The sequence below is a fragment of the Persicobacter diffluens genome (assembly GCF_036244895.1).
Lineage (GTDB): Bacteria > Bacteroidota > Bacteroidia > Cytophagales > Cyclobacteriaceae > Persicobacter > Persicobacter diffluens.
The window spans coordinates 2,076,173-2,191,515 of the sequence record NZ_BQKE01000001.1; the positions used below are offsets into that span (position 1 = coordinate 2,076,173).

A 115,343-nucleotide genomic window follows, 5' to 3' on the forward strand; every position below is an offset into this window, starting at 1 on the left:
GTAACTTTTCTTGATCCTCAGTAGGTACCCGAACTTGGTGATTACCCATTTTATTCATTAAAAACCAATCCGGATTATTTTTAACAAATTCATATTCTTTGGCAAAGAATATCTTTAATGCCTCACATAATAAAAATTGCAAATGATTAACTTCATCTTTGACTAAACCGCAGGTTAATGAAATGGCATTTACATACCTAATCGCCATCCTAGGTGTACCTATGTTCGGCAACACCAGTTCTCTAAATTTACTAATGAACACTTGTTTCATTTCGTCCGACAAATAGCTTTTTGTGGGCTCGTCAAATTTGGATACGGCATCAAGAATCTTGTTCATTGTAAAATCCCCAAGATCACCTAACCTCGATTTTGGAATTCTCACTGGCACTTGAACTATTTTCTCCAAAAACTTTTCCCCAGCAGCTTCATCTCCATCCGAAAACCTCTTCGTAATTGCCTTTGCCACCATCTTATCGTCCATGGAAAGCAAGTACACCGTGTTAGGAAAAGTGGCGGTAAGTTTGACGGTTTTGAATAAAAAAAATAATTCGTCTTTATCCAGTCGGTCAATATCGTCGATGATAATTACTAATTGGCCTCCATTCCATTCAGTCATCAACTTAAAAATCTTATTTTTAAGATCTTCCAATTTTGTATCACCTATGGCTTTAGATATGCCAGATATATCAATAGGAAAGCCCAAAATACTACTGGCTCCTTTTACTAACCCACCAATTTGATCGACAGTTTCTTTAACAGTTTCTTTCGAACCCTTCAGTTTTTCCCCAATACTTTGACCAATCAATAGGAAGAGCTTCTTTAAGATCTCCTCCTGAGAATTCACTTGCCAAGGGTTAAAATGAGCTACAATAACTTTCTCCTGTTGCTCTAGCCTCGCATTGATAAGGTTAAGTACAGATGTTTTACCCGCTCCCCAAGGAGCATACAAGCCTACTACTAAACTACCTTCATTTCTTTGTGTAAGGATAGAATCTGCTAATCTTTCAGCAAAGTTGGCACGATTCAAAAAGTCTTGATCCGCTCTTTTAATAGCGTCATCACTTAAAAATTGGTTATTAGTCATCTTAAAAAATTTAAAATAGCCCCACCTTCATTCTTGATGGAACAATATATAAAAATTAAAATTCACAAGTCGCTCTTTATTGGCTTCAAAGGCGGCATTCTCGCTTTCAAACACCTAGTTTTAAAGTCCTTAAATGCCTTTCAGAGGAATCGATACTATGTTTTTTAAGCTTGGCCGGAACAATTACCCCTTGACTCACAAAAAATAAAGCCATCGAATTTTCCCGATGACTCTATTTTACAAACTCAAAGCCATTTAGAATGGTAATGAATAATTCTTATTTCGCCCTGAACCAACTGCCTCGTCTTTCGGCAAGCGATCCTTTAGGTCCGTTTGGAACATCCGCAGAATATCGAATGGCGTTGGTAGGGTCGAGAATGACTTATACTTCACATGCCTGTTAAGCATTGAATTTATTAATGGTTGTATATCACATTTAGTCTCCAAATAGTCAATTACTTCATACTCTACAGCGGCCTTATCTAAAGCCTTTTCCGGAGACTGGGACAACCCAATGGTGTATTTCCTGTCTTTCCTATTCAGCCATATCCCCATATTATGCCCAATGATCGTTTTGGATTTACTTAGCTTCGGCTTCACCTGAACCCGCTCTATCAGCTCTCCTGTTTCCTCATCGAGCCTATCTTTATACTTTGCCGGAGTCTCTTCCCATTTTGAAATTGCCAACTCATAATCAGGTAACGGCCTGATTGCTGTGGGTTTTATTTCCGTCAAGCCCCCTTGAGACAACACCAGATAGCGCCTCGCTTGGTTTGTTTCAGCATCTCCCCTCCGCCTCTTGTTACTCCCCAATACTTCAAAAAATCGCTCTTGAGGAATATTTAACTTCTCTAGAAGGGGCAAAAGATATTCCCTTACATTGGAAACCGCTTCATCCTTACATTTTTTATAAACCGCAACTGGACGTCCCTCCGAATTGCGCTCAAAATACAGTAGCCCATAGTCATAATAATAAGCATAGTTCTCAAACACTTGAGCATTATTATTATACTCTGGTAAGGTATCGACAGGCCAATTTTTCATTAAAATGGTTTTCTTAAATAACTCATTCAGAGAAACTGGAATTTTAGCCTGAATAAGATTTCGCTCGAACTTGGTATTGGTAAGGTCGTAATCATGGAAATCCTCCAGGCTATCCCATTTTTCTCCAGAATTGGGATTGATCACCATAGACTGTAGAGCGATCGCTTTATTCGAAGTATACAATAACTTTTTAGGATCTTCTAGGCCAAAAGCACGTAAATTTTGCTCCTTATTTTCCTCATCAAAATCCGATAAATTGGCGTCCTGAAGACATAAAGCGAAATCATTACCCTCCAAATTGTCAATAAACCTAAATTGGATATTTCTTTCCTGCTTCTCATTGAACTTTTTCATCACAGAAGTAAAAGCCGCTTTCACATCTCCCTGATGAATGAATTGTCCATATTGACGATTTAGATTTAAATACACTGGTAGTTCCCCCAAACATTCTATCGGTAGCAATTCCGTCTTGGCCTTATTCACCCGGCTCTCCAATGACCCTTGTAAAAACTCCCAGTTTTCAAGATCCTCCTTAATCCAAATCAAGTTTTGGCCAAAAGTATTGGAAATATACTCGACAAAGCCATGCATGAAATGATATAACGCCCAGCCTCTACTAAGATGCTTTTTATCATAGTCCAACGTATACCAGTTAGAATTTGGTTTCTTTCCTTGAATAACCCTTCGTTCATATAAGTTGCCAGCGCTTTTAAGTTCATCCCATTTCTCCTTCGGAGCAAGTACCAGGCCTTCCACAATCTCCCCATTTTCTTCTCTCAGGCATCTTTCAAAACGATCCCCTGGTTTTGATTTACTATTGACCCTTGCATATAACCCCACAGACGCCCTTAAAACTAACTCCGGTTTACCTTCAACCAATGAAGGCTCGAGGTTCATACACTCTAACCATCTATCGCTTCCTCCTGTACGAATAATGGGCCGATGGCTATAATACCTGCGTTCTTCTCCTCCCTTGACATACTCATAAGACATCATCAGTAATTTGATCACGACATGCTCTGGCAAATCCTCTCGAAATACAGGACGCACTTCCTGATCAAATAAATTAATTACAGGTAGTTGCTCATTACCTCTGGACAAAGTAAAAATCGATGCATCAGGTTGGGCATGAGACCAAAAATAAAAAGCATGATCTACCTGTTGTTTAAACTCTCTGTAAAGCTCCGCATACGCATCTCTTCCCTTATTTCGGAAAGATTTCACCGAGTAAGAGTGAACCTCAAAATCTGACTCAAAAAATTTTGCGATCAATTCTTTTATATCTAATTGAAAAACGTTGGTTAGTCGTCTTTCTGGTAATATTAACTTGCGCTCTGGCATAAAAAATTCTTTTTGGGATTATAAAAAAGCTTGTGCATTATTTAACTCACGAACCAAACGAATAAATCCTTTGGTCAGGTAAGGACGCTGCTTGGATTCCTTGTCATAAACATTTTCCAAAACTGATGGGATACATATGATCACCGCTTCCTGAAAACTTTGCACTGCATGCAATTCGACTTTACCTGTATCATCATATCCATGAGTCAAGTACCGAGGAATGTAATCTGTAGCATAAGCGGCATTTATGAAGATTAATTTGGCCTTAGGACCGGCATTTTTACGGAGCGCCCCCATGGTCGTACCAATTTTCTTCTCAATATGTTCAATATTCATCTTCGTACCCTCTTTTAAAGCAAAAAGCTCATTAATTGAGTACTCTGAATAATGCTTCACATCAATAAAACAGGGTATGCCGGTGATCTTAATATCCGTAAGTTCGAACAAGGGGTTAGCCTGTCTCTTATCGAACTTTACCTTTGTCAGTGTTTCCTGTCCGTTTCCGCAGGATGCCGCCCTTTCAGGAAGCCATGGGGTTCGTAGTAAAGCTTTAACAATCTCCTCCCCAACGCGCCCCTTGATAATGGACTGCCAAATGTAGGGGACAAAATACGTCCCAATATTTGTGAATCCTTTTTCGTATTTTTTTAGATCAAAATGGTGTGAAATGACCATATTTTCATTGACCATCTTATAAACCGAATTCAGATTCCATTCCCACGAATCTGGGTGCGTACTCGATACTGGGTAAATGTTGAGATTGTCATCCCTTTTGATATAACCCAAAGCCATTTCGTTTGACTTGAAAACATGCGGACTGTCTTTTAGCATACGATTCATAAAATCATGCTTCATGACCGCGTCCGCAAATACCTCCCAATCTCGTATTTTTTGATCAGCCTGCTCTCCCCTAATATTTCCCTTTCGGACATTAGAGTTGTCATCGACCATTAGGTCTATAAACTTTTTGGACATTCCATTTTGTTCTCTAATGGAAACCCGCATCATTTCATCCAAATAGTTCTCCTGCCACAGTTTTGTGTCAATTTGCTGTAGAAAAGAGCGAATATTCTCCGAGTACAAATCTACATTTCCCATTACTTTGTGGTAAGTGTACTCATCCTCCATAATTTCCTTCATCAGCTTTTTAACAGAATCTGAAAGGTGTATATATTGGTCCAAACTTGTTGCCCAACACCGCTCAATACGTCCTAATTGCTGCATAATGACCGTCAATTGCTCTATCTTGGCATGATCTGTATTTTTGTACTGAATATTAAAATGACCCAAACTTGCAGGTTTGCTCACTATTCTTTCCAACTGTGGGTAAGAAATTGCCTTGGCTACATAATAGAGCTTGGAAACGTTATAAATATTCATTGCTTTAGCGGATTGTATTTGCTGGTAGTCCGCTTCCGGATCAATTCCAGAGAAGAAAAAATGCTTCGCATCAATAATATGGATATGAGTAAAATCCTTATTGTAGGGCCTGCGAAGATTAAAATCCTCAAAGGTTTCGTGAAACTGAAGGTTTACACCATTTGAGGCTGTAGAGGTGGTCGTCACAAAAATAAGTGGAACTGCAGAACTATCTGCAGAGTCCCCAACGAATAACTGCTCATATTCCCGCCTCATTTCGGCATTATTTTCCAATTTCCTATTGAAGGCCGCATCCACCAACAGCACATTGAATTGTTTGCCTTGCGAATTAACAGTGTAGCAAGAGAAGTATTTATTCATCACCTCCCCGACTGTTATTATTTTGGAAAATAAATTCCGGTTTTTTCGAATGCCATCCAACACATGTTCGATTTGCTTCATCGACTCTACGAATACCAGATGATGTTCCAAATCAACGGAATTGTTCATGATGGCGAAAAAGTTTAACATCCGATCTGCCCGAAAGGGATTGTTCAGGGATTCAACCCCTCTATTGATAAATGCCTTATTGAGCATTTTGATCAGCACATGATTTTGGTCAACGGTATTATCAACCACCTTCACTTTATTAGCACGAATTTGCGCCTTTTCCAAGGATATACTATGGATATTGGCCTGCTCTTCCCTAGAAATATCATAGTAGGCCCAATAATACCCACCATTTTCCCACAAATTTCTATCTTGCTCGCTTAGCTTCGAATCGTGAAGCTCTTCCTTCAACCATGAAAGATCAAAATTACCCAACGGACGCTCCAAAATGGCTGTCGCGGACATACCAAATACCATATTATTTCGACACAATGTGTAAAGAAACCATTCCGCTGTGGTATAAACGGCTAACAAATCAATATCAATGCCATGAGGCGAAGATTCGTGATTTAATCGGGTAATTTCGAAATTCGAAAAACCTTCCGCCATATAAGTGGAACGTTGGGTACTTCTCTGCTTCGTTTTTGCTGGTATTTGATTTGACTGTCGAACAACTTGTTGAAATTGAGGATTTATGCGATAACAATGGTCCAAGATTTCAAAGTAGAGGTCAGGACTGGCCAAATGTATGGTCTTGAATAACCGAAGAATATTGGAGACACTTGATTTAATCAGATCTAGAAAAATCAGTAAGTTGGAGTCTACTTCGTCAGATTCCTGCTTCAGGATATTAAACGAACCTTCCCATGTTTTACTCTCCTCCATCTTAATTCTAACAGACGGTATAGAGGATCGTGTTTGAAAAATCGTTGGGTCCTCAAGCTCTTCATCCTCCATGATAAAATGATTAATCAAGGGGAAGTTAATATCAATTTTCTTTAAGGAAGTTTCGATTCTTTCGACCACCCTATCGATATCTTTCCGTAACTCAGGAAACTTGCCAAAATACAAATCAGAAGGGAGTTTATCATTACGCATAGCACGATGAAACATTGCGACGAAATCCTTGCAGTCTTTCACTTTCAAATCACTACAAAGCAAGCCCACCAAGGTACTCTCCAGATAATCAAACTCATCCATAAAGATTACTGCTGATCGATTAATCCCAGTTATACCAATCGATTTTGGACGCCGCTCTCCCTTTACTATCTGATTTGAAGTAAAACGTCGCTCGTCTTTCCAAGTGGCTACACTGACCTTACGCTCTCCATCAAAACAACCGTAAAATGCTTTCTGAATAGTCATTACCAGAATCTTTTTACGCTTAATCTTTTCATCCATAAAGTCGATGTAAGGAAACATTTTACGGATGACATACAAGTCCTTTAGATAAGAATGAATATGCCTGAAATTTTCATTGGCACCTTCTTTCTTTTTCTTCGTTGCACGCTGAAGTCTATTGGACAATGTCATGATCGTTTTGAAAAACTGCATGGCCTCCCGCTGGTAATCTTCGGTGTCCTGACTAATTGCACCACGATCATGAAATTCACGGCGTGACTCATGCAATTTCTTGAGCTTGAGGTGTTGTGCGTTCAGGCGCTTACCTTTCTTACTTTTAAGAATTGACAATACTAGTGGATTTTCCAGCATATCGTTTAGCTCATCCTCCGTAATAGCATCAAACATACTACTATCAGCAAATAGCTTAATGTAATAAGGTCCTTTGCCCTGGTATTTTTGATCGTTATTTGCTGGAGCAATCAGAGGGGCATAGTCAGCATCATATTCTTTGGGCCCTTGCATGACCTCATTCACCAACTGAACGCGGTTAGCCAAGTATATAAACTTGGGCTGTTCAATCGTCCTGTCCATCATAACATCATGAATAGATGAGGTCTTTCCGCATCCTGTTCCACCAGGGACCAACTTAAAACCAGCCTGCAAACGTCTAAGGCTTAACTCATCCAGCTTTTCCCCATCGCTATTGGAATATCCCCTGAAAATTTCCTTTTCACGAATATTCGCTTTGTAGTAATCGAAATAAGAGTAATTCATCATAGTTGTGCTTTTCGGGAGGGAAAACACCTCCCAGCGTAATAAAAAATTGATTCACTTTAAAGTTAAAAAAAGCGAAACAACACACAACTAAAAACGAATAAAAATATATACAATTTCAATAAATTGTTAGCATGAATTTAAACAAATGAATGTAAATAATATTCGCAAAAATACAATCCTCACTCACCTGTTCGAAACCTTCAAAAACACTCCTCTTAACTTCAAATCGCCTCAAGCAAGGTTAAGCAAATATTTGCCCACTCTCCCGATTCTAATCCTATTTTACTCGGCACCTCTTAAGTTTAAATACCATATGGAGCAGTCTCGAAAAATAAAAGCTTTGCTATAGTCTTTCCCCATTGATTTAGGGCAACCTTTGGAGCTATCTGAACTACCTCACAAACCTTTTCCTCCTGCCCGTCACAAAGTTTCTGGAATTTCCCATAAACACGGTTATCCTCTTTTCCTGGGTAAACCAATGCCACCCGGCTGGCACCATAATAATCTGCGTAAACATACATTTGGCGCAAATCTTCCGGACTTGGAGCATTACCATTAATATTTTTCCACTTGGTATCTAAAACCACAACCCGCTGTGAGTGTCTGTGCCGACAGACAATATCGGCCTTCATGTCAGAGGAGTTATTACCCCCTTTCCAAAAAAGCTTCGTAACTTGTTCGCGGACCTCCCAATCCGGGTTTTGTTGAAGGTTGACAAAGACAAAGCGTTCCCAAAGAGCATTCATATCGAATAAAAGAGCCAACACATCTTCCTGCCCAGAAACAACATCCGGATGATAGTTTAACAATAGCAGTTTTGCAATGTGAATCGCTTGCTGATAGGGAGCCTGTTTCCGGCCAAAACTTAATTTTGAAAAAGTACCTTCATTGATTTTGATACGTTGCTGTGGCGGGAAATCAAGCAATAGCCGTGCAATGCGTCCCTGCAATGCATGGCCTTTGCACAGGCGCTGTAACAATATCAAAGCCTCAAAAAGGATTTCATGCATTAGATGTTGCTGGTCATAAACGGTATGGTGAGTATAAAAACGCTCCTGATGTACCAGGTTTTGTTGCAGATGCTGCCCGAATAACAGCGCTCCTTTGAGTGCTTTGGTATTGCATGATTGTTGCCGGTACTGCTTTATCAAGCCTAAGCGCATCAATGCATCTACCTCTTTCACAAATAACTCAAAATATAGCTCCAGGATATCGTATTGCTGCACGTGCAGACTGGAAAAGGATGGGGCCTGCACGGGTAAAGTACCGACGGCACGTAGCATTTGTAGCAATTGATTACGCCAGTAGTTTGCTTCAGATCCTTCCCCGGTATCCTGGTCTGCCTTGGGCAACACCTCTATGGTAAGCTCCCCGACCTGTAACACACCCACATATTGAGCAAACTTCACTGCACCAAAAAGCAGACTAAAATAATCCGTCTTTCCATTTTTTTCAGCTTGTTGGCGGTGGAATTTACCCAAGGCATCGTAATGTCCTTGGGTAAACTGCACGCCAGCATAGGTATGGCCAACCTCTAATTGCCCATGTTCAAAAATGGTGATTCTAGCCATTCATCAATCGTTTTATGGCTTCTTTGAATACGTCACCGGTAGGGCTCAATAACTCATACTGTTTATTTCCTGCGTGGGAGTAGTTCTTTTGACCAGCAAAAACAACCTGATGCTCCTTCTCCTTGCAAAACCCTTCCCCCAATACCAAAGCAATCTTTTCATAGTCACTATAGAAATACTCTTGCAACAATGGGATGATGTTGCGCTGGAATGTATTCTCAAGATCCTTTTCAGAAGTACAATTGATCAAATAGGCGTGTCCAATCAAATGATCACGGTCCAGCAACACTGCTATTCGTTCGTTGATGGTTTGGAGCAATGAACCTAAACTGTAGCCTGTAATAACTTTGTTCAAGGCCGGTAAATCATATTTTGGAGGCATCTCTTCAAAATGAAAACGGCGACGCAGGGCACTGTCCAGGGCTTCAACACTTCGATCAGCGGTGTTCATGGTGCCAATAATGTAAAGGTTGGAAGGAATACCCAACTCTTTCTTACTGTAGGGAAGCGTTGCTTTCAGCTCTTCTGATGCTCCCAGCCTTTTATCCGGTTCCAAAAGCGTAATTAGTTCACCTAAAATGGCAGAAACATTCCCTCGATTGATTTCATCGATGATTAAAACATATGGCTTTTGGACTGGATTTGGCCTATTGTTGAAATTTTCCTCAAATGCATCAATTTTAACATCAGCAGAATAAAACTCATAAATTGTCTGTTGAGAAAGATTCTTTTTTATAAACCTGGAAGGACTGGCATTCATATCTGTGGCTAGCCATTCCACCTTCCTGAAGTGCGGATGAGGAAATTCATGATCATCATCAAAATAATAATCTCCCCTAACAACACCTATTGCGTCTATGACATGATTGCCCAAAGAAACCACCACAATATCACCATCTTTCATTTTTAAGAAACGATAAGCGGCGGTAGCGTGGAAATTCGTTTCTTCGACCAATTCAGGATGGTCCTTGGTAAATCTCTCTCGAAATTCCTTTTGTTCTTTTATCCCGATATATTTCTCTAAAGACTCCTTTCCTCCGTAGCCTAAGCTCAACGTTTCATTTTGAACATTCCAATCATGTAAAGATTTTCGATGCCTGCCTCCAACAGACATTTTATAATAGTCTACCTGATTAAAATTTATCTTCCCAATACTTTTCGAACCAACAGCAGAAGCATTGGCACAAATTTGCCTGAAGATTCCTTGTTGGACATCATAGTTGACTTCACCATCATCAGAAACAGGCTTGATCCCTTCCACAAAATCTTCATAAGTCATACTCTGGTGGAAAGTAGTGAAAACGATCTGGCCTGCTTCCTTTAATGCCTTAAAGCGTTTGGTTACCTCGGTGCGCTCTTCTTGCTCTTCGGGAATATTACCATCGATAATCTTCAGAGCCTTGTTGATGGTATGATAGGTCTTTCCAGTACCTGGAGGGCCATAGAGGATTTGATTGAGGGGGTATGACCTCAATACGCTTTCTTTTTCTTTCGGTTGATTATTCAAATCGCTTATGTAATCCCTAAGTTGAATCACTTTTTTTTCAACTTCAGGTGCGAAAAGAGAGACCAAGTCTTCCCAAGTGCGAGGAAATTCATTATCTACCGATATTGAGTAGTGACCGAAATCTTGTAAATCACCTCTGTTGATTTTTTTACTTAATTCGTGTTTAAAATTGCAATCAACATCTAAGGATAAGGTGAAGTTCCCTGCTTCAAATGAATGAAAGCATAGTTTTATAAATATGACGTCTTGCCATTTAACTATTAAATCACTCGGTAAAAATCCCTTTAAAATATATTCCTTCAAAACAAAGCCTTTCCCTTGACCAGCCTGTTTGTTCGGCTTTTCAGAATAGTTCAAATCAAACTCTTCCCCTCTTTGCTCGTTCAATAGGGAAATAAAATATTCAAGCTTGGATCTTGTGTCAAAATAACAAGCCGTCTCCTTGCTGTCTGACCTGTATTGGTTCCTGACTCCTAAGTGATAATTTTTAAGAGCATCTAAATTGAAAAAATCCATCAAATGAAATCATTTGGTTAATATATTTATTTTAATTGAGGCATTATCTAAATGAACACTTACAGCGAGCCATGAAGGTAAAGATGCTGTTGCCAAACGGATTCGATTAAAATCTGCCTCTGTTAAGTCCTTATTTTGCATTGTCAGACTGCGCTCCCCAACATTAATCGCTATTCCCTTTAGAATTTTTTCTGAGTGTGGCATTTTAGCACCTTGATAATTTCTCCACACATTTTTAACAGGATCAATGGTATCAACTATACAAAAAAGTACATACAATGGATAATCATCAAATCGGACATTTTCTTGCTTATTCAAATCATCTAAACCATTTTCCTTATTGTAGTCCGGATTATTAAACCAAATGTTGTGCGTTGCGACGACTTGTGAAGCTTTAGCATATTGTTCATTCAGCTCTTTTTGCCAAAACAGGCTCTTCTTTTCCTTTTTCTCCCGAATGCGTCTTTGTCTATATTCTCTATTCTTCACTAATTTATCATACATTTTGAACCCAGCATATATGCCGTGATCTACATGCTTTTCTAGACCTTTAGGAGGGTTATTTAATTTCCAATTTAAATAATGGGGGATTGCATTTAATAACACATCAGGTACTGAATTTATGTCCTTCAAAGGCAAGATACGCCTACATTTAAGATGCTGTTTAAGGGTCTCAATGTCTCTAATAGACTCAAGTAATTGATCCTCATTTTCTACATCCGTGGTTAAATCATGCGTTAAACAGATCAAAAACCAAAGAAAAGGAAAAATTTGATACCCCAAAGGGCTTTCTCCAATAAAGAAAGAACTTGAATCGTTTCTCCACGTTTTCGCCAATAAAATCCCTAAAAAGAAAATGGAATTGGTATGTTCAATATCTCCATTTTGTGGGCTCAGTTGAGGGTTAATTGACCTCAAAACGCCTTCCTTACCTGCTCTTTCAAAAAATCGTTCAATGAATTCCCGATGAGGAATGTAGGAGGAAAATGGGTTCTCTAAATACTTCCCATCAACCGACGCGTAGTAGTCCCAATCTTCTTGGCGCAGGTCTAAAATATTTTCAAGTATGGTCATTTTATTAATATTAAAAAAAAACTTACCCATTTAAGGAAATGACTTACCCTATGAAATTGGTATACAGAATTGATTCTCTTTTAGGATTGATCAAATTACAATCGAAAGCCTTTTTCCCCTTAAGCCATAGGTTATCAATGTTCCATGGAATTTTTTTCTATATGACTCTGTATGATAAGAGCGATATAAGTTGAAAGGTTTTCTTGCAGTTCTGAGAGATGGTAGGGGAAGAATATCTCTATCTTCTCACCTTACCACCAACTCTGGTCGATCGTACAATTGACTTCTTTGAAGTTTAACGACATGACCATAAACAGAACTTTTACATGCCTTTTTTGGAATAAAAATATGCTTTATGAGCCGGTATTATCATTTAACACTCAGTTGTTACTATAACGTTTGACTACACCCGGAGCATCGAACTCAATAAACTTTGTATTACAATACTCTTCAGGCATTTTATTCTGCAATAATCTAAAGAACTTTTCATCATGAGTAGAAATTACAATTTGTTTATTATCATGTTGCGTCAATGTTCGCAGAACGTCAATAAAGGAAAGTATATTTATGTCACTAAGATTTTGAATAGGATCATCCAAAAAAATAGTACTAATAACTTCGCTACCATATTCATATGCCTTCGCTAAAAAGATACTTAGAGATAATATATTGACCTGTCCAGCACTTAGGAATAAGTTTGGATTTATCTCATCCCCTCCTCCTTTAGCTGTAATAGCAAGCCTTGGACCTTTGTCTCCAATTTCAGCTCTAAAATCTATTTCACTTAGACTTGGATGAGGTTCTATTCGATTATATATTTCATTAATAACCTTCTTGTTAAAGGTTGTTTCAATACCCCTTTGGATATGAGCAATACAACTATTACGCGCACCTTCGATTTTATCAAAGGCACCTTTGTATTTGCCTATTTTTTTCTCAAGATCTTGTTGCTGTTTCTCAAGTAATTTCTTGTTTATCTGCTTATCTACTATCTCTGCTTTTGATGTGAGCAATACAATATTATCATGAACTTCTTTTAGCGTATCACTTTTGTTCCTTTCTGCTGTAATCAATTTATTAAGTTGTTCCAAGGATTGAATCTCAGATGAGCTAATTAGTTTTATTTTTGATGTAAATGAATTAATAGATTCACTTAAGCTTTTGCGTTTGATTTCTTCTTCAACTAATTTTCCAGAAATCAACTCTTCAGGAACCTCACACTTATGGTTAGTGATGTTCTCTGAGAGAATATTGATTTTTCCTTCATTCTCGGATAGTAAATCCTTTTGTTCTTCCTTTTCTTTTTCTTTTACATCAATATACTTGGACTTAAAATCAGATGATACAGCTTCTTCAGTATCAATGTTACATTCTTTTAGGTGTTTGGTAAACTCAAGAAAATTGTTGTTGTTTTGTAACGTAAAAATTTCAGCATGACTTTTACTAATCTCAATTTCATAATTAGAAACAACACTTTTTATTGACCTCACCAAAGATCTGTAACTGTTGATATTGTGTTTTATGTGAGATTTGCTCTGCTCAGATCTCTTAACTTGATTTTGAATATACTGTGAATATTCCTCTGCTTTTATATTTTTAGGAATGGTTAGTCTAGAAATAGCGTTTGATTCTTTTTGTACAAGTTTCTCGATTTTACTTTCTGCTGTTTTTATCTCCAAAGCATAACCACTACGAAGCTTTGCCAAATCTTCGAGCTTTTTATTTATACTTTCAAGTTGCTCATTCACTTTTTTAACTTGTTGGTGAATGGTATCAGTAAATGACACTTCAATATTGGTGATCTGTTCCAACAATTTACCCTTCGCTTCACTTAGTTTTCTAATCTCATCTTCAATTTTCGGAATGTTTAAAGCATCGATACGATCTTTTTCGATTGCATCTAGTAGTAATTGAAGCGTACTGAATGGGGTATTACATAATGGACAAGTTGATTCATTAGTAGGTTTAGTGTTTGTTTGAACGGAAAAATCAGCACCCCATTTTTTTATACGATTTAAGTTTTCTTGTAGTGAACCTGATGCCTTTAATTCTTTGTCTTTAGAAACTAGTTGCTCATCAATCTCCTTTTTGTCGAGCAGTGACTGGACATATAACTCATACTTAAGACTATAATCTTTATTCGCGTATTTATTGAAGTCACCCCATTTCTTGTTATTAATAATTTGAGTAAACAAGTCTCTCTCTTTTATAACTTCATTACGCTTTACCTCTAGAGGGGTAATTTCTTCATCTACTTTTAATAATGTCTTTTTATTTAAATCTATATGATGATCATATTTTTTTTGTTCTACTTCTTGCTCCTCACGTCTTCTAATATAATCTTGATATTTGACTACAGTGCTAGTTTGTGTATCAATATCCTGTTCTAGTTCTTGGACACGCTTGTCCAATTTGGCAATTACTGTATTTGCTTTTTGCTGATAGCTTCGTTTACGCTTAATTAACTCATCCTCCTTATTGATAACACCTAAAATCTTTTTGACTTTAGGTGCATAGTTAAATAGCAACTGATATTTCTTGAGTAACCTGCTTAAGTCATTTACTGTCTTTCTCTGTTTTTCAGTCAATTCTTTAATTGCGGTTTTATCAGCGTATAACTTCTTTTTGTTATTCAAAGAATCAATTGTGTTTATACACTTACCAAGATCTTTAGTATCTTTTTGAAAGTCACCAAATGTTTTAAGCAATTCATTTGCAATCTCTATTTTCTTTTGGTGTTGTTCTGACTGCTTAGTAAACAAATTTGTTATCCGAATAAGATTCTCTTTGAACTCTTCCAATTCTTTAGAGGAAATATCTTTACTAAGGGATGTTAGTTTTAAATCAACTCCTTCTTTCTTTACTATTTTGCCAATAATATCGTTCATAGAAGTCAGGGTGGAGTCGTCAACCTTAATCAGTTTTATGTTTGTTACTATAGTATCTAAGTCACTTCCTAATTTGATTATCTCCTTTGATAGTGTCTTGTAAACATTATCTACTTGTTTGAACCTTTCTAGATCATCCTTTACCTGATTTGCAAATTCATCAAGCTGGTCGAATTTTTCTTCTGCATTTGTGTGTCGCAGGAATGAGTCAATTTGGTCTTGCGAAAGAATATTTAATGCAGGGAGTTGTATTAGTTTGAATCTATCAATATCACCTGTGTATTTTCCGTCTCGGTAGTCATACTTTGTTTGAGTGCCTTTTCTTGTGTATGGAGCAACAGTCTTCTGCACTTGCCCATTTTCAGTGATGATTTGTACCTCCCCTAATTTACCTCGTTTATAACTTTGTCTATTGGTAAGAATGATTTTATCCTTAATTTCTTCATTGTAGTCTAACTCTTTGACTTCTTCATTCTTTTTGGGGTTACCTATTCTATTAATCTTATCACTAAAACACCATTCTATAGCATCATAAAAAGATGTTTTGCCATAACCATTAGGAGCATAAAGAACAACAAGGTTTGCTATCGATCCGTTATTTTCAAAGTTAAACTCTTGGGTATCCTCGTAAATACGAAAATCTGAAATGTTAATGCGTTTTATTTTATTCATCACAAATTCTTGTTACAAGGTTTGAAAGGTGTTCTTCATTTTCTAGGTTTGCAGACACAGCTAATTCAACTATTTTCAACTCGGATTCCGATATGCAATCCGATAGAAGAGGGAGCTCCTTAATTGTCGATTCAAACTTGAACTTAAATATCGCATCATAGATTAAAGTACACATTTCTTCATCGCTAATATTATGTGCGACATTTTGGTCAATCATAATTTTACGTGTTGCAAATTTATCTTCCTCTAAATTTACTTTTTCATGCAATGGGATAGGCTGTTCGCAAAAATATATTTGGTATATATTCCAGCGTTCAACATCCAGTGAGAGTTGTGATTGAAAATATATAGCAATAAAATCTCTTAGGTCATCTTTTATTTTTTTTAACTCTGATGCATTTTTAATTAGAATCGAAAATATGTATATATCATACTTCTCTTCTTTCTTAATCCAGCATCTTAATTTTTGAGGACAATTCTCCGGATCATTTGATCTTAGTTCATCTATAATGTACTTTGCTCTATTTAATCGCATTTTGTATCAACTTTGATAGGTTTAATATTGCATCTTCTAAAGAAGAGCTACTTGCCACTTCTGTGGAAAGGTCTCGTAATGGAAGTACACCAATATGAATTCTATCAGGTATTCGAACACCCGCATTTGTTGGATCTGCTACTTGTGTGATAATTTTATCCTTATCTGCTTGTGTAAACCGTTTTAGATCAAAATTTCTGTCTTGGGAATTAAATACAGAGATGGTGTTTGCATTTAGCTTGCTCGCATTTCTCAAACTTTTTTGTGCTACCTTAAAAAAGCAATCTGTTTCTACAAAGAAGAATGAGATAATAAATTTCATATCCACTTTCTTACTCTTCTCCGATACTCCTGAAAACAAGTTACCTAATTCAATTCCATTTAATGTCAATTGTATGCTGTTAATATCACTAAAATCACCCCTCAATATTTGAACATAAGTAAGTAATTCAAGCCATCCTTGCCAAAATGTATTTTCACAACAATCTTTATGGGACTTGATGTGAGATATAATTTCTTTGACTGACTTACCTTTCTTTTCTGGGAAAAAGAGGTTAGCTTTTCTCTCACTTACAATCGTATTAGGATCAACCTCCCTTACAATTGTATCAGCTTCATAGTCACAGTCCGATTTTATATTCCCATCAAAGTGGTTGAATAAACCATTTCGATACTCTTCAAAAGAATTAAATGACGTAGCGTTTACCTCTATTTGATTCTTTCTAAGAAACGAAGCACATTTTTTAACACTTACTGCTTGTAAAACTCTTTCATCTTGATGACGAAAAATAGCAATAACCTCACCACTACTACTTATAACAGGGGAGCCTGAAAGTCCAGCATGTTCTGTTTTAATTTCAGTCGATGAGTTCAAATCAATATCACAAATCGTATCTGTTTTTATTTTCGTAACCTGTTGAATAACTCCATTGAGTGTTTCGCCTGTAGAAGTATTACCTTTTGGAAATCCAAATAATTTCCATTTTTCTTGCTCCTTTATATCTGATGAAACTAAGCTTAAAGATGGGTTCTCTTCATCATTGTTCGTTTTGTTCCTAAGTAAAGCTATATCACATTCAGGGCAAGAATCACCAATTTCAAATTCAATAGGTGATTGCGAACCGTATGATTTAACTTTAATATTTGAAATAGATGGCTCTTCTTTTTGATTTAGCATGTTATGATAACATGTCAATATTAAGCCATCTCCTATAAAAAAACCAGTTCCATTGTTTTTAGAAAAATCATCAAACACAGTTTCTATGTGACAGATTGCATCTTTATAACTGCTCATAGTGTAACAGAATTGGCTTCACAAATTTCATAATGAAAGAATTTTTGAAGCTTGGTGTCTTTAAACTCTTTGAGATGATGAATATTTTTATAGTTAAATATCAGACTTCGTTTAGATATTACTGTCGGCAACTTTCTATTAATTATACTTGCGATGGTTTCTACATCTGGATGTCCATGACTTTTCGAATTCGTTGAGAATATGAATCTCTCACTATCAATTGTATCAAGCAGCTCTGGACTACAATTATTATAGCTGCCATGGTGCGATACTTTAATAGCATCAAAATAAAGCTGCTCTCCTTTTTCCTGTTTATATATCTGCTTAAGACTTTTCACTATATCTTCTGAGAATGCATCACCAAGAAATAATAATTGTTCATTCTTTGTTTTTAGCACAAATGAAATCGAACTACCATTGGGTAAAGCACTATCAGGAGAGTATGTGTTGCCCTTTGAAAAATATTCAATGGATTCTTTCGATATTACCTTCTTTGAAGCTGCCTTTTGTCCGACTAAGTCGGCTGTGCTTTTCCCTACGGTTTTACAATATAACTCAAAAGCATCATCAAGAATATCTTCATCAGTTGGTATTATATCCTTCGTCTTTAAGAAATCTATGAATTCCTTTTCAAGGTCTTCAAGGCGCTTATTTGAGGGCGTAAGCAATTGTATTGATATATCGCTTGATATTTGTACGGTAGGTAACTCTTCTGCACTTACTGCTCTATTAGAGAAGTCTGTATTCCAATTATAACCAAGTGCTAGCAATTCTTTACCTAACAAGCTCGCCTGCCTTGCACTCTTTTCACCTACAAAATCAATTTCATTTACTAGCTTATCTTTCTTGTCAAGTTCTTTAACTAAGTTTTCGGCCGAGTTTTTACTCCCATTAGATCGCTTTGAAAATTGTAAATGCCGGAATGTGTTTAACCAAACTTGATTGATAGGAAATAGCTTTGGATTGTTGGCTTCTCCATTTTCTTTTATCAATGATAATCCACCCTGAATATGATCTGCATCATAATGTGTGATAATGAATCGATGAAGTTGTTTTGAGTAGCTATTCTTAATGGTTTTCAGTAGCTCATCCTTAATTGTGGCTCGATAAGAATATCCACAATCAATTAAAATATTTATTTCGTGTTCTGTATTTGGTTCAACTTGAACTAGTAGACAATCTCCACTGCCTGCTTTAAAAACATGTATCTTGGTTTGATCCATTATAATTATATATTTTCTTAACGCCGTAAATTTTTGCTAAATACAGATTACTGAATAAAAGTTACAGAGTGTGTCGTGTCTAACAAAACAACCATGTTAAACGTAGTTACTAAGTAATTACTATACATACCTGTTCTAATGCACTACATTTCATGCCAAATAAAAATACTAATATCACTGTCAAATATCCAAATGTTTATATTTGATCAATCTCATCAAAGCTAAATATCTACTAAAAAACTATCCAAGGCTATTAGGTGGGCTTATAGTGCATTTTGGGGAAGAGATTTGACTCGTATTTCCATGAGCAACCCGCAATTTCTCAAATAATCATTCCATTTCATGACTATATTTGTCTACAAGTCCTTTTGTTGCCCTCAATCCCCCATCAATGGTAATGCCTTTAGGCACTACTTTGAATGGGGCCAAGAAACCGTTTTCAATAGCAGGGGTAATAAATTTGGTTCGGATATCAGCCTCCGTTAGCTTTTTCTTATCCATAAGATCGAAATCACCAAACAGTAAAAATTTAAGCTAAATATAATTCATTCCAATTTTAAAAAAATTGACAAAAGTTAGGAATGTCCAAAATGGAGTAGAATTAGGAAGGATTTTTTACTTAAAGATTCCTTTCTCTTTGCAAACGGTAAGGAGGTGAAGGAAGAGTGGATAGTAATTAAAGGAGTCAAGCTGTGATAGGTCCTTAGACAGCACCTGCCCTTCAACCACTATCTCCTTAACCGATAGTGTTTTAACCCAATGACTACGACCAGCTATCGGCATAATTTCAAATTTCACCTTATGCCCGATTATTTCCAAGGTATTGTGTTCTACCTCCTCTCCTTTTAAATAGTAAAACGGCTGAATGACCGAACTTATCAAATATTGAGGTCTAATAGCCTCTGATGGAACAATTCGAAAAAAACCATCTTTGATTTTCTGAAAGAGTTGATCAAAAGACCCGCATACGAAAATCAAAAAATCTATTACCCCAAAAATTTCAAAATCTCCAAGCCTGTGAGAAAATTCTTTTGTTAAAGAAATTCTCTTGTCAATAAACTTATAATCAACAATTTTACATTTCAGCAACTGCCTAGGTGTAAGGTGCCCTTGGATAAAAAAAAGTGAAAGATAGTACTTCCCAGCGATTAAATCATCCTCATGAATTTTACCCATCAGGTTTGATCTTGTAAACAGCGAACCAATTGCAAACCTAAAGGCTTCCCCTATATGGTAATTATATGGCCTTGTCTCAAAAAACTTATTCATATAGCCATCAAAATCCACCCCTTCTCCATATCGATGTGCATAGATTTTCTGCACATTTACCAGATCACAAACAACAACCACCTTATCAAATCCAAATTTATTTTCCTTACTTTGCGTGTCCGTATGAGCAGCCAAAACATTTAATATTCTAAAAAGGTGATCCGGATCCATACGATCAAGATCATCCAAAATGAGAATGGTTTTCAGTTCTTTTTTCTGAAGTTGAGCGATTAGCCCGCGAATAATTTGAATAATAAAATCATCTTCATATATGCCCCCTATCTTCTGTCCAAATTCCTGCAGAAATTCAAAAGCTTCCTTTTCCGCATCAGTCTTCATTTCTTCATGAATTTGGTCATATTCAGCTTTTAAAGACATCAGCTCCTTCACAGCCTCTTTTACCGGCTTTCCCAACTTTGGAATCATTCCCACAAAGGGCAATAAAAGGTCGGTGAAACGCTTTTGAACAAAAGCCGAAGCGGACAACCATTTACTCACGTCCTCTTTTTCAAAGGTGATTTGATCCTTAAACCTTGTTAATAAGAGATATAAAATATCACATTTAATCAATTGAAAAACATCCTCATTTTCCTGGCATACATAGTTTACCGGAGATAGATGAAAAGCGGCATAATCTTCTTTATGATCCTCAAAGAATTTATTTAAAAAATAGGTTTTCCCAATCCCAAAAGGCCCGGAAAATAAAATACGACTATTCTGATTCAGGTGCTCTCTGAAAGTTTCTGAAGGGGCCTCAATGGGGATTTCAAATGACTCGGTTTTGGGTTCGGAAGTGGTGAGATTTTCTGACATTAGGATCCGTCGCTTGCTAAAAAAATAGATTCCCTCCCAAAGTAAGGCCAATATCCAAAAAAATCAATCTACCTGGATCTATTCTGCAGCTCTTACCTCTAACGAATAAAAACCACATCAAACCTCCAAGCTTCTCAACCCCCAGCTTATGCTAACATTTGGGGTCACTAAAGCAACGACAATCATTAAGATTGATGTTATTACATTTTTATTTTTACCCCAACCCCTTAATTTAGCTATCAGTTTTCATTCATTACCCTGTAACATGAGAGCATATTTAAATCGCTAACTCCATTAACCATATCAACATCATACTACAAAAAGGCAAAAGAAAAAATGCCTCGGAAAAGCAAGGTAATTTCTTATAAATCTTTTTGAGCCAACGACAAACTTATATTCAATAAGCTCGATGCAAATGACTTTGAAGTCTTTGGACGCGGCGGCTCTAGCTTACATCGAGCTCAGCCTTTTAAATAAGCATAATTCTGCTCAACAACTATATCTGCATTTAAAAGGCCAGACCTCCTTTCTAATGGTTTCTTAATCACTCTTAACCCATTAGTGATTAATTTGCATAACACCATAAACACTTTTACAGTATATTTTCTCTATCCGATGAAACACTAATTCAAACTCAAAAGAAAAATCGGAAGCAAACAAAAATTGAAAATGGCCATAAAACGAAACTTAATATTCATTGATGGCAAAGACCGGACTGATAGCATTGAATCATTTCATAAAATAAATGACAAATATGAAATAGCATTCAAAAATTCAACGAAAAAGTACCACTATAAGAAGGGACGGGTTATAGTCAAAAACACTGCGATTAGTCGGGAATATTCTAATAATATATTCCAATACCTTAAAACGATTGCAGAAACTGTCGGAATAAAAACCACCAGTGGAACCAACATTTTGGAAAGAAGCTACAACTCGATAAAATACATACCAGCAGACTCTGCCCTCTCCAATTATTTGAATAAATCAATTCCAAAGTTTGATGATAACAGGTCAAACCCTGTTGATTCTTTCCCATTTGGTTTTAATTTAAGTCAAAAAGAAGCTGTAAATCTGGCTGTGGCAAATAAGTTAAGTGTTATTGAAGGTCCTCCTGGAACCGGTAAGACGCAGACCATATTAAACATTATTACCTACGCGATATTGAATGGAAAAAGCGTAGCAATTGTTTCAAGTAATAATTCTGCAACATCTAATGTTTATGAAAAACTACAAAAAAATGGGATTGAATTCATAGCAGCATTATTGGGAAACTCAAAAAACAAAAAGGACTTCATTGAAAATCAAAAAGATGCCCCCGATTTATCACAATATAAATTATCTTCCAGACAGAAAACAAAAAATAAATCTCAAGTCTCCAAACTTTTCGATCAATTAGAAAAACACCTTTCGAAAAAGAACGAGTTAGCCCTTCTTAATCAGGAACTTGAAAGCACTAAAAGTGAATATATTCACTTCCAAAATAGCAATAAAGGCGAAGTGGACCTTTCTGGGTATTTCAAAAAAAATATCACCTCAGAAAAATTACTTGACCTATGGTTAACCACCGAAAAACATGCTAAAAAAAGAAGGAAGAAGACCCTATACAAACTATTCTTTATCAGGATACCTTTTTGGTTCAAATATGGAATAAAAGACAACGCTTTTTTCAAATATTCGCCTGACCAAATAATCCAATCCTGCCAAGCCCAATATTACCCTAAGCTGATTAAAGAAATGGAAGCCAAAAAGTTTTCCATTGAAAAATCTTTAGGACAGTTCTCATTTGACGAGAAAATGAGGGAGTATACCCAGTTATCAATGGGCCTTTTAAAAGCTTATTTACAGGAAAAATGGGCTACACGTGAAAGAGAAAAGTATGAACTGATGGACCTAAAAACAAAATCATCACAGTTTATTCAAGATTATCCTGTCATATTGAGCACGACATACTCCTTAAAAAACAGCTTGGATGAGGAATTTTCATACGACTATCTTATTATTGATGAGGCCTCACAAGTTGATTTAGCTACTGGTGCTCTTGCACTAAGTTGTGCCAAAAAAGCGGTTATTGTTGGAGACTTAAAACAACTACCAAATGTGGTGGGCTCTACTGTAAAAGAGAAAACAAATACGATATGGGAACAAAGAAATATAGACAAGGAATATCAATATTCAACTAATAGCCTATTATCCTCTATTGTAAAAGTCCTTCCCAAAATACCCAAAACTCTGCTTAGGGAACATTACAGGTGCCACCCCAAAATCATTGAATTTTGTAATAAAAAGTTTTACAATAATCAATTAATTATTCATACTAATTTCGAAAGCAAGAGAGAACCTCTAATGGTTTACAAAACAACTCCGGGAAATCATGCCCGCGAGAGAATAAACCAAAGGCAGATTGATATTATCGAAAATGAAATCATTCCGAAAGAGAACCTTAAAACCACAGATTTGGGTATTGTGACTCCTTATCGAAACCAGACAAATGCCCTTCAAAAGATATTTAATGAGGCTGGAATAAAAGCAGATACTGTAGATAAATTTCAGGGAAGGGAAAATAAAGTTATAATTTTATCTACTGTTGACAATGAAATTTCGGATTTCACCGACAATCAAAACCGATTGAATGTTGCCATTTCACGTGCCATGGAACAACTAATTTTGGTCGTAAACGGAAAATCAAGTAGTAAAAACAGTAATATTTCTGACCTAATTGGATATATAGAATATAATAATTTCTCAGTAATTGAAAGTGAAGTAAATTCAATATTTGACCTACTGTACAAGGGCTACAAAGAAAAGCGAAATAAAATTTTGAAAAACAGTAAAAAGATTTCTGAATTTGACAGTGAAAACCTGATGTACCTTGCAATAACCTGTATTTTATCAAAAGATTGTAGATTCGCTCATTACGGAACTGTTTTCCAATATTCACTTAGGAATTTAATCCAAGATAACTCCAAACTCGATGAACAAGAGCTCAATTACACAAACAACCCATTAACTCACCTTGACTTTGTCATTTAAAACAAACTCACCAAACACCCTATCCTAGCCATTGAGGTTGATGGGCATTCTTTTCATCAAGAAGGTACAAGACAAGCAGAAAGAGACAGCATGAAAAACAAAATACTTGAAAAATACGGAATACCTCTGCTAAGATGCTCTACGACGGGAAGTAATGAAAAACAAAGAATTACCAACAAGTTAATTGAATTGTTAGACGAATAAATATCTCACTTTTCAGACAACCAATGGATGAACTTGAATTCCAATTTTCAATTTGCGAATCCATAAAGACCAGAAAAAACGACTACCCTATGGGAAAAATCAGGCACACAAAAGGCCAGCAAAACGCCGGCCTTTGGATTTTATTAAAACAGAGCATGACCTTCCTGCTGCCCTTTTTATCAAACTATTACTTCACCCTTGTATCACTCCACTCTCCACGCTGAAACCCATATACTTTTTGCTCAGAAGAGCCATCCATTTTCTTTTGATACTCCAAATTCCAGCCTTCCAAAATATCCGTCATATCCATCGGACGTACAGTTTCTACCTCCATGGAATATCCACTTCCACCATTTACGCCGGAAAGGATTCTGGCAGGATAAACTTTCCCATCATTATCTATGGGCACTCCATAAACCACCTGACTCCCTAAATCCATTGGGCTCTTCACTAACAATAGAATAAAGGATTTCCCAAGTGGCCAATAACCTGCCACCTGAAGGTCTTCTTCTTCAAAAGCCGGATAATCCAGGAAAGGCTCCCCTTCAGAGGAAACAGCCTTTATACTACTATAGATTTCATCACAGTACATAATAGTGGTTAAAGCCTCTTTCCCAATGCACTTGCTGGTCACTACCCGATTACCTTCCATTAATTCCGGCGATCCTAAATCGGAAAGTAGCTTTTTTCGTTTCGCATCAATTTCAGGTAAGACATCAAACCTTTCCCGCATATCATCTATCTTCCACTTCCCATCCTCTTTCACTACCTTAACCGAAAACAGCCATTCTTTCCCTTCGGGGTTGACATCGTATAGATATTGCCATTCTTCATCATGGCCATAAGTTGGCACACTTCCTGGAGAAGCCACCTTGTTAAAGTCACACAAATAAAGGTATTCGTCTGGTGATACCTTTACGAAAGATCGATCAATTGGATTATCCTCAATTAGCCGTTTGAACGGCAGGAAAACCTCGCTAAATATGAACATAAAATTCATATTTATACCAAATTTCAGCTCCTCCCCTCTTTGCTTTTGTTTATCTAAAAAACTTGTAGAAAAGAAACCCATCTTCATTGATGCTTCATGAATCAAACTGGCATTGACTTTTATATTATCATAATCATAATAATCCCAGATGCTATCACCCAAGTAGGCAATTTTCCAATCGCTGGCATCTTTAATTAATTTTGCTACTTCTTGATATTCACCCGTCAATCCTTGAGCTACAGAAATCTGACTAAAAACCAAAAACACAATAAATAGTAATCTCCTCATTGCTAACTTTCAAAATCTAACAACTCTTGTTTTGAAGAAGAAACTCTCTTATCTGAACACTCAAAAGGGCATTGTTAACCTGGAGTTGACCTTACCAAACCGAAAGAGCGCGCGATTAAATGAAAAATAACCATTAGAGTTTCTTAGGCTATTTTTTTGCTTCAATGTAAAGAGCATCTTACTTATTTCGTATTACTGAAATACAAGTATCATTGTATTTTCTTCCAGCATAGACGTCAATTAGCTCAATCGCAATTAAATAGTCTTTTGATCTATCTAAGTTCTCGGGAAGATCTAAATCAACATCCTGAAATCCATTAAAATCTTTTAAAGCTATTTGATGAACAGCCACCCTTGTCAGGCCAGAAAATAATTTCCCGTTCTCAGTATCTTCAGATGAATCAACCTGCAAAACATAAACATTAATGTTATGAGGTCTATTATTTGCAGAGAATAAGCCAGGGGATTTCCCATAACCTGCCCAAATCTCAATCGGTTTAAATATGTCCAAAAAAGTAAGTACTATTTCCCCGGCACCGGAACCCTCAACCCCCTCGACCCAAGCTGAATTATGATCAGCCTGAAGTTGTAAGGGACTATACTTACAGGACCAATTAACAAAATCCCTTCTTTGAGCCTCGAGCTCTTCGATTATATCAGGGTCGTCTAGTTCATAGGCTTTTACAATTTCATCCTGGGTTGGATTTTTAGGTGCAATTCCACCAGGCTTCAGATAACTAGTACACCAATTACTCGAGCTTCCATCAAAAGAATAATAGAGGCTAATGTCTATATTTTCGAATTCAGATACCTTTTTCAATTCTGAATTACCACAACATTCACATGGTAAAATTTCCACCTCTTGAGCAAATGCGTTAAGAGATAAAATCAAAATAAAGTGAAGAATTAAGTTATTCATTATTCGTTTTTTCGCCTTCTGTGTAAAATGATCGCGCATATTTTAACTTAGTTTGTTTTATATCGTCCCAGGTCCACAAATTATCCTCTCCCTTTGTCGAAGTAGATGTACGTTCATTTCCCCCTGAGTACTCACCCTTTTTGTAATAGCCACTACCACCTGCCTCTCTAGCTGCAAAATCATGAATTTTCCCAAATGGATCATCTACAATTAGTCCCTTATCAGAAATCTCCTGCAACCTAACAATATGTCCTTTTGTAGACTGTATTGAAAAAGCTGAAATAATAATAGAATTGCCCAGCTCCAATTCAGGTTTCAATGCGGAAATAATTTTCCCTTTTTCATTAGTATCCAAATTGATTTCTTTAGTCTTTACATCAAATTCAGAGGCAATCTTTGACCAACTACTGGCCATGGTTCTACTACCCAATTCATTATCTATTCGAACCTTTTCCAAATAATCTTCAAATTGAGATGACTCTTCCGGGTTTGACACGCCTAAATATTCCAATGCCATAGCCAAACTTGTTAGATTACACATCCGGTCTGAAATATAATTAGTTTGGTCATTATCTCTTTGATTTTTATATCCCACCTTTCTTTGGAGTATTTGGTAATACTTTGGCCTATCCGTTTTATCAAATTGAAGAATTAATGCCCTAACCTCAGCAATTTCCTCGGGAGTCAATCGTTCTTTTTCAAAAATCGTCAATATTTCCTTTTCAATTTCATTTACTTCATTAACACCATCAACCCCTAAAAAAGAATCAATTCTTCCTATCTCAGCCGCATAACTCACCCCAGGCTTACTCACCAACCAAGCATCTAGACTCTCCCGCATTTGCGTCAATAAGTCTTTCCCTGCCTTTCGCAATTGTCCATCACTAACTCGATGCATCAAAGCATACGTAAAATTATCCCTAACCGTCCTACCCAGATTCGACAACACTTTACATACCAAGTCCGGGTTAAGGCTAACATGTTCTTTTAAAGCAACTGCCAAATTACGAGGGTCCTTATTATCAGAAATATATTTTTTGGCATGCTCATCAGTAGCTGGTTCGTCCTGAATGGCTTTTACTCTAGCAGCTTCAGCCTTACGCTGCTCTTCTGCCTTCTTAGCCTCCTCTGCTTCTTTTTCTCTTCTGGCTTTGTCTGCCGCAGCTTTCGCTTCCCGCTCCGCCTTCACCTGCGGATACTGCTCGATCCGCTGCTTCACATATTCCGCGGTACAAGTGGTGCCATTCAATTCAGCAAGGGTCTTGCTGGAAGCGCCACCGATATTTCCATCCGAACTTGACCAATGCAATACTTGCTGTTGAAATTTATAGATCGCGGCAATGGTTGCTTTCAAATCTTTCTGATCCACGACGGTCTCGACGGCCTCAGCCTTGGCCTTTTCATCCGCGTAAGCGGTTGGGGAAAGTAATCCTAATTCATGCAGTCGTGCCTGAATTAATAATACATCCGCCTTGTTATTGGCCGCACTTCCGCTTCCCACTCCGGCAGAGATGGTGGCAGTGTCCGTTTTTTCCGCGGGACTTCCAGCGACAGGTGCTTTAACTTCTGTCTGACTTGGAGCATCCTTCAGGCCTGCCAAACGACCTTCCAAAAAAGCAACCCGATGCTCAAAACGCTGATCCGAAACCTTCGGCCAACGATTACGATTTTTCAATTCTTTAGTAAATCCTTCCAGATCGTTCTTCACCACATGTGGCTGCAAAAACTGGCGCGAATCTCCATGATAGTCTCCTCTGTAGGTCAAATCATAAAGCACCTCTTTGATCATTGGGTCAAGTTTTGCCCAATCTGTAGCCCCATATTTCGCGGTTACATCCTTTTTAGTCGCCATCCGCTCGGCATCATATTTCTTCTCTGCAAAGGCCAGATTAAATAAAGTATCCTGCTGCTGATGGTTTATAATGGGCAGATTTGAAACATTTCCTTTCAACCAGCTTTTAGCCTCATCACCTTGCAATCCAATGGCAGATTTCCATGGGCTAATCGGGATTCCGGCTTGCTTAAATTCATTTTCTACCAAGGTACTCGTGCCCCTATGGCCTAGGTCATAGCCCCGTCCAATAGTCACTCCAGATCCACCGCCGGGCCAATGCGCCCTCCTACTAAAATAAAGACTGTCCGGATCATCATTTCCTTCAACAAAATAAGTCAAAGCACCCTCAGCAACACCTCCTTTAAGGCCCTTCTGATCTTCCACTTTCTCCTCTTCTTTGGTCTGCTCTTGTGGCTGTGCCAACACTTCTGATTGCTTGGGAACTTCCTGCTCAATAGGGGTAGAAGTGCTGCTTGGAATCTCAATGGTTGTCCCGGCATTAAAACCTTCAATATTGCCCCATTGCTTCAATTCCTCTGCATTGGCCGCTTTTAGGTCTGAAACTGCAACCCCAAATTTCGCCGCAATAACTTCCAACCGATCGCCCTCCTGCACCTCATAAGTATTCGGAGTCTGCTTTTCCTGTACCAATTCTTGAGCCACAGCTACTAAATCCTCCCGACGCTCTTCCACAGGAGTAATAGGCGTATGCGGCAATTCCGGAATTTCAATCCCCTTCGCTTTCAACACCTGCGCCCTGCTTTCCGGACTCCCCATATAAAAATCTTTAATCTCTTCCAGTGGATAGCGCTGGTAATAGGCAGCATCTCGCTCGGCCAAAGGCACATCAGCTCCGGCATTATTGGGCTTCCCGCTTTTATGTGCGGCCAACTCAGCCCGAAAATCCTGCAGTATCGCTTCTTCCGATTGCTGCATTTCCTGATAATCCTGAAAGGATTGCCTTTGAGGCTCCTGATTTTGACGGATTTGAGGACTATTATGAAGGACGTCTTGCTTGGTACTCATGTAAGGTTGAAGTAATTTTCATAAAGCTAATAAGAAATTAGCTTATTTGAGGAAAGTATTCCTAGAGATTTTTATTTTTTAATGAAATTTTAAAGGCGAGTCATTTATTCAAACTTGTCTCATTTTGTGGTCGCAAAATAAAGTCACCATACTTCCGAATCTCCTTTAATCAAAATTCTTGGTTTTTAGCCAATATCATTTTTTATCGGATGAGTGATGCATTCCCTTAATAACAAAAATATAACCTGGGAATCAGGTGCTTATCAGATCTGCAATAAACAAATCGAATTAGAAGTCTAGCCACTCATCAGGCCATCAGATGAATCGAGAAAATTCCTATAGTCATAACTCATTTGCCAGGATTGGAGGGGCTATGCACTTTTAGTTCTAAAAAAAACAGGGAATGCCAGAATTTTAAACCTCGCAGAAAAATTAACTACCATAAAAAATGCTGGTGGGCTCGACTAAATCGTCTTTCACTTCGCTGTTATTAATCTATGGCCAATGGTATTCCCCACTCGATTAACAAGCCAAATCAACCAGTAAATTAATCTGAAGGGATTATCAAATCGCTTCCATCATTACTTTCGCAAAGAATTCAGTTTTATCAAATAAATAACATTCAATAAACCCACAAGCCAATTTACTCCAAATTGAATATTTTTTCTTCAAAAATTTATTTTTACCCCATTAATGCAACGGCCCTTTTCGCGCCCCATCGAAGCAAAAACAGCCCTGAGAGGCCGTGAAGAGCGATTACCCGAGCTGTATCGGGAAGTAAAATGCTCCTTTAGTGAATTATTTTTAGCAGCTAATTTCCACTATTGTGCTTCATTTTTTTCAACACAGAGCACCTTTGACTCAGACTAAACATATAAAAGTGTATATCAAAAAAATTAACCCGGATTATTCACACTTAAATCCTCGTTTAGCCACCAGGCGGGAAAAATGAAGGAATTTTTCCTATTTCGAGTTTTTCTCAACGAAGCAGATGAATGAGGAGAAAGCAAGCATACCCAAAGTGTGCTGTGAGTTGCTGATTGGCAACGTAACTGAAAATATGATGGATGCAGACCATCCGGTTTGGAGCTTTCAGGAGCACAAATCAAACCACTGCTAGGATTTATGGAAAGCAATTTCTATGGATGAAGCGTTAGTAGAAAAGGCTGTATAAAGCAGTCAGGTATGAATAAAGGAGATGAGCGTAAGCGAACCTACCGATGAAGTGGCGAAAAGCTAAGTTACTGTCAAAACCTATGGATTTTTGGGGCTGTAGGGATGAGTGTAGCAGCAACCTGATTACAGGCTACATGGCAGTCGTCATAAAGGGGGCATGAACTTTATTCAGGCGTATTTTCGGAACGCAGGAAGCCTGATCAAAATACTAAAGGGAAAGCACAAGTAGACAGTTTCTATAAGGCGATTACCAATGTTTGATCAGGTGGCGGATGAACTCGTATTAGTGTAGAAGCAGCTGTAATGGCAGTGGAGCGAAGGGGTTCAGTCATACTGTTTAATCATTAATTACAACTCCAAAAGAGGATGATTTTTAAAGAAGAAACAAAGAGTATTCCCATTACTAAAATGATGGTGTGGGAGGCGTACAAGCAAGTAAAGCGAAATAAAGGGGCTGCAGGTGTAGACGCGGTGAGTTTGGAGGCCTTTGATCAGGACAGGTCCAAACTACTTTACAAGCTTTGGAATAGGTTAGCCTCAGGCGCTTATTTTCCGCAGCATGTAAGACGAGTGGAAATTCCCAAAGGAGATGGTAAAACCAGACCCTTGGGGATCCCGGCAGTTAGCGATAGGATTGCGCAACAAGTAGTCAAGAATTACTTGGAGCCAAGACTGGAGCAGCAGTTTTTGGATTGTTCGTATGGATATCGGCCTGCTCGAAGTGCTCATCAAGCAATTCAAGAAGTGAGAAAACATGTTCTCAGGAATGCGTGGGTGATCGACTTGGATGTACAATCATTCTTTGAAGATGTAGATCACGCGCTGCTATACAGGGCATTGGAAAAGCACGTTCAGGAAAAATGGGTGATGCTTTACATCAAACGGTGGTTGGAAACACCCATCCAATTGAATGATGGTAGTATCATTTTGAAAGAGGGAAAAGGTACTCCTCAAGGAGGGGTAATCAGTCCTCTTTTGGCAAATTTGTATTTACATTACACGATGGATAAATGGATGCAAATCCACCACCCAGCGGTAAAGTTGGTACGATATGCTGATGATATGATCATTCATTGCCATTCACAGCGGCAAGCAGAATTTCTACTGTCTGAAATTCGTGAACGATTCAAGGCCTGTGGATTGAAGTTACATCCAGAGAAAACAAAGATAGTTTACTGCAAGAAGGACGGCAGAGGGCTGAATTATAATAAGGTTCAGTTCGATTTTCTGAGCTTTAGCTTCAGACCGATGTCAAAGAAATTGAAGCGAGGAGGGCATTTTCTGCAATTTGACTGTACCGTGAGCAGAAAAGCTAAACTTCGAATGATTAACCAAATCCGAGCACTACGCATTCGACGCAAAACAGGCGGGACTATCCAGCAAATCGCACAATCTCTAAATGATACCATCCGAGGATGGGTGAATTATTATGGGAAAGTACGATTGAAAGGGTTATCCCCAGTTTTCTATTATCTGCATCAGCGATTGATGAGTTGGGCAATGAATAAATTCAAAAATCTAAAGGGCAGCCGTCGAAAAGCGGCCAATTTGCTCAAAAGAATAGCGAATGATTATCCTAACTTATTCTATCACTGGCCTCTGGGCTATAGTTTCTTGTGGCGCTCTGTATGACAAGAGCCGTATGAATTGAGAGGTTCACGTACGGTTCTGTGAGAAGTCAGGGGTGAAAGTCCCCTGGCTTACTCGACTTTGTGCTATTGATAATTCGACAAAACTAATTGGCGAACCCTAAAAACCAGACACTTATAGTAGACCACTAAATCTAACGATGAATAATTCGGGTTAAATTTTACAACAACATAAAAAGTTTGACCTCGTCTACCACTCCCTATTGAATGCCCTTTCCAGCGAGAAATAATCTCCCCCGATATCATCGGCATTAAATCCCTCAAATGGGTTTTTGGAGGCATATAGTTTTTTCAAAGCAGGAAGGCTAAATACTTCTTTGGGAAGGGCCTTCAATTGATTTTCATTAAGCGAAATTTCTTCCAGCTGCGTCATTTGAAGTAAATATTCCGGAAACTCCCTAAATTGATTCTGATCCAGAATGATTTGATTCAAGCTACTTAATTCCAATATCTCCTGGGGCAAAGCATTCAGCTGATTAGCACTCAGGTCTAGTTTTTTTAAGCATTTCAAATTCCCTATTCCGGGAGATAAAGCTTTTAACTCAAAACCATGAATAGTTAATGCTTCCAGTTCTTCGATTTGAAATAATTCCATAGGAATCATTCGCAGGGGTTTATTCCAGGAAAAACGTTTCCTTACCTGCTGAGCCTGTAAATCCCTAACGGCAGCCAGACACTCCCGATACCCTTTCCAACGATTATGCTCCCAGAAAAAGTCCACCGCGGATTGATAATCCATCGGATTATCAGCCAAATCGAAACACTCTAAATATGGCATTTCAATTAACAATTCCGGGCTAACATCCGTGATCCGGTTATTATACAAATACAAATGTCGCAGATTTTCCAGTTTGCGGATACGCTCCGGAATACCGCGGATTTTATTGTTCATCACCTTCAACACCTCCAGGGAGGTGATTTCAAAAACCTCCTGAGGGATATCCTCCAGGCCCAAATTGGACAGATCAAGCTCGGTCCAATTTTCTTTTCTGGCCTTTTCTATATGAGCATATATTTTGGGGTGAAGTTCTTGCATAATGGAAGGGGTTCAGCATTTAGACGCCTAATTTAGCCAGATTGGCAAAATCATGCAAATAGCACAGAGATACTGGAGAAACAGAAAATGCTTTTCAATGCCACAGGCTTGTTTTTGTACTATATTTCAAAAAGAAACCCGCACTTTTTGGTCGATGCGCATAACGCTTTCCTGCCGGAACAGTCGCTTATACCGTGCCCTCAATGTATCCAAGGCAGCATTTTGGTCACCTTCATGAATACAAATCAATATTCGACTCCCCTCTTGAGCAGCACTTCCATTTGCTGATGTCCAGTAACCGTCCGCAGAAACAATGCTGTAACCGGATAATTGAGCATCAATCTGGGAGGCGCGGAAGACTTCCCAATCCGCATGGGAAATCACTCCTCCATTGGGAACTGACAGTCCGAAATACAATTCAGTCTTTACTTTTTTGTCCCCTTTTAAAAACCATGCTGAAGATAAAATGGCAACTATCAACAGCGCAATCGAAACTTTTGTCCTCCTCATTTTTTGTCCTTTTTTCCACTATTAATAAAAACATACTCGTGTATAAAGTCAAAATTCATAATAGTTATTTCCTTCTTACAGAAGAATATAGACATGTTTTCAAAGAAATATTCAACCCCAAATTTCATTACCTAAAGCTTAAATAAGGCTGAATTGAATTCTGATTGTTTAAAGTGGATAGCGGAGATATAGTTGAAAATCATTCAAACCCTTTGTCAGCAATTCGGATTTGTTTCGAATCGCATGCTTTTAACACACTTTTTACCGAACTTAATACTCACTTAAACTAATTAAACCTTCTTAAATCCTTCTTTAGCTTATGTCGGGAAAAATAAAAGCGTTATTCTATGGAGGTAGAGGAATGGGAATCAAACTCACCATAAATCGTGCGATTTAAAAATCAGGAACAACACCCGCTTTTCTATACTTATGGGATCTGAAGATGCACAATTAAGACTAAGCCATCGTGTAAAACATAGACTTAACGGTGATTTTAAAGAATCACACTGTAATTTGCCCCCCGTAGTTTTATGAACAGGCCGTGCCTTGGACAAAAAAAACCACTGCATCCCCCAAATAGCAGTGGTTTTCATCCCCTATGGGACCCTTATTTTTTCGCTTTATTTTTAGATTTTTTATCGGACAACTTCCAGGTACGCACCCAATCATATTGGGTGGTACGCTCTTCCCAGCTCCCCTTCATGCCGCCATCTTCAGGCGCTTTGTTCCAATCGTAGGTTTCTGTCACCAGTTTTAGGTACATGTCCAAATCAAAAGGTGCCACAGGATTTAAAGTATATTGGTATACTCCGTCCAGGTAAAAAAGAATTTCATTTTCACTCTTCCACCATGCCCCATAAACGTGGAAATCATCATACACTTTTCCAGAAGTGGCCATATTATTCCCCTTGGAACCTTTAGGAATTTCTTCACAGACCATTTGACGGCTATGCGTATTGGAATGCATGGATTCATCAAAGTTTTTCGCAAATGGCTTGGTCGTATTCACCACACCCACGCATTCCTGAATATCAAGCTCTGTTACCCGGCGGTCACAATCCTTCCCTTCATTTCTTTTATTAATCAACCAAAATGTTGACGAAAGGAAAGTTTTATTCGCCTTCATTCGGCACTCCATATAGTCCCCTACTGTCGCTTTATTCACTGACTCTATGTGGCCACAAGCATGTGTGAATATTTTTCCTTTAATCTCCTTGGGCTCGTCCAACAGAAAATTGGTAACACACAACTTGCCCCCTTTCATGCTGACGGTTTCTTTGACGAACAACCCCGGCGGTCTTCCAATCCAGCCGTTTGGAACCGTATTTTTCCATTTTTTCAAGTCCAGTTTCTTTCCCTTGAACTCATCCGATAATTCTTTTTTTAATTCCCAGGAACTTCCCTCAGGTTTTGGATCATTGCCTTCTGTAAAAGTGGGCTGAGCCAATGCGGCAGTGGTGAGCAACAAGCCCAACAATACTAAAAAATAGTTTTTCTTTTTCACGCTAAGTTGATTTAGTATTCATCAATATTTGCAGGCAAGATATTAGTTCAGGCGCGTTCAAGCGGCCTAAAATATAGGGTCATTAGGGGGATATAGTGCTATTTCGGACTTTTATCAGTTTATAATTATTTTTTTTCACCGATATAGACCCTGTTCACTTCCCGATTACTCCTCCTCTCTGGTGGAGTATAAGGCAACATAAACTAAGCTTAAACCGGAATATGCAATTCTTTAATCCTCGATTAGCTGATGTGCAGGAAATAATGGAGGAATTTTACATTCTATTTTTTACCATAAAGCAGATGAATGAGGGGAAAGCAAGCTTAGCCCAATTTACGCTTTTCAAAATCTAAGAAAATTATGTCTATTGAACTGATGGTGACCACTTTGGCTTAAGTCTATATATTTAGAGGTGAATAATTCGGAATAAGATTCAACCTCCAACTCAACAAATCCTCCGCCACATAAAAAACAATGTGCTTTCTTAGCTCCAAGGGTATTGATTTTTAACTAAATAAGAACCTCTGGCATTATTTTAATAAACACGACATAGGTCGTTTTTTGGCGATCATATCTTTATTAGTTTTGTACAAAATATAAACTTCCGGACGGGCACTAACCGTAATTTATGGACAATCCTAGGGATGAAACCCGCCTTACTGTCCAATTTTGCTGTTAATCTCCAAAAGTCCATAGCGTACCAATTCAGCCATATCATTTGAATGCAAATTCGAATTTTTGGCTTTTTTGCTGACACTTTATGAAAAGCGAACATGAGCAAAACCTGTTGCTGTTGCTTTGGTAAAAAAAGTTGAAACGCTACATGCTGATTAAAAGCCTGACCATTTCCTTTGAAATGGAATCAATTTCAGTTTACAGAAGTTTATGAAAATAAGTGCAAAACCTGTGGTGCTCGGAGACCATCACAGAAGCGTTTTGCCGATTGTAGAATAAACACAGTAGAATGTCAAAAAAGTATTCATTTTTCAAAAAACATTTTGATTTGCACGGGCCGGTTTTTTGGCCCTCTGCTATATTCATCCTGCTCTTTATCATCGTTACTTTGGTAGTGGGTAAACCCATGAATAAAGTTTTCTCGGCCATTCAGGCAGGCATTAGTCATAATTTTGGCTGGCTGTTTATCCTGGCCGTGAATGTTTTCCTGGTATTTTGCGCCTACCTGATTTTCAGTCCCTTTGGGAAAATTCGGATTGGAGGACCAAAGGCCAAGCCACAATTTAGCCTGGTATCCTGGTTCGCGATGTTGTTCAGTGCCGGTATGGGAATCGGGATTATTTTCTGGTCGGTGGCGGAGCCCATTTATCATTTCAATAGTTTCCCCGGAGTAGCACCCGGAACAGAGGCTGCTGCCAAAAATGCCATGCAATATGCCTTTTTGCATTGGGGTTTTCATACCTGGGCCATTTATGCGGTAGTAGGGCTGGCCCTTGCCTACTTCACCTTTAACAAGAAATTACCACTGACTTTCCGCTCGGTATTTTACCCCTTATTAGGCGACAAGATTTACGGCCCCATCGGGCATTTGATTGATATACTATCTGTTGTGGCCACATTATTTGGACTGGCCACTTCTCTGGGATTTGGCGTACAACAAGTGGGAGCGGGTTTTCAGCACTTAGTCGGCTGGGTAAACGATACTTCTCTTCAAATCATCCTGATTGGTTTAATTACGGGAGTAGCCACGATATCCGTAGTTACCGGCCTTGATAAGGGAGTAAGAATCCTTAGTAACGTCAATCTTTATCTGGCTCTGGCCTTTATGATCCTGATGGTCCTTATTGGTCCTACCTTGTTCATTATCGAAAGCTTTATTGAAAATACCGGAAACTACTTCCAGAAGCTTTTAAGTATGGGCATGTGGAACCAGGCCTATGCCGTGGAGAAGTATGTGAGTGATGAATTCGTAGACTGGCAAAGTAGCTGGACCGTGTTTTATTGGGCATGGTGGATTTCCTGGTCCCCATTCGTTGGGACTTTCATCGCCCGCATTTCCAAGGGACGTACCATCCGAGATTTCGTCTTAGGCGTGTTAGTAGTGCCTTCGCTCATTGGTTTCCTTTGGTTCAGCACCTTTGGTGGTTCCGGTCTGTTCCTGGAGCTAACCGGCACCGGTGAAATTGCGGCAGCAGTTCAGGCGGATATATCCACGGCCATGTATGTGATGTTGCATCATTATCCACTGGCCATCTTCACCAGTATCATTTGTATGATTTTGGTGATCAACTTCTTTGTGACTTCTTCAGACTCCGGCTCATTGGTAATCGACAGTATTACCGCTGGAGGTAAATTGGATGCGCCGGTCGGACAACGGATCTTTTGGGCTTTGATTGAAGGAGTGGTTGCCGCCGTATTGCTATACGGAGGTGGACTACAGGCCATCCAAACCGCCTCCATCATTTCCGGTCTGCCATTTGTAATTGTTTTGCTGATCATGGTTTTTTCTCTGGTCAAATCCCTGCGGAAAGATCAACGCAAAATGGAGAAAAAAGAAATTGCCCTTTATCGGGTGTTGAGCAAAAAGCGCCCTGCGGGTTATAAAAAGCACCGAGCACCTTATGCCGCGCCGGATTTAGGGAGTTTAAATGCTAAATAAAACTATCTTATCATATTAAAGCCCCGATATCGGGGCTTTTTTTGAATATGACGCTCAGGAAATGATCATTTTTAAGGAAATAGGCTCCCCCGCTGCGAGTGGAGAGAGATCATTTGCTGCGCAACTTACAAATCCTGGGAATAAAAAAAAATCGGGGATGATGTGATCTATTTGATTCTAAACATAACTCTGATTTAACTACAAGACTGGAAAAACGAAGGAATAAGTTCTATTTCGAATTTTTTCCACGGAAGCAGATGAATGAGGAGATAGCAAGCCTACCCCAATTTGAGCTATTAACAAATCAGCAAATAAAAACTTATCCTCAGACAAAAGCCCATTTAAGATTACCTTCTAAATCAAGCGGTGGATAATACATCTAACGGCGATGCTATACGATCAAAATATTCCACCACGCCCAACTAACTGCTGCTAACTTTCAAATTTCGGAAGTGCATTCGACGGCCAATTTGTCCTCCACTTGGAAGCAATTACTGCTCAGTCAAAAAAAAGCAGGCTATAAAAATAGCCTGCTTACAATCAAATTACCAAAAGCGCTACTTAATGAATTTTTTAGTAATCACTTCATTATCCTCCGTATAAATCTGGATGATATACAATCCCTTAGCCAGGTCAGCTACATTAAACTGAATGTGGTTTGATTTGGCATCCACCATCATTTCGCTTATCATCATTCCGCCATCTGTAAAGAGCACTGCTTTTGTAATCACTACTTTTTCATCAGCAGATACATTTACAAAATTTTCTACAGGGTTTGGATAAACCATCAAGCTGTTTTCCTTCAAATCGAAAGCATTCGCTTTACCCAAATAAACATTGGTGGTGATGTTTTCCCCATTAATGGTCACCAAATCCTTTTCAACGCTTTCATACCCTTCCATCTCGGCCTGATAATCATAGTCACCGTTATCAAGTGCAATCGTGGCAATACCTTGATCATCCGTGGAAATATCCACTCCGTTGATTTTTACCAGGGCATTCTCCAAAACATCTCCCGCCTCATCGGAGACAACGAATGTTGCGGTAAAACCACCCGGTTTCAAAGCAAGAGAAATGTCCTCATCCCGATCTCTAACTACCGCCATACCCCAATGTGTTCTATAACCATCGATAGCGGCCACATAGTTATACCAGCCGTTGGTTTTTTCAAGGCTCACCATCCCGGAATCATTGGTCACCAACATTTCTCCATCGATTTCAATGTTCACTCCGGCTAATGGAGCTTTGGCTGGATCCGTAACCGTAAAAGAAAGCGTGTAAATAGCTTTAGCCATACTTACTTCTTCCTCCAAATCTGCCCCGGCAACGCTTATCGTACCCTTTGCATCAGGATAATTGTAAAGGGAAATCTCATAATCGTAATCTCCATTTGCCAGCTTAAAGGAAGCTTTTCCTGCTCCATTGGTATTAGCGTGTTGGCCATCAACTTTTATCCAGGCATTCTTCAATGCTTTACCATTTTCGTCCGATACCAGGAATTGAACGGTATAAGTTGGAGCCGTGAGGGTTACTCTCACCACAGGATCGTAGTTTCTTACTACTACCTCTCCTGCAATTGCGCCATAACCTTCCAGGCTGGCAGTGTAAGGATATGTTCCGTTGTTAAAGACTTTTGTAGCCTTCCCTGAAGCATTAGTGGTAAGGATTACCCCGGCAATTTCGATAGTTGCATCGGCCAATGGCTGGTATTTATTGTCCCTTACTTCAAAAGTAACCAAATGTCCCTTTTGAATCAGATTCACCAATTCTACCTGTCCATTCTCTTCCACGGTCAGATCACCCATAAACTTATAAAAGCCTTCCAACACCACCTCATAGGCATGAGCGCCGGCAGTTAAACTGACAATAGCCATTCCTTCTGCATCTGAAGTTACCGCCTTACCATCTACAATGACCATGGCATCGGCCAGCGGCGCTTCACTTTCATCCTTTACATTAAAATAAACCTCGTACAGACTTTCTTTTAATGTCACCTTTTCGGTATCCGGCTCATCAAATACCGTTAAGCTTCCCGCATAGATATCATAGCCTTCCAAACTCACCACATAATCAAATTTACCATTCACCAGCTCGATCTCCGCTTTTCCGGCCATGTCCGTAAGCAGGCTATCACCGGCAATAAATACATTTGCCCCGGCAAGTGGAACATCATTCTCATCCGTCACCTCAAAGGTGATCAAAGATTGATGGATTAACATCACCGGAATGGTCAGGTCAGCGTTGTCCACCGTTAAACTATCGGCAACGCCAGCAAAGCCACTTTTTTCTGCTTTGAAGAAGGCAGTACCATTTGGCATTTTTTTAATGGCTAATCCGGCAGCATCGGAAAAGAGGGTGTCCTCCGCAATGATAATCTGAGCATCAGCCACGGGATTTCTCCTTTCATCTATTACCTCAAAAGTGAGGTCAAACATCGGCGTATAGACGGAAATGGCATCCAATTTAATGGCGTACTCATTGTAGGTATCAAAGTGCACCCAGGCGATTCTGATCGTTTGTCCGGCATAATCGGTAAGGTCTACCTCTCTTTTGTGGAAATACTGTCCTATTTCACCAACCGTTAAAGTCTCCTCAAATAGAATATTCTCATCCGGAAAATCACTAATTTCGGTTCCACCGGTAGATACAACGCACTTATAATGTTCCGCCTCCCAAGTGGTGCTATATGGGGCAACAAAATAGGACAGTCGGAAATCACCAGTGGTCGGAATGGTTATTTCAGGAGAAATCAACCAGTTATCTGGTCGTAAGGCACCCGTGCTATTGAAAGAATCTGAAGTCATACAGCTAGTACCATCAATTACTTTGCTGCTATCCCCATAATCTTTCACAAACCATTCCTGACCATCCCCATCTGCATCAATGGTAATCCACTCTGACACCTCGCCCTCAAAGTTTTCATAAAAGAAGATCCCATTATAAATCAGGGCCACCTGTTTGGAAAGTGGTGCATCTACCACCGTAATGGTATCGGTATAACTATCATACTCGCTAAGCTTAACCGTGAAGGTATAAGTATCCGGAAGTAGTTCCGCTTTGGCCACCCCATTATCATCACTTAAATATACCTGACCATCCACTGACAACTTGGCGCCAGCCAAAGGCATTTGCTCCTCATTGGTGATATTAAAAGTAACCGCATAGGTCGGTAAAGGCACCAGTTCTACGGCTATAGCCAAAGGTTCCGAGCCCATCACGAATTCTCCCGACAGCGTTTCATAGCCTTTTACTTCGATCGAATATTGGTATGTCCCTTCCACTAAAGCTACGGTAGCCTCTCCGTTTTCATCCGTCACAATGGTTTTCTCTCCATCAATAACAATGGGAGCCTCAGGTAAAATTACCCCATTTTGATCCATCACCGTGAAGGTCGCAGGAAAACGAGGAGTTCCCTTGAAAATGGCAAATTTTAGAGAGGTGGTGGCTTCTCCTATCAGCCCGTTAATGGGGGCCCAGGTATCATCGTCACCAAAAATCTTGGCATTATCGCGTAATTGCGCTTCCTCCGCTTTGGTATCCATAACAGTGTACATATTCCACCGTGCACTGCTAATACTGCTGGCTGTAGGATAATGCCCGGCTATCGTCAGCCAATACTTCCCGGAGGTAAGGTTCAGGTTGTTCAATGGGAAGATAGGCGCTAAATTATCCTCGGGCGTCAGAAATTCTTCGAATACTGCACTCCCGGGTTGTCCGGACTCATCCGCATAAATGGCGACATAATAACTACCAGGATAGGCGGAATTAGAAAAGCCATAGGCATAAATATCGATATCATTCCAAATAGCCCCGGCCGGAACGATAAAATCATCGGCACTTTCTACCAAACCAGAGGGTATTTCACCAAGACCTCCTAAATTAGTAGATACGATACCGGAAGTGGTCGAGACGGTAGAAAAGTTATCCCACAAAAGTGGGGTTGCTTCCAAGAAGACATCTACAAATTCGTCTCCGGAAATGGTCAGACTTGCTGAATAATCAATAAATTCGTTGGCGGTCACTTTGTAAGACTGTTCCCCCTCATAAATCCCCTGGATAACCACTACTCCTGTAGAATCTGTCAATCCTGATTTTTGATCAATTTCCACCAAAGCATTTTCAATGGGCAAATCTGTCTCTTCGGCTTTTACCATGAAAGTCACCGAATAAGTAGCCGTTGGGGTTAAAGTAACCGTTTCTGCAATATGATCGCCCTCTACGGTAAATGCACCAGTAGCCTCTTCATATCCATAAGCATTGACGGTGTAATCATAAGACTCCTCATCCTGCACCACAAATGAGGCGCTTCCAGTGGAATCCGTCATTTGAAGTAGGCCATTCAGGTTTACACTGGCACCTTCCACAGGTCCGTCAGTCCCCAATACCTCAAAACTAGCCGTATAAGAACCTTCCAATAAAACCCCTGTGGCAATTAAAGAAAAAGCCTGACTACCTCCGGTAATGTCACCTTTATGCGTGATAGAAACGGTATAAGTCTCTCCTGCCACCGCATCGGCGATTACAATTTTTTCCACATTATCGACATCATTGACGCCGGTGGTAGCCGCTGCCTCAGGATTGAATTTATCCAGCTTGTAAGGATAGAAGTCCTCATCATTACCGGTAACTTTAAGGTCCAGATCATTCACCAGCATAATATCTTCAGGATCTAATGCAGGAGCAACAGGGGTGCCGGGTAAATCGGTCCAAACAATGGTCACTACCAAAGGCTCCGTACCGGAGGCTTTAACCGTAAGTTCTTGAGTGGATCCCGTATATTCCCGTTCCTGGATGATCGATTCAATATTTTTATTCGAAATAACACTGGCGGCAGTAGCCGTATTCAACAGCCCCCAACCGTACATATAATCCGGTCCCGGTGCAGGGCCGGCCTCATCTGCGGTTTGAATCGCCAAAGCCTTTAGTGTGGCCGACTTCATATAGGCATTATTCAAATTATAATAATGCTCCTGCAAAAGCATCAGAGAACCCGCCGTGGATGGGGATGACATACTGGTTCCACTCATTGTAGTATAGGAATCATCTGCCTCATCCAGGGTAGAGTACACATTCACGCCCTTCGCTACGATGTCCGGCTTAATACGGCCATCATCTACTGGCCCCCAGCTACTAAAAGAAGACATCACCACATCCGATGGATTTCCCTGATAACCATTAGACAGTTGGTTCACTGCGCCAACCGTTAAAATATTTTTCGCCACACCGGTGGTTCCCACGCAATCATAGGGCCCATCCTGAGGATATGTTCCATTTGTTGGCCCATCTCCTCTATCATTTCCTGCCGACTTTACAATCAAATAATAAGGGGCATTATGCGCGATTTCATCCAGCACTTTTGTTTCTTCAGAATAAAAACCGAAACGATAATCTTCGGCGGTACTGATGCTTGGATCTCCGGCCCAAGACCAAGTGATTCCTGTCCAGTACCAGCCATGCACATAACCATAGGAGTGATTGGAAATCAACAAACCTTCTGCCGCCTCAGCGGCCATTTCTGCATTGTCATTATTCCAATCATAAGCATTCAGTGTACCATTAAAGGCCATTCCTTTGGCATTGGCATCCAGTCCACCGGCCACCATTGTCCCTGCCACATGTGTTGCATGATAGTTAGTGGAAGACGGATTGTCCATTTGCGTCACTCTTCCTCCACCAGTATTATTAAATTCCTGATGACTAACCCGTACGCCACCACCATCCCATATTCCGGCGTGAATACCACTGCCATCTAAAGCTAAGCCCATTCCTCCATTTGCATAGACTTTGTCGGTGGAAGTGGTTTTGGCGGCTCCCGCATTATGGGTGATATAATAAAGGGGTTGCTTGTTCTGATCAACACCCTGCAACTCCATGATTCGACCTTCAACCTCTTGCTGAACCAACCAGTTTTTCTCCTTAGCCATCACCAAAGCTTTGGCCTTATTTTGATCATACTCCTGGCTTAAATCCATAGAAAGCTTATTCAGCACCGCCGTATTGGTAAGCTTCGACTGTACTTTCCTATTTTGCATTCCACTGCTTTGAGGACTGCTCATAGTGGATTTTTGAGTAATCACCTTCCCCGATTTTCCTTTTTTATCCACCGCCGTCAGCTTCTCCACTGAGGAGGTCTTAGATACATCCGGCTTAGATTGATTTTGAGCAATTGCTGCTGCAGGAGCAAAAGCGACTAAAAATAGTAGCCCCCAGCTTAAACATGATTTCCTCCAACACCATCCGGGCCTAAAAAAAGGGAAATCCATGCCTTTTCTAATAAAATTTTTGATCATAAGTATTAAGGTAAAAGATTAAAAATATGTATAACTATAACGTTATTAGATAATTTATTAATGTATTTAAGTGATTATTTTAAAATCAAAAAAATTACATACCTTCATTTATTATCTTGATCTATAACTTATTAGACAAAAAACACATCCCTTGATGTAAACAAAGGGCATAGGAATAAGCCTGTCAAAAAAGAACGACATTACAGATCCATTCCTGAAATGGAATAATAAATAGCATATAATAGCCTATTGAAAAGCCAGAATTGATAATGAAAATCGGATTATTATAGCAGTAAAACTGGAGTGCTTTCAAAAAATAGCGCTGCTATTATTAAAAATCACAACCATTCACTTCCAATACTTCAAATCACCTTTGCATCGTAGGGCTTTTTCATTCGCCTAGGCAACTGGATATTTCAGGTTGATGTCCGGGAAAACCCATCAACTCGCTTAATAAGTGGAATTATAAAAAATATAAATCAATACTAACTATACATTTCAATAATACATTCAATTAACCACAAAGTCAACAAGGAAAAAAGACATAAAAAAAAGAAAGAACGGGCTAAATTGTATGATTCGTTGCCGAAATTATTAAAGTTCTAAAACTTTATGCAATTACTTTTTTTAACAGACAGCAGTCAAGGTGTTATATTTGGTCAGTAAAAAAAGAAATCATATTTAACCCAACCGTTTGGAATAAGGAGGGAAGCACCGGTGGAAATAAATCAAATAATTGCACTATTTGAATACAACACTCACTTAATAAAATCTTTCTTTTTTTGTCAAAAACACAAAATTTATTCAGTTAATTGCGTTTTTCGTAATTTATTGACCTGGAGATTTCAAAAATCATTCCACCAGCTATGAGGAAACTGCTGAAAAGAATCTGTTCACCTCAATATTTCATCGCCCTAACCTGCGATTTTCTTAGTATAAAATGCTGATCCAAAAGAAATGCCATTCCGACACCGATGATATAACAAATCAGATCGCTGAACTTAAATCCATAGCCGAGGACCAGCCTCATCCCGGGAAGATCCCGAATCGCCTCCAGCCAACCCGCGGTAATAAGTTGAGAGCATTCTACCGAAAAAGAAAAGCATATCGCAGCAAGCATTTTCCACTGCCCACTACCCAAGGGCCGGAGTACCGCAAACATAAAATATACCATCCCGGCCCAAATAATATCCCCCAAATGATCATCAATGCACTGAGGAAAATCAACGAAATCCGAGCGGGAAAGCAGGCCTGCAATAATGGCTACGGTAAAACAAATGATATACTTAATGCGCAATTTATTTTTAGTTTTCATCGTCTCAGTACTTAATCTTAGCTTCTAAAATCATCCGGATTATTTAAAATTTTAACCTGAACAAAAAACACTTTTAGGGGTAATCCTTTAAGAACATCCTATTAGTCCCTTTTCTTTTTTGTATTGACTAAGACGGTCTGGCCTGTTGTCTGATCCCCATAAAGCATTTTGGTCGCTTTTGCGGATAGCTCTCCGACCTCCAGAAGCTGTGAAAAAGAAAGTTGATACAAAGAATCCCAATTTTCCTTTAATGGCACCCCATTCATAACAAACCAATATTCCCCTTGAGCCGTAGCATTCCTGGTCAAATAGCCCTGTAAACGCGTGAATAGTTGTTTTTGTCTCCGTTCCTCAAAGGCATTAGTGAAAATTGCTATGGTCCCTTCCTTCCCCTGATCTCCGAAACGCAAATGCAGTGCCGGGCCACGGTTTATTTTTATTTCATAAATCTCCGATTCCTCCATAGCATTCAAGACTTCCAGATCCACAACCTTTTCGTCCACCACTAACAAATAGTCAGTGGCATTAATGGAATATTCCTTAAGAAATTCAGGGGTAGTATCTTGTTGAGTACAAGCTGATATAAAAACCAAAAGAAAAATACTATATTTTAAACATTTCATAACTAATCAAAAAATAGAATCAAACTGAATGCATCCGCACAGCAATAGTCCACTTCCTATAGAAGAATTAAATCTTTGGCTTAACGCCTGAACGATATAAGACGGAAAAATGAAGAAATTGCCCCCTATCCCCTATTTCAATTATTTTCCAACGAAGCAAATGAATGAGTAGAAAGCAAGCTTGCCCAAATTTGGCTTATTATTAAATCAATTAACACCTCCTTATTGCCCTGAAAGCATCCCCCTTAAGCAGAACCTCTAATTTTAGCGGCGAATAATTCAGCTTAGACCTGCTGATATGGCACTAAAAGACCCATCAAGTAAATAAATACAACTAAATGAAATGCCCCAATATCAATATTTCTTTTCCCGACCACAGAAGACCCTCTTTTGAAATACTAAAATTCAAATGCAATGATTTCCAACCCCTCCCTTTTGAAACTCATCTTAAACAATTCACCCTTCTCTTCATGCGTTTTATTAAGGCCAAAAATATCAATCATATCAGCAGATTGCTTAAAAGATACGATTTCTGTGGTGAGATAATTTTCGTCCAATCCGGCGCTTACTTTGGCCAATATGGTTTTAACTTCATCTTCCGGTATTTCAGGTGAAAGCTTTTCATAACAGTCATGATAACGCTGATCGTAAATTGCTCGCACAAATTGATTGGCTACTCCTCTAATATTAGCATAAGTATCATAATTTTTGGCTAACTCTTCTATTGAATAAAAGTAGGTCTTTTCACTTTTTCCGGTTTTAATAAAATTGAGCTTCAAATTTTGATAGCTAAGAGTATCCAACTTAGAATAAAGGAATAAGGCGGCACTTAAGGCATAGTCTTTCCGGGCCACACCAAAATCAAACAACTGACTGTCCTTAAAGGTGTATTCCTTGGTAATGTTATCATCTTGATTCGTGCTTACAGCATAGTGTTCTGTTACTGTACAAAAACAATGCGTCGATAATTCTCTCCGCTCATCAGAACGACAGGAAGAAAGTATCAAAACCCCTAACAACAAATAAAATTTAATAACTCTCATTCTTCGCTTGATTTCTCTTTTAAAACAGCAATTTGGCATTTGAATTCAAGTACTTCAAATTTTCGCCGCAAATTTTGGCTTTTAAACAGACTCTAAATCATAAAACGCGCCCCACCTGCCCAATAACAAATATTACTTCAAAATTATAATATCATCTGGAGAAGGCCGGACAATTTCACCTTTAATATTTACTTCCGTCCACCTATTTTGATTATCAGATTCATGATCCTCAATAAGCCGGTACTCAGAGGAAGGAGTGTTTGTTAAGGTTTCAGGCAAGACAATAAACTCTGAAGAAGGATCAATTTGGAAATTTTCACCTTGTTTCAACCAGCGGATTGCACCAGCCAGTTCGTTTTTCTTTTCAACTAAATCAGCTGATTTATTCAACCTCAGCTGATCGGTAATATGTCCCATTTCCCTTTCCAGGATCTTAATTACTCTATCATATTTTATTTCCAAAAATTTCATCTGCAAATTATGTCATAACCTTCATCGAGGCATCAATTTATCTCTTTTAATCATCCTCCATGCACAATTATTTAAATTAAAAATGGGAATGGATGAAATTTACAGGCCTTCGCAATACCTCTATTTTTTTAAAGGCCAATATCATTTTTCACAACCCACAACTCAATACCAGTGGTATCAGCCTGATTCCGGCACCTCACAAAAGCCCTGCCCTTTCCGGATGTCGATCCTTTGACAATTCCAAATTTATAATAATCCTTATCTCCCCGGGCCAAAACCACATTGGAAAAAAAGATGGTGTCTTGCTTTATTTCGTAATGTCCTTTGGTTTCATGAATACCGAAACAAATACTCCTATCTATAAATCGATGATTGGACTTTAATTTAAAGGTAGTTGTACAATTGGCAGCTCCCTCTCTAGTGGCGATAAATAAATCTTTTCCTTCAAATTGATAGAAATCAATTAATCCACCCGGTTTATAAAAAGTCAAGCCTAAAACAATCAGCAATACCCCAATAAAAAAATTCCGTCGAGGGTTCTTGAATTTCTCCCTAAATGCTCGATAAAGGGAAAGCAGGCAAATGATTACTAAACAAAAGTAAACCAGCAACAAAAGGAGGGTAAATGGAATCAACAAGTAGCTGATTTTGGTCTCCCAAAAGTATTGCAGGTTCACCAGGAGAAAGAAGATTACAGTGATAAAAATAAGTACTTTGGATTTTATTTCACTCATGAGTCCAAGGGTTAAAGTAAACTGTAAGCATTACGCTTAATTGCCAAACAATGTCCATCATGCATAAAATCGCACCACATCCGGTTACCTTATCAATGGGAGATACCGTTCCTTAATAATATTGAGATGATGAATTTGGTGAGCGGTAATCGTTAGCCCTATAGCATTCAAAGGCATTTGATATTCAAAAAATTCACAATTAGTCTCCAATATTTCATCACTAAAGGACTCGAACATCATTATGGAAGACTGGCGAACCACCCGAAGTTCATCGACCAAGTCCACTATGGAACGGTGATCAGCATGGGAATGCATCCCCATCATTTCCTGATCATGCCCCTCTGGAATACTTCCTTCTTTGCGGGCAAAAATAATGGCACGATAACACCATATCCTTTCCCAATCAATCACATGTTGAAAAATCGTAGGAACCGTCCATTTTTCCTTTTCATAGGTATTCAACCCTATTTTTTCCAATTGACTGATTTCCAGCCGATCAATCGCTGTTAAACTTTGCGAAAAAGCTTCGGATAGAGAGTTTCCTTCATTTAACTGATACACATATTCTAAAAAGCTTGGGGTTTGCTTGCTGCCGGTCTGCGCCATATTTTAGGTATTTTGGATGAGTATTAAATTTGGTGAATTAATAGCTTTCTTCCAACAGCTACCGGAAAAGCCATCCAGTATAAATTACCTGCTCTTTAGGATTATTAAAGCCGCAGATAATTAGGGTCTGCTTAAAAAGGTCTCTTTATTTTTCTTGAAATTTGGTTTACCAATTCCAGCTTCGATGATTGATGTAACTAATGCCCATAAATCATATTTATAAATATTAAAAAACAGGTCAAAAAAGATTCCTTTCATGAATCTTTCAAGGTTAGCAATAAAGAAGATGGCACCAATCCATGAATTTGTGGTGTCTGATCTTCGTGCCTTAATATTATTCAATCCATACCCCCTTTTAGTTTGTCCAAATTTTCCTTCTACATGACTCCTCAATTTTTGATGGATAACCTTATTCTCTTCCCGCTCTTTAATTTTTTCAGGATCTTTAGGAGGAGCTCCAAGAGGTGAGCCGACGAAAGTTATATCATTTTGATCATAAACTTCTCTAGCATTTCGATTTCCATAAATTTTGTCTCCAACAATTCCATTTAGCTTAGTGTGAGGGTGCCGTAGTTTATGTGCTTCAATATGCTTTTTGATAATCTCCTCTTCCCCTTCATAGTATGCTTCAAAATCATGATGGTCAATATAAGAATAGCCTTGGTCAATAGATATTGATATTTTAGCTCCAAATTCAACATTCGCTCCAGACTTCCCTCTTATGATGGGGCGAATATGTGGTTGATATAAGTTTACAATACGGAAACCAACCGTATTTTTCTTCTCTTCAATCATTTCCATTTGTTGGCGATACACTTCTTGAATAACATACAATAGCTTCAAAAAACGCTTATTCAAAGGAATACCTACCTTAATTTGGTCTAATAGACGATGAATATGCCCTATATTTCGATGAAGATACTGTAGTTGTTTTCGATTTGCAGCCCTCCAAAAATCGGCGCCTTTCTTCTTTTTTCTTGTCAACGCTAGAAATTCTTTTTGGGCTTTTTGTCGATAGCTTCTAGGTTTCTTAGCATCTGTTTTAACAAATTCCCATAATATATCGATGATTTTTTCTGATTCAATGCGAGCCTTATTGATCAAAGCCAGGTCGGTCGGATAAGGAATTTCTTGCACCGCTACAGTAGCATCAACTGATATCGAGTTTTCAATTTCAGGCTTCTTATATTTTGTATCACTTTCTACATTTTTTTCATCACGAAGTTCGCTTTGCTCATCAATACTAACGTCATGACTCTGGAGTAAGTGACTTAAATCATTAAAGTCTTTTATGGTCAAACGCTTTCTAATTGTCGGAAATAATGAAGAATCGAATACCTGATCATGTTGAAATTTATGCAATCCAACAAAGTATTGTAGATATGGACTTTCTTTGATTTGTTCAATTGTTTCTCTATCAGACAACTTATATTTGTGTTTGATAATCAAGGCTCCAATCACTAAACGCGCTGGTTTAGGTCTAGCTCCTTTGTCGAAGGACATGTTCCGTTCATAGATCCTTTTTAATTGACTCCAAGGAATTTCTTTGGCCATAATAATCCATCTATTATTGGGATTAAGGCCACCCAAATACGGGTCCATAAAATCAGAAATCTCAAGTTGATCAGGGGAATGCTTAATCATAGTGCAAGCTAAAAAAGTAGGAAAGGAGCCCTGGGGCTATTTAAAGGACAATTTACAAAATTTCCCCTTGCACTAAAAGAGATTTAATGTGATTTAATAAGTTGATCTTCAGTCGTTTTTAGATAATTCGAACTATTTCAGCAGACCCTAATTATATAAAAAAGCATAAGGAAATCAATCACCTTTCGCGCTATTAATCACCTCCTATCGAGGGTCAACTAGTTTCTTTTACATTTGACGCCAAAAGGAAGGGAAGCGCGTTTTGTAATGCGAAAAGCCCAAAAAAGGGTGAATAAATGAAGGAACTGCCTCCCCCATAATCTATACCTCCACCGAACAAAGCAGTACCATCTCCAAAATTCATCAATAAAGCCGCAAACAATTTCACCCCTAAACACCCTATGTTTCTCCCCAAGAGGAAGCAAAAAAATAGGATTCAGCAGCGAGCTAAATCCTATTTTATTTAGAGGATGTTTAAAAGCGCACCATCCGGCTGCAAATTCGAATTATTGGAAGCAATTTGGGATAATTCCTCAACAATAGCGCTGCTATTCTCTTAAAATAATCCTGTATCCCTTCTGCAATACTTCAAATTTTCGCTGCGAATTTTGGCTTTTAAACACGCTCTTGCTTCAGGTATTATTTAATGATCTCGAAACCTCCAGATTTACGGAGCCGTCACATTGCTGCCGATATTACCTTGCCCTACAAGCGTTCCCAAATCGGTAGCAGATTGATGCACGTTAATATAACCGTCAAAGGCAATTAATTCCTCATAGGTGATGGCCGATTCATCATCTTGCTGACTAACCTGTGTTAGACTTGTGCCTGTTCCACCATCTACATTATTTAAAGTAATCGCAATCCCGCCACCCTCAGCAGCGGAATTAAAATGGATATGCATCGGATGAGATGCTCCATCGGTAGTGCCTTCAAGCTCCACATTGATGAGCGTTGTCCCATTCATTCGCTCACTAAAGGTAGCCATTCCACTTATCCCGGCAACATCCACTTCTGACAGCATATAAACCGTCTCCTCTCCAGTGAGGGCATTTTGACCGATATCACCCTGCGCAACTATTGTTTCAAGCGCTTCAGCAGACAAATGAACATTGATGTAGCCGTTATATTCAAGTAAATCAGCATAGGTAATTTCTTCCTCCGCATCATTTGTTCTGATCGTCGTTCTGCTGTAGCCCGTATCACCATTGACCGAAGTCAAACTAATGGCGATGTCTCCTCCTTCTGCAGCTGTATTAAAGTGAATATGCGCCGGATGTTCACCTCCCTCCGGAGTCCCTTCCAGTTGAATTTGGACCAGCGTTAAGCCATTCTCCCGCTCAGAGAAAATCGCTGTTCCGGATATGGACTCAACCGCCACACTATTTAAAGTATATTCCACTGATTCACCGGTTAAAGCATTTTGCCCAATATCACCCTGCGCGACTATTGTTTCAAGCGCTTCAGCAGACAAATGAACATTGATATAACCATCAAAATCCAGCAATTCTTCGTAGCTTATCGACTCCTCGGCATCCGAGGCCCTGATTGTAGTTTGACTGGAACCGGTATCCCCATTTACAGGATTAAAGGTAAAATAAATACCTCCTCCTTCAGCGGCCGTGTTTAAATGAATATGCGCCGGATGTTCTCCGCCAGCCGGTGTTCCCTCCAAACTAATTACCACCAAAGAATGGCCTCCCTTACGCTCATAAAAGGTAGCATCCCCGGAGATGCCCTCAACATCGACCTCACTTAAATTATAAATGACACTTTCGCCAGTCAATACATTCATCCCAATATCGCCCTGAGCGACAATGGTGGCAAGATCATCTGCAGACAAATGGACATTAATATAGCCATCAAAGTTTGCCAGCGCGTCATAGCTTATCGCATCACCAGCATCAGTGGCGGTGACAACGGTTTCACTCCTCCCGGAAGTAGCATCTACCGGGTCCAGGGAAATGGCAATATCTCCTCCCTCAGCAGCGGTATTGAAGTGGATATGAGTAGGATGATCCGTTTCTGTTGGTGCATTTTCCAGTTCGATCCTTACAGTGGTGGTCGCGTCATCAACCTTTATAAAGGTAGCGGTCCCCGTAACTGAGGGATCTGCAATCCCCATGAGTTGGTAGGTGATAGAATCCGAGGGAGCCACTGGAGGAGTTCCGGGATCCCCTCCATTGTCATCGTCACTACAACTGATCATCCAAGTGGAAAACAAGACCAACATTAGGAAATTGAGCAATCTAGAGGTTTTTAATTTATCCATAGGGATTTAAAGATTTGGTAACTACCCTATAGAAGAACTGAAACTGATAATAGTTCACTTTACATGCCGATTATTATCCCTGACCGTTAATGAATGATAATTGTGAAAAATTAAATAAGGATTGTTTAATTTTCGCTCTAATCCTAATTAGGTAAAATTAAATCCTCGTTGAGCTGGAAGGCGAGAAAAATGAAGGAAATTTTCCAATTTCCGATTTTTTCCAAGGAAGCAGATAAAAGAGGAGAAGCAAACTGAACCAAATTGAGCTATTATAACCCCGCAAAAATACAACTGGACACCTCAGGCAATGAACCGAATGAGGCGTTTTAATAAAACCACCGGTGATTAATTTGGGTCAATACCCATTTTCCCACTTAAAGGAAAGGGAAATTTGCAAGCCTGAAGAAGCCATTGTCAGTTACTTTGAAATCACGGAAAACTATTGCAAAGGATCTTCCGTTTCAAACATCCGCATTGATCAATAGGCGAAAAGTCTAATGTGATATTATCGAAGCACATCCATCTCATCCTTATTTCAATAATACTTGCTGCTTTTCCCCTGACCCTCAAAAAACCCCCTGAAGAATTCCGGCAGCCGGTTCATTGGTTCGTCAAAATTAATTACAGCCTTAATATTTTATTTCACTTTTTATCAAGGCTGAAGGAATGATTAAATATTAAATAAAGAGCAATTAAAGGCCATTCCAACTTTTTATGAAAAGGCTTTACCCCGATATTCCACCCTATTATAATAAAAGGAACACCTATCTTTCCCTACCGCAACTTTTCTCCAAACTTCACTGCCAATGAGGTCCCCACGAAAACATTCTGATTCGTTAAAGCGGAAGCTTTTTCAAAAATATTATTAGGACTCTGAAGCCATCGGCCTTCTAAACGACAAATGAGTCGAGGGTTAGGTTGATAATCAAAATTGAGGGAAAAACCACTGGTTCGAAAGCCGTCTGTGGCATCGGTGGGAATAATCACGCCTGCTTTATCCTGATAATATTCTAAACGAAATGCCGATTGCCATTTCGGATTAATACGGTATTGGCCAATAATGGTAGGAACCCACCACAATTCATAAGTCGCACCTCCCTTACTTTGCTGTTGAAAGCCAAAATCAAAGCCGCTGAGGAGCATGAACTTTTCTGACCACTGAAACTGCCCATACAAATTATTAAAATACCGCATCCGGCGTTCCTCATCAGGGAAATCTGTTCCAATAAAAGTACTCCAGTTCAACAACATGCGATCAGCGACGGCAAATTGTACTTGTGTGCCAAAGGAGGGCAGACTGTTTCCTTCCAGCCGCTGAATCCGCTGCCAGCCATTAACCACCAGCCCGGCCAGCTCCAGACGATCTGTCGGATTAAAAGTCAATTTTGCACCGGTCAAAAAATAGGGAGAGTTTTCAGCAGACAGAGAGCGGCTAAGGGTTGGGTTTTCAATTCCCAAGGCACTTTCGAAGCCCAAATGAGAAGGTAACACCCCAACATCCAGCCATAAATTATTCTTCTGATTCAGGGACATCCCTATATTGGCCTCAAAAACAGTTTTTAATAAATCCTGTTCCGCTGCATAGTTATCCTGTGCATAAGTACCCGCCTGAAAAGCCAGATTCGCCCGGTATTTTGAATGATCCAGATTCAGGCGAATCATCCCCAAATTCAGGTTAAACTCATTATGACGGTTATAATTATAGAAAAATGGTTGCCGGCTATTGCCCTCCGGCCGGTTAAAATCATACACGTAAAATACTTCGGCATAAGCCTCCAGAGATAATTGATAATCCTGCTGCCAGTCATCCTGTGCAAAGGTTAACAGAGGCCTGCAAACTGAAAAAATAATCAAACAAAGCGTAAAGGGTGCTTTCATTTCATGATATTGAAGAAAGATAAATACCGTGATGGTCCAGTCAGGACGAGCATTTACCTTTTTTTAAAAAAATATTTAACACCAAAAATTACCTATTTATACTTTAAATTACCATAAAAAATTCACTTTACTCTTGGTTAATCAACATAAAAAACTTTTTATCTGCCCATTATTTCCATAATTCCACCATTACCCACCGGAACGGCTCATGTCCTGCTTAGAAAACGAGCAGGATTAGTGTAAATGGTTCTCCAAATCTGAAAACCCGTGGTTAACAAGATAAAGAGTAGTTCTAATCCGATAGCTTTCAAAAAGATCAGAGGACTCAATGCAATCCGGTAAGCAAAGCCTTCCAGCCATAAACTCGCTTTTTTTAAAACGAAGCGGGTTCCAAGCTAAATTAGAGAATAATGATTGTTGATTTCACTAATATCTATATCGGCCAACCTGAAGAAATTATAACCATGAAACCGGATTAGAGGTAATCGCCAAAAAATATATTTACAAATCCTGATAACTGAACTAAAGCACCCCATAGACAGAAATTTACCGGGCAATTATTAGAACGAACCAAAAATGCAAGATGGTTATTTCAGTTAATCCCCGCTTTTTGTAATTTAAGCAATATTTTTTTACACAAAATTTTTAACCATTTATGGGCTTTAACATTGCCGGGGTCATTATTAATCAAAACCTGTCCAACCAAACTAAAATATTGCAGGAAGCATTTTGTTGGGAACTGGAAGAACTTGGGACAGTATCTTTTGAGGCCGCTTGCTCAAACTGGAAGGAAAGTGATCTTTGTGATATGGTTTTCCTCCCTGAAGCCAGCCTGATTTTCCTAAGTTTTGAGGAAGCCTTTCAAACCACCGGAATCCGTGATATGAAAAGCATGATCTTCGGAATTTCAGAAACTTCCATGCTCTTTGAAATGCAATTGCGGGAAGGAAAATATTTAATGCGACACCTGACGGAGGTTGAAGGGAAAATAAAGGACAACAGTGGTTTTGCCCTGGAAGTGGAAAATACCATTTCAGTAACGGAAGACCTCCTCTGGCATCAAATTGAAGAATTGGCGGGTATTCCATTTGACCAGATCAACACCCCTGCCAAACGCTACCGGATCAAGGCAAAAAGGCTGAATACTTTCGACCAGGTGGTAAAGCCCGGAGCCCTGCAGCCAGCCGGCCCGCATGAAATAAAACTTGCCGCACCGAAAGAGGAAATTACGCCCCCTCCCCTTCCGGAACATGTTCATTCGCAGGAAGCCAAATATCATGATAAGCACTCTTATGCCTCAGATGCTATTGATATCGCCCTGGATCTGAAAAAACTGAGATTCCTGTTACCTGAAATCTTCACCATCAAAAATCGTTTAAAATATCATTTCAGGGAGTATGGTTTCAAAAGCATTATTGAGCAAGTAGAGGAGCACATCCGCTATGGTGACAGTCAGCCTGCCATTGTCGCGCAAAATTACCCCTTTCTGGTGGCGGCTTATAATGTAGATATTGATGCCGTCGTCATGCTAAGGTACCATTTGGATGTAGCGGAGAAATTTCAGCTTAAGAAGGGAGACCGCCTGATTTGCGTCAATACCTTTGGTACCGCCGAAGCCATTCAGGCGGACATCATTCCGGGACCGGATAACATGGGGAACTGGCAATCGGTGCACCCGATAATAGCTGACTTTGTTTCCAGCAGTAAATCCGCCATTGAAAAAAGAAAAGCTGAAATTGGGGAGGAAGGCTACCAATACGTGCAGCAACTGGCGGAGGCCTATCTGGAAGAAAAGCCGGATCAATACCGCGATGGCCGGCCCTTTTATTCCAGATTTGTTTTAGCGCGAGATTAAAGGCCCGAATTAGGAACGAGATTTTAATTATTGTAGAAGCGATGCCTGATTATTTTGGGAGAATAGCATCGCTTTTGATAAGCAAATTATTCACCAATGGATTTAGTGAGTCACTATAAAGGCTTGCCCCTGGAAAGTGACACCCGACAGGATGCGCGTGTCACTTTTTATATCCACTATTATCCCTAAGCCTCGACTTCGAACTCCATTCCACCGATCACCTGCACCCCTCCTTCCCCGTTTTCCTGCTTTTCAAGCATTTCGCAGGTAAAGTTAAACCAATCCAGGTTTCCACTGAAGCCTTCCTCATCTTTGGCAACTCCTGCTCTTTCAAGTTCCACTCTGGTGCTTAACAAATCGGCCACCACCCCTTTCAAAAATCTTTCCCGGTATGTCTTGCTGGTATCCCGGATGGGAAATAAAAAGCGAATGCCTTTTTCTGCAGATATCACCATAATTACTAATTTATTTTCCGGAGCTAATAAAAGGAAAGATCTTGAGCCTTCCGGGTATTCCATCCGATGAAAATCATCTCCCTCCTGAAGACCGCATTGCTTTAAAATATAGCCCAGCAAATAGCTCTCATACCCCTGAGCATGCGTATGCGTATATAATTTTTCAAGTACTGAGTGGGTAACCGAACCCGAAAACCGGGGATCCTCTGCCGATTGCCACCACATACCGTAAGCCCCCTCAGGCTGAAGCTTCTCTTCTGGCCTTAAATATCCGAGTTGAAAAGGAATCAGGCAGCTCTTACTGTCAATATGGGAAGGCAAAGGGAAGGTGCTGAAATATATCATATTCGGATAAGCCGTTTCTCCTATATATTTCTTCGCATCATGATAAAATATTAAATCATCCTCTCCGTAAATAAAAAATAGAGAATAGCCCTTCCCTCCAATGTCAATCACCACCGGAATACGCAAGGCGCCCTCCTCCAACAAATGGGTGTACATTACCTCATAATTTACCTCCTGCCCAGTATTTTTTGCAATATCCGAGAATTCGGCAATGGCCATGATGCCATCCATGCGCAACGCACCCATGACGGACAAACTGATTTCCGGAAAACCATAATCTCCTGCATTGGTAATGAAAGCATTATGGCTTTTCTCCTCCTGAATAGTATTATCTTTTTTCTTCTTCTTAAAAAAACTAAATATTCCCATGATGGTATGTATGATCAAAAAAATTGATTGAATGTTTTACTAAAAATCATAAAGGCTTCTCAATTGCCTGAAACCCTTATTTGCCCAAAAAAACAAGGCGATAAGGCTCAGACCGATAAAGGCGTAATCCAGGTTGAAAAACCCATAAGCCATGGCTACCAGACAAAGAAGTATCAGAAAAAGGTGGGTGCCTATTGCTTTCTTATGACGTGATTTTTCATTCTGCTCTATTTGCAGCAGGCGAGACTCGGGCAAACGTTTGGACTGATTACTGAAATCATTCAGATTATTTAAATGGCTGGCCCGCAGATGAGCCGGATAGGTACTGCTTTCTCCTGTAAAGGGTACACAAACGTCTGTAGCCTCCAGCAAATCCAATTGATGTAACTGGCAATACTCCAGACACTTTTTCAGCGACTCCATATTCGATTCCCCTATGTGTTGGCTGAACTGCTGCCCTTTGTCCCCAATCACTTCTTCATAAAAAGCCTCCATATTTTCAAAGGGCAAGTAAACCCCTGAGGAATAATTTTCAACAATATGATTCTGGGCTTTTCCGAATACTGCTTTGTTCACCGGTTTTGTAATGCGGTCAATGGGTTGAAAATAAGAAGCCAACCGGCCTTCCTGCAGTAAATCTGAAATAAGACCGCCTCGCATATACCAATAAGGATGGAGGAAGCCCATTAATGCCGCCGAAGCCAAACCGATCCCTTTTTCATAGTAATCCTCCCCGCTTAAAAGCCCCTTTTTAAAGGATTCAAAATGATTATAAATATTATTACGGACAAATAATGCCTCCTTTTCATCCTCATGGATAAAAGTGGCCTGATACCGGAATTCTTTCGGGTTTTCAACCACGCGTTCTACAAAAAAAGTAAAATCCGTCCTTCGAAAAGGGTGAAGGGTTACATCAAATCCCATGATTAAGTTGAATTAAAAAACTAATAAATCGTTTTGCTCCGATGAATCCGGCAAAGTATCCGGCTTATTGCTCAATACAAAGGCTTTTATGACCGAAGTAGAAATCATTCCCATCCGTACCGACCTTCGGTTAATATACCTAAGGAATTCATCATCAGGCGCTTTCAGTCCTCTGCCTAAAGCCGAACACAAGTGCCAAACATGTATTCGGATAACAATCCCCGAAAACCACCAATAAATTTCCGCTAAAAGCCCGATAGAGCGGTTGTGAACGATAAAACAATAGTAAAAAAACCGGAAATATACCGAAAGAAAGCAGTACATAATGGTGTTGGGCCATAATTCCTATCAAAACAGAAGACATAATACCAGGTATAAGAACTAAACAAAAATCAAATAAATACTTAATTAGTAAAATACAAATGAATAATTGCACTAATATTAATTTCCGCTGTTGGCAAAAAATATAAGCAAACTTTCGGCTCAGGAAAGGCCTTGAATTTTGTAGATCGGGCTCACTGCCCCTTTCAGGATTAAGAAAGCAAAAAGCTCAATAATCAAATTCTCCCGCTGAATCCAGTGCAATCCCTTCTCTGATCTCCGCCTCCAGGTCATCAATTGCCCAGTAATAAGAGGTATCCACCTGGCTTTTCCAGTAAACAACTCTACCATTCAGCACCTCCTCCCAAGGATCAAAATAAGAAAATTCTAAATGCAGGTAGCGCCTGAAGGGAATATAGGTATCAAGATATAGTTTTGTATTATGATTAAGTCCCTGAAGTGAATAACCACTGATTACTTCTGCCAAAGCGCCATCCGCTGTAGCCGCAAAATAATTAAACAGTATTTTATAAAAAGGGGACGCTCCGAATGCACAATAGTTAGCGTGTCCAATAGATTAAACGTCACTGCGTCATCATAGGGAAATATTTCACCCCTATACAAAGCCTTTACATTTTTTGCCAACTCAGGATGTTCTAAATACCAGGTTTTGGGCTTACCGTCAATTACATTCTAATCAATTTCTTTAAGTAACCGCTTTATCTTCTCCGGATGATCAATAACCAATGCCTTTTGAAATTCCAGTGCATGTTGTGATAGCTCGTATTCATCCTCAGACTTTTCTTTCTGAACTTCCACATTTTCAGACACCAAATCCGAAGTCGGATTTTCATTTACATCAGGCTGCATTTCAATCGGGTTTGGCTTATCCTCCCCGGAATTTTCGGTCTGCCTTTCATCTTTAACAGAACATCCTATAAGGGAAATAAATATCAGAAAGCTTGGCAGGTATTTCATTTAAAAGGATAATAAACACATCAATAATATTCCTTAATAATACCCTTTTTTTAATTTTATATCTAGTATTCTGATTCATTCTTCATTTAAACACTAACATCAGTAACACTCGTTGGAGACGAAATTCAACATCAATTCCAATATTCAATTCACCTTAATCAATACATGCTTCCACATTACCTGTTCACAAAAGTACAACAGAAAAAAACCGGAACACTCCTGAAAGTGCTCCGGTGAAATCCTTTAAGCCGGATTATGCTGCTTAAGCCCTCTGTTAAAGCCTGTTTAAAAAACGTGCTTACCTAAGCCGGGGAAAATGAAAGAGGAGTTCCCTGTTTCGGCTTTTTTCCAACAAAGCAGGTGAAGGAAGCGAGAGAACGCAAGCTCACGCCTGTTCTGACAATAAAAAATATCAGAAGCAACATCCTCCATGCACGCAAAATGATTTCCCCGAGCAGCTTAATTGCCCCAGGCAGTGCATAATCCGGCTTGATTTTTTACTCGACTAATATCCGCTCAGTAAAGCTTTTCCCTTCTACCTGAACATGCACTAAATATAGCTGCCCGGACCGAAGCATTCCATTGATTGGCAAATTAAGCTCTCCGGAATAATGCATTTCCTGATACAGCGTCCGTCCTGAGGTATCGGTAATCGTGACTTGTGCAGGTACCGGACTAGACGGTAAACGCATATGAAGCAAGCCATTTGTCACGGGGTTCGGGAATACCTTTACTTCCTGCAAACCATACTCTGTAGATAGCGGAGCAGTCATTCTCAGAGGAGTACCGGTTTGAACGCTCACCAATTGCCACTGGGTCCAGTCACCGGAATAGCTGGTGGGGCGTTGCAATAGCGGCGCATAATCTACCTCTGATTCCGGACGAAACCACATGCCCGTCTCCTTATTTTCCAGATAATAATAGCCTCCACTGGCCGCAACAGTTTTCCAACGAGTGAAATCCCCGTTATAACTATCCGGACGCTGAATAAGCACCGAGCCGTCCGTTTCATTCGTCGGGCGGAAATAGAAACCGGTATCCACATTTCTCAAATGAAAATAGCCGTCCCCGGTATCGACTTTCTCCCACTGCGTCGGGCTACCATTCCAACTGGCTGGCACCAGTTGCAAAGGAGCTCCGTCGGTATTATTCCCGCAACGGATCTTTTTTCCGGTTTCCTTATTGATAATAAAGAACACTTCCTGTGCCTCCCCTTCCAGTTCCCAGACGCGGACCCAGTCAAACTTAGAACTTCGATCCGCCTTGGTCTTATTGAAACCCATCGCCTCAGGCTCAATTTCCTTAATCCAGTCGTAAAAATTACTGGACATGATGAGTTTCAGAGGAGCGGTAAAAGGAACCGCAGGCGTAACGGATTTGATGAAATCCCCGTCAAGGAAAAAGTCCACTCGATTGCCATCCGGGTACCAATAAGCCCCGTAAATGTGGAAAGCACTGGCATTGGTTCCACTCTCCAGATTCACCTTACCTCCTACGGTTTGCTGTTCTCCTGAATAACATTCCCAGGTAGTATGACGGTGGGTATTATAATGAAAAATCCGGTCCCATTTCGCATTCACTGCCCAGTCATCATTGGTCCATTCATCTCCCAGCTCTCCGGTCATCACGCCTACACATTCCTGTATATCCAGTTCTGATTTCTCCCCATTGTTAGGTAATTCGATACAAGGTTTAGATTCCGACATTAACCAAAAAGCAGCGGACATGGCCGTTTGGCTGGCCTGCATTCTAGCTTCCATATAATAGCCCGGCTTTGCCAGTGTTTTGCCGTATACATAGGCCCCGCCATATTTCCGGGCAGGCGGATTGGACTGATCATCAGAAGGGGCATATTGCGGGCTTGCAAACATTTTCGCTTCAATGCGCATTTGGCCGTTGGTCACCGTGGCATTTTCTTCCTGAAAGAGGGAGCGGGCTGAACCATACCATCCCCTATCCTGCCCGTTCCACAGGAACTCAGGATTAGCCGTCCACTTATTGGGGTCCAAAGTTCCTCCCTCAAATTCATCACTTAAAGCCTCCACCTTTACCCAGCTTTGGCCGGGAGACTTGGGATCATGTCCGGAAGTAAATACAGGCTCCGACTGCGCCCGGACTTCCGGACTGAAATGGAGGAAAAAGGCCACTAACAGGCTTGCACAGATTGGTAAAAAAATCTGTTTCATAAAATTTTACTTATTATGGGTTATACAAACAGCTGAAAAAATATTGATTCCATCTTCAGCTCATTAATGCTGTCAAACATCCCTCTCCTGTTAGGAAAGGACATTGAAAACGCTTCATAACGATCTAATGGTATGTGAAATTTACCAGTAAGTTTTGGGGAGAACAGAATAAACCAAGGCCTTAAGGAGGGGTAAATGTATAAGCACTCAGGTTGTGATAGTGTCAAAAAATAAGACAGCTGACCCGTCTTGCGCTAACGGCATAATCAACAAAAATATCTTCGGTGCTCATTTTACCCTTATGGAGGATTTTATCACATTCCGCACTCACATCGGACCGGAAAAACTGCTGCTGCCGGAATTCAGCCATGTTCAGATTTAGAATATGCCTTTCTCCTCATTTCTGCCATCCGTAACCGACACTGAGATTGTAAATGACTCCGAAATCTGTACCCCTTTCCTCAAAAGGTTATAATGATGATGTGTCAGGTCGTTTTTAACCGCTATTAATCAGGAATTAAAATGGTTCACAAAACCCCTTGGACTAAGTAGTTTTGTTCAAAGCAGAAAATCGACTACCGGTTATACTGTGGAAGTTTCACCTTCCCCGCATGCAGGGAGAATGATGACAAAGGGGACCTGATTCCGGCTCCTCCGAATAATAAGGGGTATGACTGGTTCGCTAAAAAATTTTTGAGTTAGCCGCTTTTTCCCTTTCCAGAATTTCAAATAAACGTCAATTTAACCGCTTTAGGTGGTACACTTACCTATACCACCAGGGATGGATTGGAATTTGAAAAACACCCTAGCCACTATGTTATTAAGCTGATTCCTTGGAAAAAACTCGAAAGAGAGAATTATCCCGGATTATTCATGCTTCAATCCTCTTTTAGCTGCAAGGCGGGAAAAATGAAGGAATAGTTTCCTATTTCGAGTTTTTTCCAACGAAGCAGATGAATGAGGAGAAAGCAAGCTCACCCAAATTTGGGCTATACAAAAATCAGTAGAAACAAACACAACGCGCTGACAATGTTTCAGTTAGAGTAATTCACTGAATCTAGCGGTGAATAATTCGGGTTATTCCTTCCTATTTCTCTCCGTGCACCTAAGGGAGAATGAAAGCATGCATAATTCGGATGATGTAAATGAATAACAAAAAAGCCGATCCTCAAGACCGGCTTCACTAACAGCAATTACGAAGGTAACTGTATCTAAACTATCATTAAATTATACTCCTCCACTGAATTATTGCTTCAGGATTTTAAAATGATTCACTTTTTGCCCCTGAATAATGGTTAAAATATAACTACCCGACGATAAGGGGGCTAAAGACAAGGCACTACGATCACGGTTGGTCCCTTTCATCTGCGAACGGCCTGCCATATCCCGAATTTCCCATTCAAAGGCACCTGATACTTCCACATTCAGTTGATCTACCACCGGATTTGGGTAGATCCGGGCAAAGCTTATCTGAGGCTTCACCTGAAGGACGTGTTCGTCAATTTCCAACTGATAGGTTTTATAAGTCTGCCCATCCTCCGCCAAAACGTGAAGACTTTCCACTTCTGAAAAATTGATAATCGTTTCACCGGATAAAACTTCTGCATCATCCAGCATTAAACTGGCAGCCTCTGAAACTTCAAAGGAAGGAATTAATTGTAAAGGTGCTCCCAAAAGGGACTTAAGATCCATTTTGATTTTACCTTCTTCCACTTCTGCTTCCACATCTTCTTGCAAGGACTCATTATACTGTGCCTGCAAAGCAAATCGCAATAAATCAGCTGCTTCACTCAGAAAGAACTTCACCTTTAAGGTAAAAGAATTTTCCTGCTGCCCATCTTCAGAAATGATATTAAAGCCATCAAAATGATTAAAATCAAAAGGATGTTCATCAGATGGATATGACAACCCTTTATAGAATAATTCAGCACCTTCAGACATGGTAAAGTAAGGATATAAGGATTCAAACTGACCAAGAGAGGAAAGGTCCAACTGCACTTCATTTCCCTCAATCTGAGCCTGAATCGGGCTTTCCAGATCCGATTGTCCTTCGGCAGCAATACCAAAAGTGAATAGATCAGCGGCTGAATTTTGAGCATAATTCACAAAGACCATGTAGTCTAAATACACTTCTTTGAGATCATCATATACCGTATAAATTACAGGAGCACTAAAATCTACAATATTCTTCGCCGATTGCTGAAGCTTCCCATTTACCAAAACCTGTTTATACTCACTTATATCAAAAGCAGGCACTAAACTCTTCGGACTTATACCGTCCGGTAATTCCAAATAAATACTCTGTCCAGAAATTTGGCCAATAACATCCTGAGCCAATGCCGGATTATCCATTGTTAAAAAGTCAAAACGCTTAAATTCATTAGAGAAATCTCCCTTAAAAATATGCATGGCCCAATTATCAGAAGCAGGTAAATTTCCATCTCCTCGATTAAAGGGTACCGACGCTAACCGAGCACTTTCCCCTGCTGGCCCCAGGGTAGAAGAAGGCTCCAGTGTTGAAATCCATTCTGATGACCTATGCCCAATATTCCCATAAAAATCTAGAAAGATAAAATTATCCCTTAGTCTGTTCAGATTAACCGTTTGACCTGACTGAACAAGACCAGAGCTCCGATCGATGAACTTCCCATCGTTCCCTAATTTAAAATCAAGGCGAACACTTTCTTCAGAAACCTCTTCCGGCAAATAAATCAAAATATTTCCCTTTTCATGGTCAATGGTGGTATGATAAGCCCCCTTAACCTGGAAGGACCTTGGGTGCTGGGTAGCCCGTATGTAAGATTCGCTGGCAACATGCGTCATTCCGACCAACTGTTTTCCATCCAGCTCAGAAAAATCTTTTAATACCTCAAGCTTTGGTTTTGGACCCTGTTCATTTAATCGGAATACACGATTAACAACATCTTCCCCACCCGCTGTCTGTACCACTTCATTTCCATAGATGTACAAATGACCATCTTTACGATCAAAATATACCCCCTGGCTAGAAAGCAAATTTCTTTCTAAAACACAATACGTTTTTGCTTCATTTAGAAATCCTCCATTTCCATCCGGGCTATAAGTTACTATTTCATTGTTGATCGCATCGAGCAAATAAAGTGTACCGTCCATATCAACATCCATTCCAGCATAGCGAGTCCCCGCCTTCATTTGAAGGTTGGCAATCAATAATTCAGGTGTCCCATCACTAGTGTTAATCCTGTACATGGTGTACTTACCTGCTGATGATCCTATCGCGTATAGCTTATCACTCTTTGGACTATAGGCAATTTCAAAGAGGTTTAAATCTTTAAATGCCAGGGAATCTTCGGCCAATCGTATTATAGCACCATTATAGGGGTCAATTTCAAAAATCATAGGAGCTGCCAAATAGGTCCGTTCGGACAAACCATATAGCTTTGGTTGTACATTCGGCCTGAAATTACTTGCCCAAGTGGTTGAAATAATTTTAGATTTGGCATCAAACAGCTTCAGGCGATCTCTTTTTAGGGGCTCTTTTCTATCCCATCTAAACAGAATTCCTCCATTAGAGGCTAAAAGATAGTTTTTTTGACTTTTGGAAAGAACTTTCAAAGGGGCCGAAGCCGAATTATTGTTTAAATAGCCATCTTCCTTATTCGAAACTGTGGCCAACAGGGTCATGCTCTTCCCTCCACTCCACTTAAAATTTTCCGAAGGAATTTGAAAAGCCGTTTCATAGAACATCTCCATGGTGATATCCTTAAGGGTATCATCAAAATAATAAAAGGAATAATCATCATTATGATTTCTACCCAATTCATCGAAAAGTTGCAGTACGATATCTGCCTTTTCTTCCGGCTGAATGGTCTGCATCACTCCAATTTTCACCTCCAGATCTTCGTCTTGAAAAATGCTGTGTTTCGCACTTAAATAATCCAGACGAATGTCATGGTTGTAAGGGGTTCCTTGTAATTCTATGCGATAATCATTAGCCATCTCCCCGGAAAAAAACTCACTCATTGCGGTGATTCGCATCATTTTCTGCCCGGCAGCACCTCCGATTCTTTCCGGTTCTAGGTAACCGTAGTAACGATGGTCATAATCATGATCCTGATACATGCGCATTTTTTCTTCCATAGAGAAGTAACCATCTTCATTCCAGTCCACAAAAACTACCGGCTTCATGGCCCCTGCCAAATATCCATCCAAAATCACCTCAAGTTCTTTTTTCTGACCATATTCCAGATGGAACATCCGGTCGGAAAAATCCTGATAACCATACTGATCATTGGTAAACTCCTGGTCAGGCTGGCCGCCATTTTCATTAAAATAGAAATCTCCGATGCTGGCTTTGGCAATATACACTTCCCCCAAAGTTTCTGGTGCCGGATCATTTTCCATTTTCAAAACAAAAGTTTTACGGTTATTCTCCATTACTTCATCCTCCACCATCAGTTCCACCGTAATTTCATAATCCTCTCCAGGGCTCAGGGCTGGAAGCAAATCATCCATAAAGGTAAAGCTCGTGGTTCTATTATAATCCAAACCTGCTGATCTTGCGAAATGCGCTTCGCCTTTTTGTACCCCATCAACAAAATATCGGGCATCAAATTCATATAAATTTTCACTACCACTTACTCCCAAAGTAAATGATACCCGGTATTTGTTTTCTAGAGTAGACTGATAATCATAAAACCACTCTCCGGCCCGCACAGATTCTACCGAGAAGTCCTTTGTATACATTGGAGGGACCTCGGTCGCTTTGATCACAAATCCCTGAGCAGTTTCCTGTCGCTCCTCCGATAGTTCAGCGGAGATAAAAATGATGGTCATTTGACCACTGGGAGTGGTAGAAACCACCTGCTGCCCCAGTTCAAAGTCCTGCCCTCCAACATAATCCAATACAATATGCTCCTCATATATGCCGTAGCGAGCACCATCGAGAATAATCAGTCTGTCTCCCTCTGCCAAGTCCAGTTCCTGAACCTCCAGCATGATACGTTTCCCTTGATTTTTTGGAGCCACTGGGTAGCCTGCCGCATGGCCGGCATCATAATTATAAATCCTCCCTCCTAAATCAGTAATATATAACTCCTGATTAACTTTCGGACTCAAAAGACTTCCAAGAAAATCTTTCACCCCCAATCTGAAATAGTCTCCATAGCGATCCACGGGGCCATAAGTTTCACTTACTGTCCCCAAATTGGAAGTGACGGAATATCTAATCTGATATGATTCGTCTACCGTTTCCATGTTTACGGGCCTACGGAATTTATGATGATAACCAAAGCCCGGCATAATCACCTGATGCACCATTTCATTGTAAGAACTCACCACATTCTCCTGCCGATCCAATAACTCCCATTTAAAATCTAGACTCATGGCAGCCATATCTCCCCAGTTGGTAATTTGCATCTCTACCTCCTGACTACTTTCTCCCGGGCCGGAAACCAATCGGGTAAAATCGTCAATTTTAAGGTTATTACCACCTACAAAATCCTCCAGGAGTATATTATCAATTTTCACCTCTGCCCCGTAATAATCCCCGCCACCAGTGGCACGCATAGAACGGCAAATAGCCTCAAAACCAATTTCAACCTCCTGCCCTTTATAAGCCATTAAACTAAAAACTGGTTGTTCGATCTTAAGTACCGATCTAAAATTAGGATTCATCTCGGGCCAGGCATCATAATCAGCAAAAGACTGTCGATGGAAATAACTTTGGCCCAAAGTATTACTCAATGGGTTACCGTTTACCGTCAAACGGAAATAAGTGGCATCGGCATAGGCAGATAACAATACCAAATCAAACTTCACCACCGGATTATTGATTTTCTCGGGTACTTTAACCTTCAGTACCGCTTTACTTAGGAAGGCCTGGTTGTTTTCAAAGGCTTTTTTTGCATTAAGCACCTGATTCTCCAAATCACCGATTTCCGTTGCCCCCACCCAGGCCTCATTTCCAATGGAAGTATTTCCAGTAAGTAGGAGGATCTTGCTATTGAAAACCTCAGGGTCTTGAACACCATACAATGCCTGAGCAAAAGGCCCATTTTTTGCATTGCCCAAACCCTGGAAATAAGGGCGATGCTCCTCGGATTCAAAGTCGATTGTAATTGGCCAACTAAGCGTGGTCATAGGGGCCGCATCTTCCACCTGAATGGCCAAAGAGCGAAGGCCTTTAATACCGGTAGATTCTTGTATGGCACGCACTGCAAACCAATCCCCGGAAGTAACTTCTTCCAGGCTCAGGCTGAACTTGTCAAAAGCCACCTTCTTATATAACTGAAAGCTATCGGTTTCATATTTTAATACTTCATAATGACTGGCTCCGCGGATCATTTCCCAGGAAAGCACTGGTTTGCCTTCCTCCCGAATTACCTGTAGTTCCTGCACTCTGCCCATAATGGTTCCGGAAACCTCCCGAACCTCTCCTGCCTGCACCAACCGTAAATGCATCTGATCACTCACCACATCAGGAAGCACAGCAATGGCCTGCATTTGTCCTGCAGCAGCCTCTGCTAATAACTCATAATCTTCCCCGTTAGCAGAAAAATACAACTTTGTTGGAGCATCATGATTAGTAGAATTCCAACGGAACAAGGTATTTGCTCCGGAAGTAAGGTTTTCCCCTTCAAAAGGATACACCCAATTCAAACCACTTTCCACATAATCCATATTAACATAGAATTCCTGAGGACCTTCCGGAACGCTATATCCTTTCACCTTAATGGTGTATTGCCCCGGAGCGGGTTGTTGGAGTACTACTTGCTCGATATTATTTATTCTGTCTACACCGGCTTTGGCCTCAAAATCCGGATTCAGCGGATCCAGCACCAATGGTAGTTGGACTCCTGAAGGCCCATGGATCTCCAAATCCAGGTCATTCACCAAAGGGTTGCCCAATGTAGGAATGGAGGCAGGGTCAAGCCAGCTCAGCATAATTTTAGCCTCTAAGAGTCCTGAAGGAATCGTAAATCGATAACTCCACTCTTCCCCCTGCTCTACGGCTCCTTGCTCAAAACGACCAAACTCAATACTCTTCAGCGCTTTTTCTACATTAATTTCTCCAAAACCGGAATAATAATCTGGCCCCGGCTGGGCAATATCATGGGCCGTATTACAAATCAACCCCTTGATGAGAGCAGCAGCCGGCTGCTCCCCATATTGCTGCTTATAGTACTCCATTAAAATGGCGGCACCTCCGGATACCAGCGGACAAGCCATGGAGGTCCCTGTGGCAGAGGCATACTTATCATACAAATGCAGTGACCACACATTAGTCCCCAATGCGGCTACATGTGGCACCAGCATACCATGATGCCCCGGCCCATAGGAGCTCGACCAATTCAGGGCACGGGTATAGTCCAAATTAGCAACAGACAGCATATTTTTGGAAGAGTTGGAAACTGTGGAATAAGTTTCACTACCCTCTCTATCCTTCTGTCGATTACTATTCCCACAGGCGAAAACATGTAATAAATCGGTATAATCATTCGCCACCTGATCAAGTCCGTACTCGGTTGGGCCATATGGAAATTTGACACCCAGCGGGTTGTTATAACCATAAGAATTTTGGGTAATCTTTATATCCTTTTCTTTGGCCGACAATGCCATCTCCTCGAATTCTCGCAAGCCATTACGACCTACATTAAAATTCCAGCTTTCCACTTTTGCCCCAGGCGCCATCCCTTCAAATGCCGGATTAATCACCCCTGCACCAGCCATAATACCGGTAACATGCATTCCATGAAAATTGGTATGATCTTCCAACTCATTCGCATTTACGCGGGAGCCCAGATCAGTATGATCCGTCACATTGGTATCCCATACTCCAATATTTATCCCGGTTCCTCTGAGCCCTCCGTAATTCCTTCTGCCATTCATAACTCCGGACATTTTCTGTCCGGTGATATCCAAAGACTTTCTTTCAGGAGTAAGGGGCATCAGGGTCGTAAGCCAATCAATTGAGGCGATTTGATCCAATTGATTTTCATAAAAACTAATCTCATATAAATCAAAGCCCTTCAGTCGCTTGACCTTTTGAACGCCTATCTCTTTAAAGGTGGACAAAACCTGCGCTTCCGGAACGTCTTTTATCACATGCACCATTCCCTTTTTAACAAGGTCAAAGGTGTTGGTTTTGAGAGAGTCGTTCAGAAACTGAGGCGCCACTTTTCGAAGCTGATTACTTTCAAAAGCCGTTCTAATATTTTTGTTAGTGTAAGAAGAGCGGAATTGGGCACTGCTCAATTGAACGTAATAGGCATTTCCACCAATATAGTTCTTCAGGGACATGCCATTTGCGGCTAATTCAGCCTTTTCCGCCTGAGTGGGTGGCGTAAAAAATTGCATGACAATATACTGCGGTTCCCCTGCTGCCTGTCTGGTATTGGCCTTTTGTTGGAGAAAATCCATGCCGGTAGCCTCCGGCACGAAATGCTGACCCGGTCGGTCAATAGAAAACTGGGCCTGTCCCATGGCATTGCACGTTATCAAAAGACAATACAATGCCAGGGCAAATCTGAAAAGATGAGCCATAAGTAGTAAGTAAATGGTTAAAATTAGGATATTATAATTCTGACTATTTCAGAATATTAGGTATTAAATTTCACTAGACTGTTCCCAATACCGTTCAAAGGTCTCCTGAAGAACCTGACTGAAAACCGGATGGTTGACCAAAATGGCCAGAGTACCAGAACTCCCCGGACTATCCAAAGCAATAAAAGCCTTTTCACGGTCAATAATGACCATTTTCATAGGCAGTTCATCATGCAACCGAACCTCTTCTCCTTTAGCCTGAAAGTGACTGGCTATCTGTTGCACTTTTTCTTGTTGCTCATCTCCCACTTCATAAATGGCCCGATAATGGAGCCCATTTTTTATGCTCTCCTCGATAGCACTGGGCTGATGAGCAACCTGATCCAAATCCATTAAATAGGGGCCTTTAATAAAACCAACCCCACCTTCCCTGGCATCCAAAAAAAGCTGATTGAAGGTAGAAACGATAGCCGTTTTGGAGGTCACCACCTTCACTACCCGTTCAGATTGCTGTACTCCTTTGGCCTGAAATAGCTCGCTGCCTAAACTTTTTAATTGCTCTAACAGCAGGCCTTTCTGCCGATACTCCTCTTGCAAAAACTGGAAACTCTCTGCCGGATCTTTTGCCTGATAAAGGCGCTTTTCTCCCTCCACCTCAAACACTAAGCCTTTTTCTTTCAGTCTAGCGAGTAAATTATAAATTTTGGAATTGGCAACCCCTGCCTCTTTGGCTAAAGCGGTCGCTGAGGCTTGTTCAAACTGCAATAACTTTTCATAAACGGTTATTTCATTGGCTGTAAAACCAAAATTTATTAATTCTTTCATTATATTCTTCTCCCCCACAAAGGAGATAATTTTTTTATAAAGACAAAAACATAAAACGCAACATGGCATTCTAGCCTTGATACAAAAGACAAAATATTATTCCATTTTATTGTTAAAATTAGATTAACGCACTATATCAGAAGCCTTCTAGGAGCCATAAGCAAATTGTTATCGATTATTTTTTTAAGATTTTTTTAATTTTACGTAATCTAATATTTGATTGATATTAAATCAAAAAAAAATAAAATTCTATCTCAATACTCAAAAAACCATGACATAATACTTAATTAGCCATAAAACCACACCAAGTGGTCAATATTTAACAATTCCAGAATGAGATCCAGATAAAGAGAAATTTTTAACCCATACAAACGATTTCCCATCCTAAAACACATTATTAACTTTACCAAAAAGACCCGCAGAAAAACAAAATAAAAAAATTATCGCCCTCAGTCCCTTTCTACTCCTCTGATAATAGAGGAAATATCATGCGCAAAAATTAAAATAAGTTTACGCAATATTAATTATCCTATTCACGCAGAATAAATAATTTCATTATTTATTTGAACTTTAAAAATATGCGCAAAATAAAAATTTGCACAATTCAAAAAATGATAATTGCGTAAATAATCTAATTAAATTATAATGTTGTTTTTGTCATAAAATTAGTCTCTCATTCGTATCATTGACCAAACTCTCAAACAAAACCATGACTTCAATCAAACCAATTCCATTAAAAATAGGTCTTAGACTAATACTTTGGCCTATACTTTTTTTACTTCTTGCGTCTGCATTACTTACCTATTTAATACTTACCAGTCCAGGTCAGGAAAAAATAAAATCGGACAAAAATAAATCCGAAATAAAAATCAACACTAATCAAAAAATTGATAAATATGACATGAAATTCAATAGCGATCAGGAAAGAACTAAGGAAACCTCTATTAACCTTTCTCAAATTCACTTCCTTTGGATCATACATATTTATTTTATTTTTAGAATGTCAAAAGCAAAAAAACTTTATCTCAGTTTCAGAAAAAATAGTGTCCTAATACCGCTATTTGATGAAAATAGCCTCAACTACAAAGCGAATACGGATGAAACCTTTGACATTTCCTATAAAGGAAGAAACTACAAATGTATTACAAAAAAATACACCATAACCTTCCCACAGGCATTAATTAATCCAGTATCAGAGAAGGCCATCATATTTGATGATCTCCCCTATTTCTTACAAAAGTGGATCATCAGACAGGATCCAAAAAGTGTAAAGTGGACAAAATAAAAGGACTCATTTACCATTTCTGAAAAACAAAAAAAACACTCCATAAAAAGGATTTAAAATCAGAAATGGATATACAAAAAACGACCAATAGTTGGTCGTTTTTTTCGAGATTTAAAATTGATCTAAGAGCGTGTTTAAAAACACAGCATCCGGCTGCAAATTAGAATTATTGGAAGCGATTTTGGATAATTTCTCAATAATAACGATGCTATTTTCTCAAAATAATCGGGTATCCTTCTTCCTTAATTAAATTTTCGCTTCGAATTTTGGCTTTTAAACACCCTCAAAACTACCCTTCACCAGGGCCATTAAGCCACCCAAGGACACTTTCTTCGGCCTATTGCAGAGGATTTCCTGTTTCATTATTGCGCTAATTGAGATTTGTTTACTTTCTCCTCATTCCCCTGCTTCCTTGGGAAAAATTCGATTTGGGAAATTATCCCATCATTTTTCCCGTCTTGCAGTTAAATGAGGTCTAAAGCATGAATAAATCGGGTTAAATAAGCGCCAAAACAGCATCAATCTTTCAATAATTTGAAAGTCTGTACTAATCCATCCACCTCTATCACCCCCAGATATTGCCCCACCGGGAGATGAGCAATATTTACATTTTCAGTGACGTCACTCTCTAATACCTTCTGCCCATTCATATTCACCAAACTCAATAAACCATTTGAAGAATTACCTAAAACAGAAAAATAATCTTGCGCAGGCACAGGGGCAACGCTCAATTTACCGGATTTAGGATCTGCAGACAATGGAGGCTCTGGCGCTCCCGGATCCACCACTTCATGCACCACCACCTCACAATAATCGGCAAAACGGCCATCTGCCACAGTTGCATATACCTTTGCTTTTCCCCTACCTACAGGCTTTAGCAATCCTTTTTCATCCACGGTCACCACTGCAGGATTCTCCGTTTTCCATTCGATGGTTTCGTCCTTATAATCGGAATTGCTAATAGTGGCGGCCATTTGCAGGTCAACCCCTTCCCGAATATCAAGATGCTGTTGTTCCAAGTGCACCACCTGAATCTGTTCTCCGCCGGAAATAGAACCCTTATAAAACCCGGTACCCAAATTCGCAATCCAGATTTCGCTGGCATCAAAAATACTGAATTCAATTTCTTCCAACCGATGTGGGGTCACGATTCCGGTATTGGCTTTTTTCCAATTCAGCCCTCGGTCACGACTCACGTACACGCCGGGATTTTTTTCCAAAAAGCCAACCGTCACCACTAAAAGGTGATGATCGAAAGGAGAAACATTGACGCTAATCGCCCCGGCATAAGGGAAGCAATTCACCCAATTTTCGCCGAAGTCATCGGAATACCAAAGGCCTGCGCCACCTCCACGATAGCCCGTTGTAATATAAATCCGATTAGCATGATCAATGGCAATTTCATTTACGCCGCCAATAGCCGCAGGAGTGGACACTTTAGACCAATTCGCTCCACGGTCCAAAGAATGGTACAATCCACCTTCCGCCACCGGGGATTCTTGGTTAAAGGCATTTTTCTCTGCCGCGGCAAATAAAGAAGCCCGACTATCGTCCCGAGGATCAAAAGCGATGTCCTTAATACGCACAGGGTTTGGCAAGCCATTGTTGGATTGTTGAAAGGTCTTCCCTCCATCTTTGGACACAAAAAAGCCCCCCTGATCTGCCTTACTTACATCTACTATCTTGTTGATCCCATGATACATGTATTGCGGATTGATGGGGTCGATCACCAGACCATTGGTATAAAAATCATCCAGCCATTTATTGGTCGCTGGTGTGGCCGTCCCCCATCTTTCCCAATGATAGCCGCCATCTGAACTGCGATAAATATATTGCTTCTCGGCTTGTCGGTTAGAGGTGGCATAAATGATGTTCGCATCATAAGGATCAAAGGCCAAATTGGACACCGTTTCCTGTGCACTTTCAATAAATTTCATGGCCTGGCGCTCATCCGGACTGTCTGCGGTCGGTATCCAAACCCGGTGCTCGCCTGAGCCCAGCACCATATAATCCAATCGCTTGTCCTGCCCAATAGTGAGGCCAGGCAAATTACTGTTTCCGCGACCAATGATACTACCTCCCTCCGTATAATCCTCATCTACCTGCGTCCAGCTGGCACCATGATCCGTACTCAACATCGTACTGTGATCCGAAATGATCATCACACTGCCATCCACGCCAACATCAAGCCCGCGCATAGAGCGTAGCGCATAATTATTCCCGAACTGGAAATGCGGAGACTCATGCCCTACCACCATATTCTCATGCCATGGGTTATCTCTTTCTTCCCAATAAGCCTTATCATTCTCCCAAACATGCTCCCCCAATCTGGCCGTATTCACCCAATGGTCTCCATTATCACTGGTAGTCCACAAACGGCCAGGAACAAAGGAATTCGCAATTTGAGGATCCGCAAATCCTACATACAAAGCGCCTTCCCGGCTAGGATCTGCACTCAGCATAAAGAAAAATTGCATGGCCGCTGTAGGCAATTCGGAATACTGAGCTTTGGCCTCGGCTTCCTTAATGCCAAACCAGGAGGCAATAAATTTATAATAACTTGCTGGTGTTCCTCCTGTGAGGCGGTTAATATCCAGCCCAATGTCCCCATTCATTTTGATCCAGCTGGCTCCATTATCCTCGGAACGGAAAATTCCACCCGTGCAGGTAGTAGTATTCCCGGCGGCCACAAACTGCACCTGGTCAATCAAATAAAGTATAAATTTCTGACGGGATTCATCATAGTAAAAATCCATATCCATGATGATATCATTATCCAGTTGCTCACCAATGGAAGCCCAGCTATCTCCCCCGTCATTGGAACGGAAAATACCGTAATTGGAAGCTGCAAACACCTGATTGGAATTCATGGGATTCACGATTATTCTGCCCACTTGCGCTTTGGCTGGAAGGCCGGTGTTTACTAATTCCCAGCTAACACCACCATCTTTGGTTCGCCAAAGGTCGCCCTGAAAATCGGCTTCTTTACCATGCGGTGCCGCTTGCGATACGGTTTGATAACAGGACAACCACTCCTGTCCCCGTACAAAAGAGCCTCCCCCCACGAACCAAACATTTTCGTCATTCGGATCAATCGCCAGGGAGGCGACTTTCTTTTTCCAGGATTCCTGATCATCCCCATCTGCCAGGGGCTTATACCACGGACAATTGGGCACGATTTGCCAACTTCTGCCTGTATCATGGGTCTGATACATGCGAGCAGAACTAATGGCGATACCAAATTCCGGTACTTTTGGAGAATAATATAAATCACGGATATGGTAAAACTCACCCTTCCCATCTGAATCCGTAATATGGTACCAGCTGATCCCATTGTTGTCAGATTGATAAGCATTCCACATATCAGGAATGGTGGCTACCTTCTGAGGAATGGTGGGATGATAACGCATGACGTTAGCGAAGCCGGCATTCCCGGGCCCCACCTGGCTCCAAACAATATCCCCTTCTGATTCCACCCGCTCTGTTTTCAATCGGTCAAAAAAATCGGAATGGATGGCTGCAGTCAATGCCACCGCAGTGATAAATCCAAATACTCGAAAAAATAGGGTTCTCATTTTCATTCTAATCTATAGGTAATGGTTTATAAAATGACGCTTTCAAAAAATAGTATTCCATATTAGCTAGGTTTGAATAGCCCAAAACTACATGAGGAGTTTTCACCCTTGACAAAACGGCACCAGTATATTTAAAGAAAATGGCCCGCTACCGTTAAAAACATGAAGTCAATTTCACCTAATGCGAAATTGCTTGAAATGATGCGACCTAACCGCGCACTTATTACAGGAATAAAATTAAAGAAACCATTATGAATTGGGCGCAAAAAAAACTCAGGTAAAGGTGGTAAAAATTTATTTTCCTCAAACCAACCGGCCTTGTCAAATAAAATCTAGCCAAAAACCGTCAGTGAGTGGTTTATATTACGATACCGCATCACATTTACGCAGAACTCCCCCTCCTGCCAGCCCCCAACTAATCAGACACTTTTATTTTAAATCATGAAAAAACAACCCTATGCATCGCTAAAGCCATGAAGGCAACTTCAAGGAGGAAACCAAATATGACTAGCAAAACTTCAGCCGAATTATTCACCGGAAGACTTAAAAAAAACCGAAATTTATCACTTATTGTCGATGGTTAGTGGTTTGTTTCGCTGTTTTTTGAATAGCTCTAATTCGAGTGAGCTTGTGTTCTCCTCATTCCCTTTTTCGTTGAAAAAACACGAAATAGCAAAGGTTCCTTCATTGTTCCAGCCGTGCAGCTAAAGGGGGAATTAAGCAGTAAAATCCGGCTTAGCGTGTTTTTTAAAAAGCGAGAATTTGAAAGTTTGCGCGATGAGTGTTTTTTGAGAGGATATACCTCTGGAATTTAAAAATAAGGGATATCCATTTCAATCATTTTAATTTTCCTTGGAGGTCAAGTTAGAATGGAAGGCTACATCTTACTCCCAAACCCCAATCCAGAAAGCTTTATAATTTCTATTCAATAATTATTGACATCATCAGACAAAGCATGTAGATTCCCTAAAATTCATTAACCGATCCATCATGATACTCCAGCTTTTATCCAACGGCCAAATCAAATCCCTCTTAAAGAATAAGTGGCCTGCCCTTTCAAAACTAAGTCCGGAACAATGTAAAAATTTATTTGGGGATCAAATTCAATTTGATCAGGAGCAATCCTTTCCGGTGATCCATGAACAATTTCCCCTAAATTTTGCCTCCGGAGCAAAACTAAGCGCTCAGCTTTTTAGAACAGAGGAAGACCTGCTGGAGACCAGTGGGGAAAACTTCCTGGATCCGGAAATGATAAGAGAAGCCCTGAAGGAAAAAGCGTATTATATCCGTTATGAATTGGAGGGGCAAATTGGTGGCGCTGTTGAAGGGGTATTGGGATCATTGGGCTTCACTTTAGGCGCTAACCGCCATTTGAATCTGTTTTTCTATCAAAAAGTAAATGCTGATAAAACTGTATTGGAATGTTTATCGGCTGCTCTTCCTCATTTCCCCGTATTTTTAACAGCCAAAGCGGCCAATGAACTTTCCGCTGGTGAAGGAATCAAAATAGGCTATGGAGGTAATTTGGCGATGGAAGTCGGACTTGACCTTTCCACCCTTTTGGTTCCCGCTTTAGGAACTACGCTTAAACAATTGAAAAAGACCACAAAGGAATTGGTGGAGCTTGCTCTGGTGGATGATGTAATTAATTTCGAAGTTGCATTTAGCGACCAGTTTGACACGCTACTTTACCGAAAAGCAACGGATCAATTCGCTTTAACTATTAAAAAGGCAGCAGCTAAAAGTTGGAATTTAGGTCTGAGTCCTAATCTCCGCATTAGCATTTCGGAGGAAGGAAAAACTAAAATTTCGACATTTATTCAAAAGTTACCATTGGATAATATCCCCATAAAAGCGGAGGATATCGAAAAAGAGGTCGTCAAATATGCAGAAAAGCAAATTCGCCTGGGACTCCAATGGAAATTGAAAAGGGAACAAGAACGGTCTACCATCATTAGTATGGAAATGCCCTATGCTTCGCTTTCGGAAATCCATACTGATTTGCTTTTAAAACGCATCAATAAAATCCAAGAAAAGGCGCAACAAGACGAAAGCATCAAGATTACCGCCCTTTTTGATGAGCAAACCTATAAAAGAGGAAGTATTTTCAATATTGGTTTAGAGATTGGAGGCTGGAGCGCCAATGCTAAAAATCAACGGGATTTGGCTTACAGCCTAAGTGAAAAATTAGGGGATCTCAAAAAGTTCACCCTCAAAGCTCAGGCAGTAAGAGAACGGCAGCCGAACAAACACGAAAAAGGGTTGCTTTATCTGGACTTTGGACTGCAAACCCCCAAGTTCCTAACCAATCCCAGTTATGGAGATTTAGAGACCTTTATGGACTTCCAGTACAAAAGGGAGGATTCCAAAATAAGATCCTGGGACAAAAGGGATTTTGAGCGTTTTATGCTGTTCAGTTTGAGTACCGGTGCCATCAATGCTGCCGCTTATTCCAAAATCGCTACCCAGTGGGAGGCAAAACTACGCCCCGCAGATAAGATAAAAATGGAAGCCGGCATTCGACTAAATCCTCAGCAAATGCTCTCCATTTGGTCCGTAATGAACCGTTTCGAGGAAGCTAAAATCCATGCATTCGCGGCACAAACTTTGGCTGAAATTTTCCCGCTTAGCGATACGTTTTCCAACAGCTCCCTGCTCCGAAAGCAAGGTTTAGAGCCTCTTTTCTTTAATTACCTGAGGAACGGACAACAGTTCAGAGATGCCTTTTATGAAGATCAATGCAGGGACCTTTACCGGAATTTGCTGGAAGAACCCAGGGTGATTTCCCAAATGATACGGACCGACTTCTCAAATTGGTATCAAAACGAACTCGATATGGACCCGGGCTGCAGCTGGGATGTGATCTATAGCAGTGGCTGGCTGGATAAGGTGGACACGGCAATTCCTGCCTTGCGAACATTTGCGCCAAAGGTCATTTTACAAGAATCTTTGGAGGAAGATTTTTCTGATTTTATTGCCCTGTATCAGCAACTCAATGATTTACCATTCGCTCAGGGGGCCAATGCTTCCACGCATTACCTTGCTTTTGGCTGGTTAGGTCACTTTCTTAATACCCTTGCAGGAGGACAAGGACTGACCAATTTCCAATTGCAATATCAGAAAGCGGATAAATGGATCAGTATCCTGCCGGCATAATGCCGTTCAAATATTCAACTTGAAATCATCCTAAAGCTGCAGGCTGTAAATCACGAGAGAATATTGTGCTATCTCTTCATTTTTATAGCTAAGCAGCTCATGGACGATTTTTTGTTATATCCAGCCTGTGTTTTCATGCTTAAATTCTCGTTTAACTGCATGGGTGGAAAATGAAGGATTTTTACCTATTTCGAGTTTTCTCCAAGAAAGCAGAGGAATGAGGAGAATGCATGCTACCCCAATTTGGCCTTTTAAAAAATCAAGGCTTTGACCAATGCCAGCGGGACAAAGGACCTGCTGACGGAACCCACCAAGGCGACATGCAGTTGACGCGACACTGGTAAAGTATTTCAGGAATGTCGCTGTGATGCCTTCTGGTCGCCAGCAGAACCTTTGTCTATCCGCCCATTGATCAAGGCCGTCTGTTGATCTGATAGATTATTTCTATTAAAGTCAATACTGTAAAAGATAATAATCTAACTCATATACAAGCGCTCAAACTAAATAGACCTTCATGGGGAACTAGATCCTTCCAATAATTTGCCCATTTGTAATCTTATGAAAAAGCCGTGTCCTTCTTCCCTACGGCCTTTCTCATTATTTTTTTTGAAGCAGTCGGTAATTTTTGTGCTCTTTTCTTACCTAGACGCTTAACCTTTTCCAGCCACTGATGGCGCTTAAGGTCTTTGGAACCTTTTACCGGACCAATAAAAACCTCTTTCAGTACCTTCACGCCACAAAATTCCAGAGTCCCCTTTTTAAATTGCCGACTAGCGGGAGCCCCCATCCACCAGCGATAATACCAGTACGGACTGTCGGCAGTCATGATAATATCGGAAGTTCGGCCTTTCAACAGGCCTTTGGGCATTGGACTGTCGGCTGTAATTTCAAAAGTTAATCCGGGTAAAAATATGCGGTCAATAAAACCTTTCATTCTTGCAGGCAATCCATACCACCAAAGCGGAAACACCCACACCAAGTGATCGGCCTCCTGAATTTTATCATAAGCCAATTGCAAATCGGCTTCCCAAGGTGTACGTTGGTCATAGCCAAACTTTAAATCCAGACCAAAATTCAGGTCAACTAAGTGGAGCACCTCCGCTTGTGAACCGTAGCCCTCTGCATAAGCCTGAGACAGGGCCTTAGAAAAACTTTCCGACTTCGGATTTCCGTTGATAATGAGCACTTTTCCCATTTGTTTTTTTTATTTTAAAGAAAGGCATTCCTACTGAAGAGGGAAAAGACATTTGTCCATTTCGTCTACCATTTCAAAATATTTTCCACAAAAAAAGGCCCCTCACCAATACACAACGTACCTCAAGTTCTTAGCCCGGATTATTCAAGCTTAATTCCTCGCTTAGCCGTAAGGCGGAAAAATTGAAGGAATAGATTCCCATTTCGAGTTTTTTCCAACAAAACAAATGAATGAGGAGAAAGCAAGCTTGCCCAAATTTGGGCTATTATAAATCAAAGAAAACAAACTATAATGAACTGTAAATAAGCTACTTGAGATTAATTAATGAATTTATCGGTGAATAATGCAGTTAGGGCATGTTAAAAAGCACACCATCCGACTGCGAATTTTAGCTTTTAAACACGCGCTTATTATTTACCGGTGAATACGCCTTCCTCCTGCCAACCAGCCCGTATGCGACTTAAGTGTCTTGGCGTAATACCCAGGTAAGACGCCAAATATTGCAAGGGGATATATTGTAAAAATTCCGGATAATGACGTAATAAATACCCGTACCGTTCTTCAGCAGTTTCTCTTTGCAATTGAAAAATACGTTGCTCCAGCTCCATATACTGCTGCTCTGCTGTTAGCCTGCGGAAATGTTCCCATTCTGGATATTTCGCCTGCATGGCTTCCAAATCTGACTTCTTAAATTCAATAAAACTTACCTCTGTAAGGGCTTCCAGACTTTCAACACTTTTTTTTCCAGAAATAAAAGAGGAATAAGCCGTCATCAGCCGATTCGGGAATACAAAGCAATAAGTAATTTCCTCCCCTTTGCTATTCAAATATATGGAGCGAAGAACACCTTTATGGATGAAAGCCAGTTTATTACTCACCTGCCCTTCCTGAAGTAGCAACTCCCCCTTTTTCAATTCTTTCAGTTGTCCTTTACTGAGCAATTCTTCCACCGTGGCGGCAGACAAAAAAGAAAAGGGTTCAAAAAAATTTCTGAGTGCATCGAAGGCATTCATGCGGTCTGTCTTTTTCGATTTGGAAGGGCTAACCTATTCATAATGCCCCGATAACGATCCTTAATTTAAACATCGAAGGCCATAATTTTAAAAAATGGGACATAAAAAAACCTGCTTCAAAATGAAAACAGGTTTCAAACGCTATTTATCCAATTTTTAAACTCGTCGAAGTGCGGCTTACTTGTTTTTTGACCACCCACTTTAAAGCCCGATAAAGATTTTCCTCCCTTTTAAGGAGAATTCCGCCGGGCCCTACAAATATCTCTGAATTTTCTTTTTCCATGATTTTCAAGCTTTGAAGGGTTTTACTCCATTATCATGCCAAATCAGCCCCCTGAAAGGCAATCACTTAACAAAAGGTCTAACGATTTGATTGACACAAAAGAAATAGCTTTTAGCCAAATATTACATGAAATAGGAACGCCTATGCTCATGGTTGATGATTTGATTCCTAAAATAATGGATTCGGGCTCACTGAAAAGCGGGAAAAAAGTATAAATTTGAAGCTTCAACATTTAGTGGTGTATATATGATCATCAACTCGATTTTACCTGAAGAATGCCTTTTAAAGGATATAAAAGGGGATTTTTCAGATCTTCGACATGAGAAATATTTTTTGGAACAGCAAAAGAGATTAGGGCTCATCAATTCCTTTGAGAAAAAGGAAAAGACGGATGAGCTGCAAATCAGTACATCTGATGCTGGTGCGGTTAGGAAAGAAAACCGAAAATCTAATCGTAAAGAACCTGTATCTCAGGAAGTGAAAATCTCTATGGGGGATCAAAGTTACCTTAAAAAGATTTTCAATGAAGAGGGCCAGTTGCTTTGCCAGGAGGATGTACAATTAAATGACAAAGGGAACATCTCCCAGATCATTATTAATGATTATGCGGCAAAGGAAGAAACAACCATCATTTGCCTGTATAATGAACAGGGCCAAATGCAAAGGATTGAATTCAAAAATGAACATGGCTCCACCTTCCAGCAGGCGGCCTTTAAATATGACAAAAAAGGACGAATTATAGAGGAAAAAGGCAGTCGCCATAAACGAAAGATCAATTTCGATGAATTCCACTATGTGACTTCCTATAAATATTTGAACAAAGATAAACAAGGCAACTGGACCAGGCGCCGACTAAAGACGGAATTTGGTTTTCACTATCAAAATGTGGTCAAATATACTTTAGAAGAGCGAAACTTGACTTATCGTCAATAAATCACTCTTTCCCAAAAAAGCAATACAGGATGAAACCCATCGTAGAAAGATTTATTAGATATGTAAAATTCGACACCGAATCTAAGGCAGGTGTTGAAGCCATTCCCTCCACTCCGAAGCAACGCATTTTGGCCGAGCATTTGGTAGCGGAATTGAATAAAATCGGAATGGAAGAGGTAACCATCGATGAGCATGCTTATGTGATGGCCTCTTTACCTTCCAATGTAGCACATGAAGTTCCCGTAATCGGGTTTGTAGCTCATATGGATACCAGCCCGGACTTTTCAGGCGCTAATGTGCAGCCGAAAATTTGGGAGAATTACCAGGGCGGCGATTTGGTTTTAAATGAGGCGCAAAATATTGTGCTTAAAGTCGCTGATTTCCCTGAGGTGGAAGAATATATCGGTCAGGATTTGATCACCACTGATGGCACCACCCTATTAGGCGCAGATGATAAGGCAGGGGTTACCGAGATTGTAACGGCCATGGAATACCTGATCCAACATCCGGAAATTAAACACGGTAAAATCCGCATTTGCTTTACCCCGGATGAAGAAGTAGGGCGCGGCGCCGATCTTTTCGATGTGGAGAAATTTGGTGCTGAATATGCCTATACTTTGGATGGTGGACCGGTTGGAGAATTGGAATATGAAAATTTCAATGCTGCTGGGGCTGAAATTCAGTTCAAGGGCGTTTCGGTACATCCTGGATCTGCCAAAGACAAAATGGTGAATGCCATGCGCATGGCAGCTGCTTTTGCCATGGAGTTCCCGGAGAAAGAAGTTCCGGAGCATACGGAAGGCTATGAAGGATTTTTCCACCTGGTAGGTATGGATGGCAATCTGGAGGATACTAAATTGCAGTACATCATCCGTGATCATGACCATGCGAAATATGAAGCCCGTAAGCAGTTCATGACCGACACCGTAGAAAAATATAAAAAATTACATGGAGAAGATATGGTCAGCCTTAAAATGGTCGATCAGTACTTTAACATGAGAGAAAAGGTGGAGCCGGTGATGCACATTGTGGATGTGGCAGAAGAAGCCATGAAACAATTGGATATTAAACCATTGATCAAACCGATTCGCGGAGGAACTGATGGTTCTCGTCTTTCCTATATGGGCTTACCTTGTCCGAATATCTTCGCCGGAGGGCATAATTTCCACGGGAAGTTTGAATTCGTACCGGTACAATCCATGGAAAAAGCGACTGAGGTGATTGTCAGAATTGCGGAATTAACCGCGAAAAATTAAACATACTTCACAATGAAATTAAGGCAGGCTTAAAAAGTCTGCCTTTTTTTATTAACTATAAAAAGAAAATATTCTCTAGCATAAATCATATCCCTTTTTAGCTATCTTCGCAGCCCTATGAAATTCATTATGCGAAGATTAATATTACTTACTCTTTTAATTCTAAATACTCCATTTGTGGAGGCTCAGGAATTAAAGGAAACCCCTATTCCATTTAGAAACCAAAAAGGCTATCAATTTCTCAAGAAAAATGGAAAACCGGCATTCAAGGCGGCCTTCCACAATGCGGAAATTTTCGAAGGCTCCTTAGCCATTGTTCAAAAAGACCAAAGCCAACGTTTCCTCTGGGGAGCCATCAATCAAAAAGGCAAAATCGTTATCCCATTTGAATACCAATACATCAATCGAACAGAAAACTACCTATATGCGACAACCAAATCCTCCACGGTCATCCATGATTTGGAGGGAAATGTATTGACCAAAATCGAGACTCCGTATCATAATCCAAGAGAAAAATACGGCTTCGATTATGGCCAAATCTACTACAATAAATACGCCGATCCTGCCGACCATAGCAGCTATAAGGAGGTCAAGCCCCTTAATGAAGAAGAGACAATCTTCCAACTAAAGGCAGAAGAACAGCTGTATCTATATTTTCAACAGAACAGAAAAAAAATTGCACTTCCTGAAGCAGCCGTAGCGATTTGGACCACCAATAAGCATAACACCGCCATTTTTCGGATACAGAATAAAGATTATAAATTAGCGCTGATCAATGCGGAAGGAGAATTACTCACCGATTTCATCTACGATGATATTTCATCGGGCAATAGTGCTGATCATCTCATTTTAGGAATAAAAGAGGACGGTAAAGACATCTTCAATGCGAAAGGCGAGTTTTTAAGACAAATTCCCCCTTCCCGTAATAGCTGGGACTATTACAACAGCTACACAGACAGCGAATTCATTTTCACTTACCAAAAAGACAGTGTTCCGCACTTTGAATTATGCAACCATCAGGGCGCAGTGCTTATTCCGGGACAGCCGGGCACCATCAAGTATTTCCGAAAAAAAGATGACGAAGATGAAGATCATCTCTATCTGGTTTTCGATCAGGAAAAACAACATGTGCAGTTGTTCGATGTGGCGGGAAAACAAATTTTTGACATCAGTCAATTAAAAACATTAACGATAAGTTTTGATCATCAGGCCTATTTCACCAATCAGGAGGGGAAATTCGGACAATTTACGCTTGGCAAAGGAGACACTACCTTTTTGCCTTTCAAAGAGCTCTATTGCCTTTTCAACCAAAAAGCGATTTTCCAGGATGACGAAAAAAACCTTTGGATGGAAAATGTCGCAAAGCCCGCAATTCCTCTTAACATTCAAAGACTAAGGGTCATCAATGAGCAATTCGCAGAGGGTAGCATGGGCAAGGAACGCGTGATCATTGACCAAAACGGCACCATCCTTCACCGTGGACACCAACGTTACGACTTACTGGACAACAAAGCACTGGCACTGAGAGGAGAAGATCAATACTGGTTGATCGACAGCCTGGGGTATAAAAGCTCCACCCCTTTCGCCATTACCAAATACCTCACACATTCAGGCAAAGGCTATTATCTGTACATTGATGACAGGAAAGCGGGAATGATGAACAGCAACACTATGGAGGTTATTTTCCCTTCAGACCTTGGATATAGGAGTGTGCAACCGATTCAGAAAGCCAATTCTCTGTGGATCGTGGCAACAAAAAGGGGGCAGAAAGATCATTTATACAAGGGGAATGAGTTGATCTCAGAAAACTTTTATTACACCAGAGATGAATGCGATTTTATATTGGGTAAAGTGTATGATCGTGAACCAAAGAAAAGCTCGGCAGTAACCAAAGACGGTGCATTTTTGGACATCCAATACCAGGAAGCGACTAGTCTTGGAGACTGGATCATGTTCCGCTATTCCTCGGGATGGGGCGACTCAACCAATACAAAAAAATATTCCCTGTGGCACCCTGATGATCAGGAGCACTTTTACTTTTCAGAAGCACCTGTCCTGCTCCCAAATGGACTAATAAAAGCCATCAGAGGGAAGTCCTCGTTCTATTTTCACCCCAAAGGTAAAGCGCTATTCGAATATGAAAAATTATAAATTTATATACATAATAATCTTCCTGCTTGTCCCCCTAAGACTTCAGGCTCAGGAAAAGTTCATCCCCTTTTCGATTAATGGTATTTGGGGGTACCACAATCAGGAAGGAAAAGAGATCATCGCTCCCCAATTCCAAGACGCCAAGGCTGCGAATGAAAATGGATTCATCGTGGCCAAGTCTTTTGCCGAAGGGGAACGCTATGGTTTTATAAGCCCCAAACAGGAAACCATTATTCCATTTATCTATGAAAAGCTCTACTATGTAGGAACCAATCTATTAGTTGGGCAACAGGAGAAAGTCTACACTTTGCTCAATGAGCAAGGACAGGCGCTAATGGAAATCAACGGACAGGAAAGTAAGCTGCTCCACAATGACGGACGAATGAATCAACTGATCAGTCTGAATGAAAGTCTGTGGCATACTCATTATGTACACTATCCCAGCGGGAATACTTTTGATGCCCTGAGTTCGGGATACTACCATCAAAAGAGTGATCAGGAATCGGAGCAGTATGCCGGTCGGGAGAAAAAAAAGGTGGTGATCTATCATGCGCAAAACCGTAATCGTCGTCTTAAACAGTTTTTTGACGAAGATTTTAAACCCATCTTAAAGCAACCGATTAATAGCAATTGTGATATCATTAATTCTAAATTACCCATGGAAAAATGGCTGTTTTGGTCCAAATGGAATAAAGAATTATATGATATCAATGGGGAACGACTATTGGCCGATGAAAAAATCAGTCAAATAAGATATCTTCGAAAACTGGATATTTATGAAATTAGCTTCCAATCCGATAAACCCACGGAGTTCTGGAATACTGATCAGGAATGTATTTGGAAGGATAAAAAAGGATACGAGCTCAGCAAAAATGCGCTGATCCATGAACTGGAAAACCAGGAATATGAGCTGGTCTCCCTTAGCGATCAACAACCTTTAATTCCGTATACCTTTCATCATATTGATTTTTGGGATGAGGTCTTTTACTGCGGAAAAGAAATTGGAGAAGACAGTATTCATCTGGTCGTTTTGTCACCTGAAAAGAACGGTAAATTCAGAGAACTCCAAAATCTAAAAACTTCGAAAACTGCCGAAAGACAGGACCCACCTATCTCTGAATTGCTGAATTGCGAAACGCTGGAAGTCTTTTTAAATCAAACCTTTCCTTCAGAGATGATCATTAAAAAGCTTATAGCAGAAAATGAGGGATTGGACAGCATTGCATTCAACCAAAAACTCCTCCCCTATGAAGGCAAAGAAGCCTACAAAAGACAAGTCATCACCGAAATATACGCAAGTGCCGCATATCTGGATAAAGCGGACGAAGCCTTTTACGCTTTCAGTTTTGGGAAGGAATTCCACATCCTTATTGACAAGAATTTCCAGCTAAAGGAAGTGGCTATCCACCGCTATGTAAATGGGCATGTTGTCTCCACTGATAACCAATGGCTAATCAAATATGACAAGAAAACGGGCGATCTCATCCGATTCCCCCTATTGCACACTTTGGATCAGCAATTTTATGATCAATTATACCAACGCCCCTATGTAAAGGAATCTGCCACCTATCTCGAAATAAAGGAGACAAAGGGCAAATCCGGGATTCAGGATTATCTCCAGCAGAAATTTATCATTCCTGCCGAATATGATTCCATCACCTTGAAATCCGACTGTTTCCCATTACTGGGGGTTGGATGGAAAAAGAATAAAGCTTATTTCCTATTTGAAGAAGAGCTGCCTCCTTTCGAAACAAGCGTACCCGTTGCTCAGGCGCTTTTGGATAAATATGCCCGATGGGAGAAAAGTGAAGGCCTGAATTATCTTAATTTTAGTTCACATGTGATTATCCGTAAGGAAGCACAAATGGTGCTTTTTGAAAACTATTCCATGCTTTACGAGGCCCCTCCTATTCCAAATTACTGGGTATTGTCCAGAAAGGACGAACTGGAACAAACCACTTATGCAGTAATCAATGAAAAGCTGGAAATCCTGATGGAGGGATTGGACCAGGTGACCAAAGCGCGCTTTCCATTTCCGCATTTAATTGGGGTAATCAACCAGCACTTTCTTTATAGTCCGCTTTAGTAAGAACAAAGCAACCTCAATCTTCATAAATACAAGCAAAAAAAACCGGAAAGCGAAAACTCTCCGGTTTTTTTTGATTATTTATCCTTTCGCGTCATGCGGTTGGTGTTTTCTTTAAAACCTTTTCGTGCCGACCATTTCTGGCGTGGTTTCAGGTTAAATTCCTTACTGTTTTTGGCACTTTTTTCATGCGTCGAAGCGCCTTTTTCCTTCTGCTCACGCTCCAATCTGGAACGGCGGCGGTTGGAGTTTTTCATGGTGTTACCATAATGCTGATCCGCCTTGGGACGATCCGTCTCCTCAATGATCAGCAAATTGTCCGGCAATGGAATTTCTTCCATTTTCTCTCCCAGAATTTCTTCGATAGACGCAAAGTGTGTCTTTTCAATATCCCCCACAAAAGTAATAGAAGCTCCTTCTGCCCCATTACGAGCAGTACGCCCTACCTTGTGTACATAATCAGTATAGGTGTACGGCGTATTGAAGTTCACCACATGAGAAACATCTTCCACGTCAATACCACGAGCCGCTACATCCGTCGCTACCAAAACGCGGGCTTCACCAGAACGGAACTCTTCTAAAGAACGCTGACGGTAAGTCTCATCTTTATTGGAGTGAATCACGCGGACCTCACCCGGAATGGTGGCGCCTAACTTGGAAGTAATCGCATCAGCCTCTTTCTTCGAAGCTGCGAACACGATCACCTTGGTGAATTTCTCATAATCCCAAAGCATACCGGACAACAAGTTCAACTTCGTCGGCTTGTTAATCGGATACATTACATATTGCTGCAATTGCTCTACCGGACGCTGCTCCTCAGAAATCTCCACTTTCATGGGATTAAGGCATATCAGCTGAGACAATTCATCCGCTTCCTGATTAAATGTTGCTGAGAAAAAGATGTTCTGACGCTCCTCCGGCAACATCTCCAAAATCTTTTCTACCTGGCGGTAAAATTCCTTTTCCAACATGGAATCGGCCTCATCCACCACCAAATACTTGATATCCTTCAGAATCAAAAAACGGGTAACCGCCAACTCCTGTACACGACCGGGCGTGGCAATCAAAATATCCGTACCGCGCTCCAATTCATCCATCATGCGCTGCTTTCCACTTCCCCCATAGATGGAAGTGATCCGAAGATTATTAAACCTACACAGCTGCTCCACTACCTCACGCACCTGAAATACCAAATCTTTGGTTGGCACCATGATCATCAAACGCGGATTTTCGCCCTGCGCATATTGCAATTTATTGATCATTGGAATCAGGTAAGCGGCCGTTTTACCGGAACCGGTAGGCGCAATTCCTACCAAATCTCTACCGGAAGAAATCTTCTTAATCGACTTCTCCTGAATGGGGCTCATCTCTTCCCATCCCAACTCACGAATACCTTTTGCAAGGTTTTTATTCAATTTAATATCTTCGAAACGCACAACGATTTTGTTTATTTCCTCTGGCCCCGACAGGCCGATGATTCAATTTAGCATGCAAAGGTACAAAAATCGGGCAGGAAATTCATCCCCTGCCCGATTAATGGTTTTTATTTGTTCCAAGCCGCTCAATAATGGAGTAAAAAGCCGCCAAAATATCCCTGACTATTGCTCTATGCCCAAAATAGATTCTAGAAAGGTGGTGGTCAGAGATAGCAGAATACTAAAAAAGAGGGCTGCCCAAAAACCGGCCACATGAAAGCCGGAAACGATGCTATCGGCGAATAAAATCACCACTGCATTTATGACAAATGTGAAAAGTCCGAGGGTTAAAATATTTACCGGCAAGGTAAATATAAGCATCAGCGGACGGATAAAGGCATTTAAAATGGAAAGCACGAAGGCGACTTTCAGACCGACGATGTATTTGTTTTGCCCTGGATCAATTTGTACCCAATCCAGCACCCAAACCACAAACAGTACTGCCAGCGTGGTTACCAGCAGATTAACGATGTATCTTTTCATAATCCAATATTTTCAGAAAAATTAGAGGATCCTTATGAAAAAACAAAGGATTAAGGAAGAAAGGGATTTGAAATAACCCGGATTATTCATGCTTCAATCCTCGTTTAGCTGTAAGGCGGAAAAAATGAAGGAATAGTTCTCTATTTCCAGTTTTTCCCAACGAAACAGATGAATGAGGAAAAAGCAAGCTTGCCCAAAATTGGGCTATTACAAACCAAGAAAAAAAATACAACAACCTGAAAATAAAATAGTTGCGCTTAGTCGATAAATATAGCGGTGAATAATTCGGGATAAGTTTCCCCGGAATGATCGACGCAATTCAGGAGTGAACTTGGAGCCTAATTCCACTCCTACCAAACACAAGTGGCACAAAAAAAAGCCCATGAAAAATCACAGGCTTTCTTATGTTATATTTTTTGATGTTGATTAGATCAACATGCGTACTGGCTCTTCCAACAATTCCTTGAAAGTTTTTAGGAAAGCTGCTCCTAAAGCACCATCCACTACTCGGTGGTCACAGGCCAAAGTTACTTTCATTACATTTCCAGGAACCACTGCTCCATCTTTCACTACTGGAACCTGCTTAATACCCCCTACTGAAAGAATACAAGCAGAAGGAGGGTTCACAATAGAAGTGAAAGACTCAATACCGAACATACCCAAATTGGAAATGGTGAAAGTATTCCCTTCCATTTCTGCTGGCCCTAACTTGCGGTTTTTCGCTTTGCCTGCCAATTCTTTAATCTCAGCACCGATGTGTGACAAAGATTTGTTATCAGTGAAACGAACCGTTGGTACTACCAATCCATCCTCGATCGCTACTGCTACACCGATATGAATGTGGTGGTTGTATCGGATTTTATCTCCCAACCAGGCAGCATTCACTTTTGGATTCTGACGCAATGCCAAAGCAGTTGCTTTCACTACCATGTCGTTGAAGGAAATTTTCACCGGAGACACTTCATTCATCTGCTTACGCGCGGCGATAGCAGAATCCATGTCGATGTCCATGGTCAAATAATAGTGAGGTGCTTGTTGCTTGGACTCTGTCAAACGAGAAGCGATAATGTTTCTCATCTTGGAGTTCGCTACTTCCTCGAAGCTCTCCTCCCCTACTACCTGAGGCAACGCTACTGGTGCTGGTGCGGCATCATTGGAAGAAGTTGCTGCTGGCGCTGCCACTGGTGCAGGTGCTGCCGCAGGAACATAGTTTTCAATATCACGCTTAATGATACGTCCGTGATCTCCGGTACCTGCTACCTGACTCAGGTCAATGCCTTTATCAGCTGCCATTTTCTTCGCCAAAGGAGATGCTTTGATTCTGCCATTAGAGGAAGAAACAGCCGGTGCTGCTGCAGGAGTTGTCGCTGGAGCCGCCGCCGCAGGCGCTGCTTTCTCTGCTGCTGGTGCTTCTACCGGTGCTGGCGCTGCTGCACCCGCCGATTCAGCTTCCAACAAAGCTTTCCAATCTGCATCAGACTCACCAATGATAGCAATAATACCGTCAATTGGCACTGCCCCACCTGCTTCTACAGCGATGTATAATAATTTCCCATCAGAATAAGATTCCAATTCCATGGTCGCCTTATCGGTCTCTACCTCTGCCAGGATATCGCCGGTCTCAACAGCATCTCCTACATTTTTCACCCAAGAGGCAATTACCCCTTCGGTCATGGTATCAGACATTTTAGGCATGCGGATAACCTCTGCTGCAATTTTAGAAGTATCCACGGAAGCAGCGGCTGGAGCGGCCTCTGCTGCTGGAGCCGGAGCGGCTTCTTCTACAGCTGCTGGTGCTGAAGCAGCACCACTCTGGATGTCTGCCAACAAGCTGTCAATATTCTCTCCGTCTTCTCCAATAATAGCGATCACACCGTCGATAGGTACACTCGCTTTTTCTTCAACCCCGATATATAGCAATGTGCCCTCTTCGTAGGACTCCAATTCCATCGTGGCTTTATCGGTCTCCACTTCTGCAAGGATATCGCCTGATTCAACTTTATCTCCTACTTTTTTCAGCCAAGATGCGATAGTACCTTCGGTCATGGTATCGCTCATCTTAGGCATGCGGATCACTTCTGCCATAGTTCTATGATTGTGTTGTTTGGATATTAAAATTAGGTTTCGATTGTTTGTGGTTCCCAGCAAAAATGGATTGGGAGACCGCTGCAATATTAAAGAAATAATTCTTTAGCTGAAACAGAAAATGGGACTTGTTTCAAGTAAAAACATTAATAATATCAGTTTTTTAGATGCATGCAGCTCATTTTCACCTGAAAGAAAACAAAAAAGCCGTAAAAAATTATTTTCTATCTCGCAATAGAAGGAATTGATTATGATTTACATCAAGTTGATTTCACTCCATCACACGCATTAGAAAGCTAATAAAAAACTAAAGGTCGTATCCCCGTCTACTTCCTGCGCCAAACGAAATCCTGCCGAAAGTAAGGGCAGGGTTCGAATACCATTGAAATCAAACATCATTTCTAAGCCATAAGTCAGCTGTTGATTATCCACCCCATTATCCAGTCTAAAATCCACCAGCTCCCCTCCGCTGTTAAAGACAGGAACAAACACCCCTTTATAATAACCGATATCTGAAAACAAATTCAGGCGAACGCGTTGAATGTTTACCAACGGCCCTATATGAATATCCGGATACCATAACGGAAAACCATAATCAAAAGAAGCCAGGGCGTAGTTTTCTGCTGTAGGATAGCCCGCCCCTCTGGCCCATCCAATGGTGGAACTATAAGAATAAGTGGTCAAATCTTTTAAATACTGATACTGATAAGCGCCCCGCACCCTAAGGGAATGATGTCGCCAAATGCCTGGCAAATACAACCTGGCATTTGCCCCGACGATCTCTCCTTCATAATCCCCCGAAACAGAAGTCTTCCATTGCATATAGGCCGTAGCTCCCCATCGGGAATAAATATCTCGCTTCGATTGCTTAAATAAGTAACTCCATGAAACCAGAGAATTCAGGGTATTCAGGTATCCATTCCCCTGTTCAAAAGGCTGGACGGAATTATCTACAGTGGGAGAATCATAATCAGTAATGTAGGTATGATCCATCCCCACTCTCGCATTTACAAAATGAAAAAATCGATTGCGGGTAAAATTCAAAGGTATACCTGCGCTATACGAAACATTAGCCTCCGTCCATTTCACGGGCAAGCTCACCAATTCATCTCCGGAGCGGAATGTTTCGTTGACAGATCGGTTTCCGTAATCCGCAGACAAATTCAGCACCGGATACCAAGCCTGCCAGCTGATCCCGGCAGTAGCCTTACCGGTCATTTCCGTCAGGTTATATTTATACCCTCCCGTAAATGCAAAATTAGAAAGGTCAGAAGTGGAAGTTAGCCCAATTAAAAATTCATCCATATCAGTATTAGCATCCACGGTAACTCCCCAAAGATAAGGATGGAACAAATGCGCGCCTTTATGGTAGTTTTTGGAATGATGTTCCTCCTTTTGTATGTGATCCAACAGGGCTTCCTTATTCTCCTGTTGTACCAAGGGTGCATAATAATGAATACCACTATCTTTCACCTCTTCCATCTTTTTCCAATGATCCGGATTTCCCTGAGCAGCCAGTGCGATATTCATACCGTTTTTCCCAAAATCATTATAGATTAAATTACCTGACTTTGAATCCAAAAGACCGTTAAAAGCCCCATATCGGGAAGAGGTTAGCTGGAAACGCTCCCCGGAAGAGCGCTCTAAAGCATAAATATTGTCAATCCCCGAAATGGGCGAGTTATACAAAACAAATTCTCCAGAAGGCCTGGGTAAACCAAAATTCTCCAGCGTGGGACCAATCAGGATTTCTCTATTTCCGGTTTTTAAATCTAACTGTACCATTTCCTTACCAGCTTCAAGGGTCGTCACATAGACCAACGCATTACCATCCGCTGTCCATCGTGGTGTTAGTACATTCCACTCTCCCGCTCGTGAAAAATATTGCAATTCAGCCCCCGTAAAAGCATTTAGAATGGCAATACCGTAAGTCCCATTTTCATTACTTTTCACGACCGCTATACGCTCTGCATCCGGCGAAAAACTAGGCGCCATATAACGACTTCTCCTGACTACCTTATGCACTTTTTTTTCATCCAGGTCCATCCACTTCACCACAGAGTACACCCGCATCGGCCACCGTGGATCGGATTCAAACTCCGCCCACACCACCTTATTTTGTTCCACCGAAATAAAACCGGGGTTATTAAAACGCCCTAAGGTTTTAACCAGCGATTGACTACCATCCGGTTTAACGCGCACCAATTCATCGATATGGCTTAATCCACTCTTCACAACTATAATATCTCCATTGGGCAGCAATTCCGGTGCGGAATAATTGGTATAGGTTTTATTAGGTCGATCCACGACCAGTTGAAAGCCTGAAATATCCAAGGAAGCGATCTGCTGCTCCCACTGCTGTTTCAAATCATCAAGCATTTCCCCATAAGTAAAGCGGACATAACTCCCCGAGTATTTTTTTATAGAAGAAGAAAAAGTAAATGGAATAAAGGGTCGATTAAAAGTACGGTTAATAATACTCCCCCATACTTTCACATCATCCGTTTTCCTGCGTACATAAGTCACCATATGATAGCCGGTCACGTAATGATTCGGCACGAAATCTTTAAAAGAAGTCCCAATTTGCTTTTCATAGTTAAAACCACCGCGCTCCAACAAATTCATTCGGAATACCATATCAAATTGCGGATATCTTCCTCTTCCCCCTCGGGTGAGTGAGGTTTCCGCTGCTACGGCATCTCCCTCCCAAAACCAGGAATGCGCCATGACCCCGGCTGCTCCCCGGGCGGCCAAAGTCCCAAACAATGCCTCAATCACACTACCGGTTCCCGTGCGGGCAAGCTCATTCTGCACCACATGCCGATACTCATGTACCGCCAGTAAATCCATCCAGTCAATAGTGCCTAAAAAATTATAATCCTGAGTAGAATTAGTGAAAAATTCCGTCCTCCTTGGCCCCATAGAAACAAAACCATTCGAAATCATGGTTTGGTTTTGAAGAATCAAAGGCAATTTCTTAGGGGTAATCCCCAAGCCAAAAGAAACGGCTTCCTGCACATGATCCATCGTATTGGACATTCTTATCGCTAAAGAATCTGCTCCTTCAGGGTAAATCACCTTTACACTTTTTACATTTATGGATCTCCATTTTAGTGATGCAGGACCTGTATCCAGTGTCCCTTGACCGAAAAGGTAATCGGATGATAAACAGAAAATAGCGAAAATGACCAAAAAACGCATGTAGGTATTCAAATCGTGATGAGTTTGGGTTATTAATTCAAGGTAAAAATAATACTATGTATAGTATAAAATAAACAAGGCAAATCAGTTCCTCAATGGTTTTAACGTTTTATGTGAGAGAAATTCAATAATTTTTCTTTTTTTTGAAATAGAAATAATCCTATGAAATACATCAACCTAACTTTTATCTGTCTGTTCAGCCTGTTTTTTGGTGGCTGTAAAGAGGAGGTAGACCTTCGGGAGCTCCCCTACTATCAGGCCGATTATCGTGTTCAAATCATTAACAACTGGAATTCAGAGGCATTTCCGGCCGATACCGTGGACCAACCGCATTTTTCAGAATGGGTACTTATGACTAACAATGGAGATCAAAGAGCCAAATTCTTTGAGCGATTCGATAATTACGCTTCTCCTCATTTAGATACACTCATCAACCCGGACTATTTGAGTACTTCATCACTCATCAGGCAGGCCGAAAGCTTTGTTGAAACCGGCATGGCCAACCGAAACTGGACCAGTCCAATGGCTAATGCCCCGGATACCTCGCAAATTTTCGAAGTGAATTTCAACCTGCACTACCCCTTCCTGGATGGTATTGCCAGAATCAATCCATCCCCCGACTGGTATGTTTCCTTCGACCGTGTAAAGCCACTGAGCAATGAGATCTGGGAAAAAAACCAGCTCTATTCCGCTCATTTTTTTGATGCCGGCTTATATGCTGACACCATTGGGTTCAATTTCCCCAGTCAGGAAATGCGCCACTATATCGCCAATAAAATTTCTTCCCTCACTGTTCCGCCCTTTGATTATCACTATCAGGAAAGTAATGGGCAATACCCTTACCGACAAACAGTCCTTATCCGATTGGAACTTATTGAAGGAAGTGTAAGAAATGGATTAGACGATTAAATCACTACGCCAAGCGAAAAACAGAATCCCCAAAAAGCAATTAACCCTTTGTTTTTTGGGGATTTTTCATTTTTCAGAGAAGAAATTAAAATAAACACAAGTATTTTGATTTTACTCTGCAAAAAAAGGTAGTTCCCTCATTAAATTTGCTATTTTTGCACGTCAATTGAAAATGGGATTGTTTTTCCTTAATAAATGCTTGTCAAAATAGTCCATTCTGCAAGTATTTAGAAACAATTCCTACCCAATGAAGGCAATTAAATTTCTCTATAAAATATTATGCAAAGCATCAGAAACGTTGCAATTATTGCACACGTCGACCACGGGAAAACGACCCTGGTAGACAAAATTATCCACGCCTCGAAGTTGTTCCGTGAAAATCAGGAATTCGATGACTTGATTTTGGATAACAACGATTTGGAGCGTGAGCGTGGAATTACCATCACCGCAAAAAACGTTTCCGTAAACTACAAAGGAGTTAAGATCAATATTATCGATACTCCTGGTCACGCCGATTTCGGTGGTGAGGTAGAGCGGGTTCTTAAAATGGCCGACGGTGTACTATTGTTGGTAGATGCCTTTGAAGGGGCTATGCCACAAACACGTTTCGTATTGAGCAAAGCTTTAGGGCTTGGTTTGAAGCCTATCGTAGTGGTAAACAAGGTCGATAAAGAAAACTGCCGTCCTGATGAAGTTCACGAGCAGGTATTCGACTTGATGTTCAACTTGGAAGCTACAGAAGAACAGTTGGATTTCGTAACCCTTTATGGTTCTTCGAAAAATGGCTGGATGTCTACCGATTGGCAAAAGCCAACCGATAGTATCACACCTTTATTGGATGAAATTTTGGAAACCATTCCGGAAGCTCCACAACCAGAAGGTAGCCTTCAGTTTCAGGTAACTAACCTTGATTATTCTTCTTTCGTTGGTCGTATTGCGATTGGTCGTGTATACCAGGGCGAAATCAAAGAAGGTCAGTGGGTAGCGGTTACTAAAGCTGATGGCTCCATCACTAAGTCTAAAGTGAAAGAACTTCAAATTTTTGAAGGTCTTGGTAAAAGAAAGGTAGAAAGAGTAGGTGCTGGTGATATTTGTGCCGTGGTAGGTATTGATGGTTTTGAAATTGGTGATACTTTCACCTCTGTAGAAAACCCTGAGCCTATGCCTCGTATCGCTATTGATGAGCCTACCATGAGTATGCTTTTCGCTATTAACAACTCTCCATTCTTCGGTAAGGAAGGTAAGTTTGTCACTTCTCGTCACTTGAGGGATCGTCTTTTCAAAGAAACGGAAAAGAACCTGGCACTTCGCGTGAAAGAAACCGATACAGAGGATAAATTCTTAGTATTTGGTCGTGGTATTCTTCACTTGGCGGTATTGATTGAGACCATGCGTCGTGAAGGCTACGAGCTTCAGGTAGGACAGCCACAGGTGATCTTTAAAGAGATCGATGGTGAAAAGCATGAGCCTATCGAGTTGTTGGTGGTAGATGTACCGGACGAAACTTCAGGTAAAGTAATTGAATTGGCGACGCAGCGTAAAGGTGAGCTAAAGATTATGGAACCTAAAGGTGACTTGCAACATTTGGAATTCGAAATCCCATCTCGTGGTTTGATTGGATTGCGTAATAATATGTTGACCGCTACCCAGGGTGAGGCCATCATGACGCACCGCTTCCTGAAATACGCTCCATTCAAAGGAGGTATTCCAGAGCGTTTGAACGGCTCCATCATCTCTATGGAAAACGGACCTTCCACCGCTTACTCTTTGGATAAACTTCAGGATCGTGGAATTTTCTTCGTTGACCCAGGGGTAGATTTGTATGCAGGTCAGGTGATTGGTGAGCATTCTCGTTCTAACGACTTGGCAGTTAACGTACAAAAGGGCAAGAAATTAAGCAACGTGCGTGCATCAGGATCTGATGACGCGGCCAAAATCGCTCCTGCTCGTAAATTCTCTTTAGAAGAATCTTTAGAGTACATCCAAAAAGACGAATACGTAGAGGTTACGCCATTGAGCATCCGTATGCGTAAAATCATTTTAGATGAAAACGAACGCAAGCGTGCTTCTTCTAAAGCAAATGGCTAAGAGCGTTTTTAAAAGCTAAAATTCGCAACCGGATGGTATGCTTTTAAACATACGCTACGCTTATAAGCAATATTGAATTTATAAAAGCAGCTCAAAAGAGCTGCTTTTTTATTTTGACGTAAATTGGGATCAATATTTTAAAGAAAATCCTACTTCTTTTATTTCAAAATTGCTTATTCTTGTTTATGTATTGAGTTTCAATACCGATGAAGTACCTCTAATTCCAACTATTTTAAAAGTTAAACATTTAAGTACTTCATACCCAATTATTTCCTTTCAATCAACCAATAGTATGGGAACTATTTTTACAACGAAACGTGGGCTGACTTTTGCCTTGGCCCTTTTTGCCTTGTCCGGCTGTGTCAGTCAGAAAAAATATGATGAGATCCTGGCCCGAAGAGATATACTTGCGGAAGAAAATGCCTCTGCCAATGAAGCTCTGGAACTTGTCCAGGATGAAAATGACCGTTTAAAAGATCGTTTAAACAAAAATGATCAACTCATTGAAAGCCTCAATGATCAGGCTGCCAAAGAAAGACTAGAGGCTGAAAAACTACAGGCTAAATACAAAAATGTAGACTTCCTCTACAATGATATGGTGCGCAATTCCGGTCGATTAAACCAATCGGTAGCTGATCAACAAAGACGATTAAGCGAAATGACCGCTGACCTGGAGGTTTCCCGCAGGAACAATGAGGCGTTGGAACAAGATTTACAAATCCGGGAAGCACGGGTAAAGGAACTGGAAAAAGTGGTGAAGCAAAGAGAAGAAGCGGTAAACTCTTTGAAGCAAAAATTAGATAATGCCTTAACTGATTTTGAAGTAAACGACTTACAGGTTGAAACCAGACAAGGAAAAATATACGTTTCTGTAGCGGATAAATTGTTATTTGGCTCCGGATCCGTAGAAGTGGATGAATTAGGCATTAAAGCACTTCAAAAATTAGCGGTGGTCGTTAAGTCCCAAGAAGATTTTGAAGTATCTGTGGAAGGCCACACTGATAATGTTCCGGTATCCCGATTTTCAAAATACATGAATGATAACTGGGATCTATCAGTTGCTCGAGCTACTTCTATCGTCCGCATTCTATTAGAAGCTGGCGTTAGCCCCGGAAGCATACAGGCAGTTGGTAAAGGAGAGCATTATCCGGTTACCGAAAACAACACCAAAGAAGGCCGTAGCCTTAACCGAAGAATTGAAATTATTTTGATTCCTAAGGTAACCGAAGATTATATCTCCAATATTTTAGAGGGCTAAAGCGGAATAAAGCATAAAAAAAGGCGTCGAATCTTCGACGCCTTTTTTATTACACTAATTTTTATTACACTACAGTGTGGAATTCCGGATAATTTGATACTCCGTCCCTGAAACTTGATTCACAAAATCGTTTGATGAATTATAATACTCGATATCATTATAGTTAAAATATAAATACTCATTGTTGGCCGTTCCATTATCAAATAATACAACAAAAGCACTGGAGCCGCTTACTGATTTGCTGACAATCGGTTTTTGATCAACGATAACATTAACATTTAGCTCTCCATTTAGAAAGTCTATTTCTCGAATAGTAACGAGCCCTGCATCTAAGTCAACAATATAACACAATTCGGTTAAAACTTCATGAGTTAATTCCTGCCCCTCAATAGTATAAGTTTTATTGGTAGATTTAAGGGTGAAATATTCAAAATAACCGGAAGAAGCATTCAAAATTCCATTTTTTGAATCTGAATAATTATAATAATCAAAATCAAAACTATCTAGGATATAAAAATCGACATCATAGTAATCAATATCAAGTAACATCGAATCCCCTTCAAAATAATAGGCCGCTTTATAATGTTTGTCATGATTCACTCTAACCCCATAAGAATCCCGGTAATTAAATTCTTGATCCCAATCAAAATTATAATCGAACCAAGCATAAGACTGATCATATGAATTAATCCTGATATCAGTAAAATAGACATCCTTTTGGTCATCTTCCACATCCATATTCGTGAAATCAGCAATCCAGTTCGGATCATTATAAGAATCCTCTAAAAACCCTCCTAGCTTGGAAAAAACGGATGCCTCATAGCCCATTTCGCTTAACCCGTCAAAAAACGTTGCTCTCCCCTGATTAAACGTACGCATCCAAGCCTGAGGAACATATTCATCTGAGGTAATATCATACACCTCATACATAAAATCGGACTCTTCATAATGTTGATACTCCCGCTCAGTAAAATCATAATAATCAGTCATTTTACGCTGTGCGAAATCCATGATTTGATTATAATCACTCATGCTTACCGTACCAGTATAGGCCATAAAATTATGGACGTAGCGCCTTAGTGCTATTAACGAGGCTACCTCTTCATCCCCCCAATCCTTATCCTCTCCAAGATACTTCCATATACTTGGATGATAATCAGCATCCAATTGCAAAACATAATTGTCAACATATTGCTGCAAATCACTATCATACCACGAATTAGAGTACATATTAATAATATTATATATATCAAATTCGGGATATGCCCCTCCCCAATCATTCACAGACTTCAGGAAATAGTAGATTTCATACTTTTCATAAAAAGCATCAATAATTTGCTCAGGAGAACTTGAAGACATAAAATTAAAATCCTCATTCAGGGCGCCATTAAGAGAAATCAATCCTTCCTCTACTTGTTCTATCAAAGGACTCATTTGATCTGTAGGCATATCAGCAGTCAGCATTGACTTTACAGAATCTAATTGAAATTGCAAATCTTCAATCTCCATATTGTAGGTGGAGAACTCAGCTGATGTTAGGAGAAGTTCTTTATATAAATCCTCAACTTCCTGCTCGACATTATCCAACGCCAATTCTTTTCGGCTAACATCGGCTAAGACCATTTCTTGAGACAGCAGATCCTGATCCAATTGATCAACTTCCTTCTCTAAATCATTGGTACACGCTACTGAACCTAGCAGCAATAAAATGATAAACGAATAACTCTTTTTCATAATAGATTAATGTTTGTAAGAGATTTAGTATGCTTATCAAATAAAATTGCCGGTCGAAAGTTCATCCAGTGGACGAAAAAAAATTACCACTATTTCTTTTCGACCAAAACAGGATGTTAGAAAATAGTCCTATTTAAAAATAAACAGCGTTTAAAAACTAAAAAAAAATATTGTAGCGCTGCCTTATTAAACCTCAATAGGTGTTTTGGAAATAGGTATTGCGTATATTGACAGGTTATTTCACGCAAGAGATTTATTCCTTTTATAAATTTTGACACAAAAAAAAGTCACCGTTTTCACCATGACTTTCTCCATTAGTTTGTGTAAACACCCTACTCAAACATACCAACGGCCTGCTGTTGGATCTCCTCCAACATTTCGGCTTTTAAGGGTTTAGCGTGGTATTGCTGAATCATTGGATGATTTCTTGCCTGCTCCATGTCTTCTGAAAAAATAGAAGAAGAAAACATCACAATAAAGATTTTTTGTGCAATTTCTTGATCAATTTCCTTTAATCGACTTAAAAACTGCCAACCATTGACTTTCGGCATCTGTAGATCCAAAAAAAGCACCTGAGGTAATTCTTGCCACAATCCCTTCTTAACAATATTATTGAGGTGTCCTAAAGCCTTTTCCGGCAAGGAAAAAGTCAACACTTCTTTTGCATAATTTGATCGATCCAATGTACGTTCACAAATATAATTGCTCACCACATCATCGTCGACGATCATAATCCGCTCAAAAATTGCCATAGTTAAAAGTAATGTTATGCTATAATTTTCTTTTTGTTTAAAACAATATAATAAGCCTGAATCAGTTTTACATCATTACGAATAGGCTTCTCGTCGAATAATTTCCATTTTCATGAATACACGAAAACAAAAAGTATTATCTACACAAAAACTATGATAATCAGGAGGAAAAACCTATTTTATAAGAAGGGTTTCTCCCGGCAATCATACAAGAACCAATTACTCATGAAACTGAACCAGCCTCATCAATTTTTTGATATAGAAAATCCAGACCTTATTAATTTCACCAATAATGTGGTAGGCAACGAAACAAATCCTCAGGAAAAGGCCAAATTGCTTTATTATGCCGTGCGGGATCAATTTCTTTACAACCCCTTCTTGATTCATTTTTCAGATCAGGAAAATAAGGCAAGTCATTTATTAAAAGTAGGTTCAGGCCACTGTATTGCCAAGGCTTCCTTTCTGTGTTGTTGTCTGAGAATTGCTGACATACCGGCAAAATTGGGAATGGCTAAAGTACGTAACCACATGGGGACCGCAAAATTAGAAGAAATCCTGCAAAGCGATGTTCTGGTACCCCATGGCTACACCGAGGTATTTTTAAATGGAAAATGGATAAAATGCACGCCGGCCTTCAACAAACAATTATGCCAAAAACTGGGAACACACCCCTTGGACTGGGATGGCGAAACGGATTCCATTTTCCATGAGTATGACCGGGAAGGCGGGAAATTTATGGAGTACCTGGAGGATTACGGAACCTTCGACGACTTTCCGGTGGAAATGGCCAAGGCCCTGATGCAAAAGGAATACCCCCACCTGTTCGAACATAATGGGAAATTCCTTTTACATGAACTATTAACCAAATAGTTTAGAAAGCAAATTCTTCTTCAAGGGACTGATTTGAAATCCGGCCGTTCTGACGATTTCCATCACCTCCTCCTGAGATTTATTGGTCTCTACAGACAATATCTTGTCCTGATGGCTGGTATCCACCGACCACTCCTCTTTTGAAAAATGAGCATTCATGGCAGGACTTACTTTATCAATACATCCTCCACAATTAATATTAGTTTTGAACTGGTGTTTCATATCTATTAAAGGTTTTGGTTTTTTCGACCCAAAATCAAGGAATATCCATATATTTATGCGTTTGCAGGCTCACCTGCCATTCCGGATGCTCCTTAACATATTCAATGATTTGAGGCAGCAGTTCTGCAGATTTCCCCCATTCCACCTGCAGTAATAATTTACAGTCAGGCTTTACCATGGCGGCATATTCCTCCGCCCATTTGAAATCACTTTTATGAAAAATAACCACCTTCAGCTCATCTGCAGCTTCACACACTTCCGCTAAGGGCTTTTTGAATTTTTTGGGTGATAAGGTAATCCAATCCCATTGGCCACTCAAAGGGTGAGCGCCGGAAGTTTCAATATTGGTCCGAAAACCTGCTGCCTGCAGCTTGTCCGTCAGCAAATCACAATTATACATCAATGGTTCCCCTCCGGTCACCACTGCTAGGCGACCTTGATGCTGAGCGGCATTGTCCACAATTTGCTTTACCGTTTGGACCGGGTGCAATGCTGCATCCCAACTTTCTTTCACATCACACCATACACAACCCACATCACAGCCTGCCAGGCGGATAAAATAAGCCGCATGCCCTGCATACTTCCCCTCTCCCTGTAAAGTGTAGAAGGCTTCCATAATCGGTAATTCTTCCCCAGCTGCTATCGCTGTGGTATAAACTGCTTGTCCTTTATTCATAAATTTCGGCTATTCCGTATTGCACTGATCTTCCTCAGTGTTAATGGACGAACTCCATCTCCCCGGCAAAATTAAATAAATTTCCGGCTGGAAAAAAACAAAGGCCCGACACATGCCGGACCTTTATTAAAGAATATCTTTTCGGTTATTGGAAAATCACCTTTTTGGCCGACTGCAAAGTATTGTACAATAAGGATGCAATCGTCATTGGCCCTACACCGCCCGGAACCGGAGTAATGAAACTCGATTTCGGTGCTACTTCTTCATAAGCAACATCCCCTACCAAACGGAAACCGGACTTTTTAGAAGCATCCTCTACGCGGGTAATCCCCACATCAATCACTACCGCATCCTCTTTCACCATATCCCCTTTCAGGAATTCAGGAATACCCAAAGCCGCCACCACAATATCGGCCTGCAAAGTCATTTCCTTCAAATTCTTCGTCCGGCTATGGCAAATAGTGACCGTACAATCTCCAGGCGTCCCTTTCTGAGATAGCAAAATACTCATAGGACGTCCTACAATATCCGAACGACCAATCACTACGCAGTGCTTACCGGCCGTTTCCACCTTATACTGCTCCAATAATTTCATAATCCCAAAAGGAGTAGCGGCAATATAAGCGGGTTGTCCCAAAGTCATCCGCCCGACATTGATCGGGTGAAAACCATCCACATCTTTCTCGGGTCTGATTTTATCCGTCACCTTCGTCACATTGATATGCCCGGGCAATGGTAATTGAACAATCAAGCCATCAATATCATCGTTTGCATTAATGGCTTCCACCTCGGCCAATAAAGCTTCTTCTGAAATATCGGCTGGAAATCTTTTAAGTGTGGACGCAAATCCCACTTTTTCACAGGCTTTGACCTTATGATTCACATAAGTCTGAGAGGCGCCGTCATCACCTACTAAAATAGCAGCCAGATGAGGTTTTTTTCCACCCGAAGCAGTCCATGATTTAACTTCTTCCCCTATTTGTTCTTGTAATGCTATGGAAGTGGCCTTTCCATCTAATATTGTTGGCATGTTCAACAGGTTTGGTTATTGTAGATTTAGTATTGCAAAAAAAACCTTTTTTAGTGAAAGGAAAGAGAATTTTGGCACGAAATATGAAAATTTGTTCGCTTCATTCCATTCATTACCAAATCATAAACCGAAGAATATCTTACCCATTAACAAAAGTTCAAAATAAAGGGGCTTTCTTTGGTTTTAACAAAGGTTGAAAACTACCTTTGGCAAAATTTTGCAAAAATAAATTATAAATACACCGAGTTTTCACCAATGAGTGATCTTTTACAATTATTACCCTTCTTTGAAAAACTACTTCAACGCCCCATTAACCTTCAATCCTCTGCCTTGAGTATAGATGAACGCATCAATCAAGCTTTGGAACCTTTCATTAGTGCATTAGAAAAAATAATATTCTTTACCGTTTCCATCACGGAAGATGTTTCCCTTCCTATTGTAGTGATTTGGTTATTTGCAGCAGCATTAATCTTTACCGTATACTTTAAAGGGTTAAACTTCCGTGGTTTCAAACATGCTTTTGATGTGATTCGGGGAAAATATGACGAACCCGATTCTAAAGGGGAAGTCAGCCATTTTCAGGCTTTAACAGCAGCCCTTTCAGGCACGGTGGGCATCGGAAATATTGCCGGAGTAGCTTTGGCAATTTCTATTGGTGGTCCGGGCGCTACCTTCTGGATGATAATGGCCGGTATTTTTGGAATGGCCACCAAATTTGTAGAGTGTACATTAGCGGTTAAATACAGAATTGTTCACGCTTCAGGAGAAGTATCCGGCGGTCCGATGTATTATCTGTGGCAAGGACTTACCGCGCAGGGAAAAGGCAGGTTGGGTAAAGGCCTGGCCTTAGCATATGCGATCCCCGCTGTGGGCTGTTCTTTTGGAGGAGGCTGCATGATACAGATTAATCAGGCTACAAAACAATTGATTAATGTCACCGGTGGAGAACAAAGTATCCTTTACGGACAAGGGTGGATCTTTGGATTAATTATCGCCCTTATTACGGGTTCTATTATCATAGGAGGCATAAAATCCATTGCAAAAGTAACCTCCAAAATCGTCCCCATGATGGTGGTCATTTATATGACGGCAGCCTTTTTTGTGATCGGTGCACATTGGACAGATATTCCGGCCGCATTAATGCAAATCGTCTCTCAGGGATTCAATCCGGAAGCAGTGGCCGGTGGATTCATTGGCGTATTGGTAATTGGCGTTCAAAGAGCGGCCTTTTCCAATGAGGCGGGCATCGGACAGGCTGCTACTGCTCACGCACCTGCTAAAACAGAACATCCGGTGTCTGAAGGCTATGTCGGCATGATCGAACCATTCGTCGATACAGTATTGGTTTGTACCATGACTGCTTTGGTGATTATTCTTACCAATTCGTTTGATCCATCCGCTACTGAAGGCGTTGAATTAACCTCACGTGCTTTCGGTTCCGTAATCTCCTGGTTCCCGATTGTGCTCTCTGTAGCTGTAATATTATTCGCACTTTCCACCATGATTTCCTGCTCCTACTACGGGCTGAAGGCATGGACCTATATTTTCGGAGAAAATAAAGTAGCCGATTTATCCTATAAATTGATCTTCTGCATTTTTGTAGTCATCGGTTCCTCTTTAAGCCTGACTTCAGTATTCAGATTCGGAGATGCCATGGCTTTTGCCATGTGCGCACCTAATATTATAGGACTATATTTGTTAGCTCCGGTGGTAAAAAGAGACCTGAAGGAGTACAAAAGCTGGATAAAGCATTACAAACCCACCTCTGCTAAATAAGCAAAGAAGGGATAAAAAAAAGCGACATTTCAAATTGAGGTGTCGCTTTTTTTATATCCGAAGCAATCTTCTGTCAAAGGGAAATGGATAAGTTTTCATAATATGTACCTCCCGGAATTGAGCATGAAAGGGGTTTATCACATAATTGAAATCCCCTAAAACCACCACACTCGGCACCTTTAATAACAAAAACGCATTTTCTCTGACAAATAAATCTCCGACTTTCTGAGTGGGGGGAATATGGGGTAAGGCATTCCAGCCTTTGGGAAGGTCTTCCATATTAAGCTCCAATGTGGATGAATTTTCCGGCACCCCAATTTCTACCATATAATAATCCTGAGGTAAAATACCCAGCGGCAAATGAACCGCCACCTCCGCATTCGCCAGCGCTCTGGAAGAAGCAGTATAAATCACCTCCGTTCCTTTGGAATTCCATCGGTTTCCAAACTTAGCAGCCCCTTTGCCTGATAATTCATCTTTATAGGGAAACCGGCTCAACCTGAATAACTGCATCAAACAAAAATCCCGTGCTCAATTCTGTTCAATTCCGCCATCACCAAATCTTTCCCGTAAGAGCTATCTAACAACTGAATCGGTGCCTCTCCTCCCAAAGCAAGACAGGGCAGCTGTAACCATTGTAAAAAATGCGCCTCTTCATCAAAAAGCGCATTGCCGGCGGTAAACACCTCTGCCAACTCAAAAATCCGCTCACTTTGTAAGGAATTGAAGATATGATCTTCATCCTTCAGGTACCGCTGAAAAGTACGAATATTAACCCCTAACAAATTGGCCCATTGCTTATCGGACAAAGGGCTATTACCTCTTATTTCCTCAAACAAAGGAAAGGAAACCCCATGCCGGACCGCCTTGGCCACCTGCAACTTATCCTCCATAAAGGTTCCGTAAGTAACCTCTGAATCAGACACCATGGGTTGTGGAAGCTCTTCCACCACATATTCCTTTAATTTTTTATCATTGGATTCCATAAAAAACCACCCATTTACAATTATACTTTTCAAAACGACAAATATACCCATTTCGTTTCACTCTTCCCCCAAATTAGCCCCTCATCCAGTCCAAAAAAACCAGTTATTATTCGATATTAATTTCCCAAAATGGGACAAAATTAATTTAACAATAATAACGATCTTCAAATTTCCTTAAATCAAAATTCCACAATTTATAAAGCAGAAAAAGCGTCAATGTGGTTTTTTAGCAAAGGAAATAAACTAACCCTCAATAAAGATAATTTCAAATTAGGATGATGAAGAAATTCGCCTTTGTGGCCACTGCTTTTGCCCTATCTCTGAGCATAGCAGAAGCCCACAACAAAAAGAAAAATACCCCTAATATTATCATGATCGTTGCTGACGATTTAGGCTATGCCGATGTTGGCTTTCATGGGAGCAGTGAAATCCCAACCCCGAATCTGGATAAACTGGCGGCAAGCGGGGTAATATTTGAAAATGGTTACGTTACCGCTTCCGTATGCGGACCAACAAGAGCGGCCTTGGTTACTGGCAGATACCAACAACGTTTTGGATGCGAAAACAATCCGGCTCCCTATAAATTGGATGAAGAAGTAATAGTCGGAATGCCACTCAGCCAAACCAATGTAGCCGAAACCTTAAAAGCCGAAGGATATGCAACCGCCTGCTTTGGAAAATGGCATTTAGGAGGCGAAAGAGGCAATGAAGCGCTGATGCCCCGCCAAAGAGGCTTCGATGAATACTTTGGATTTTTAGAAGGAGCAGCGCGTTATCTGGATCACCAGAATGAAGAAAAGAAATACATGCGCAACGAGCAGGAACTGGAAATGGAGCCCCGCTACTTTACGGATGCTTTAGGCGACGAAACGGTGGATTTCATCGAGAGAAATAAAGAAAATCCGTTCTTCATCTACCTTCCTTTTAATGCTGTTCATGCCCCACTGGAAGCAACAGAAGAATACCTTGCCCACTTCCAGCATATTGAAAATGAAAACCGCCGTAAGCTTTGCGCCATGCAATTTGGAATGGATGCCAATGTCGGGAAAATCATGAATAAACTGGAAGAACTCCAACTCAGAGAAAATACGCTGGTAATCTTCTTAAGTGATAATGGAGGGAAACCAAAAAACAACTTCTCCTACAACACCCCAATGCGTGGACAAAAAGGACAATATTATGAAGGAGGTATTCATATTCCATTCGTTATGAGCTGGCCGGGACAAATTCCTTCCGGTGAAAAATATGCGCACCCAATTTCCGGCGTTGATATGACCCCAACCATTTTGGCTACGGCCAACATTCCGGCAAAAGCTGAGGCTAATTTCGATGGCGTCAACCTGCTCCCTTTTGTAAAAGGCGAGAAGGCACAAGCTCCTCATGAATACTTATACTGGAAATTAGGCGCTAATCGCGCTATCCGAAATGATCAGTGGAAGTTGGTACAACATGGAAAAAAGACCGAGTTATTCCATATCGCTAATGATCCCTACGAAACCACTGATCTTTATGAGCAGCAGCCTGAGATTGTCAAAATGCTGGAAGAGGCATATGCAGCTTGGGACAAAGACAATATGCCGGCCCAATATGGCTGGGACAAAAAACAATTTCCAGTATTGGAAAAACGAAGCCGACGCATTGGTTTAGAGCTATAAATCAAAAAAGCTACCCTAACCCGGATTATTCATGCTTAAATCCTCGTTTAGCTGTAAGGCGGAAAAAATGAAGGAATAGTTTCCTATTTCGAGTTTTTTCCAACGAAACAGATGAATGAGGAGAAAGCAAGCTTGCCCAAATTTGGGCTATTACAAACTAAAGAAAATTAATTATAATGAACTAAAAATAAGTCACTTGAACTTAGTTAATTAATTTAGCGGTGAATAATTCGGGCTAAGTTAATCATGGCTGAGGGTAGCTTTTTTTCGATCATCGTTTATATCCATTAACTTTGAAAATACCTTGATTTAACTCTTGAGGAATAATATTACCCTTCAAAGCATTTTCATAAAAAAGGGAAAAATCTTCCTTTATCAGGTCCAAAAGTGGCCCCACATGGGTGATCTTTATTGGATTAATTTCAATCCATCCCATCAACTCAAACCCATCCTGCGCCCCCTAATCCCAGCAAACTAAACTAAAGAGCCCCTTATTTTCTCACCCGAGGACCAGACAGTCGAATATTTCGGACTGATAGCTGGTTTCTTCCTGACAAATGGCTCTGACGTGATCAGAACAGGGGGTGTTTTCCTCACATTAAGGGATTTTCGACAGCCCACCTAAGGACATCCTTGATATTGACTGAAGGCTTGAAATCCTGACTGGCATTATTAGCGGCCACTAACTGTTTCCATTCCGTATGGTTCATCCATCAACTGAGTTGGGGTTTAAAAACATATTCCAGCCATATACTATTTCCCATTCCCATCAAATTGACTTCAAAAATTACCCCGGTACAAGCAATTTCTACCCTAACCCGAATTATTCACCACTAAATTAAGTAATTCACCTTAACTGACTTACTACTAGACCAATAGACTCATTTCTGCTGATTTTTTTATAGCCCAAATTTGGGCAATCTTGCTTTCTCCTCATTCATCTGCTTCGTTGGAAAAAACTCGAAACTGGAGACTATTCCTTCATTTTTCCCGCCTTGCAACTAAAAGAGGATTGAAGCATGAAAAACCCGGGTTAAAGCAAAAAAGCCACCCCAACCGGAGCAGCTTTTTACTATTACTTATTTCATCTGTGAAATTACTTCCTGATATACAATTCAAAAATACGTTCAGCACATCGCTCGCCATCAATAGCCGCAGAGGCAATTCCTCCAGCATAACCAGCACCTTCCCCACATGGGAAAAGCCCCTTAATTTCCGGATGCTCCAAACTTTCCTTATCTCTCGGAATTCTCACTGGAGAAGAAGTCCTGGATTCCACCCCCAATATCTGCGCATCATTGGTCAGGTAACCTTTCATCTTCTTTCCAAAAGATTTAAATCCAAATTTCAATCGATGCGCCACGGCTTCCGGCAACACATTCCGCATATCCACAGAACTCACCCCCGGCTGATAAGAAGTCTCCAATAGCGAGTTCGACACCTTGCCATTCACAAAATCCATCATACGCTGTGCCGGAGCCACCTGCGTTTCACCTCCCGCACGGAAAGCCGCCTGCTCTATTCTACGCTGATACTCCATTGCGGCCAACTGTCCGTATTCCGGAATCAAATGCCCGTAATCGTTCTCGTCCACTGCTACCACCATTCCGGAATTGGCATATTTAGAATCCCTTCTTGAAGGCGACATCCCGTTGACCACAATCTCTCCCGGAGCCGTAGCCGCCGGCACAATAAAACCTCCCGGGCACATACAGAAAGAAAATACCCCTTTCTTCACGCCCTTAAAAGCTTCCTGAGAAACCAGCGAATAGGCCGCAGCAGGTAAAATCCCCCGATCAGGCCCACAGCTGTACTGAATATTATCAATCAATGGCTGCGCATGCTCAATTCTCACACCAAGCGCAAAAGGCTTGTTCTCAATCAGAATGCGCTTTCGGTTCAGCAGTTCAAAAATATCTCTGGCCGAATGTCCGGTTGCCAGCAAAACAGCCTCTCCTTCGATATACTGCCCGCTTTGCAACACCACACCCTGCACCTTACCGCTGCGAATCTTGATATCCTCTACCCGGCTATCAAACAGAATTTCTCCACCCGAATCTTTAATCGACTGGCGAATCTCTGCAATCAGCTTCGGTAGTTTATTCGTTCCAATATGCGGATGTGCATCCACCAACAGCTCCTCACGGCCACCATGCGCTACCAAAATCTCCAATATTCTGCGGAAATCTCCACGCTTTTTTGAACGCGTGTACAATTTACCATCAGAATACGTTCCGGCACCGCCTTCTCCAAAACAATAATTGGAATCCGGATTCACCGTATGCTCTTTATTGATCGCCGCCAAATCCCGACGACGCGCCTGTACATCCTTTCCGCGCTCCACCACTATCGGCTTCACGCCCAACTCCAGCAAACGCAAAGCCGCGAACAATCCCGCAGGACCAGCGCCCACGATCACTACACACTTCGCATTCGAAACGTTCAAATAATCCCGCTGATAACTGATCGTGTTCGAAGGCTGCTCATCCACAAAAACCTCCACGCCCACATTCACGCGCACCTTTTTCTTGCGCGCATCAATCGAACGGCGCGTCATGCGTACATGCACCTGATCACGATCCGTCAACCCCTCACGCTTGCGCACATAGGCATCAAATGCCTGCTCATCAAACGCTACCTCAGGGGCTACATTTAAATTAAATTCCTTCTTCATACCGGAAGACACCTCCCAATGCCCATTCCCGAATTGATCAAAATGTTTTTAGCGCATGTTTAAAACTTAAAATTCGAAACGAAAATTTGGAGTATTGTAGAAGTGATGAAGTATTATTTTGAGAGAATAGCAACGCTATTGTTAAAAAATAATTCAAAATCAATTCCAATAATCCGAATTTGTAATAGAATGGTAAGTTTTTAAACACGCTCGTAATTTGGGGCTTCCCACCTGACGGCGGTCGGGCTTGCGGCAGTCGCTCTTTTGGGCGGGCAGTCCTGAAAAAATCAAATAACCTGCCCGCCCAAAAGGAGCTCCAACAATCGGCTAACGCCTCTGCCGCTATCCCTAAGCCAAAACCGCAAACCGGAAAGTCCTAGCCGTGGTAGCGCTCCATATGCTTGTCCTTCAGCTTGCGATTTTCCAGCTGCAACCACTGCTCCCAGAAATCATTCGCAGGAACACCAGCTCTCAAAAACATCTTCTCCTTCGTTACCGGATGGGTAAAGTTCAAATACAAGGCATGTAAATTAATCGACTTATCCGGATTAGGCTTATGGAAACCATAACGCAAATCCCCGCGAATCGGGCAACCCATATGGGACAACTGCACCCGAATCTGATGCGGACGCCCCGTCAACGGATTCACCTCTAATAGGAAGTGCTCATTCATTTTACCCAAAGACTTATAAGTCAGTTCCGAACGCTGCGCGCCTTCCACTTCCTTATCGTAAGCTGTTGTTACATTCCGCTTTCCGTCTTTTTTCAGATAGTTCACCAACTTATCTTCCCATTTCGGCGGACGTTTCTTCACCACCGCCCAATAAGTTTTATATACTTTCTTATCACGGAAAGCTTTAGTCATTCTTTCCAATGCCTTGGAAGTTCGGGCTAAAATCACCAATCCCGACACCGGACGATCCAAACGGTGCACCGCATGTAGAAATACGGCCCCCGGCTTATTATATTTTTCCTTGATATACTCTTTGGCATAATCCAATAGGGTCTTATCGCCTGTTGCGTCACCCTGAACCAAAACGCCCGCGTCCTTATCAACCACCAATAAATGGTTGTCTTCAAAAACGACGCGGAATGGATATTTTTTTGTATGCATACCTGTTGTATTTATTTTTGGGAGGCATTTATCCTCCAATTCTTCTTTCAATTACAGAAACCATTCCAAAGAACAGTTCTTTGGCTATCCGTCGAGCAAAGCCTTAAATTGTTCCTTACTTGGGATAACCGTTTTATATCTGCTGGCAAAAATCTGGTCATTACCTTCCGGCAGACTGATTTTCACCAGGGTTTCATTCTTTTCTTTACAGAGAATAATTCCCACTGTTTTATGCTCATGCGCTAAACGAACGTGCCGGTCGTAGAAATTTACATACATCTGCATTTGACCTAAATCCTGATGGCTCAACTCGCCTATCTTCAGGTCAATCAACACAAATTCCAGCACATAAAGATCCTTTAGTTAATCATGCACCGTCTGTATCTTCTGCCCTACTTCCGATAGCTGCCTCACGCCCTCCTTATCACGACTCAGCGCCAATCGTTCATAAAGAGAGGTATCCTATTGCCGCTTAAATTCCCGGAGACTCTAGTTATTTCGTAAACACTCAATCTCATAAAACCGTCGCTCCTTTTCATCGGAAATCCGCATCAATCGCAAATAATGTGACCAACTCAGCGGAAAGGATTCGACAAAGGATCATTTTTTGTGTTTTTCAGAGTATCTACCAATTCAGCAGACACTGTCTGCTGTTTTTCAAAGGCCAGAAAAAAGTCCGCATCTGTCGAAGGTTGGTTGCTGAAAAACCTTTCCCAAACTCGCTGGTAAGCCTTTTTGACAAATCCGCCAACAATTCCTTCCCATAAGCCGCCCTTTCCTCTCCCGGCTGTTCTTCCTCCACAATCATCCGACCAATCTCAAAATAAGTCTTGGTCATCGTCGCATTGACCGACCGGGCAATATGATTTCTCGCCTGATTCAGCAAGGCTGCAACCTTTTCGAAAAATTGCATATTAGAAAGAGAAGACATTTCGTTCATGAGCATATTTTAAGGTAAAATCATAACAGATTTCCCTCAAAATATAAACAAAAACCCACAGGCATACAATGATGCACCATGGGTTTGAAATGATCTTAAAATTCCGAAGTAAAGTGGAATTGAATATTTGGGAAGTTATCCTGAACCATCTGCAACCACGCACGTGATTCCGCCATAAACACCAATTTACCATCTTTATCACGGGCAATATGACGACCTTTGGACGCGATAAAAGCATCCATGTCTTTTTCATTTTCTGCCGAAATCCAACAAGCTTTGTACAAGTTCATTGGACGGAAATCGCAGGAAGCGCCATACTCCCCCTTCAATCGGAATTGAATTACTTCAAACTGAAGTTGTCCTACAACACCCACAACTTTACGGGAACCCATTTCGAAAGTAAACAACTGCGCCAAACCTTCCTCCATCAGCTGAGAAAGCCCTTTTTCCAATTGCTTAGTTTTCATCGCATCCTTATTCACTACCTCGCGGAACATTTCCGGCGAGAAGGAAGGAATACCTTTATAATTACCTTTTTCTCCTTCGGTAAGCGTATCGCCAATTTTCAGGTTACCCGTATCATACAAACCGATGATATCGCCCGGCCATGCCTCATCCACAATCTCCTTATCCTGCGCCATAAAGGCCGTGGTATTGGAGAATTTCATCTTTTTATCATGACGGATATGCAAATAAGGCTTCGAACGCTCAAACTTACCCGAACACACCCGCATAAAAGCAATACGGTTACGGTGCTTAGGATCCATATTGGCGTGAATCTTAAAGATAAAACCAGAGAATTTAGGATCCTGAGGTTCAATCTCACGAAGCTCCGTCTCACGTGGAATCGGCTCTGGCGCAATATCCACGAAACAATCCAACAGCTCCTGCACTCCAAAATTATTCACGGCCGAACCAAAAAATACCGGTGCGATATCTCCCGCCAGGTACTCTTCTTTATCGAAATCTTCGTAAACCCCGTTGATCAGTTCTACGTCCTCACGTAACTGCGCCGCATCCTTCTCCCCTACATATTGCTCCAGTTCAGGGCTTTCAATATCAGAAATCTCAATCTTTTCAGAAGAAAGCTTTTGACGACTCGCCTCAAAAAGCACCAATTTTTTCTCATATAAAGAATAAACCCCTTTGAAGTTCTTACCAATATTGATGGGCCAAGACAAAGGATGAACGCGCAAGCCCAACTTCTCCTCAATCTCCTCTAACAGCTCGAAAGGATCACGACCTTCACGGTCCATTTTGTTGATAAAACAAAGCACAGGCGTCTGACGCATACGACAAACTTCCATCAATCGCTCAGTTTGTTCCTCCACACCTTTCAC

72 protein-coding genes (2 of these 72 running past the window's edge) are annotated in these 115,343 nt (G+C 40.6%); 17 read left to right on the forward strand and 55 right to left on the reverse strand.

What is annotated here, in order from left to right:
• From AAA970_RS08625 to AAA970_RS08680, 12 genes are all read right to left on the reverse strand, one after another.
• On the reverse strand, positions 1 to 1,084 hold the 5' end (the start) of the coding sequence (locus tag AAA970_RS08625) for a KAP family P-loop NTPase fold protein (RefSeq protein ID WP_338236775.1). 1,109 nt of this gene lie to the left of the window's left edge; only the first 1,084 of its 2,193 coding nucleotides appear in the window; it begins with the start codon at positions 1,082 to 1,084; the stop codon falls past the left edge of the window.
• Between the two features lie 255 nt (positions 1,085 to 1,339).
• The gene (locus AAA970_RS08630; protein WP_338236776.1) at positions 1,340 to 3,469 is read right to left on the reverse strand and encodes a hypothetical protein; all 2,130 of its coding nucleotides are present in this window, start codon (positions 3,467 to 3,469) and stop codon (positions 1,340 to 1,342) included.
• An 18-nt stretch (positions 3,470 to 3,487) separates the two neighbouring features.
• Complete coding sequence (locus tag AAA970_RS08635; protein WP_338236777.1) at positions 3,488 to 7,339, reverse strand: hypothetical protein; 3,852 nt, start codon at positions 7,337 to 7,339, stop codon at positions 3,488 to 3,490.
• Positions 7,340 to 7,641: 302 nt separating this feature from the next.
• Complete coding sequence (locus AAA970_RS08640; protein WP_338236778.1) at positions 7,642 to 8,910, reverse strand: McrC family protein; 1,269 nt, start codon at positions 8,908 to 8,910, stop codon at positions 7,642 to 7,644.
• Positions 8,903 to 10,720 (reverse strand): AAA family ATPase, encoded by a 1,818-nt coding sequence (locus AAA970_RS08645; RefSeq protein WP_338236779.1) that lies wholly within the window; start codon positions 10,718 to 10,720, stop codon positions 8,903 to 8,905. The genes AAA970_RS08640 and AAA970_RS08645 overlap by 8 nt, the downstream gene beginning before the upstream one ends.
• 222 nt (positions 10,721 to 10,942) lie before the next feature.
• Positions 10,943 to 12,007, reverse strand: coding sequence for a hypothetical protein (locus AAA970_RS08650; protein WP_338236780.1), 1,065 nt, complete (start codon positions 12,005 to 12,007; stop codon positions 10,943 to 10,945).
• A 380-nt stretch (positions 12,008 to 12,387) separates the two neighbouring features.
• A complete protein-coding gene (locus tag AAA970_RS08655; RefSeq protein WP_338236781.1) occupies positions 12,388 to 15,567 on the reverse strand; it encodes an AAA family ATPase in 3,180 nt (1,059 codons plus the stop codon).
• Positions 15,560 to 16,102 carry an ABC-three component system middle component 1 gene (locus AAA970_RS08660; protein WP_338236782.1) on the reverse strand — a complete coding sequence of 181 codons (543 nt, stop codon included), beginning with the start codon at positions 16,100 to 16,102 and terminating at the stop codon, positions 15,560 to 15,562. The genes AAA970_RS08655 and AAA970_RS08660 overlap by 8 nt, the downstream gene beginning before the upstream one ends.
• On the reverse strand, positions 16,089 to 17,396 hold the full coding sequence (locus AAA970_RS08665) for a S1 family peptidase (protein WP_338236783.1): 1,308 nt from the start codon (positions 17,394 to 17,396) through the stop codon (positions 16,089 to 16,091). The genes AAA970_RS08660 and AAA970_RS08665 overlap by 14 nt, the downstream gene beginning before the upstream one ends.
• On the reverse strand, positions 17,393 to 18,619 hold the full coding sequence (locus tag AAA970_RS08670) for a ComEC/Rec2 family competence protein (protein ID WP_338236784.1): 1,227 nt from the start codon (positions 18,617 to 18,619) through the stop codon (positions 17,393 to 17,395). Before AAA970_RS08670 ends, AAA970_RS08665 begins: the two co-directional genes overlap by 4 nt.
• A 330-nt stretch (positions 18,620 to 18,949) precedes the next feature.
• Positions 18,950 to 19,120 carry a hypothetical protein gene (locus tag AAA970_RS08675; RefSeq protein ID WP_338236785.1) on the reverse strand — a complete coding sequence of 57 codons (171 nt, stop codon included), beginning with the start codon at positions 19,118 to 19,120 and terminating at the stop codon, positions 18,950 to 18,952.
• A gap of 114 nt (positions 19,121 to 19,234) precedes the next feature.
• A complete protein-coding gene (locus AAA970_RS08680; RefSeq protein WP_338236786.1) occupies positions 19,235 to 20,701 on the reverse strand; it encodes a P-loop NTPase fold protein in 1,467 nt (488 codons plus the stop codon).
• 669 nt (positions 20,702 to 21,370) lie between these two features.
• Between AAA970_RS08680 and AAA970_RS08685 the strand changes: the two genes are divergently transcribed.
• Complete coding sequence (locus AAA970_RS08685) at positions 21,371 to 23,734, forward strand: DEAD/DEAH box helicase (protein WP_338236787.1); 2,364 nt, start codon at positions 21,371 to 21,373, stop codon at positions 23,732 to 23,734.
• A gap of 21 nt (positions 23,735 to 23,755) precedes the next feature.
• Positions 23,756 to 23,938 carry a DUF2726 domain-containing protein gene (locus AAA970_RS27805; RefSeq protein WP_420916724.1) on the forward strand — a complete coding sequence of 61 codons (183 nt, stop codon included), beginning with the start codon at positions 23,756 to 23,758 and terminating at the stop codon, positions 23,936 to 23,938.
• Between the two features lie 187 nt (positions 23,939 to 24,125).
• Here the strand turns inward: AAA970_RS27805 and AAA970_RS08690 are convergent, their stop codons facing one another.
• The 3 genes from AAA970_RS08690 to AAA970_RS08700 form a co-directional block, all read right to left on the reverse strand.
• Positions 24,126 to 25,217, reverse strand: coding sequence for a hypothetical protein (locus tag AAA970_RS08690; RefSeq protein WP_338236788.1), 1,092 nt, complete (start codon positions 25,215 to 25,217; stop codon positions 24,126 to 24,128).
• 178 nt (positions 25,218 to 25,395) lie between these two features.
• Positions 25,396 to 26,136, reverse strand: a complete 741-nt coding sequence (locus tag AAA970_RS08695; protein WP_338236789.1) for an NADase-type glycan-binding domain-containing protein — start codon at positions 26,134 to 26,136, stop codon at positions 25,396 to 25,398.
• Positions 26,129 to 28,996: a C39 family peptidase gene (locus tag AAA970_RS08700; RefSeq protein ID WP_338236790.1), complete on the reverse strand. Its 2,868-nt coding sequence runs from the start codon at positions 28,994 to 28,996 to the stop codon at positions 26,129 to 26,131. The genes AAA970_RS08695 and AAA970_RS08700 overlap by 8 nt, the downstream gene beginning before the upstream one ends.
• A gap of 1,542 nt (positions 28,997 to 30,538) precedes the next feature.
• Between AAA970_RS08700 and ltrA the strand changes: the two genes are divergently transcribed.
• Positions 30,539 to 31,804: a group II intron reverse transcriptase/maturase gene (gene ltrA / locus AAA970_RS08705; RefSeq protein WP_338236791.1), complete on the forward strand. Its 1,266-nt coding sequence runs from the start codon at positions 30,539 to 30,541 to the stop codon at positions 31,802 to 31,804.
• 207 nt (positions 31,805 to 32,011) lie between these two features.
• On the opposite strand, the gene AAA970_RS08710 is transcribed toward ltrA, so the two are convergent.
• From AAA970_RS08710 to AAA970_RS08720, 3 genes are all read right to left on the reverse strand, one after another.
• Positions 32,012 to 32,857, reverse strand: coding sequence for a leucine-rich repeat domain-containing protein (locus AAA970_RS08710; protein WP_338236792.1), 846 nt, complete (start codon positions 32,855 to 32,857; stop codon positions 32,012 to 32,014).
• 126 nt (positions 32,858 to 32,983) lie between these two features.
• Complete coding sequence (locus AAA970_RS08715) at positions 32,984 to 33,367, reverse strand: DUF3574 domain-containing protein (RefSeq protein WP_338236793.1); 384 nt, start codon at positions 33,365 to 33,367, stop codon at positions 32,984 to 32,986.
• 607 nt (positions 33,368 to 33,974) lie between these two features.
• Positions 33,975 to 34,871, reverse strand: a complete 897-nt coding sequence (locus AAA970_RS08720) for a family 16 glycosylhydrolase (RefSeq protein ID WP_338236794.1) — start codon at positions 34,869 to 34,871, stop codon at positions 33,975 to 33,977.
• A 964-nt stretch (positions 34,872 to 35,835) separates the two neighbouring features.
• Between AAA970_RS08720 and AAA970_RS08725 the strand changes: the two genes are divergently transcribed.
• Positions 35,836 to 37,485, forward strand: coding sequence for a BCCT family transporter (locus AAA970_RS08725; RefSeq protein ID WP_338236795.1), 1,650 nt, complete (start codon positions 35,836 to 35,838; stop codon positions 37,483 to 37,485).
• 557 nt (positions 37,486 to 38,042) lie between these two features.
• On the opposite strand, the gene AAA970_RS08730 is transcribed toward AAA970_RS08725, so the two are convergent.
• From AAA970_RS08730 to AAA970_RS08775, 10 genes are all read right to left on the reverse strand, one after another.
• Positions 38,043 to 43,775 carry a S8 family serine peptidase gene (locus AAA970_RS08730; protein ID WP_338236796.1) on the reverse strand — a complete coding sequence of 1,911 codons (5,733 nt, stop codon included), beginning with the start codon at positions 43,773 to 43,775 and terminating at the stop codon, positions 38,043 to 38,045.
• Between the two features lie 898 nt (positions 43,776 to 44,673).
• Positions 44,674 to 45,090 carry a ribosomal maturation YjgA family protein gene (locus AAA970_RS08735; protein WP_338236797.1) on the reverse strand — a complete coding sequence of 139 codons (417 nt, stop codon included), beginning with the start codon at positions 45,088 to 45,090 and terminating at the stop codon, positions 44,674 to 44,676.
• A gap of 101 nt (positions 45,091 to 45,191) precedes the next feature.
• Complete coding sequence (locus AAA970_RS08740) at positions 45,192 to 45,683, reverse strand: hypothetical protein (RefSeq protein ID WP_338236798.1); 492 nt, start codon at positions 45,681 to 45,683, stop codon at positions 45,192 to 45,194.
• Between the two features lie 428 nt (positions 45,684 to 46,111).
• Positions 46,112 to 46,756: a hypothetical protein gene (locus AAA970_RS08745; RefSeq protein ID WP_338236799.1), complete on the reverse strand. Its 645-nt coding sequence runs from the start codon at positions 46,754 to 46,756 to the stop codon at positions 46,112 to 46,114.
• A 132-nt stretch (positions 46,757 to 46,888) separates the two neighbouring features.
• Complete coding sequence (locus tag AAA970_RS08750) at positions 46,889 to 47,227, reverse strand: hypothetical protein (protein ID WP_338236800.1); 339 nt, start codon at positions 47,225 to 47,227, stop codon at positions 46,889 to 46,891.
• 128 nt (positions 47,228 to 47,355) lie between these two features.
• The gene (locus AAA970_RS08755; RefSeq protein WP_338236801.1) at positions 47,356 to 47,961 is read right to left on the reverse strand and encodes a hypothetical protein; all 606 of its coding nucleotides are present in this window, start codon (positions 47,959 to 47,961) and stop codon (positions 47,356 to 47,358) included.
• Positions 47,962 to 48,045: 84 nt separating this feature from the next.
• Positions 48,046 to 48,567 carry a DinB family protein gene (locus AAA970_RS08760; protein WP_338236802.1) on the reverse strand — a complete coding sequence of 174 codons (522 nt, stop codon included), beginning with the start codon at positions 48,565 to 48,567 and terminating at the stop codon, positions 48,046 to 48,048.
• Positions 48,568 to 48,687: 120 nt separating this feature from the next.
• Positions 48,688 to 50,211 carry an IS5 family transposase gene (locus AAA970_RS08765; protein WP_338236803.1) on the reverse strand — a complete coding sequence of 508 codons (1,524 nt, stop codon included), beginning with the start codon at positions 50,209 to 50,211 and terminating at the stop codon, positions 48,688 to 48,690.
• Between the two features lie 667 nt (positions 50,212 to 50,878).
• Positions 50,879 to 52,483, reverse strand: coding sequence for a CHRD domain-containing protein (locus tag AAA970_RS08770; RefSeq protein WP_338236804.1), 1,605 nt, complete (start codon positions 52,481 to 52,483; stop codon positions 50,879 to 50,881).
• A gap of 774 nt (positions 52,484 to 53,257) precedes the next feature.
• The gene (locus tag AAA970_RS08775; RefSeq protein WP_338236805.1) at positions 53,258 to 54,361 is read right to left on the reverse strand and encodes a porin; all 1,104 of its coding nucleotides are present in this window, start codon (positions 54,359 to 54,361) and stop codon (positions 53,258 to 53,260) included.
• Between the two features lie 655 nt (positions 54,362 to 55,016).
• Here AAA970_RS08775 and AAA970_RS08780 point away from each other — a divergent pair.
• Entirely contained in the window at positions 55,017 to 56,216 is a 1,200-nt protein-coding gene (locus AAA970_RS08780; RefSeq protein ID WP_338236806.1) for a hypothetical protein, read from the forward strand.
• A 185-nt stretch (positions 56,217 to 56,401) separates the two neighbouring features.
• On the opposite strand, the gene AAA970_RS08785 is transcribed toward AAA970_RS08780, so the two are convergent.
• The 7 genes from AAA970_RS08785 to AAA970_RS08815 form a co-directional block, all read right to left on the reverse strand.
• Entirely contained in the window at positions 56,402 to 57,385 is a 984-nt protein-coding gene (locus AAA970_RS08785; protein ID WP_338236807.1) for a hypothetical protein, read from the reverse strand.
• Positions 57,386 to 57,424: 39 nt separating this feature from the next.
• Positions 57,425 to 58,309, reverse strand: a complete 885-nt coding sequence (locus AAA970_RS08790) for a hypothetical protein (RefSeq protein ID WP_338236808.1) — start codon at positions 58,307 to 58,309, stop codon at positions 57,425 to 57,427.
• Positions 58,310 to 58,859: 550 nt separating this feature from the next.
• On the reverse strand, positions 58,860 to 59,117 hold the full coding sequence (locus AAA970_RS08795) for a hypothetical protein (RefSeq protein ID WP_338236809.1): 258 nt from the start codon (positions 59,115 to 59,117) through the stop codon (positions 58,860 to 58,862).
• Between the two features lie 206 nt (positions 59,118 to 59,323).
• Complete coding sequence (locus AAA970_RS08800) at positions 59,324 to 59,608, reverse strand: hypothetical protein (protein ID WP_338236810.1); 285 nt, start codon at positions 59,606 to 59,608, stop codon at positions 59,324 to 59,326.
• A 497-nt stretch (positions 59,609 to 60,105) separates the two neighbouring features.
• Positions 60,106 to 61,794, reverse strand: coding sequence for an RICIN domain-containing protein (locus AAA970_RS08805; RefSeq protein WP_338236811.1), 1,689 nt, complete (start codon positions 61,792 to 61,794; stop codon positions 60,106 to 60,108).
• Positions 61,795 to 63,039: 1,245 nt separating this feature from the next.
• The gene (locus tag AAA970_RS08810; RefSeq protein WP_338236812.1) at positions 63,040 to 70,317 is read right to left on the reverse strand and encodes a S8 family serine peptidase; all 7,278 of its coding nucleotides are present in this window, start codon (positions 70,315 to 70,317) and stop codon (positions 63,040 to 63,042) included.
• A 63-nt stretch (positions 70,318 to 70,380) separates the two neighbouring features.
• On the reverse strand, positions 70,381 to 71,142 hold the full coding sequence (locus AAA970_RS08815) for a TrmB family transcriptional regulator (RefSeq protein ID WP_338236813.1): 762 nt from the start codon (positions 71,140 to 71,142) through the stop codon (positions 70,381 to 70,383).
• 709 nt (positions 71,143 to 71,851) lie between these two features.
• On the opposite strand from AAA970_RS08815, the gene AAA970_RS08820 reads away from it, so the two are divergent.
• On the forward strand, positions 71,852 to 72,427 hold the full coding sequence (locus AAA970_RS08820) for a hypothetical protein (protein WP_338236814.1): 576 nt from the start codon (positions 71,852 to 71,854) through the stop codon (positions 72,425 to 72,427).
• 518 nt (positions 72,428 to 72,945) lie between these two features.
• Here AAA970_RS08820 and AAA970_RS08825 read toward each other — a convergent pair.
• Entirely contained in the window at positions 72,946 to 76,002 is a 3,057-nt protein-coding gene (locus AAA970_RS08825) for a VPS10 domain-containing protein (RefSeq protein ID WP_338236815.1), read from the reverse strand.
• Positions 76,003 to 76,992: 990 nt separating this feature from the next.
• Here AAA970_RS08825 and AAA970_RS08830 point away from each other — a divergent pair.
• Positions 76,993 to 79,158: a hypothetical protein gene (locus AAA970_RS08830; RefSeq protein ID WP_338236816.1), complete on the forward strand. Its 2,166-nt coding sequence runs from the start codon at positions 76,993 to 76,995 to the stop codon at positions 79,156 to 79,158.
• Between the two features lie 556 nt (positions 79,159 to 79,714).
• Here AAA970_RS08830 and AAA970_RS08835 read toward each other — a convergent pair.
• Entirely contained in the window at positions 79,715 to 80,353 is a 639-nt protein-coding gene (locus AAA970_RS08835) for an NAD(P)H-dependent oxidoreductase (RefSeq protein ID WP_338236817.1), read from the reverse strand.
• 410 nt (positions 80,354 to 80,763) lie between these two features.
• Positions 80,764 to 81,366 carry a Crp/Fnr family transcriptional regulator gene (locus tag AAA970_RS08840; RefSeq protein WP_338236818.1) on the reverse strand — a complete coding sequence of 201 codons (603 nt, stop codon included), beginning with the start codon at positions 81,364 to 81,366 and terminating at the stop codon, positions 80,764 to 80,766.
• Between the two features lie 529 nt (positions 81,367 to 81,895).
• Between AAA970_RS08840 and AAA970_RS08845 the strand changes: the two genes are divergently transcribed.
• From AAA970_RS08845 to AAA970_RS08860, 4 genes are all read left to right on the forward strand, one after another.
• A complete protein-coding gene (locus tag AAA970_RS08845; RefSeq protein WP_338236819.1) occupies positions 81,896 to 82,582 on the forward strand; it encodes a hypothetical protein in 687 nt (228 codons plus the stop codon).
• 29 nt (positions 82,583 to 82,611) lie between these two features.
• Positions 82,612 to 83,838 (forward strand): peptidase T, encoded by a 1,227-nt coding sequence (pepT, locus tag AAA970_RS08850; RefSeq protein WP_338236820.1) that lies wholly within the window; start codon positions 82,612 to 82,614, stop codon positions 83,836 to 83,838.
• A gap of 129 nt (positions 83,839 to 83,967) precedes the next feature.
• Positions 83,968 to 85,989: a WG repeat-containing protein gene (locus tag AAA970_RS08855; RefSeq protein ID WP_338236821.1), complete on the forward strand. Its 2,022-nt coding sequence runs from the start codon at positions 83,968 to 83,970 to the stop codon at positions 85,987 to 85,989.
• The gene (locus tag AAA970_RS08860; RefSeq protein WP_338236822.1) at positions 85,976 to 88,075 is read left to right on the forward strand and encodes a WG repeat-containing protein; all 2,100 of its coding nucleotides are present in this window, start codon (positions 85,976 to 85,978) and stop codon (positions 88,073 to 88,075) included. The genes AAA970_RS08855 and AAA970_RS08860 overlap by 14 nt, the downstream gene beginning before the upstream one ends.
• Positions 88,076 to 88,152: 77 nt before the next feature.
• Here the strand turns inward: AAA970_RS08860 and AAA970_RS08865 are convergent, their stop codons facing one another.
• The 4 genes from AAA970_RS08865 to AAA970_RS08880 all read right to left on the reverse strand — a co-directional run bounded on the left by AAA970_RS08865 (position 88,153) and on the right by AAA970_RS08880 (position 95,331).
• Positions 88,153 to 89,511 carry a DEAD/DEAH box helicase gene (locus tag AAA970_RS08865; RefSeq protein WP_338236823.1) on the reverse strand — a complete coding sequence of 453 codons (1,359 nt, stop codon included), beginning with the start codon at positions 89,509 to 89,511 and terminating at the stop codon, positions 88,153 to 88,155.
• A 162-nt stretch (positions 89,512 to 89,673) separates the two neighbouring features.
• Positions 89,674 to 90,033: a phage holin family protein gene (locus AAA970_RS08870; RefSeq protein ID WP_053405256.1), complete on the reverse strand. Its 360-nt coding sequence runs from the start codon at positions 90,031 to 90,033 to the stop codon at positions 89,674 to 89,676.
• Between the two features lie 426 nt (positions 90,034 to 90,459).
• A complete protein-coding gene (locus AAA970_RS08875; protein WP_338236824.1) occupies positions 90,460 to 92,118 on the reverse strand; it encodes a pyruvate dehydrogenase complex dihydrolipoamide acetyltransferase in 1,659 nt (552 codons plus the stop codon).
• Positions 92,119 to 92,406: 288 nt separating this feature from the next.
• On the reverse strand, positions 92,407 to 95,331 hold the full coding sequence (locus AAA970_RS08880) for a hypothetical protein (RefSeq protein WP_338236825.1): 2,925 nt from the start codon (positions 95,329 to 95,331) through the stop codon (positions 92,407 to 92,409).
• 150 nt (positions 95,332 to 95,481) lie between these two features.
• Here AAA970_RS08880 and AAA970_RS08885 point away from each other — a divergent pair, with 150 nt between their 5' ends.
• The 3 genes from AAA970_RS08885 to AAA970_RS08895 all read left to right on the forward strand — a co-directional run bounded on the left by AAA970_RS08885 (position 95,482) and on the right by AAA970_RS08895 (position 99,574).
• Positions 95,482 to 96,228: a hypothetical protein gene (locus AAA970_RS08885; RefSeq protein ID WP_338236826.1), complete on the forward strand. Its 747-nt coding sequence runs from the start codon at positions 95,482 to 95,484 to the stop codon at positions 96,226 to 96,228.
• A gap of 279 nt (positions 96,229 to 96,507) precedes the next feature.
• Positions 96,508 to 98,316 (forward strand): translational GTPase TypA, encoded by a 1,809-nt coding sequence (gene typA / locus AAA970_RS08890; protein ID WP_338236828.1) that lies wholly within the window; start codon positions 96,508 to 96,510, stop codon positions 98,314 to 98,316.
• Between the two features lie 292 nt (positions 98,317 to 98,608).
• Positions 98,609 to 99,574, forward strand: a complete 966-nt coding sequence (locus AAA970_RS08895; RefSeq protein ID WP_053405262.1) for an OmpA family protein — start codon at positions 98,609 to 98,611, stop codon at positions 99,572 to 99,574.
• A 69-nt stretch (positions 99,575 to 99,643) separates the two neighbouring features.
• On the opposite strand, the gene AAA970_RS08900 is transcribed toward AAA970_RS08895, so the two are convergent.
• Positions 99,644 to 101,308, reverse strand: coding sequence for a hypothetical protein (locus AAA970_RS08900; protein ID WP_338236829.1), 1,665 nt, complete (start codon positions 101,306 to 101,308; stop codon positions 99,644 to 99,646).
• A gap of 332 nt (positions 101,309 to 101,640) precedes the next feature.
• Complete coding sequence (locus AAA970_RS08905) at positions 101,641 to 102,060, reverse strand: response regulator (RefSeq protein WP_053405265.1); 420 nt, start codon at positions 102,058 to 102,060, stop codon at positions 101,641 to 101,643.
• 225 nt (positions 102,061 to 102,285) lie between these two features.
• Here AAA970_RS08905 and AAA970_RS08910 point away from each other — a divergent pair, with 225 nt between their 5' ends.
• Positions 102,286 to 102,930, forward strand: coding sequence for a transglutaminase-like domain-containing protein (locus AAA970_RS08910; protein WP_338236830.1), 645 nt, complete (start codon positions 102,286 to 102,288; stop codon positions 102,928 to 102,930).
• Here AAA970_RS08910 and AAA970_RS08915 read toward each other — a convergent pair.
• The 3 genes from AAA970_RS08915 to AAA970_RS08925 all read right to left on the reverse strand — a co-directional run bounded on the left by AAA970_RS08915 (position 102,919) and on the right by AAA970_RS08925 (position 104,858).
• Positions 102,919 to 103,152 (reverse strand): heavy-metal-associated domain-containing protein, encoded by a 234-nt coding sequence (locus AAA970_RS08915; RefSeq protein WP_053405267.1) that lies wholly within the window; start codon positions 103,150 to 103,152, stop codon positions 102,919 to 102,921. The genes AAA970_RS08910 and AAA970_RS08915 overlap by 12 nt on opposite strands.
• 34 nt (positions 103,153 to 103,186) lie before the next feature.
• On the reverse strand, positions 103,187 to 103,828 hold the full coding sequence (locus tag AAA970_RS08920; protein ID WP_338236831.1) for a 7-carboxy-7-deazaguanine synthase QueE: 642 nt from the start codon (positions 103,826 to 103,828) through the stop codon (positions 103,187 to 103,189).
• Positions 103,829 to 103,973: 145 nt separating this feature from the next.
• Entirely contained in the window at positions 103,974 to 104,858 is an 885-nt protein-coding gene (locus tag AAA970_RS08925; protein ID WP_053406903.1) for a bifunctional 5,10-methylenetetrahydrofolate dehydrogenase/5,10-methenyltetrahydrofolate cyclohydrolase, read from the reverse strand.
• Positions 104,859 to 105,113: 255 nt separating this feature from the next.
• On the opposite strand from AAA970_RS08925, the gene AAA970_RS08930 reads away from it, so the two are divergent.
• A complete protein-coding gene (locus AAA970_RS08930; RefSeq protein WP_338236832.1) occupies positions 105,114 to 106,634 on the forward strand; it encodes an alanine/glycine:cation symporter family protein in 1,521 nt (506 codons plus the stop codon).
• Positions 106,635 to 106,685: 51 nt separating this feature from the next.
• On the opposite strand, the gene AAA970_RS08935 is transcribed toward AAA970_RS08930, so the two are convergent.
• Positions 106,686 to 107,147: an RES family NAD+ phosphorylase gene (locus tag AAA970_RS08935; RefSeq protein WP_338236833.1), complete on the reverse strand. Its 462-nt coding sequence runs from the start codon at positions 107,145 to 107,147 to the stop codon at positions 106,686 to 106,688.
• Positions 107,147 to 107,653 (reverse strand): type II RES/Xre toxin-antitoxin system antitoxin, encoded by a 507-nt coding sequence (gene parS / locus AAA970_RS08940; protein ID WP_338236834.1) that lies wholly within the window; start codon positions 107,651 to 107,653, stop codon positions 107,147 to 107,149. Before parS ends, AAA970_RS08935 begins: the two co-directional genes overlap by 1 nt.
• Positions 107,654 to 107,895: 242 nt before the next feature.
• Here parS and AAA970_RS08945 point away from each other — a divergent pair, with 242 nt between their 5' ends.
• Positions 107,896 to 109,275, forward strand: a complete 1,380-nt coding sequence (locus AAA970_RS08945; RefSeq protein WP_338236835.1) for a sulfatase family protein — start codon at positions 107,896 to 107,898, stop codon at positions 109,273 to 109,275.
• A gap of 271 nt (positions 109,276 to 109,546) precedes the next feature.
• Here AAA970_RS08945 and AAA970_RS27810 read toward each other — a convergent pair whose 3' ends face one another.
• The 6 genes from AAA970_RS27810 to AAA970_RS08970 all read right to left on the reverse strand — a co-directional run.
• Positions 109,547 to 109,711 carry a DUF6678 family protein gene (locus AAA970_RS27810; protein ID WP_420916715.1) on the reverse strand — a complete coding sequence of 55 codons (165 nt, stop codon included), beginning with the start codon at positions 109,709 to 109,711 and terminating at the stop codon, positions 109,547 to 109,549.
• Between the two features lie 660 nt (positions 109,712 to 110,371).
• Positions 110,372 to 111,949 carry an NAD(P)/FAD-dependent oxidoreductase gene (locus tag AAA970_RS08950; RefSeq protein ID WP_338236836.1) on the reverse strand — a complete coding sequence of 526 codons (1,578 nt, stop codon included), beginning with the start codon at positions 111,947 to 111,949 and terminating at the stop codon, positions 110,372 to 110,374.
• A 376-nt stretch (positions 111,950 to 112,325) separates the two neighbouring features.
• On the reverse strand, positions 112,326 to 113,063 hold the full coding sequence (locus AAA970_RS08955; protein WP_338236837.1) for an RluA family pseudouridine synthase: 738 nt from the start codon (positions 113,061 to 113,063) through the stop codon (positions 112,326 to 112,328).
• Between the two features lie 84 nt (positions 113,064 to 113,147).
• The gene (locus tag AAA970_RS08960; protein WP_338236838.1) at positions 113,148 to 113,411 is read right to left on the reverse strand and encodes a PDDEXK nuclease domain-containing protein; all 264 of its coding nucleotides are present in this window, start codon (positions 113,409 to 113,411) and stop codon (positions 113,148 to 113,150) included.
• Positions 113,412 to 113,688: 277 nt separating this feature from the next.
• The gene (locus AAA970_RS08965; RefSeq protein ID WP_338236839.1) at positions 113,689 to 114,009 is read right to left on the reverse strand and encodes a DUF1016 N-terminal domain-containing protein; all 321 of its coding nucleotides are present in this window, start codon (positions 114,007 to 114,009) and stop codon (positions 113,689 to 113,691) included.
• Between the two features lie 89 nt (positions 114,010 to 114,098).
• Positions 114,099 to 115,343, reverse strand: partial view of a peptide chain release factor 3 gene (locus tag AAA970_RS08970; protein ID WP_338236840.1) — the 3' portion only. 336 nt of this gene lie beyond the right edge of the window; 1,245 of the gene's 1,581 nt are visible here — the last part of the coding sequence; the start codon falls outside the window, past its right edge — the gene reads right to left on this strand; it ends in the stop codon at positions 114,099 to 114,101.

Coding starts and splice junctions, on each gene's coding strand:
- AAA970_RS08820 (WP_338236814.1), top strand. CDS start 71,852: ATGACTTCAATCAAACCAATTCCATTAAAAATAGGTCTTAGACTAATA.
- AAA970_RS08730 (WP_338236796.1), bottom strand. CDS start 43,775: ATGATCAAAAATTTTATTAGAAAAGGCATGGATTTCCCTTTTTTTAGG.
- AAA970_RS08635 (WP_338236777.1), bottom strand. CDS start 7,339: ATGATGAATTACTCTTATTTCGATTACTACAAAGCGAATATTCGTGAA.
- AAA970_RS08665 (WP_338236783.1), bottom strand. CDS start 17,396: ATGAGCAGTTATAAAGATGCAATCTGTCACATAGAAACTGTGTTTGAT.
- AAA970_RS08680 (WP_338236786.1), bottom strand. CDS start 20,701: ATGTCAGAAAATCTCACCACTTCCGAACCCAAAACCGAGTCATTTGAA.
- AAA970_RS08725 (WP_338236795.1), top strand. CDS start 35,836: ATGTCAAAAAAGTATTCATTTTTCAAAAAACATTTTGATTTGCACGGG.
- AAA970_RS08695 (WP_338236789.1), bottom strand. CDS start 26,136: ATGAATAACTTAATTCTTCACTTTATTTTGATTTTATCTCTTAACGCA.
- AAA970_RS08755 (WP_338236801.1), bottom strand. CDS start 47,961: ATGAGTGAAATAAAATCCAAAGTACTTATTTTTATCACTGTAATCTTC.
- AAA970_RS08710 (WP_338236792.1), bottom strand. CDS start 32,857: ATGCAAGAACTTCACCCCAAAATATATGCTCATATAGAAAAGGCCAGA.
- AAA970_RS08950 (WP_338236836.1), bottom strand. CDS start 111,949: ATGAAGAAGGAATTTAATTTAAATGTAGCCCCTGAGGTAGCGTTTGAT.
- AAA970_RS08910 (WP_338236830.1), top strand. CDS start 102,286: ATGAAACTGAACCAGCCTCATCAATTTTTTGATATAGAAAATCCAGAC.
- AAA970_RS08845 (WP_338236819.1), top strand. CDS start 81,896: ATGATCATCAACTCGATTTTACCTGAAGAATGCCTTTTAAAGGATATA.
- AAA970_RS08905 (WP_053405265.1), bottom strand. CDS start 102,060: ATGGCAATTTTTGAGCGGATTATGATCGTCGACGATGATGTGGTGAGC.
- AAA970_RS08750 (WP_338236800.1), bottom strand. CDS start 47,227: ATGAAATTTTTGGAAATAAAATATGATAGAGTAATTAAGATCCTGGAA.
- AAA970_RS08770 (WP_338236804.1), bottom strand. CDS start 52,483: ATGGATAAATTAAAAACCTCTAGATTGCTCAATTTCCTAATGTTGGTC.
- AAA970_RS08855 (WP_338236821.1), top strand. CDS start 83,968: ATGCGAAGATTAATATTACTTACTCTTTTAATTCTAAATACTCCATTT.
- AAA970_RS08945 (WP_338236835.1), top strand. CDS start 107,896: ATGATGAAGAAATTCGCCTTTGTGGCCACTGCTTTTGCCCTATCTCTG.
- AAA970_RS08790 (WP_338236808.1), bottom strand. CDS start 58,309: ATGGGATTTGATGTAACCCTTCACCCTTTTCGAAGGACGGATTTTACT.
- AAA970_RS08670 (WP_338236784.1), bottom strand. CDS start 18,619: ATGGATCAAACCAAGATACATGTTTTTAAAGCAGGCAGTGGAGATTGT.
- AAA970_RS08875 (WP_338236824.1), bottom strand. CDS start 92,118: ATGGCAGAAGTGATCCGCATGCCTAAGATGAGCGATACCATGACCGAA.
- AAA970_RS08785 (WP_338236807.1), bottom strand. CDS start 57,385: ATGGGAATATTTAGTTTTTTTAAGAAGAAGAAAAAAGATAATACTATT.
- AAA970_RS08840 (WP_338236818.1), bottom strand. CDS start 81,366: ATGAATGCCTTCGATGCACTCAGAAATTTTTTTGAACCCTTTTCTTTT.
- AAA970_RS08885 (WP_338236826.1), top strand. CDS start 95,482: ATGAAATACATCAACCTAACTTTTATCTGTCTGTTCAGCCTGTTTTTT.
- AAA970_RS08690 (WP_338236788.1), bottom strand. CDS start 25,217: ATGAGGAGATTACTATTTATTGTGTTTTTGGTTTTTAGTCAGATTTCT.
- AAA970_RS08775 (WP_338236805.1), bottom strand. CDS start 54,361: ATGAAAGCACCCTTTACGCTTTGTTTGATTATTTTTTCAGTTTGCAGG.
- AAA970_RS08650 (WP_338236780.1), bottom strand. CDS start 12,007: ATGACCATACTTGAAAATATTTTAGACCTGCGCCAAGAAGATTGGGAC.
- AAA970_RS08870 (WP_053405256.1), bottom strand. CDS start 90,033: ATGAAAAGATACATCGTTAATCTGCTGGTAACCACGCTGGCAGTACTG.
- AAA970_RS08760 (WP_338236802.1), bottom strand. CDS start 48,567: ATGGCGCAGACCGGCAGCAAGCAAACCCCAAGCTTTTTAGAATATGTG.
- typA (WP_338236828.1), top strand. CDS start 96,508: ATGCAAAGCATCAGAAACGTTGCAATTATTGCACACGTCGACCACGGG.
- AAA970_RS08655 (WP_338236781.1), bottom strand. CDS start 15,567: ATGAATAAAATAAAACGCATTAACATTTCAGATTTTCGTATTTACGAG.
- AAA970_RS08900 (WP_338236829.1), bottom strand. CDS start 101,308: ATGAAAAAGAGTTATTCGTTTATCATTTTATTGCTGCTAGGTTCAGTA.
- AAA970_RS08630 (WP_338236776.1), bottom strand. CDS start 3,469: ATGCCAGAGCGCAAGTTAATATTACCAGAAAGACGACTAACCAACGTT.
- AAA970_RS08735 (WP_338236797.1), bottom strand. CDS start 45,090: ATGAAAACTAAAAATAAATTGCGCATTAAGTATATCATTTGTTTTACC.
- AAA970_RS08830 (WP_338236816.1), top strand. CDS start 76,993: ATGATACTCCAGCTTTTATCCAACGGCCAAATCAAATCCCTCTTAAAG.
- AAA970_RS08765 (WP_338236803.1), bottom strand. CDS start 50,211: ATGATTAAGCATTCCCCTGATCAACTTGAGATTTCTGATTTTATGGAC.
- AAA970_RS08715 (WP_338236793.1), bottom strand. CDS start 33,367: ATGAGGAGGACAAAAGTTTCGATTGCGCTGTTGATAGTTGCCATTTTA.
- ltrA (WP_338236791.1), top strand. CDS start 30,539: ATGATTTTTAAAGAAGAAACAAAGAGTATTCCCATTACTAAAATGATG.
- AAA970_RS08965 (WP_338236839.1), bottom strand. CDS start 114,009: ATGCTCATGAACGAAATGTCTTCTCTTTCTAATATGCAATTTTTCGAA.
- AAA970_RS27810 (WP_420916715.1), bottom strand. CDS start 109,711: ATGGGATGGATTGAAATTAATCCAATAAAGATCACCCATGTGGGGCCA.
- AAA970_RS08700 (WP_338236790.1), bottom strand. CDS start 28,996: ATGAGTACCAAGCAAGACGTCCTTCATAATAGTCCTCAAATCCGTCAA.
- AAA970_RS08920 (WP_338236831.1), bottom strand. CDS start 103,828: ATGAATAAAGGACAAGCAGTTTATACCACAGCGATAGCAGCTGGGGAA.
- AAA970_RS08675 (WP_338236785.1), bottom strand. CDS start 19,120: ATGGATAAGAAAAAGCTAACGGAGGCTGATATCCGAACCAAATTTATT.
- AAA970_RS08930 (WP_338236832.1), top strand. CDS start 105,114: ATGAGTGATCTTTTACAATTATTACCCTTCTTTGAAAAACTACTTCAA.
- AAA970_RS08825 (WP_338236815.1), bottom strand. CDS start 76,002: ATGAGAACCCTATTTTTTCGAGTATTTGGATTTATCACTGCGGTGGCA.
- AAA970_RS08640 (WP_338236778.1), bottom strand. CDS start 8,910: ATGGCTAGAATCACCATTTTTGAACATGGGCAATTAGAGGTTGGCCAT.
- AAA970_RS08935 (WP_338236833.1), bottom strand. CDS start 107,147: ATGCAGTTATTCAGGTTGAGCCGGTTTCCCTATAAAGATGAATTATCA.
- AAA970_RS08810 (WP_338236812.1), bottom strand. CDS start 70,317: ATGGCTCATCTTTTCAGATTTGCCCTGGCATTGTATTGTCTTTTGATA.
- AAA970_RS08955 (WP_338236837.1), bottom strand. CDS start 113,063: ATGCATACAAAAAAATATCCATTCCGCGTCGTTTTTGAAGACAACCAT.
- AAA970_RS08780 (WP_338236806.1), top strand. CDS start 55,017: ATGGGCTTTAACATTGCCGGGGTCATTATTAATCAAAACCTGTCCAAC.
- AAA970_RS08915 (WP_053405267.1), bottom strand. CDS start 103,152: ATGAAACACCAGTTCAAAACTAATATTAATTGTGGAGGATGTATTGAT.
- AAA970_RS08685 (WP_338236787.1), top strand. CDS start 21,371: ATGGCCATAAAACGAAACTTAATATTCATTGATGGCAAAGACCGGACT.
- AAA970_RS08745 (WP_338236799.1), bottom strand. CDS start 46,756: ATGAGAGTTATTAAATTTTATTTGTTGTTAGGGGTTTTGATACTTTCT.
- AAA970_RS08895 (WP_053405262.1), top strand. CDS start 98,609: ATGGGAACTATTTTTACAACGAAACGTGGGCTGACTTTTGCCTTGGCC.
- AAA970_RS08800 (WP_338236810.1), bottom strand. CDS start 59,608: ATGAAATACCTGCCAAGCTTTCTGATATTTATTTCCCTTATAGGATGT.
- AAA970_RS08860 (WP_338236822.1), top strand. CDS start 85,976: ATGAAAAATTATAAATTTATATACATAATAATCTTCCTGCTTGTCCCC.
- AAA970_RS08925 (WP_053406903.1), bottom strand. CDS start 104,858: ATGCCAACAATATTAGATGGAAAGGCCACTTCCATAGCATTACAAGAA.
- AAA970_RS08660 (WP_338236782.1), bottom strand. CDS start 16,102: ATGCGATTAAATAGAGCAAAGTACATTATAGATGAACTAAGATCAAAT.
- AAA970_RS08835 (WP_338236817.1), bottom strand. CDS start 80,353: ATGGGAAAAGTGCTCATTATCAACGGAAATCCGAAGTCGGAAAGTTTT.
- AAA970_RS08805 (WP_338236811.1), bottom strand. CDS start 61,794: ATGAAACAGATTTTTTTACCAATCTGTGCAAGCCTGTTAGTGGCCTTT.
- AAA970_RS08815 (WP_338236813.1), bottom strand. CDS start 71,142: ATGAAAGAATTAATAAATTTTGGTTTTACAGCCAATGAAATAACCGTT.
- pepT (WP_338236820.1), top strand. CDS start 82,612: ATGAAACCCATCGTAGAAAGATTTATTAGATATGTAAAATTCGACACC.